Source organism: Chromatiaceae bacterium (genome assembly GCA_016714645.1).
Taxonomy (GTDB): Bacteria; Pseudomonadota; Gammaproteobacteria; order Chromatiales; family Chromatiaceae; genus M0108.
Window position 1 is genome coordinate 687,021 of sequence record JADKCI010000002.1, and the last position, 113,064, is coordinate 800,084.

109 protein-coding genes, 3 tRNA genes and 9 pseudogenes (1 of these 121 cut by a window edge) are annotated in these 113,064 nt (G+C 60.9%); 74 read left to right on the top strand and 47 right to left on the bottom strand.

The genetic code is table 11. The features are described from left to right. From IPN92_10070 to IPN92_10140, 15 genes are all read left to right on the top strand, one after another. On the top strand, positions 1–216 hold the final stretch of the coding sequence (locus tag IPN92_10070; protein MBK8638605.1) for a hypothetical protein. 375 nt of this gene lie to the left of the window's left edge; only the last 216 of its 591 coding nucleotides appear in the window; its start codon lies off the left edge, out of view; its stop codon occupies positions 214–216. After that, the gene (locus IPN92_10075; GenBank protein ID MBK8638606.1) at positions 213–1,283 is read left to right on the top strand and encodes a hypothetical protein; all 1,071 of its coding nucleotides are present in this window, start codon (positions 213–215) and stop codon (positions 1,281–1,283) included. Before IPN92_10070 ends, IPN92_10075 begins: the two co-directional genes overlap by 4 nt. Beyond that, positions 1,283–2,797 carry a DEAD/DEAH box helicase gene (locus IPN92_10080; GenBank protein ID MBK8638607.1) on the top strand — a complete coding sequence of 505 codons (1,515 nt, stop codon included), beginning with the start codon at positions 1,283–1,285 and terminating at the stop codon, positions 2,795–2,797. Before IPN92_10075 ends, IPN92_10080 begins: the two co-directional genes overlap by 1 nt. Then, positions 2,794–3,300 carry a hypothetical protein gene (locus IPN92_10085; GenBank protein MBK8638608.1) on the top strand — a complete coding sequence of 169 codons (507 nt, stop codon included), beginning with the start codon at positions 2,794–2,796 and terminating at the stop codon, positions 3,298–3,300. The genes IPN92_10080 and IPN92_10085 overlap by 4 nt, the downstream gene beginning before the upstream one ends. Further along, the gene (locus tag IPN92_10090; protein ID MBK8638609.1) at positions 3,297–3,491 is read left to right on the top strand and encodes a hypothetical protein; all 195 of its coding nucleotides are present in this window, start codon (positions 3,297–3,299) and stop codon (positions 3,489–3,491) included. The genes IPN92_10085 and IPN92_10090 overlap by 4 nt, the downstream gene beginning before the upstream one ends. A 231-nt stretch (positions 3,492–3,722) precedes the next feature. Then, the gene (locus IPN92_10095; protein ID MBK8638610.1) at positions 3,723–4,718 is read left to right on the top strand and encodes a YqaJ viral recombinase family protein; all 996 of its coding nucleotides are present in this window, start codon (positions 3,723–3,725) and stop codon (positions 4,716–4,718) included. A gap of 5 nt (positions 4,719–4,723) precedes the next feature. After that, complete coding sequence (gene bet, locus IPN92_10100) at positions 4,724–5,647, top strand: phage recombination protein Bet (GenBank protein ID MBK8638611.1); 924 nt, start codon at positions 4,724–4,726, stop codon at positions 5,645–5,647. Continuing rightward, positions 5,644–6,351, top strand: a complete 708-nt coding sequence (locus IPN92_10105) for a Rha family transcriptional regulator (protein ID MBK8638612.1) — start codon at positions 5,644–5,646, stop codon at positions 6,349–6,351. Before bet ends, IPN92_10105 begins: the two co-directional genes overlap by 4 nt. 54 nt (positions 6,352–6,405) lie before the next feature. Next, on the top strand, positions 6,406–6,897 hold the full coding sequence (locus IPN92_10110; GenBank protein ID MBK8638613.1) for a hypothetical protein: 492 nt from the start codon (positions 6,406–6,408) through the stop codon (positions 6,895–6,897). Between the two features lie 36 nt (positions 6,898–6,933). Continuing rightward, the gene (locus IPN92_10115) at positions 6,934–7,347 is read left to right on the top strand and encodes a hypothetical protein (GenBank protein ID MBK8638614.1); all 414 of its coding nucleotides are present in this window, start codon (positions 6,934–6,936) and stop codon (positions 7,345–7,347) included. Beyond that, a complete protein-coding gene (locus tag IPN92_10120; GenBank protein ID MBK8638615.1) occupies positions 7,319–7,516 on the top strand; it encodes a hypothetical protein in 198 nt (65 codons plus the stop codon). Before IPN92_10115 ends, IPN92_10120 begins: the two co-directional genes overlap by 29 nt. Then, positions 7,509–7,871, top strand: a complete 363-nt coding sequence (locus IPN92_10125) for a hypothetical protein (protein MBK8638616.1) — start codon at positions 7,509–7,511, stop codon at positions 7,869–7,871. Before IPN92_10120 ends, IPN92_10125 begins: the two co-directional genes overlap by 8 nt. A 372-nt stretch (positions 7,872–8,243) precedes the next feature. Then, positions 8,244–8,483: a hypothetical protein gene (locus IPN92_10130; protein ID MBK8638617.1), complete on the top strand. Its 240-nt coding sequence runs from the start codon at positions 8,244–8,246 to the stop codon at positions 8,481–8,483. Then, positions 8,476–8,835, top strand: coding sequence for a hypothetical protein (locus IPN92_10135; protein ID MBK8638618.1), 360 nt, complete (start codon positions 8,476–8,478; stop codon positions 8,833–8,835). Before IPN92_10130 ends, IPN92_10135 begins: the two co-directional genes overlap by 8 nt. Positions 8,836–8,910: 75 nt before the next feature. Beyond that, positions 8,911–9,132, top strand: a complete 222-nt coding sequence (locus IPN92_10140) for a hypothetical protein (GenBank protein ID MBK8638619.1) — start codon at positions 8,911–8,913, stop codon at positions 9,130–9,132. Between the two features lie 385 nt (positions 9,133–9,517). Here the strand turns inward: IPN92_10140 and IPN92_10145 are convergent. From IPN92_10145 to rpsU, 5 genes are all read right to left on the bottom strand, one after another. Next, a tRNA-Ile gene (locus IPN92_10145) sits at positions 9,518–9,593 on the bottom strand. 24 nt (positions 9,594–9,617) lie between these two features. After that, a complete protein-coding gene (gene rpoD, locus IPN92_10150) occupies positions 9,618–11,486 on the bottom strand; it encodes an RNA polymerase sigma factor RpoD (GenBank protein ID MBK8638620.1) in 1,869 nt (622 codons plus the stop codon). 305 nt (positions 11,487–11,791) lie between these two features. Further along, a complete protein-coding gene (locus tag IPN92_10155) occupies positions 11,792–13,558 on the bottom strand; it encodes a DNA primase (GenBank protein ID MBK8638621.1) in 1,767 nt (588 codons plus the stop codon). 56 nt (positions 13,559–13,614) lie between these two features. Further along, positions 13,615–14,058, bottom strand: coding sequence for a GatB/YqeY domain-containing protein (locus IPN92_10160; protein ID MBK8638622.1), 444 nt, complete (start codon positions 14,056–14,058; stop codon positions 13,615–13,617). Between the two features lie 62 nt (positions 14,059–14,120). Further along, positions 14,121–14,336, bottom strand: coding sequence for a 30S ribosomal protein S21 (rpsU, locus tag IPN92_10165; protein ID MBK8638623.1), 216 nt, complete (start codon positions 14,334–14,336; stop codon positions 14,121–14,123). A gap of 171 nt (positions 14,337–14,507) precedes the next feature. Here rpsU and tsaD point away from each other — a divergent pair, with 171 nt between their 5' ends. Continuing rightward, the gene (gene tsaD, locus IPN92_10170; GenBank protein MBK8638624.1) at positions 14,508–15,533 is read left to right on the top strand and encodes a tRNA (adenosine(37)-N6)-threonylcarbamoyltransferase complex transferase subunit TsaD; all 1,026 of its coding nucleotides are present in this window, start codon (positions 14,508–14,510) and stop codon (positions 15,531–15,533) included. 65 nt (positions 15,534–15,598) lie between these two features. On the opposite strand, the gene plsY is transcribed toward tsaD, so the two are convergent. Continuing rightward, positions 15,599–16,204 carry a glycerol-3-phosphate 1-O-acyltransferase PlsY gene (gene plsY, locus IPN92_10175; GenBank protein MBK8638625.1) on the bottom strand — a complete coding sequence of 202 codons (606 nt, stop codon included), beginning with the start codon at positions 16,202–16,204 and terminating at the stop codon, positions 15,599–15,601. 169 nt (positions 16,205–16,373) lie between these two features. On the opposite strand from plsY, the gene IPN92_10180 reads away from it, so the two are divergent. The 3 genes from IPN92_10180 to IPN92_10190 all read left to right on the top strand — a co-directional run bounded on the left by IPN92_10180 (position 16,374) and on the right by IPN92_10190 (position 19,772). After that, the gene (locus IPN92_10180) at positions 16,374–17,885 is read left to right on the top strand and encodes an NAD(P)H-hydrate dehydratase (GenBank protein MBK8638626.1); all 1,512 of its coding nucleotides are present in this window, start codon (positions 16,374–16,376) and stop codon (positions 17,883–17,885) included. After that, a complete protein-coding gene (gene tsaE, locus IPN92_10185; GenBank protein MBK8638627.1) occupies positions 17,882–18,373 on the top strand; it encodes a tRNA (adenosine(37)-N6)-threonylcarbamoyltransferase complex ATPase subunit type 1 TsaE in 492 nt (163 codons plus the stop codon). Before IPN92_10180 ends, tsaE begins: the two co-directional genes overlap by 4 nt. Positions 18,374–18,458: 85 nt before the next feature. Continuing rightward, on the top strand, positions 18,459–19,772 hold the full coding sequence (locus tag IPN92_10190; GenBank protein MBK8638628.1) for an N-acetylmuramoyl-L-alanine amidase: 1,314 nt from the start codon (positions 18,459–18,461) through the stop codon (positions 19,770–19,772). A 36-nt stretch (positions 19,773–19,808) separates the two neighbouring features. Here the strand turns inward: IPN92_10190 and IPN92_10195 are convergent, their stop codons facing one another. Beyond that, complete coding sequence (locus IPN92_10195) at positions 19,809–20,606, bottom strand: inositol monophosphatase (GenBank protein ID MBK8638629.1); 798 nt, start codon at positions 20,604–20,606, stop codon at positions 19,809–19,811. A 71-nt stretch (positions 20,607–20,677) separates the two neighbouring features. Here IPN92_10195 and IPN92_10200 point away from each other — a divergent pair, with 71 nt between their 5' ends. From IPN92_10200 to iscX, 10 genes are all read left to right on the top strand, one after another. After that, positions 20,678–21,469: an RNA methyltransferase gene (locus tag IPN92_10200; GenBank protein MBK8638630.1), complete on the top strand. Its 792-nt coding sequence runs from the start codon at positions 20,678–20,680 to the stop codon at positions 21,467–21,469. Positions 21,470–21,521: 52 nt separating this feature from the next. Continuing rightward, entirely contained in the window at positions 21,522–22,328 is an 807-nt protein-coding gene (gene cysE / locus IPN92_10205) for a serine O-acetyltransferase (GenBank protein MBK8638631.1), read from the top strand. Between the two features lie 211 nt (positions 22,329–22,539). Further along, positions 22,540–23,046, top strand: coding sequence for an Rrf2 family transcriptional regulator (locus tag IPN92_10210; GenBank protein MBK8638632.1), 507 nt, complete (start codon positions 22,540–22,542; stop codon positions 23,044–23,046). Positions 23,047–23,072: 26 nt separating this feature from the next. Beyond that, positions 23,073–24,287 (top strand): IscS subfamily cysteine desulfurase, encoded by a 1,215-nt coding sequence (locus IPN92_10215; GenBank protein MBK8638633.1) that lies wholly within the window; start codon positions 23,073–23,075, stop codon positions 24,285–24,287. A 66-nt stretch (positions 24,288–24,353) separates the two neighbouring features. Continuing rightward, complete coding sequence (gene iscU / locus IPN92_10220; protein MBK8638634.1) at positions 24,354–24,734, top strand: Fe-S cluster assembly scaffold IscU; 381 nt, start codon at positions 24,354–24,356, stop codon at positions 24,732–24,734. Positions 24,735–24,840: 106 nt separating this feature from the next. After that, a complete protein-coding gene (iscA, locus tag IPN92_10225; protein ID MBK8638635.1) occupies positions 24,841–25,164 on the top strand; it encodes an iron-sulfur cluster assembly protein IscA in 324 nt (107 codons plus the stop codon). Between the two features lie 14 nt (positions 25,165–25,178). Continuing rightward, positions 25,179–25,724 carry a Fe-S protein assembly co-chaperone HscB gene (gene hscB / locus IPN92_10230; GenBank protein ID MBK8638636.1) on the top strand — a complete coding sequence of 182 codons (546 nt, stop codon included), beginning with the start codon at positions 25,179–25,181 and terminating at the stop codon, positions 25,722–25,724. A 44-nt stretch (positions 25,725–25,768) separates the two neighbouring features. After that, a complete protein-coding gene (hscA, locus tag IPN92_10235; protein MBK8638637.1) occupies positions 25,769–27,643 on the top strand; it encodes a Fe-S protein assembly chaperone HscA in 1,875 nt (624 codons plus the stop codon). After that, complete coding sequence (fdx, locus tag IPN92_10240; protein ID MBK8638638.1) at positions 27,640–27,978, top strand: ISC system 2Fe-2S type ferredoxin; 339 nt, start codon at positions 27,640–27,642, stop codon at positions 27,976–27,978. Before hscA ends, fdx begins: the two co-directional genes overlap by 4 nt. A gap of 124 nt (positions 27,979–28,102) precedes the next feature. Beyond that, positions 28,103–28,306, top strand: coding sequence for a Fe-S cluster assembly protein IscX (gene iscX, locus IPN92_10245; GenBank protein MBK8638639.1), 204 nt, complete (start codon positions 28,103–28,105; stop codon positions 28,304–28,306). Positions 28,307–28,341: 35 nt separating this feature from the next. Here the strand turns inward: iscX and IPN92_10250 are convergent, their stop codons facing one another. After that, a complete protein-coding gene (locus tag IPN92_10250) occupies positions 28,342–28,773 on the bottom strand; it encodes a rhodanese-like domain-containing protein (protein ID MBK8638640.1) in 432 nt (143 codons plus the stop codon). Between the two features lie 254 nt (positions 28,774–29,027). Between IPN92_10250 and IPN92_10255 the strand changes: the two are divergent. Then, positions 29,028–29,872 (top strand): annotated as a pseudogene (locus tag IPN92_10255) (lysophospholipid acyltransferase family protein). Positions 29,873–29,949: 77 nt separating this feature from the next. Here IPN92_10255 and soxZ (IPN92_10260) read toward each other — a convergent pair. The 5 genes and pseudogenes from soxZ (IPN92_10260) to IPN92_10280 form a co-directional block, all read right to left on the bottom strand. Continuing rightward, positions 29,950–30,264 carry a thiosulfate oxidation carrier complex protein SoxZ gene (soxZ, locus tag IPN92_10260; GenBank protein MBK8638641.1) on the bottom strand — a complete coding sequence of 105 codons (315 nt, stop codon included), beginning with the start codon at positions 30,262–30,264 and terminating at the stop codon, positions 29,950–29,952. A gap of 54 nt (positions 30,265–30,318) precedes the next feature. After that, positions 30,319–30,787, bottom strand: a pseudogene (gene soxY, locus IPN92_10265) (thiosulfate oxidation carrier protein SoxY). Between the two features lie 245 nt (positions 30,788–31,032). Further along, positions 31,033–32,529 (bottom strand): M48 family metallopeptidase, encoded by a 1,497-nt coding sequence (locus IPN92_10270; protein ID MBK8638642.1) that lies wholly within the window; start codon positions 32,527–32,529, stop codon positions 31,033–31,035. A 90-nt stretch (positions 32,530–32,619) separates the two neighbouring features. After that, complete coding sequence (locus IPN92_10275; protein MBK8638643.1) at positions 32,620–33,888, bottom strand: hypothetical protein; 1,269 nt, start codon at positions 33,886–33,888, stop codon at positions 32,620–32,622. Between the two features lie 2 nt (positions 33,889–33,890). Continuing rightward, positions 33,891–34,934, bottom strand: coding sequence for an AAA family ATPase (locus tag IPN92_10280; protein ID MBK8638644.1), 1,044 nt, complete (start codon positions 34,932–34,934; stop codon positions 33,891–33,893). A 430-nt stretch (positions 34,935–35,364) separates the two neighbouring features. Here IPN92_10280 and IPN92_10285 point away from each other — a divergent pair, with 430 nt between their 5' ends. From IPN92_10285 to IPN92_10340, 12 genes and pseudogenes are all read left to right on the top strand, one after another. Then, positions 35,365–35,562 carry a hypothetical protein gene (locus tag IPN92_10285; protein MBK8638645.1) on the top strand — a complete coding sequence of 66 codons (198 nt, stop codon included), beginning with the start codon at positions 35,365–35,367 and terminating at the stop codon, positions 35,560–35,562. A gap of 156 nt (positions 35,563–35,718) precedes the next feature. After that, positions 35,719–36,588, top strand: a complete 870-nt coding sequence (locus IPN92_10290) for an isocitrate lyase/PEP mutase family protein (protein MBK8638646.1) — start codon at positions 35,719–35,721, stop codon at positions 36,586–36,588. 116 nt (positions 36,589–36,704) lie between these two features. Continuing rightward, the gene (hemE, locus tag IPN92_10295; protein MBK8638647.1) at positions 36,705–37,781 is read left to right on the top strand and encodes a uroporphyrinogen decarboxylase; all 1,077 of its coding nucleotides are present in this window, start codon (positions 36,705–36,707) and stop codon (positions 37,779–37,781) included. A gap of 64 nt (positions 37,782–37,845) precedes the next feature. After that, on the top strand, positions 37,846–38,199 hold the full coding sequence (locus tag IPN92_10300) for a DUF2750 domain-containing protein (GenBank protein ID MBK8638648.1): 354 nt from the start codon (positions 37,846–37,848) through the stop codon (positions 38,197–38,199). Positions 38,200–38,318: 119 nt separating this feature from the next. After that, positions 38,319–40,474 (top strand): annotated as a pseudogene (locus IPN92_10305) (SAM-dependent DNA methyltransferase). After that, positions 40,471–41,718, top strand: coding sequence for a restriction endonuclease subunit S (locus tag IPN92_10310; GenBank protein MBK8638649.1), 1,248 nt, complete (start codon positions 40,471–40,473; stop codon positions 41,716–41,718). Before IPN92_10305 ends, IPN92_10310 begins: the two are co-directional and overlap by 4 nt. Further along, positions 41,715–42,865: pseudogene (locus IPN92_10315) on the top strand (ImmA/IrrE family metallo-endopeptidase). The gene IPN92_10310 and the pseudogene IPN92_10315 overlap by 4 nt, the downstream one beginning before the upstream one ends. Continuing rightward, entirely contained in the window at positions 42,862–43,356 is a 495-nt protein-coding gene (locus IPN92_10320; protein MBK8638650.1) for a DUF4411 family protein, read from the top strand. Before IPN92_10315 ends, IPN92_10320 begins: the two are co-directional and overlap by 4 nt. Before the next feature lie 398 nt (positions 43,357–43,754). Further along, a complete protein-coding gene (locus IPN92_10325) occupies positions 43,755–43,964 on the top strand; it encodes a hypothetical protein (GenBank protein ID MBK8638651.1) in 210 nt (69 codons plus the stop codon). Then, a pseudogene (locus IPN92_10330) lies at positions 43,961–44,361 on the top strand (hypothetical protein). The gene IPN92_10325 and the pseudogene IPN92_10330 overlap by 4 nt, the downstream one beginning before the upstream one ends. Then, positions 44,358–44,555: a hypothetical protein gene (locus IPN92_10335; protein MBK8638652.1), complete on the top strand. Its 198-nt coding sequence runs from the start codon at positions 44,358–44,360 to the stop codon at positions 44,553–44,555. Before IPN92_10330 ends, IPN92_10335 begins: the two are co-directional and overlap by 4 nt. An 11-nt stretch (positions 44,556–44,566) precedes the next feature. Continuing rightward, positions 44,567–47,623: a type I restriction endonuclease subunit R gene (locus IPN92_10340; protein MBK8638653.1), complete on the top strand. Its 3,057-nt coding sequence runs from the start codon at positions 44,567–44,569 to the stop codon at positions 47,621–47,623. Between the two features lie 96 nt (positions 47,624–47,719). Here IPN92_10340 and IPN92_10345 read toward each other — a convergent pair whose 3' ends face one another. From IPN92_10345 to IPN92_10355, 3 genes are all read right to left on the bottom strand, one after another. Continuing rightward, positions 47,720–49,624: an IS4 family transposase gene (locus IPN92_10345; protein MBK8638654.1), complete on the bottom strand. Its 1,905-nt coding sequence runs from the start codon at positions 49,622–49,624 to the stop codon at positions 47,720–47,722. Beyond that, a complete protein-coding gene (locus IPN92_10350; protein ID MBK8638655.1) occupies positions 49,612–49,896 on the bottom strand; it encodes a hypothetical protein in 285 nt (94 codons plus the stop codon). The genes IPN92_10345 and IPN92_10350 overlap by 13 nt, the downstream gene beginning before the upstream one ends. Positions 49,897–49,988: 92 nt before the next feature. Next, complete coding sequence (locus IPN92_10355; GenBank protein MBK8638656.1) at positions 49,989–50,996, bottom strand: D-cysteine desulfhydrase family protein; 1,008 nt, start codon at positions 50,994–50,996, stop codon at positions 49,989–49,991. Positions 50,997–51,212: 216 nt separating this feature from the next. Between IPN92_10355 and soxY (IPN92_10360) the strand changes: the two genes are divergently transcribed. From soxY (IPN92_10360) to IPN92_10405, 10 genes are all read left to right on the top strand, one after another. After that, entirely contained in the window at positions 51,213–51,719 is a 507-nt protein-coding gene (gene soxY, locus IPN92_10360) for a thiosulfate oxidation carrier protein SoxY (protein ID MBK8638657.1), read from the top strand. A gap of 40 nt (positions 51,720–51,759) precedes the next feature. Further along, entirely contained in the window at positions 51,760–52,068 is a 309-nt protein-coding gene (soxZ, locus tag IPN92_10365; protein MBK8638658.1) for a thiosulfate oxidation carrier complex protein SoxZ, read from the top strand. A gap of 52 nt (positions 52,069–52,120) precedes the next feature. Further along, positions 52,121–52,960 carry a sulfur oxidation c-type cytochrome SoxA gene (soxA, locus tag IPN92_10370; protein ID MBK8638659.1) on the top strand — a complete coding sequence of 280 codons (840 nt, stop codon included), beginning with the start codon at positions 52,121–52,123 and terminating at the stop codon, positions 52,958–52,960. A 23-nt stretch (positions 52,961–52,983) separates the two neighbouring features. Then, positions 52,984–53,970: a sulfur oxidation c-type cytochrome SoxX gene (soxX, locus tag IPN92_10375; protein MBK8638660.1), complete on the top strand. Its 987-nt coding sequence runs from the start codon at positions 52,984–52,986 to the stop codon at positions 53,968–53,970. Between the two features lie 89 nt (positions 53,971–54,059). Continuing rightward, positions 54,060–55,829, top strand: coding sequence for a thiosulfohydrolase SoxB (gene soxB / locus IPN92_10380; GenBank protein ID MBK8638661.1), 1,770 nt, complete (start codon positions 54,060–54,062; stop codon positions 55,827–55,829). 50 nt (positions 55,830–55,879) lie between these two features. Then, positions 55,880–56,881 carry a thioredoxin fold domain-containing protein gene (locus IPN92_10385; protein ID MBK8638662.1) on the top strand — a complete coding sequence of 334 codons (1,002 nt, stop codon included), beginning with the start codon at positions 55,880–55,882 and terminating at the stop codon, positions 56,879–56,881. Between the two features lie 126 nt (positions 56,882–57,007). Further along, on the top strand, positions 57,008–59,074 hold the full coding sequence (locus IPN92_10390; GenBank protein MBK8638663.1) for a PhnD/SsuA/transferrin family substrate-binding protein: 2,067 nt from the start codon (positions 57,008–57,010) through the stop codon (positions 59,072–59,074). A gap of 93 nt (positions 59,075–59,167) precedes the next feature. Then, positions 59,168–59,794, top strand: a complete 627-nt coding sequence (locus IPN92_10395; GenBank protein ID MBK8638664.1) for a response regulator transcription factor — start codon at positions 59,168–59,170, stop codon at positions 59,792–59,794. A gap of 103 nt (positions 59,795–59,897) precedes the next feature. Continuing rightward, positions 59,898–60,119, top strand: coding sequence for an antitoxin MazE family protein (locus IPN92_10400; GenBank protein ID MBK8638665.1), 222 nt, complete (start codon positions 59,898–59,900; stop codon positions 60,117–60,119). Further along, positions 60,116–60,439 carry a type II toxin-antitoxin system PemK/MazF family toxin gene (locus IPN92_10405; protein ID MBK8638666.1) on the top strand — a complete coding sequence of 108 codons (324 nt, stop codon included), beginning with the start codon at positions 60,116–60,118 and terminating at the stop codon, positions 60,437–60,439. Before IPN92_10400 ends, IPN92_10405 begins: the two co-directional genes overlap by 4 nt. Positions 60,440–60,576: 137 nt before the next feature. On the opposite strand, the gene fetB is transcribed toward IPN92_10405, so the two are convergent. From fetB to IPN92_10435, 6 genes are all read right to left on the bottom strand, one after another. Further along, on the bottom strand, positions 60,577–61,380 hold the full coding sequence (gene fetB, locus IPN92_10410) for an iron export ABC transporter permease subunit FetB (GenBank protein MBK8638667.1): 804 nt from the start codon (positions 61,378–61,380) through the stop codon (positions 60,577–60,579). Next, the gene (locus IPN92_10415; GenBank protein ID MBK8638668.1) at positions 61,380–62,084 is read right to left on the bottom strand and encodes an ATP-binding cassette domain-containing protein; all 705 of its coding nucleotides are present in this window, start codon (positions 62,082–62,084) and stop codon (positions 61,380–61,382) included. Before IPN92_10415 ends, fetB begins: the two co-directional genes overlap by 1 nt. A 1-nt stretch (position 62,085) precedes the next feature. Next, positions 62,086–62,856, bottom strand: a complete 771-nt coding sequence (trmB, locus tag IPN92_10420) for a tRNA (guanosine(46)-N7)-methyltransferase TrmB (protein MBK8638669.1) — start codon at positions 62,854–62,856, stop codon at positions 62,086–62,088. A 62-nt stretch (positions 62,857–62,918) separates the two neighbouring features. After that, positions 62,919–64,640 (bottom strand): cation:proton antiporter, encoded by a 1,722-nt coding sequence (locus IPN92_10425; GenBank protein MBK8638670.1) that lies wholly within the window; start codon positions 64,638–64,640, stop codon positions 62,919–62,921. A gap of 103 nt (positions 64,641–64,743) precedes the next feature. Next, positions 64,744–66,471 carry a potassium/proton antiporter gene (locus IPN92_10430; GenBank protein MBK8638671.1) on the bottom strand — a complete coding sequence of 576 codons (1,728 nt, stop codon included), beginning with the start codon at positions 66,469–66,471 and terminating at the stop codon, positions 64,744–64,746. A gap of 49 nt (positions 66,472–66,520) precedes the next feature. Next, positions 66,521–67,489, bottom strand: a complete 969-nt coding sequence (locus tag IPN92_10435) for a universal stress protein (protein MBK8638672.1) — start codon at positions 67,487–67,489, stop codon at positions 66,521–66,523. A gap of 292 nt (positions 67,490–67,781) precedes the next feature. Between IPN92_10435 and IPN92_10440 the strand changes: the two genes are divergently transcribed. Together IPN92_10440 and IPN92_10445 are read left to right on the top strand one after the other, a co-directional pair. Next, positions 67,782–67,855, top strand: a tRNA-Gly gene (locus IPN92_10440). An 80-nt stretch (positions 67,856–67,935) separates the two neighbouring features. Next, positions 67,936–69,555: a hypothetical protein gene (locus IPN92_10445; GenBank protein MBK8638673.1), complete on the top strand. Its 1,620-nt coding sequence runs from the start codon at positions 67,936–67,938 to the stop codon at positions 69,553–69,555. A 57-nt stretch (positions 69,556–69,612) separates the two neighbouring features. Here IPN92_10445 and IPN92_10450 read toward each other — a convergent pair whose 3' ends face one another. Continuing rightward, a complete protein-coding gene (locus tag IPN92_10450; protein MBK8638674.1) occupies positions 69,613–70,176 on the bottom strand; it encodes a recombinase family protein in 564 nt (187 codons plus the stop codon). Positions 70,177–70,914: 738 nt separating this feature from the next. Between IPN92_10450 and IPN92_10455 the strand changes: the two genes are divergently transcribed. Both IPN92_10455 and IPN92_10460 read left to right on the top strand, forming a co-directional pair. After that, entirely contained in the window at positions 70,915–71,079 is a 165-nt protein-coding gene (locus IPN92_10455) for a hypothetical protein (protein MBK8638675.1), read from the top strand. A gap of 351 nt (positions 71,080–71,430) precedes the next feature. Beyond that, a complete protein-coding gene (locus IPN92_10460; GenBank protein MBK8638676.1) occupies positions 71,431–73,947 on the top strand; it encodes a DEAD/DEAH box helicase family protein in 2,517 nt (838 codons plus the stop codon). A 49-nt stretch (positions 73,948–73,996) separates the two neighbouring features. On the opposite strand, the gene IPN92_10465 is transcribed toward IPN92_10460, so the two are convergent. From IPN92_10465 to IPN92_10480, 4 genes are all read right to left on the bottom strand, one after another. Continuing rightward, positions 73,997–74,698, bottom strand: coding sequence for a hypothetical protein (locus IPN92_10465; GenBank protein MBK8638677.1), 702 nt, complete (start codon positions 74,696–74,698; stop codon positions 73,997–73,999). Between the two features lie 37 nt (positions 74,699–74,735). Next, entirely contained in the window at positions 74,736–75,053 is a 318-nt protein-coding gene (locus IPN92_10470) for a hypothetical protein (protein ID MBK8638678.1), read from the bottom strand. A gap of 22 nt (positions 75,054–75,075) precedes the next feature. Next, positions 75,076–75,552 (bottom strand): YbjN domain-containing protein, encoded by a 477-nt coding sequence (locus IPN92_10475; protein ID MBK8638679.1) that lies wholly within the window; start codon positions 75,550–75,552, stop codon positions 75,076–75,078. Between the two features lie 337 nt (positions 75,553–75,889). Then, complete coding sequence (locus tag IPN92_10480; protein MBK8638680.1) at positions 75,890–77,356, bottom strand: hypothetical protein; 1,467 nt, start codon at positions 77,354–77,356, stop codon at positions 75,890–75,892. A gap of 373 nt (positions 77,357–77,729) precedes the next feature. On the opposite strand from IPN92_10480, the gene IPN92_10485 reads away from it, so the two are divergent. Further along, complete coding sequence (locus IPN92_10485; protein MBK8638681.1) at positions 77,730–78,383, top strand: hypothetical protein; 654 nt, start codon at positions 77,730–77,732, stop codon at positions 78,381–78,383. A gap of 144 nt (positions 78,384–78,527) precedes the next feature. On the opposite strand, the gene IPN92_10490 is transcribed toward IPN92_10485, so the two are convergent. The 4 genes from IPN92_10490 to IPN92_10505 form a co-directional block, all read right to left on the bottom strand. Continuing rightward, complete coding sequence (locus IPN92_10490; GenBank protein ID MBK8638682.1) at positions 78,528–79,436, bottom strand: hypothetical protein; 909 nt, start codon at positions 79,434–79,436, stop codon at positions 78,528–78,530. A 59-nt stretch (positions 79,437–79,495) separates the two neighbouring features. Beyond that, entirely contained in the window at positions 79,496–80,314 is an 819-nt protein-coding gene (locus IPN92_10495; GenBank protein MBK8638683.1) for a hypothetical protein, read from the bottom strand. A gap of 464 nt (positions 80,315–80,778) precedes the next feature. After that, on the bottom strand, positions 80,779–81,240 hold the full coding sequence (locus tag IPN92_10500) for a hypothetical protein (GenBank protein ID MBK8638684.1): 462 nt from the start codon (positions 81,238–81,240) through the stop codon (positions 80,779–80,781). Positions 81,241–81,343: 103 nt separating this feature from the next. Further along, positions 81,344–83,008: a caspase family protein gene (locus IPN92_10505; GenBank protein MBK8638685.1), complete on the bottom strand. Its 1,665-nt coding sequence runs from the start codon at positions 83,006–83,008 to the stop codon at positions 81,344–81,346. Positions 83,009–83,809: 801 nt separating this feature from the next. On the opposite strand from IPN92_10505, the gene IPN92_10510 reads away from it, so the two are divergent. The 9 genes and pseudogenes from IPN92_10510 (at position 83,810) to IPN92_10550 (ending at position 91,077) form a co-directional block, all read left to right on the top strand. After that, positions 83,810–86,125: an AsmA family protein gene (locus IPN92_10510; GenBank protein ID MBK8638686.1), complete on the top strand. Its 2,316-nt coding sequence runs from the start codon at positions 83,810–83,812 to the stop codon at positions 86,123–86,125. 84 nt (positions 86,126–86,209) lie between these two features. Further along, positions 86,210–87,322 (top strand): A/G-specific adenine glycosylase, encoded by a 1,113-nt coding sequence (mutY, locus tag IPN92_10515; protein ID MBK8638687.1) that lies wholly within the window; start codon positions 86,210–86,212, stop codon positions 87,320–87,322. Between the two features lie 70 nt (positions 87,323–87,392). Continuing rightward, positions 87,393–87,665 (top strand): oxidative damage protection protein, encoded by a 273-nt coding sequence (locus IPN92_10520; GenBank protein MBK8638688.1) that lies wholly within the window; start codon positions 87,393–87,395, stop codon positions 87,663–87,665. A 41-nt stretch (positions 87,666–87,706) separates the two neighbouring features. Further along, positions 87,707–87,782 (top strand) — tRNA-Phe (locus tag IPN92_10525). Positions 87,783–88,354: 572 nt separating this feature from the next. Next, positions 88,355–89,452, top strand: a complete 1,098-nt coding sequence (locus IPN92_10530) for a hypothetical protein (GenBank protein MBK8638689.1) — start codon at positions 88,355–88,357, stop codon at positions 89,450–89,452. Positions 89,453–89,677: 225 nt separating this feature from the next. After that, on the top strand, positions 89,678–90,124 hold the full coding sequence (locus IPN92_10535) for an NYN domain-containing protein (protein MBK8638690.1): 447 nt from the start codon (positions 89,678–89,680) through the stop codon (positions 90,122–90,124). Between the two features lie 16 nt (positions 90,125–90,140). Continuing rightward, positions 90,141–90,275: pseudogene (locus IPN92_10540) on the top strand (DUF1156 domain-containing protein). A gap of 53 nt (positions 90,276–90,328) precedes the next feature. Further along, on the top strand, positions 90,329–90,568 hold the full coding sequence (locus IPN92_10545; protein MBK8638691.1) for a hypothetical protein: 240 nt from the start codon (positions 90,329–90,331) through the stop codon (positions 90,566–90,568). Further along, positions 90,565–91,077 (top strand): hypothetical protein, encoded by a 513-nt coding sequence (locus IPN92_10550; GenBank protein ID MBK8638692.1) that lies wholly within the window; start codon positions 90,565–90,567, stop codon positions 91,075–91,077. Before IPN92_10545 ends, IPN92_10550 begins: the two co-directional genes overlap by 4 nt. Before the next feature lie 553 nt (positions 91,078–91,630). Here the strand turns inward: IPN92_10550 and IPN92_10555 are convergent. The 4 genes from IPN92_10555 to IPN92_10570 all read right to left on the bottom strand — a co-directional run bounded on the left by IPN92_10555 (position 91,631) and on the right by IPN92_10570 (position 96,760). Continuing rightward, positions 91,631–94,231: a DNA phosphorothioation-associated putative methyltransferase gene (locus tag IPN92_10555; GenBank protein ID MBK8638693.1), complete on the bottom strand. Its 2,601-nt coding sequence runs from the start codon at positions 94,229–94,231 to the stop codon at positions 91,631–91,633. Positions 94,232–94,243: 12 nt separating this feature from the next. Further along, positions 94,244–94,684: a hypothetical protein gene (locus IPN92_10560; GenBank protein MBK8638694.1), complete on the bottom strand. Its 441-nt coding sequence runs from the start codon at positions 94,682–94,684 to the stop codon at positions 94,244–94,246. A 231-nt stretch (positions 94,685–94,915) separates the two neighbouring features. Then, positions 94,916–95,959, bottom strand: a complete 1,044-nt coding sequence (locus tag IPN92_10565; protein MBK8638695.1) for a Fic family protein — start codon at positions 95,957–95,959, stop codon at positions 94,916–94,918. 192 nt (positions 95,960–96,151) lie between these two features. Next, positions 96,152–96,760 carry a class I SAM-dependent methyltransferase gene (locus IPN92_10570; GenBank protein MBK8638696.1) on the bottom strand — a complete coding sequence of 203 codons (609 nt, stop codon included), beginning with the start codon at positions 96,758–96,760 and terminating at the stop codon, positions 96,152–96,154. A gap of 625 nt (positions 96,761–97,385) precedes the next feature. Here IPN92_10570 and IPN92_10575 point away from each other — a divergent pair. The 6 genes and pseudogenes from IPN92_10575 (at position 97,386) to IPN92_10600 (ending at position 100,758) form a co-directional block, all read left to right on the top strand. Continuing rightward, positions 97,386–97,763: pseudogene (locus IPN92_10575) on the top strand (DUF4338 domain-containing protein). Continuing rightward, complete coding sequence (locus IPN92_10580) at positions 97,739–98,275, top strand: hypothetical protein (GenBank protein ID MBK8638697.1); 537 nt, start codon at positions 97,739–97,741, stop codon at positions 98,273–98,275. The pseudogene IPN92_10575 and the gene IPN92_10580 overlap by 25 nt, the downstream one beginning before the upstream one ends. Positions 98,276–98,390: 115 nt before the next feature. Next, positions 98,391–98,768, top strand: a complete 378-nt coding sequence (locus tag IPN92_10585; protein ID MBK8638698.1) for a hypothetical protein — start codon at positions 98,391–98,393, stop codon at positions 98,766–98,768. After that, positions 98,750–99,295 (top strand): IS4 family transposase, encoded by a 546-nt coding sequence (locus IPN92_10590; protein MBK8638699.1) that lies wholly within the window; start codon positions 98,750–98,752, stop codon positions 99,293–99,295. The genes IPN92_10585 and IPN92_10590 overlap by 19 nt, the downstream gene beginning before the upstream one ends. 119 nt (positions 99,296–99,414) lie before the next feature. After that, on the top strand, positions 99,415–99,567 hold the full coding sequence (locus IPN92_10595) for a hypothetical protein (GenBank protein MBK8638700.1): 153 nt from the start codon (positions 99,415–99,417) through the stop codon (positions 99,565–99,567). Positions 99,568–99,606: 39 nt separating this feature from the next. Then, the gene (locus tag IPN92_10600) at positions 99,607–100,758 is read left to right on the top strand and encodes a hypothetical protein (GenBank protein ID MBK8638701.1); all 1,152 of its coding nucleotides are present in this window, start codon (positions 99,607–99,609) and stop codon (positions 100,756–100,758) included. A gap of 235 nt (positions 100,759–100,993) precedes the next feature. Here IPN92_10600 and IPN92_10605 read toward each other — a convergent pair whose 3' ends face one another. The 7 genes from IPN92_10605 to IPN92_10635 all read right to left on the bottom strand — a co-directional run bounded on the left by IPN92_10605 (position 100,994) and on the right by IPN92_10635 (position 106,441). Further along, entirely contained in the window at positions 100,994–101,557 is a 564-nt protein-coding gene (locus IPN92_10605; protein MBK8638702.1) for a hypothetical protein, read from the bottom strand. A 4-nt stretch (positions 101,558–101,561) separates the two neighbouring features. Then, positions 101,562–102,323, bottom strand: coding sequence for a serine/threonine protein phosphatase (locus IPN92_10610; GenBank protein MBK8638703.1), 762 nt, complete (start codon positions 102,321–102,323; stop codon positions 101,562–101,564). 45 nt (positions 102,324–102,368) lie between these two features. Next, positions 102,369–102,902, bottom strand: a complete 534-nt coding sequence (locus IPN92_10615; protein ID MBK8638704.1) for an ADP-ribosylglycohydrolase family protein — start codon at positions 102,900–102,902, stop codon at positions 102,369–102,371. Then, positions 102,902–103,963: an ADP-ribosylglycohydrolase family protein gene (locus tag IPN92_10620; protein MBK8638705.1), complete on the bottom strand. Its 1,062-nt coding sequence runs from the start codon at positions 103,961–103,963 to the stop codon at positions 102,902–102,904. Before IPN92_10620 ends, IPN92_10615 begins: the two co-directional genes overlap by 1 nt. 624 nt (positions 103,964–104,587) lie before the next feature. Further along, entirely contained in the window at positions 104,588–105,004 is a 417-nt protein-coding gene (locus tag IPN92_10625) for a hypothetical protein (protein ID MBK8638706.1), read from the bottom strand. Between the two features lie 65 nt (positions 105,005–105,069). Next, positions 105,070–105,630, bottom strand: a complete 561-nt coding sequence (locus tag IPN92_10630; protein MBK8638707.1) for a hypothetical protein — start codon at positions 105,628–105,630, stop codon at positions 105,070–105,072. A 79-nt stretch (positions 105,631–105,709) separates the two neighbouring features. Further along, positions 105,710–106,441: a response regulator gene (locus IPN92_10635; protein ID MBK8638708.1), complete on the bottom strand. Its 732-nt coding sequence runs from the start codon at positions 106,439–106,441 to the stop codon at positions 105,710–105,712. 310 nt (positions 106,442–106,751) lie between these two features. Here IPN92_10635 and IPN92_10640 point away from each other — a divergent pair. Together IPN92_10640 and IPN92_10645 are read left to right on the top strand one after the other, a co-directional pair. Beyond that, a pseudogene (locus tag IPN92_10640) lies at positions 106,752–108,067 on the top strand (Y-family DNA polymerase). A gap of 28 nt (positions 108,068–108,095) precedes the next feature. Further along, positions 108,096–108,758: pseudogene (locus tag IPN92_10645) on the top strand (SOS response-associated peptidase). A gap of 69 nt (positions 108,759–108,827) precedes the next feature. Here the strand turns inward: IPN92_10645 and IPN92_10650 are convergent. The 5 genes from IPN92_10650 to IPN92_10670 form a co-directional block, all read right to left on the bottom strand. Next, complete coding sequence (locus IPN92_10650) at positions 108,828–109,940, bottom strand: tetratricopeptide repeat protein (GenBank protein MBK8638709.1); 1,113 nt, start codon at positions 109,938–109,940, stop codon at positions 108,828–108,830. Further along, the gene (locus tag IPN92_10655; protein ID MBK8638710.1) at positions 109,937–110,725 is read right to left on the bottom strand and encodes a hypothetical protein; all 789 of its coding nucleotides are present in this window, start codon (positions 110,723–110,725) and stop codon (positions 109,937–109,939) included. The genes IPN92_10650 and IPN92_10655 overlap by 4 nt, the downstream gene beginning before the upstream one ends. A gap of 152 nt (positions 110,726–110,877) precedes the next feature. Beyond that, positions 110,878–111,027, bottom strand: coding sequence for a hypothetical protein (locus tag IPN92_10660; GenBank protein ID MBK8638711.1), 150 nt, complete (start codon positions 111,025–111,027; stop codon positions 110,878–110,880). A gap of 369 nt (positions 111,028–111,396) precedes the next feature. Continuing rightward, complete coding sequence (locus IPN92_10665) at positions 111,397–112,056, bottom strand: amino acid racemase (protein MBK8638712.1); 660 nt, start codon at positions 112,054–112,056, stop codon at positions 111,397–111,399. Positions 112,057–112,428: 372 nt separating this feature from the next. After that, positions 112,429–112,830, bottom strand: a complete 402-nt coding sequence (locus IPN92_10670) for an HIT family protein (protein MBK8638713.1) — start codon at positions 112,828–112,830, stop codon at positions 112,429–112,431. Positions 112,831–113,064 lie beyond the last annotated feature (234 nt).

Below are 113,064 nucleotides of genomic sequence, written 5' to 3' on the forward strand. Positions count from 1 at the left end.
CTGTTTCGCCACCGCTACCGGATGCCAGAAGGGGCATCCGATGGGGCATGGCAAGGGGCATCCGATGGGGCATCCGATGGGGGATGCCATGCCGGCCCTAATCCTCTTCCTGCTCCTACTCCTCCTCCTGTCCCTCCCCACCCCCAGACAGCCCCCCCTGCGGATTTTCCGCCGCAAGACGAAAACGGGCTGGACCTGCCAGGGGGTGTGGCATGAACCAGACCGAGAAGTACCTAGTCCATCTGTTCCACGACGCTGGAATGGTGGAACTGTGCCACATGGAAGATCGGCGCCTGGACATCAGCCACCATCGGGACGTCCGGTCTTTTCTGGCGGCGGCACGAGCACGTCATGCGCCCGGCAACCTTTTTACGACGCTGAACAAGATCGACCCGGGAAAGTGGAAAGCCTACGCGGAGGAGCGCAGGCAGGCAGACCCTACGAAATGTCCCCGGACCCCGGATAGCTGCGTTACTCGTTACGCCCGGCTCTTTTTCGACCTTGACCCTGATCGCCCAACAGGCCAGTCGAGCACGACGGAAGAACTCGTCGCTGCCGAGACTCGCGCCCGGGGCCTGCTGGCGAAGTTGACGGCTCTGGGTTGGCCCGCGCCGCTGCTGGCCATGTCTGGCAACGGCTGGCATTTGCAGTACCGCACCGCCCTTCCGAACAACGCGGAGACGGCGGCGATGTTGAAGACGATCTATGCGGGCCTGGCGTCAGAATTTGATGACGACGAAGTGCTATTCGACCGCAGCGTTCGCAACCCGGCCCGGCTCTGCGCCTTGTACGGGAGCATCAAGCGCAAGGGCATCCATCGCGACGAGCGCCCCCATCGGAAATCCCGCTGCGTCATCCCGGATCCCTGGTTACAGGTGCATCCGCGCCAGGTGGCGGGGCTGGCCAACTTCTACGCCGCGCAATCTCCCGCGCCCATGGCCCCAGGAGCCCCTACGCGGCCCGCTACGGCCTTGGCGCCGGGTGGCAAGGGCGACTATGCCACCCTAGACGTGGTGGCCTGGTTCGCTGCCCACACGGTCTATGTCGGGCGGCTGGGGGATCGCGTCCATGGGGTGAAATGTCCCTGGACTGCGGAACACTCCTCACCCAGCCCTGAAAACGGAGGCGATACCGTCATCTTCGAGAGCGATGGCGGCTGGCCCGGCTTCAGTTGCAAGCATAGCCACTGCACCGACCGCGACATCCGCGAAGTGATGACCCTATGGGGCGACGCCGATGACTTTTGCGGATCGGCCTTCGTCCCCGCACGGAGGGCTGGCTGATGTTCAAGCCGCATCCATTTCAAGAGCAAATCATTACCGACCTGAGACTCGGGTATGGCGCGGGCCATCTGAACCAAGTGCTTGCATTGGGAACAGGCGGGGGCAAGACGATCATCGCCGCCCTCCTGGGCCAACGCGCCGCGACCAAGGGGAAGACGTTACTTTTCATCGTCCATACCATCGAGTTGGCAGGCCAGGCCGTCGACGCGTTCGTGGCGACGGGGTTGCGGGTCGGCATCCTGCGCGGAGACGAGACGAACTACAGCTCGAACGATGACGTGGTGGTGGCGTCCATTCAGACGATCCGCTCCCGGTCGGCGCCGGACTGGGTGGACATCTGCATCATCGACGAGGTGCACATCCTGCACGCGGAGCACATCCGCTTGATTTCCGACTGGGCCGAAAAGGCGTTTATCGGACTCAGCGCCACCCCGATGAGGAAGGGCCTGGGCCAGCACTTCACCAACCTGGTGCGGGGCCCCACCATCGCGGAACTCACTGAGGGCGGATTCCTGGTCCCCGTGCGGGCCTTCGCTCCCCAGGCCGATAGCATCCTCGCCGCCCTGGAGGGGGTCGCCTGCGGCACGACCACGGCGGGTTTTGATTACAAAGAGCAGGCCCTTGGTACGGCGATGAACCGCAAGGAGTTGGTGGGCGACATCGTTAAGACCTGGCAGGAACGGGGCGAGGATCGGCCCACCCTCTGCTTCGCGGTCAACATCGCCCACTCGAAAAGCATCCGGGACGACTTCCTCGCGGCTGGGGTCCAGGCCGCTCACCTGGACGCCTATACCGACGCCAGCGAGCGGCGGGACATCATCGCCGGCTTCAAGGCGGGTGACATCAAGCTGCTTACGTCGGTCAACGTCTTGGGTATTGGCTTCAACGTCCCCGACGCCGCCTGCCTGATCCTGGCCCGGCCTACCCTTAGCTTGGCTCTTCATATTCAACAGTGCGGACGTGGCCTGCGCACTGCCGAGGGCAAAAGCGACTGCATCGTCTTGGATCACAGCGGAAATTGCCTCAAGCACGGCCTCCCTCACCACTTCGAGGTCCCTGACCTGGATATGGGCGACAAGGAAGACCCCGCCAAGCGCAAGAAGAAGGAAAGACCGCCCTTCGTTGCTTGCACCGAGTGCGGCGGCATCATGTCCCGCGAGGAAATTACCTGTCCCCACTGCGGCCTGGATCGACCTGGACGCATGAACCGGGTCAGCTACCTGGACGGGGTACTTGTCGAGTATGGCGAGGACGAGAAGGACCAGGAGGCAGGCAGGCAGGAATCCCCCATTGCCTTCTACCAGGCCGCGCTGGGCTGGCTGCTGGCTCGTGATAAGAACCCGAATGCGGCCTACTACTTGACCCAAGACCGCCACCCGGGTTGTAAGCCGCCCTATTCCTGGCGCGACCTGCCGCCCATCGAGCCTAGCCCCGAGCAACAGCGATGGATCGCCAATCGCCGCCGTTACCAAGGTATTCGCCGCGCCCATAGCCCCGCCTGGAGGTCCGCATGACTGCCGAGGAACTGCACCAGAACCTGATCGCGGCGGGCTTCACCTTGCGGGCCGAGGGCGGGGTGCTGCGGGTTTCGCCGGCTTCCCGAGTCGGTCAGGGGCTCCAACGCCTGATCCGCCAGCACAAGGCCCACCTGCTGCACCTGGTCACCCAGCCCGAGCCCCCAGCCCTCACCGTCGAGGAGATCGCGGACATCGCGGAGGCCATCGAGGAGAGGAGCGCGATCCGGGAATTCGACGCGGGCGAGGATCGCCAGACCGCCGAGGCCAAGGCCACCAGCGCGATGAAGGTTTTTCGTCTGCTGGTTGCGATGGGCGAAGGCGAGGAACCGAAGTGGGTGGTCATGCTCGCCCCCGGCGCTGATCTGATCGAGGCAGAGTGGAGCGCCCGTCTGAAATTCCCCGGGCGCCTGCTGGCCATCCTGCAGCACGACATCTTGCCGGCCTCCGAGGCCGATGCCACCACCCCAATTCTTATCACCAACGACAGGACGCAGAGATGACCGCTGACATCACCACCAGCCGTGCCACCACACTACGGGACCAGTTCGCCATGTCGGCCCTCGCCGGGATGTTGGCGGGCGATCCCAACTATCCGCCGACTTGGGAGGAGGCCGCAGCCGCTGCCTACCTCGCCGCCGACGCCATGCTCGCCGCCCGTACACCCCAGCGGCGGACGACGCAGCGTGACTGATTACCCCGTGAAGGTTCTGGGTGGGCTGCCGTGCCTTGCGCGGGTTACCCACTACGCCCCCTTCCGCCCCGCCACCTGGTCCGCCCCCGCCGAGGGTCACGAGGTCGAGTTCGAGATTCTGGATCGCAGAGGCATGCCGGCGCCGTGGCTTGAGCGGCGACTGACGCCGCAGGACTTGGCAGAGATTGAAGGCGAGTTGTTGACGCGATGTTTTACAGATTGGAGCGAGAGATGAGTACGAGAGCGCAATTCCTGGCCGAGCGCCTGACCTGTTTGGGCGGGTCGGACATCGGTGTCATTGTCGGGGTGAATCGTTGGAAAACCCCCTTCCAGTTGTGGGCGGAAAAGACGGGGCGCCGCGTGGATGACGCCGACAGCTTGCCGATGCGGTTCGGGACCCATAACGAGGTGTTTGTCGCCAGCGAATACACCAAGGCCACCGGGCGCCGGGTCGAGCGGTTTAACGCCATGCTGCGCCACCCGACCGCGCCGATTGGGGGGCACATCGACCGGCTGGTGATCCCCGAGGGTAAATCCCGCGCCGCCGTGCGGGGCCGGATCGTGACCGACCGGGGCTTAGAGTGCAAGACCGCTTCCGCTTATGCCTTGGGTCGGGATTCGGAGTGGGGGCCGGATGGAAGCGATCAGGTTCCAGAATCCTACCTGCTTCAAACCGCCACCTACCAGGCCCTCACCGGCTGCCCCTTTTGGGACCTGGCCGCCCTCATCGGCAATGCCGAGTTGCGCGTCTATGAACTGCGCCGTGACTTGGAACTGGAGGAGGGTGTCATCGAGATCGCATCGAAATGGTGGCGCGACCATGTGGTCGCGGATGTGCCCCCCGACCCGGTAACCGAGGCCGAGGCGCGGCAACGGTGGCAACGGCACGAGGCAGGTAGGCTCCTGGAACTGGACGCCGACGGCGCCGCCTTGGTGAGCGCCTTCGCCGCCGCCAAGGCCAAGGTGACTGCTGCCGAGGCTGAGGTGCAGGGTATCAAGGATCGACTGATCCCCCTGCTGGCGGACGCGGACGGGGTGACCTACCAGGGCGCTCCTCTCGCCACTTACCGGGCGAACAAAGCAAGCGTCCTCGTCGATTGGCGGGGGCTCTCCTCGCGGTTGATCGAGGACCTGGATGAAGAAACCCGCGCCGTTTGGCTACAGGATTTTACCGAAACCCGACCCGGCCCGCGTGTGCTGCGCTTGGCCCGTAACCTGGAGGCTTGAGCATCATGACGACGAACAACGCAACAACCGCGCTGGCGGTCATCACCGACAAGCTCGCCGCCCGGTTCAGCCTGGGTGACGCGGTGGGCGCCGACCTGGTGCAGACTTTGAAGCAGACGGCCTTTAGGGGCCCCGTGTCCGATGCGCAGATGACCGCCCTGCTGGTGGTTGCCAGTCAGCACGGGCTCAACCCCTGGACCCGGGAAATCTACGCCTTCCCGGATCGCCAGAACGGTATCGTCCCCGTGGTCGGGGTGGACGGCTGGGCGCGGATCATTAACGAGCACCCGATGTTCGACGGCATGGACTTTGAACAGGATAGCGAGTCCTGTACCTGCATCATCCACCGTAAGGACCGCGCCCACCCGGCCAAGGTGACGGAGTGGCTGGCGGAGTGTCGCCGCAATACCCAGCCCTGGCAGTCGCACCCGCGCCGGATGTTGAGACATAAGGCCATGATTCAAGCCGCCCGGCTGGCCTTCGGTTACGGCGGCATCTTCGACCCGGACGAAGCGGAGCGGATCGTCGAGCGCGAGATGGGGCCGGCTGAAGTAGTGACGGACCCCGCGCTGTCGCGTACCGAGTCCCTCAAGGCCAAGCTGGCGGGGCGGCTGCGGCCCCGGGAGGCTATCGCGGAGGCCGAGGTATTGCCCCCGGTCGGTAGCGCCCTCACGGCCCGGCTGGCGGCGCTGGGGATCCCGGTCCAGCGGTCCCGGGCTGCGGTCATGCGCCGGTTTCCCGTGCGCTATGAAGCGGTGGCGGCCATCGACCTAGATGCCTTGGACGAGGATGTGGCGGCATGGGTGGAGAGCCAGCTTCCCCGTTGGGCCGAAGCGGTGCAGGCGGAGACGCCACCACCAGCCCCCGGTACGGTGGACGGGAGCGGTGCTGATTGGGGTGACGGCTTCGGCGGCGAGGTGGCGGTATGAGTGCACTACGTCTGGTGGAAACCCGTGGCCAGCAAGCCTGGACGACGAGTGAGATCGTGGCCGCGGGGTGTGAACTGTCCCATCGCGTCGTGATCCGCCTGGTCCGCAAGTATCGAGCGGACTTTGAGGAGCTGGGCCGTCTGAACTTTGAAAGTTCAAAGGGTGAGGCGCTGCCGCAAGGTGGGTACGCCAAACCCACCGAGTACGCCGTCCTCAGCGAAGATCATGCGACCTACCTGATAACGCTCTTCAGGAACTCGCCCATCGTGCGCCGCTTCAAGCTGGCACTGGTCAAGGCATTCCGTCGCGCCCTGAACCAGATCAGCCGGGATTTCGCCAGCCCACCGCGCCGGAACATCCTGACCGCCAAGCGCCAGGCTAACCGGCCCATGCTTGACGCCCTGGTGGAAGCCCGGGAGGAAGCAGGCAAGACGACGGACGAACGGCATTTTATGTGCGAGTCCCGGCTGTGCAACTGGGCCTTGACCGGGCGGTTCGAGAAGCTGGACGAGCGGACCCTGGGCAACGCCGATGCTGTCTTGCTGGAGCAGGTTCGGGATCGGAATCGCTCGCTGCTGGTCGCTGGCCTGGATTACGCCAGCCGCAAGGACCGGCTCCGCGCCTTCGCGCTGCGTCAACGGACGCGGTTGATCGCGGCGGGCGCGGATGCGCAGTCAACGCGGGTAAAACGCCTTGCTGGATAAGGTTTACCGGGTGGGAGGTGATAATATGACCACCGTGGTTAGGGTTGCGGGGCGCTGGACATGATTCTTGGTATTGATCCGGGCCTGGATGGCGCCCTGGTGCTGCTGGATGACGACGGCGAGCAGATTGCCCTGCTGGCGGATATGCCGACGACGGCGAACGGGCAGGGCAAGCGGGCGGTGAATGGTCCTCTGCTGGCGGATGTGGTCCGGGAGGCCCTCGCCGCCAGTGACGTAGCGGGGACGCGGCTGGAAGCGGTAGTCGAGGCGGTCGGAGCCCGTCCGGGGCAGGGGGTGACATCTATGTTCTCCTTCGGCCAGAGCTTCGGGACCCTGCTGGGGGTCCTGGCGGCACTCGGTGTTCGTCATCGACTGGTGACGCCCGCCGCCTGGAAACGTCAGGCCAAGCTGACGGGCCAGGACAAGGACGCGGCCCGGCAACTGGCTCTGCGCTTGTGGCCGGAGCGGTCGGGGGACTTCCAGCGCAAGGGCGATGTGGGTCGGGCGGATGCGAGTCTGATCGCGTTCTTTGGGCGGCTGGCCTGATCCTGACCGGAACAGGAAAGATCAAAGGGGGGGGCGATGGCACGATTCAAGCCTGGCCAGTCCGGGAATCCGGCAGGAAGGCCGAAGGGCGATGTGACCCAGTACAAGCTGCGGGCGGCACTCGGAGCTGACCTGGAGCAAATCATCGCCGTGGTCAGGGATCGGGCGTTGGCGGGGGACATGGGCGCGGTGCGGCTGATCCTGGATCGCACCATCGGCCCCATTCGCGCCACCGATTCGCCCGTGGTCCTGCCCTTGACCGGCACCCCGGGCGAGGACGCCCGGACCATCGCCCAAGCGGCAGGCCGAGGGGAAATATCTCCTGGCACGGCGCAACAACTGATGGGCGCCGTTGCCTCTCAGGCTCGGGTGCTGGAAACGGCGGAACTGCTGGCCCGCATCGAGGCCCTGGAGGCCGGCCTTGCCGTCCCTGCTGCACAGGCGTCTTGACGCCCTGGAGGCGAGCATGGGGGCTGGGGTTAGCCTGGCCATCGGTAAGACTTGCCTCCTCTGCGGCGCCCATGTCGCCCTGGACGATGCTGCACCCTGCCCGGATCATCGACCCTTGCGGGAAGCGACCCAGACGCTCATCGTGACCTTCGTTGCCCCGGATGCCTGACGCCATCACTCGCCGCGCCGTGCTGAACGCCTTCCAGGAGTTGCCTGAGGGGGTTGGCATCACAACGCTGGGCCTGGCCTGGCTGTGCGGCTGTCCGGGCGAGCATCGGGTGCGGGCGGCGGTGTCCTGGCTGTGTCTGGGGGGGCTGGTGGAGCTGGCGGGGGATCATTGGCGCCGGGATTGTCGGGGTCGGGCCTATCGGGCGCGGCTGTATCGCTGGACGGGGCGGGCGGAAATTCGCCGGGTGGCTCAAGACCCGGAGGCCCGTCGGTTCGAGCGGGATCAAGCCAGCGACGACTGCGCCGCCCTGGCTCTGGCCTGGTTGTCTCGACCGCCACCGGGGCAAGTCCGCTGAATCATCGGTCCCGTCAGAGGCCCTAGAAGGCCCGTGGCGCAATCGACCCGGTAAGCCATAGGCAGGCCGGGCTTAGCCCCCGCCCGTGTCGTGGTGACGGGCTGGTAAGGTGGTGACGCTATGACACCGACTGAAAGGCAAACGGAGGAACAACGTTAAACCCCGCCCATCGCGGGAGGTTGACACCCGCCAGACAACGGGGAGAAGATGGAGCCGTCCGCCGGGAGACTGCGAATCCCCCGACGGCAAAGCCCGACCGCTTACACGGCCCGGCACCGGCAGGAATTATCATAGCCCATCCACGGGCACCCTTGCGCATCCTGCCTCTACCGCCCCGAGCGGTCGGTCATCCATCTACCTGGAGACCGATCCATGACTACCGCCACTTCCCCCCTCGACAAGCCCCTCTGCCTGCTGGATGTTGTAAACGAGCTCGACGAACTCCTCCCGCAGCTTGAGTTTTGCGCCCATGGCATCGCCAAGACTGAGATAGGGACGGGCACCGGGGCCTGTTACATCCTGCTGGGTATTTACGACCGCCTGAAAGGCTTGAGAGCGGCGGCTTACCTGTCCGTCCGTAACGGACGAGATGAGGAGCCACGCCATGTCTGAGCCCATAACCCTGGATCGCGTTATCTCCCGTGCGGCCCGGAGTGTCGCCTTTCGTTACACCGAAGCCGCCCGGAAAGCGCCCGATGACCATCCCGCCTTGCTGGCCTACGGGACGCTGGCGCTGGGGGCGGCGATGATGTGCCAGGCTATCGACCGGGAGATGGGGGTATCAACGCCTGGTGGCCGGTTGCTGAGAAGCTGCGCCGAAACACTGCGTGTCCTCTCCCAGCAACCCGGCGACCATAGCCAGGCCATTGATGCCCTCCTCCTGCAGCTGATGGAATCGTTGTACGTCGAACAGGGCTGGCCGCTGACTGACGAAGACGACGCCGAGGAGGTCACCCATGTCTGACACCCTCGCCCCACATGACCGAGCCTTTGCAGCTTGCAACACTTCAACCTACCAACACCACGACGGAGCAGGCGGATGAGTACCCTGGAGTTTCAGAGCGAGATCAAGCGCCATTGGAAGAAGTGGCTGCCGAAGAAGTGGCGGGCGCTGGTCGAGGCGGGGACGGTCGAGGAGGAGACGCTGGCCGTGGCGCAGATGGCGCAACAGGAGAAGCTGTCGCTGATGCAGGCGGGTTACCCGGAGACGGCGGCGGACGAGGTGGTGAGGGCGGAATACATCCTCCTCAAGCCGGAGTAACGGCCCGGAAGCCCCGCGTCAGACGGACGGGGGGTGGCCGCGGGAAGCGGGGTTTTTTTTGCCTCACGCCCTGGCTGGCCTTCCTTCTGGTCCATTCCGCCGCGCGCGCTATACCGGGACGCCCTGGAATTTCTCGCTACCCTCTAGGCGGGTAACGCCAAAGTCGCGTTACCAGAAAGCCCGGTCGCGGAAGCTGGCGGTCGGGGTGCAGGCCCGGGACGGCATCATCGGCGCCGCCTTCGATTGCTGGCGGCACGATCAGAACAAACCATGGTCCTGAAGGTCGGTCAGGGGCGGGTGCAAACTGGTCCGTCCCAATTCCGTCCCAAGAGCCCTATAAACACAAAAGGCCAGAGGTTTAATCTGGCCTAAGTGCTTGTTTTTATGGTGGGCCGTCAGGGATTTGAACCCCGGACCAAGGGATTATGAGTCCCCTGCTCTAACCGCTGAGCTAACGGCCCTGAAAGGGAGATGTCGTAGTTTGCCTAACCCTCGTTGTCGAGGAAGCTCCTGAGTTTGTCGGAGCGGGTGGGGTGGCGGAGTTTCCGCAGGGCCTTGGCCTCAATCTGGCGGATGCGTTCGCGGGTGACGTCAAATTGCTTACCGACCTCTTCCAGGGTGTGGTCGGTGTTCATGTCGATGCCGAAGCGCATGCGCAGAACCTTGGCCTCGCGGGAGGTGAGGCTGGCGAGCATGTTTTGGGTGGCCTCGCGCAGGCCCTCGATGGTGGCGGATTCGACGGGGGATACGACGCCGGAATCCTCAATGAAGTCACCCAGATGCGAATCCTCGTCATCGCCAATGGGGGTCTCCATGGAGATGGGTTCCTTGGCGATCTTGAGGACCTTGCGCACCTTATCCTCGGGCATTTCCATGCGCACGGCCAACTCCTCGGGGGTGGCCTCGCGTCCCATTTCCTGAATCATCTGGCGCGAGACGCGGTTGAGTTTGTTGATGGTCTCGATCATGTGCACCGGGATGCGGATGGTGCGCGCCTGGTCGGCGATGGAACGGGTGATGGCCTGGCGAATCCACCAGGTGGCATAGGTCGAAAATTTGTAGCCGCGCCGGTACTCGAACTTGTCCACCGCCTTCATGAGGCCGATGTTGCCTTCCTGAATGAGATCAAGGAACTGCAGGCCGCGGTTGGTATATTTTTTGGCGATGGAGATGACCAGGCGCAGGTTGGCCTCGACCATTTCCTTTTTGGCGCGGCGGGCCTTGGCCTCGCCAATGGACATTTTGCGATTGACTTCCTTGATCTCGCTGACCGTAAGGAAGTTCTCGCGCTCCACCTCCTGGAGGCGGCGCTGGGCGCGACGAATGTCCTGGGCATGGCCGGCGAGGGCAGCGGCGTAGGGCTGACCGCCGGTGAGTTGCCCTTCGAGCCAATCGGGGTTTGTCTCGTGCTCCGGGAAGGTGTCGATAAAGGCCTTGCGTGGCATGCCGGAGGTCTCAACGGCCAGGCCCATGATGAAACGCTCTTGGGCGCGGATTCGCTCGATAGTGGCGCGCAGGGTCTCGGCGAGTTCCTGGAAAATATTGGCGACCAGTTTGAACTGGAGAAAGACCTCGGAGACCTCTTCCATGGCCTGGCGGGTGCGGTCGTCCATGCGGCCGTATTGTTCCAGGCACGTCTTGAGGTAGAGGTAACGATCGCGCATCAACTGGACGCGGCGGGCGACCTCCTCTGGGTCCGGACCTGTGTCCGTGGCGGCGACCTCTTCTGCTTCCTCTTCGTGATGCTCGTCCACAGCCTCGGGGTGCTCGTCTTCGGCATGGACTTCTTCCACGGGCGGCGGGGCAACGACGACCACGACCGGGACGGGGATGGGTTCCTCGGTGTCCGTGAAGCCGGAGATGGCGTCGGACAACCGCATGTCATCCCGGGCGACGCGGTCGAAAATTTCCAGGAGGCGTTCGATGCTGCGCGGGTACATGGAGAGGGCGGCGAGGACCTGATTGAGGCCTTCCTCGATGCGCTTGGCAATCTTGAGTTCGCCTTCGCGGGTCAGCAACTCGACGGTGCCCATCTCGCGCATGTACATGCGAACGGGATCGGTGGTGCGGCCGAATTCGGAATCGACGCTGGCTAGCGCGGCGGCGGCGGCCTCGGCGGCGTCGTCATCGGAGACGGCCGAGTCGCTAAGGGTCGAGTCGAGCTCCGCGGGCGCGGTCTCATGCACCTCGATCCCCATGTCGTTAATCATGCGGACGATGTCTTCGATCTGCTCGGGCTCGACGATGCCCTCGGGCAGATGGTCATTGACCTCGGAGTAGGTCAGATAGCCCTGCTCCTTGCCTCTCGTTATCAGTTGCTTCAGCTGTGACTGTTGCTGCTGCTGTTGATCCATGCGGGGCACCCTGGTTTTTGGGGGAGGCTAGAGGTTTTGGTCGCTCGGATGGGGCCAAAAAGACAGCCGGAAATCATAACAGAATCCGACTCATCATCACCAACAAATATCATGGGCTAGGGGCCGGACAAGAGGTGGTGAAGGTGGAGGCATGGGTACGGCATCCGATGTACTCAAAATAGACGTTCGGGGCGATTTTCCAAGTCTTCTGGCGAACTTGTTTTGCCGGGAGCATGATATCGGCCCTGCCGGGGGCAAGGGGCAGATCCTGGCGATGACGGATGCCGAGCCCTACCGCTGCCGCGCTAGCCTCGATTCGGCTGAACGGCCTGGCGCAGGGCGGCCTTTTCCTCCTCTGTCCATTCTCCGGGGCTGGCGCGGTTGAAGAGGTTGCCGCTGCGGGTGGTGAGGGCTTCCTGGTTGAGGCGCTGGATGGCGCCGGTGAGTTCGGGCTCCAGGCCTTCGGTGGGGATGTGGGCCAGCAGGCGGGGATCGGACAATTGCATCAGGATCTTGAAGTCGTCCTCATCCCGCCAGCGCTCCAACAGGGCGGCGCTGGTGAGAGCCGGTTGGGAGGCGAGGGTGGCGATGACCCGTTCCAGCAGCCGGATGCCGGGGTTGTCCAGATGGTGCCAATCCTGGCCAAGGCCGTCCAGGGCGCTGGACAATTCCGGGTGTTGGATCAGCAGGGCAATGGCGAGGCGGAGGGGGCTGGTGGCGGGACGGTGCCCGAGGTTGGCGCTCGCATGGCGGCGGCTGGCGGCGCCCGTCCCGGGTGGGCGACGGCGGGTGCCGGTGTCGAGGGGGGGCAGGGCGACGCCGACGAGGCGGGTCAGACGGTCGCGCAGCAGGTCGCGTAGCAGGCCCGGGGGCAGGCTAGCCAGCAGGGGGGTGACGCGGGAGCCGAGGCGGGCGCGGCCATCCAGGCTGGCGAGGTCAATACCCTTCGACAGATGCTCGAAGAGGAAGTCGGAGAGGGGTTTGGCCTGGCGGAGCCGATGTTCTAAGGCCTCGCGACCTTCCTTACGCACCAGGGTATCCGGGTCCTCGCCCTCGGGGAGGAAGAGGAAGCGGATCTCCTGCTGGCCGCTGGCCTGGGGCAGGCAGGTCTCCAGGGCCTTCCAGGCGGCTTCACGGCCGGCGCGGTCGCCATCGAAGCAGAAGACAAGTTCCGGCGCCTGGGGGAGCAGCAGGCGCAGGTGGTCCGGGGTGGTGGCGGTACCCAGGGTCGCCACGGCATAGTCGATGCCAAATTGGGCCAGGGCGATGACGTCCAGGTAGCCCTCCACCACCAGCAGGCGCTCCGGCTGGCGGTGGACCTTGAGGGCCTCGTGCAGACCATAGAGCTCCCGGCCCTTGTGGAAGATGGGTGTCTCTGGGGAATTCAGGTATTTAGGTTTGCCATCGCCCAGGATCCGGCCGCCAAAGCCGATGATCCGCCCCCGGCGGTCGCGGATGGGGAAGATGACGCGGTCGCGGAAGCGGTCATAAACCTTGCCATCCTGATTGATGACCAGACCGGCCTGGAGCAGGTGTTCGCGTTCCGATTCGGCGCGACCCAGGCGGCCGAGGAGGAAATCCCAGTCTGGTGGGGCATAACCCAGTCCGAAGGCCAAGGCGATCTTACCGCTCAGGCCGCGCCTCTTGAGGTAGTCCACCGCCCGTGTCGCCTGGGGGTGTTGGCGCAGTTGCTGTTGGTAAAGCCGGGCGGCCTGCTCCATGACGACATAGAGAGGGCGGGTATCGGGGCCCTTGAGCGGCGCGGCGCCCCCCTCGACGGGAACCACCAGGCCGGCGGCGCGCGCCAATTCCTCAACGGCCTCGCTGAACTCTTGGTGCTCGAATTCCATGAGGAAGCCAATGGCAGTGCCGTGGGCTCCGCAGCCGAAGCAGTGATAGAACTGCTTGTCGGCGCTGACGGTGAAGGAGGGGGTCTTCTCGTCGTGGAAGGGACAACAGGCCTGATAATCCTTGCCGGCCTTGCGTAGCGGCACGCGCCGGTTGATCAGCTCGACGATATCGCTGCGCGCGATGAGTTCATCAATGAATTCGTGAGGAATTCTGCCAGCCATGGGACCTCAGCGAGCAGAAGGGGGAAGGCTGGCCCCCGAATGGGCGGGATTTACCTTCAGGAGCCCAGGCGCTGCTTGACCAGGGCGCTGACGGCGCCGACGTCGGCCCGGCCCTGGACCTGGGGCTTGAGGAGGGCCATGACCTTGCCCATGTCCTTTTGGGAGAGGGCCCCCGCCGCGGCGACGGCCGCCTCGATCAGGGCGGCGATTTCGTCATCGCTCAGGGCGGTTGGCAGGTATTCCTGGCAGACGCCAATCTCGTAGCGCTCTTGTTCCGCCAGATCCTCGCGCTTGGCCGCCTCGTATTGGGTAATGGAGTCGCGGCGCTGCTTGAGCATCTTGTCCAGCACCGCGAGCACCTGGGTGTCGTCCAGTTCGATGCGCTCGTCCACCTCGCGCTGCTTGATAGCGGCGTTGATGAGCCGAATGATGCCCAGCCGACGCTTTTCGCCCGCCTTCATGGCGGTCTTCATGTCCTCGACGAGGCGCTGCTTGAGCATGGCGTTGGGCTTCTGGATCGGAACGGGATCTGGGCTAGGCTGGGGGATCTAAGGGGACTAGCTTAGAAGGTGCGTTCCCAGCGGCGGGTTTCGCGCTGCAGTTTCTTGTGGTGACGTTTGACCGCGGCGGCCTTGCGACGCTTGCGCTCGGAGGTGGGCTTCTCGTAAAACTCGCGACGGCGGACCTCGGCCAGGACGCCGGCCTTCTCGCAGGAGCGCTTGAAGCGGCGCATGGCAACTTCAAAGGGTTCATTTTCCTTAACGCGGACGCTGGGCATAAAACATTTATCCTATCGTTTTCTGGTTAGGGCTCGCTAGAGCTGAAGATTTGGAAAGACGCGAAATTCTAACTGATCGCAACGGGGACATGCAAAGCTCATTCGCGCTCTGGGGCCAATTAGCCGTACCATGAACTCTTTACCTCTCTTGCCAGGGCCAGATAGACAGCCATGCGGGTATTAGGCATCGAAACCTCCTGCGACGAGACCGGGATCGCCGTTTACGAAGGCGGGCGCGGCATGCTGGCCCATGCTGTTTATAGCCAGATCGAGATCCACGCCCGTTATGGCGGGGTGGTGCCGGAATTGGCCTCCCGTGATCATGTGCGCAAGACCCTGCCCATGATCCGGCAGGTGCTGGACGAGGCGGGCCTGGCCAAGCGGGATATCCACGGGGTGGCCTTTACCGCCGGTCCGGGCTTGATCGGGGCCCTGATGGTGGGGGCAGCCCTGGGCCGGAGCCTGGCCTGGGCCTGGGGCGTGCCGGCGATTGGGGTGCATCACATGGAGGGCCATCTGCTCGCCCCCTTGCTGGAGGAACCCGCGCCGGAATTTCCCTTCGTGGCCCTGCTGGTCTCCGGTGGTCACACCCAGTTGGTGGCGGTGGCGGGCATTGGCCGCTACCAACTGCTGGGCGAGTCCCTGGATGATGCCGCCGGCGAGGCCTTCGACAAGACCGCCAAGATCCTCGGTTTGCCTTACCCCGGGGGCCCGGCCCTGGCGGCGCTGGCGGAGCAGGGCGATCCGGGGCGTTACCGCTTTCCCCGGCCCATGACCGACCGGCCCGGCCTGGATTTTAGCTTTAGCGGGCTCAAGACTTTCGCCCTCAATACCTGGCGTGAAGAACAGGCGGCGCGCCCCGACCGGGAGCAGACCCGGGCCGATATCGCCCGCGCCTTTGAGGAGGCGGTCGTGGACACCCTGGCGGTCAAGTGCCGGCGGGCGGTGCGTCAGACCGGCTTCCCGCGCCTGGTCCTGGCCGGTGGCGTCAGTGCCAACCGGCGGCTACGCGCCACCATGGATGGGGCCCTAGTCAAGGAGGGCGCGCGGGCCTTCTATCCCCGCCCCGCCTTTTGTACGGACAATGGGGCCATGATCGCCTTCGCGGGCTGGCATCGGCTCCAGGCGGGGCAAAGCGAGCCCCTATCCTTCGCCCCGCGGGCGCGTTGGGATATGGCGGGACTGGCCCCGCTGTGAGACCGGTGGGGGCCCTGCCGTCGAGCCGGTAGCGCTATCCGGGAGTCGGGTGAAGGGGGAGGGCGTTAGTCCGAGCCATTCTCTTCGGCGCCGATCCGGCCCTCGGCCCCCGAGAGCATATTCTGGATGTTGCTTTTATGACGCCAGAAGAGGATCAGGCTGATCAGGATCTGCATGGCGATGAGCCAGGGGTCGTCCCAGAGCACCCAGAGGATGAAGGGGGCGAGCGCCATGGAGATGAGGGCGGAAAGGGAGGAGATCTTCAACACCTTGGCGACGAACAGCCAGAGGGATGCCACGGCGAGGCCGAGCGGCCAGTAGAGCCCAAACTGGACGCCGAGGGCGGTGGCCACGCCCTTGCCGCCGCGGAAACCGAAAAAGACGGGGAAGAGGTGGCCGAGGAAGGCCGCGAGCCCCACCGCGGCCAGCGCGGCGGTGCCTAGCCCCAGGGCATGGCCCACCAGGAGGGGGATCAGGCCCTTGAGGCTGTCGCCCAGCAGGGTGATGGCGGCCGCCTTCTTGCCACCAATCCGCAGCACATTGGTGGCACCGGGGTTGTTCGAGCCCTGGGTGCGCGGGTCCGGCAAGTCCATCAGATGGCAGACGATGATGGCGCTGGAGATCGAGCCCAGCAGGTAGGCGGCGAGGATCAGGAGGGCGGCGGTGATCATGGGCCACATTGGAAACCCAATCGGCTAGGCGGTCAAGCCAATGCCAAGCCTTGGGTGGCACACCTGGGCGGGGTTTGCTAACCTTCCGGCGCCGGTTTCATGCCTGATACGCTCGTCCTGGCACGCGAATTCGCCAACCCGCGCCCCACAATTATCGGGATAACCCACCATGTCACGCCCCCTGCCGCCCAGCGACTCCCTGCCCTATGCCCTCTACACCGCCGCGCAGGTCCGGGCCCTGGACCAGGCGGCCATTGCCAGCGGTATGCCCGGTGGGGCCTTGATGGCCCGGGCGGGGGAGGCGGCCTATCGACTGCTTCGCGCCAGATGGCCAGAGGCGCGCCGGATCACCCTCCTGTGCGGAGCGGGCAATAATGGCGGCGATGGCTATGTGCTGGCGCGTCTCGCCCGCGCGGATGGCCTGGATGTGACTCTGTTCCAATTAGGCGATGTTAGCCGATTAGGGGCGGATGCCGAGGGGATGCTGGAGACCTGGCTCGGCATGGGTGGCAGGCTGGAGGCCTTTCAGGAGCTGCCCAGGCGCTCGGATGTCATTGTGGACGCCCTCCTCGGCATTGGCCTTGAGCGCCCGGTCGAGGGTGAGTGGGCGCGGGCGGTGCGGGCGGTTAACGCCCAGCGCACCCCGGTCCTAGCCATCGATATCCCCACCGGGTTGCACGCCGATACCGGCCGGGTGCTGGGCACGGCCATCCGGGCCGCGGCCACCCTGTCCTTCATCGGTCTCAAGCAGGGGCTCTTTACGGGGGCCGGTCCCGATTGTTGCGGAGACATCTATTTCGATGGCCTGGGGGTGCCGGCGGCCATCTTCGCGCGCGAGATCCTTGCCGCGCGGCGCCTGGATTGGGCCAAGGTGTCCGACCAGGTTGCACCCCGGCGCCGCGACGCCCACAAAGGCGATTTCGGCCATGTGCTGGTGGTGGGGGGCGCCCCGGGTTTCAGTGGCGCGGCGCGGCTGGCGGGGGAGGGGGCCCTGCGGGCTGGCGCGGGGCTGGTCTCGGTGGCGACCCATCCGGCTCACGCCGCCTATCTCAATGTGGGCCGTCCGGAACTCATGGTCCGGGGTATGGTTGACCCGCGGGAGCTGTCACCCTTGCTGGAGCGGGCCAGCGCGGTGGCCATTGGCCCTGGCCTCGGTCGGGAACCCTGGGGTGTCGGTCTTATCGAGCGGGTGCTGGCGGCGGGCAAGCCCCTGGTGATGGATGCGGATGCCTTGAACTGGCTGGCCGAGGCGCGGCTGCGTCGTGATGATTGGGTGCTGACGCCACACCCCGGCGAGGCGGCATGGCTGCTGGGCTGTAGCGCCGCCGAGGTCCAGGCGGATCGCTTCTCCGCCCTCCGTCACCTGCAAGACCTTTATGGGGGGACCATCGTCCTCAAGGGCGCGGGGACCCTGGTGCTGGGTCCCTCCCCGCGTCCCCCGGGCGTCTGTTCCCAGGGCAATCCCGGCATGGCCTCCGGGGGGAGCGGGGATGTGCTGACGGGCATGATTGCCGCCTTGCTGGGGCGGGGTCTCGATCCCGAGAATGCGGCGGAGGCGGCGGTCTGCCTGCACGCGGCGGCGGGCGACAGGGCGGCGGCCGAGGGCGAGCAAGGGCTGCTGGCGACGGACCTGATCGAGGCTATACGCCCCACCCTTAATGCTGCGGTGACCCGGCCATGAAGCTCGCCATCCAGGGCGAGGCGTCCCAAGAGGCCTTGGGTGGGAAGCTGGCCCCCCTGTTGCGCCCCCCTCTGATTGTCTATCTGGAAGGGGACCTGGGCACGGGCAAGACCACCCTCACCCGCGGCATCCTGCGCGGGCTGGGTCATGGTGGCGCGGTGCGCAGCCCGACCTACACCCTGCTGGAGCCCTACGATCTGGGCCCCCTGCGCCTGTACCACCTGGACCTCTATCGGCTGGGCGACCCGGAAGAACTGGAGTACCTGGGTTTTCGCGATCTCCTGGATCGGGATAGCCTCCTCTTCGTCGAATGGCCGCAAAGGGGTAGCGGCGCCCTGCCACCGCCAGACCTGGAAATCCGGCTGGACTATCAGGGTCCTGGCCGGACCCTGGACCTGATTCCTCGTAGCCCGGCGGGCGAGGAACTGATCAGGGCCTTGGCGGCATCTCCTGGATTAGAGGGTGAGGCCATTACCCTAACAACCTAATAGGGAATTGGTTTGGTTGGAAAGGGCTCTAGTGCTATCTTTAGGAAGGATTCTTCCCTGGGTAATGCTTAATTTTTGGGTTGCGATGTCGAGACTGATTGCCATTTTCCTGCTCCTGTTGCCCTTGTCCGCTCTGACCGCTCCCGTGGAGATTCAGGGGGCGCGGCTCTGGATCGCGCCTGACCAGACTCAGTTAGTCATCGACGCGGACCGCGCCTTTGAGCACAAGATATTCCCGGTCTCGGCTCCGGACCGGCTCATCATCGATATCCCCGAGGGCCGGGTGACCGGCAAGCTCCCCCTGGCGGAGCCCGAGGACCGGCTGGTCAAGGGGGTGCGCAGTGGCGTGCTCGAAAATGGCCAACTGCGGATCGTCATCGATCTCAAGCAGGGGGTGCGTGCCAAGAGCTTTGTCCTGGAACCCAACGAGCGCTATGGGCATCGGCTGGTGGTGGACATGGCGCCCAAGGCCAGTGCGCTTCCGGCGCCGGGGGCCTCGGGGGCAACCGCCGTCAAGCCCGCTGGCCATGGGCGGCGCGATCTCATTATCGCCATTGACCCGGGGCATGGTGGCGAGGACCCCGGGGCCATAGGGGTCAATGGCACCCTTGAAAAGGAGATCACCCTCGCCATTGCCCGTAAGCTGGCGAACCTGATCAATCGGGAGACGGGGATGCGCGCCCAGTTGGTGCGCGACGGGGATTACTACCTGGGCCTTTACAAGCGCATCGAACTGGGGCGCCAATACGGCGCCGATCTCTTCATCTCCATCCATGCCGATGCCAATCAACAGGATCAGGCGGCGGCGGGCTCCTCGGTTTTTGTCCTCTCCAAGGACGGTGCCACCAGTAAGCAGGCCAAGTGGCTCGCTGAAAAGGAGAATGGCGCGGACCGCATCGGTGGCGTCAATGCGATGGACAAGGCCCCGGAATTGTCCAAAATCCTCTGGGAGATGGCCCAGAGCGGGACCATGGAATTTAGTAACCTGGCAGCCCAGGCGGTGCTGTCCAATCTCAGTCAGGTCGGTTTCGTGCATCACGGCAAGGTGCAAAAGGCGGGGTTTGCCGTGCTCAAGGCCCCGGACATCCCGTCGATGCTGGTGGAAACGGCTTTTATCACGAATCCGGAAGAGGAAAAGCGGCTGAACAGCCCAGATTACCAGGCCAAGCTGGCGGGCGCTATAATGGAAGGGGTTAGGGAGTATTTCGCCAATCATCCACCCCCGGGCACCCGCTGGGCCAGCAAGGGTAGCGGTCGCCAGCATGTGATTGGCAAGGGCGACACTCTGGGCCAGATTGCCAAGCAATATGCGGTGAGCGTTTCCTCGCTGCGGAGCCTGAATCGGCTGGAGGATGGCAGTCTGCGTGTCGGCCAGGTGCTGATCATCCCGGAGAGTTGATCCCGCCGGAATGACCGGTCCCCTGGTGTCAGGGGATCAAGCTGAGAGGGCGGGGCTCAGATGCGGTTGCAGGGCCTCCCGCAGGGCCCGGTGCAACTTGAGATTCCCACCGATGATGTTGCCGGTCTGAAAATAGCGGTCACCGCCGGCCAGATCCGTGACGGTGCCACCCGCCTCGTTGATCAGCAGGGCGCCCGCGGCCATGTCCCATTCCGCCAGACCCAGTTCCCAGAAGCCATCGGTGCGCCCACAGGCGACGTAGGCCAGATCCAGGGCCGCCGAGCCGGGGCGTCTCAGGCCGGCGGTGTTCAGGATCATGGTGCGGAACATGGCCAGATAGGTATCCAGTTGGCGCTGATCACGGAAGGGAAAGCCGGTGCCAATCAGGGCGCCTTCCAGGCCCAGGCGGTTGGCGACCCGGATGCGGCGGTCGTTCATCTGGGCGCCACCCCCCCGCTCGGCCGTGAACATCTCCTCGCGCAGGGGGTCGTAAACGATCCCGCATTCCAGGCGTCCCCGATGGCGCAGGGCGATGGAGATGCTAAATTGCGGAAAACCATGCAGATAATTGGTGGTACCGTCGAGGGGATCGATAACCCACTGGAAGTCGCTCTTGCCGTGGGCGCCACTTTCCTCGGCCAGGATGGCGTGGTCCGGGTATTTCGACCGCAATTCGTGGATGATGGCGTCCTCGGCGGCCCGATCAACCTCGGTGACGAAGTCATTCTGGCTCTTGGCCTGGATATGGAGTTGGTCCACGCGGTCGAGGTAGCGCATCAGGATGCGCCCCGCGGCGCGGGCCGCGCGGATGGCAATAGTGAGTGTCGGTTGCATGGCTACGCACGATACCGGAAAGCCCGATTACATTAAAGCTTGACAATGTAGCGATCTTCTTCTGAAGTTTCATGGTTATGAAGATGGACAGCCCACCCCTCCTGGATCGCATTCGTTTCGTGCTGGTCGAGACCACCCACACCGGCAACCTGGGCGCCACCGCCCGGGCCATGAAGACCATGGGCCTGAGTCAGCTCCACCTGGTGCGCCCCAAGACCCCACCCGACGCCGAGGCCCTGGCCCGTGCCGCCGGCGCCGATGACCTCCTGGCGCGGGCCGGTATCCACGCCAGCCTGGCGGATGCTATCGCCGGCTGCCGGCTGGTGATTGGCTCCAGCGCCCGGTTGCGCGCGGTGGAATGGCCCCTGCTCGAACCGCCCGAGTGCGCCCGCCGTTTGCTGGGGGAGGCCCAGGATGGCCCGGTGGCCCTGGTCCTGGGCCGGGAGCGTTCCGGACTCACCAACGAGGAACTGGCCCTCTGCCACTTCCTGGTGCATATTCCGACCAACCCCGATTTCAGCTCCCTCAATCTGGGCGCGGCGGCCCAGGTCTTTGCCTATGAAATCCGCCAGCGGTATCGCGAGGGGCGGGGCGAGACCCTGCCGCGGGAGGATCGTGACCTGGCCACGGCGGAAGCCCTGGAGGGTTTCCACGTTCATCTGTCGCAAACCCTGGTGGAGATCGGCTTCGCTGATCCCGAGCAGTCGGCTAAGCTGAGCCGCCGGCTGCGGCGCCTCTTCCATCGCGCCCGCCCGGACTGGACCGAGATCAACATCCTGCGTGGTATCCTGAGCGCGGCTCAGGGTCGCAAGGATCCCGAGCGCTTCCGCCGCCAGCCCAGGGATGGCGGCACCGCCGGTTGAGGCTGGCCCTGCCCGGCACCTCAACTAGAGATTATGTATTGGGAGCTGACCAGTGTTTGCACGGCTCAGAGAGGACATCGTTTGTATCCTCGACCGCGATCCCGCTGCCCGCAATGCCTTCGAGATCCTGACCACCTATCCCGGCCTCCATGCCGTGATGGCTCATCGCCTCACCCATCGGTTGTGGCGTGCCAACTTCAAGTGGCTGGCGCGCATTATCGCCAATGTGGCGCGGCTCTTTACCGGGGTCGAGATCCATCCGGGCGCCCATATCGGCCGGCGCCTCTTCATCGATCACGGCATGGGGGTGGTGATTGGCGAGACGGCAGTCATTGGCGATGACTGCACCCTCTATCATGGCGTTACCCTGGGTGGCACCAGTTGGGAAAAGGGCAAGCGTCATCCCACCCTGGGCAATGACGTGGTGGTTGGCGCGGGCGCCAAGGTGCTGGGCCCCATCGAGATTGGCGAGGGCGCCCGCATCGGTTCCAACGCCGTGGTGAATAAATCGGTCAAGCCTGGCGGCACGGTGGTGGGAGTTCCTGGCCGCCTCGTTGAACGGCCCACCAGCGCGGAGGCAGAGCGCCGCGCCAACACTGCCAAGCGGATCGGCTTTGATGCCTATGGCGCCACCCGCGACACCCCGGACCCGGTAGCCCATGCCGTGAATTGCATGCTTGATCACATCCACCTTATGGACAAGCGACTAGAGGCCATGGCCGCCGCCCTGGAACGCCAGGGTATTACGGACCACTTTAGCCGCTTACCCGACCTGGATGTCCGCGAGATTGATTCCACCGCCGATGACGGCGAGTCGGACAGGGACTCCCGGCCTCCCGAGTCAACACCGGGTTCCTAGTCGCCTACCCGTTCAGGGTTCTGAGGCCGGGATGATGGCTCCGGCCCAGTCCCTTCGTCATCTTGCTGGCGGCCCCGGATTTTCGGCGCTATTCTGCGTGCCCTTGCCAAAGTAGGAGCCAGTCCCCACCTCCGCATCGAGAATACTTGACCGAATTACTTGGTTATTGTAGGCTGCTAACCAAGATGAACGACTAGGAGTGGCAAAGGCCGTGAGACTGACTACCAAGGGACGATACGCGGTGACCGCCATGATGGATCTGGCGATCCATGCGGGAGAAAAACCGACTATTCTTGCGGACATAGCGCGCCGCCAGGGCATATCCCTGTCCTATCTTGAGCAACTTTTTGCGCCCTTGCGCAAGCAGGCCCTGGTGGTCAGCACGCGAGGGCCGGGCGGGGGCTACAAGCTGGCGCGTAATCCTGCCACCATCTTTGTCGGTGAGGTCATCGCGGCGGTGGACGAGCAGTTGGACGCCACCCGCTGTGGTGGGGAAGGGGACTGCCAGTCCAGGGGTGTTTGTTTGACCCACTCCCTTTGGCAGGATCTGAGCGACCATATTCGGGGTTACCTGCAGGGGGTCAGTCTCCAGGACCTGGTCGATCGCAAACAGGTACAAAAAATGATCGAGCGTCGGCGTGGCACCGCCACGACCTTGGAGCGGCGGGTCCTCCCCCCCGTCCGTGGCGGAGTCTCGCGAATGGCCGCGGGCATTTAAGGGTTCTACTGGTTACGGAGTGAGAGATGAAATTACCCATTTACATGGACTATTCGGCCACCAGCCCAGTGGATCCCCGCGTGGCCGAGAAGATGTGCGCTTGCCTGACCATGGACGGCAACTTTGGCAACGCCGCATCGCGATCCCACGCCTTCGGCTGGGCGGCCGAGGATGCCATCGACCAGGCGCGCCGCGAGGTCGCGGCCCTGGTCAACGCCGATCCCAAGGAGATCGTCTGGACTTCCGGGGCGACCGAGTCGGATAACCTGGCCATCAAGGGCGCGGCCACTTTCTACCAAAAACGTGGCCGGCACATCGTTACCTGTAAGACCGAGCATAAGGCGGTCCTGGATACCTGCCGCCAGTTGGAGCGCGAGGGCTTCGAAGTCACCTATCTGGACCCCGAGCCCAATGGTCTCATCGATCTGGCCAAGCTGGAGGACGCCCTGCGGGGTGACACCATCCTGGTCTCCCTGATGCACGTCAATAACGAGATTGGCGTGATCCAGGACATCCAGGCTATTGGCGAGATGACACGTGACCGCAACATCCTCTTCCATGTGGATGCCGCCCAAAGCACCGGTCGGGTGCCTATCGATCTGGAAACCACCAAGGTCGATCTGATGTCTTTCTCCGCCCACAAGACCTACGGCCCTAAGGGCATTGGCGCCCTCTATGTGCGGCGCAAGCCCCGGGTGCGCCTGGAGGCCCAGATGCACGGCGGTGGTCACGAGCGCGGCATGCGCTCCGGTACCCTGGCTACCCATCAGATCGTGGGTATGGGCGAGGCCTTCCGCCTGGCGCGTCTGGAGATGGCCACCGAGAACGAGCGGGTCCTGGGGCTGCGTCATCGCCTCTGGGATGGCGTTCGCGATCTGGAGCAGGTTTACCTCAATGGTGACGAAGAATGTCGGGTAGCCGGTAATTTGAACGTCAGTTTCGCCTATGTCGAGGGTGAATCCCTCATCATGGCCCTCAAGGACCTGGCGGTCTCCTCCGGTTCCGCCTGCACCTCCGCCAGCCTGGAGCCCAGCTATGTGCTGCGCGCCCTGGGCCGTGAGGATGAACTGGCCCACAGCTCCATTCGCTTTTCCTTGGGGCGGTTTTCCACCCAGGAAGAGGTGGACTACGCCATCACCAAGATCCGTGATCAGGTCACCCGCTTGCGGTCGCTCTCGCCCCTGTGGGACATGTACCGGGATGGCGTTGACCTGAGTTCGGTGCAGTGGGCGGCGCATTGAGGACTACCCCATTTGCGGCGTCCTGGGAGTTCCCCCGGTCGCCGCTCCCTAGAGAGGTGAATTGAAATGGCATACAGCGAGAAGGTTCTGGATCACTACGAAAACCCCCGCAACGTGGGCAATCTGGATACGACCGATCCGAGTGTTGGCACCGGCATGGTGGGCGCCCCGGCCTGCGGCGATGTGATGCGCCTGCAGATTAAGGTCAACGACGCCGGGGTTATCGAGGATGCCCGCTTCAAGACCTACGGTTGCGGTTCCGCCATTGCCTCCAGCAGCCTCTTGACCGAGTGGGTCAAGGGTAAGACCCTGGCCGAGGCCCTGGAGATCAAAAACCAGCAGATCGCCGATGAACTGGCCCTGCCGCCGGTCAAGGTTCACTGTTCGGTGCTGGCGGAGGATGCCATCAAGGCCGCGATCCACGATTTCGAGCGGAAGCGGGTCTGATGGGCTTGGCGGCAAAGCCAGGGGTTGGGTGGCTGATCCCATCTCCACCCCTGGCTGAATTTTGCAGTGTCGCCGTGGCAGCATGGCGGTCGGGAGAGTAACGGACATGGGGATTTCGATGACTTCGGCCGCCGCCAAGCATGTGCGCGGCTACCTGGAAAATCGTGGGAAGGGCCTTGGGGTCCGCCTGGGAGTACGTACCTCGGGTTGCTCGGGCATGGCCTATGTACTCGAATTCGCGGATGAGCTGAAGCCCGAGGACCAGGTCTTCGAGTCCCTGGGCGTCAAGGTGATCGTGGATCCTAAAAGCCTGCTCTATCTGGATGGCACTGAACTCGATTACACCCGGGAAGGGCTCAACGAGGGCTTTAAATTTAACAACCCGAACGTCAAGGACGCCTGTGGTTGCGGCGAAAGCTTCAACATCTGAGCCTGGATGCCCGGATGTTCGACTTACACCAAAACCACTTCAGGCTGTTTGGCTTACCCGAGCGTTTCGCGCTGGACCTGAATGAGTTGTCCGAGCGTTATCTGCGGCTGCGTCAGACCGTCCACCCGGATCTTTATGCCACGGCGGGGGATCGGGAAAAACGCCTCTCCCTGCAGGCCTCCACCCGGGTCAACGAGGCTTATCAAACTCTCAAGGATCCCCTGGCACGGGCCCGCTATCTTCTGACCCTGCTGACGGGCGACCAGGGAAATGACCAGGAAACGACCAAGGACATGGCCTTTCTCCTGGAGCAGATGGAACTGCGCGAGGCCCTGGCCGCCGCTCGCGACGCGTCTGATCCCTTCGCGGGCCTCGCGGCGGTGCGGGATCGGCTCTCCCGCCAGTCCCTCTATCTGATCACCCAACTGGCGGTGTTCCTGGAGCCTGTCTCGGGCCTGGACCCGGAGGCTGCGCGGGAACTGATCCGCAAGCTCCAGTTCGTGCGCAAATGCGAGGCCGAGGCTGAGGCCCTTGAGGCCGAACTCGACGAGGCCCTCTGATCTGCCTTAACCTTTTATCCCTTGCCTCCTGACCGAGAGAATCCATGGCATTGCTTCAGATCGCGGAGCCGGGCCGCTCCGCCGCCCCACACCAGCACCGGCTTGCCGCCGGGATCGACCTGGGGACGACCAACTCCCTGATCGCCACCGTGCGTAGCGGCCGGCCCGAGACCCTGCCGGATCGGGAGGGACGCCATCTGTTGCCCTCGGTGGTGCGTTATGCCGAGGAGGGTCTGGTCGTGGGTCACGCCGCCAAGGCTGCGGCGGCCGAGGACCCCCTTAACACCCTGGCCTCCGCCAAGCGTCTCATCGGTCGTGGCATTGAAGAGGTCCGTGGCCTGGGCACCCGCTTGCCTTATGAATTCGTGCGTACCGATACGGCAGTGCCGCGCATCCGCACCCGCGCCGGGGATATCAGTCCGGTGGAGGCCTCCGCCGAGATCCTCCGGGCCCTGGCCCAGCGCGCCGAGTTCGCCCTCGGCGGTGACCTGGCCGGTGTGGTCATTACGGTCCCCGCTTATTTCGACGAGCCCCAGCGCCAGGCCACCAAGGACGCCGCCCGCCTGGCTGGCCTCAAGGTGTTACGTCTGCTCAACGAGCCGACGGCGGCGGCGGTTGCCTACGGGCTGGACCGGGAGGCGGACGGTATCCACGCCGTCTTCGATCTGGGCGGCGGCACCTTCGATATCTCCATCCTGCGCCTGCACCGGGGTGTTTTCGAGGTCCTGGCTACTGGCGGCGACTCCGCCCTGGGTGGCGATGACATGGACCTGCTCCTGGCGGAGTGGATCATGGCCCAGGCCGGGATTGGCGATGAGGCCGATCACCGGATCCTGCGTGGCCTCATGCGCGACGCCTGCGACGCCAAGGAACGCCTGACGGACCAGGACAAGGCCCCCCTGCGTATCGCCCTGCCTGATGCCCGACACTGGGAAGGCGAGATCGACCGGAATACCTTCGATGACCTCATCGACCCCCTCATCTCCCGCGCCATCGCCGCCTGCCGCCGCGCCCTGCGCGATGCCGGACTCAAGGTCGAGGAGATCAAGGACGTGGTCATGGTAGGGGGTGCTACCCGCGTGCCGCGGGTGCGTACGCGGGTAAGGCTCTTCTTTGGCATGACCCCCTTGGTGGACCTGGACCCCGATCGGGTCGTCGCCCTGGGCGCCGCCCTCCAGGCCGATGTCCTGGCGGGAAACAAGCCCGATAGCGACATGCTGCTGCTGGACGTCATCCCGCTGTCCCTGGGGCTGGAGACCATGGGCGGCCTGGTCGAGCGCATCGTGCCGCGCAATACCCCCATCCCGGTGGCTCGCGCCCAGGAATTCACCACCTTCAAGGATGGTCAGACGGCCATGGCCTTGCATATCCTGCAGGGCGAGCGGGATCTGGTTGCCCATTGCCGCTCCCTGGCCCGTTTCGAGCTACGGGGTTTCCCCCCCATGGTGGCCGGGGCCGCCCGGATCCGGGTGACTTTCGAGGTCGATGCCGATGGCCTCTTGAATGTGTCGGCGGTGGAACAAACCAGCGGCGTGCAAGCCCGGGTGGAAGTCAAACCCTCCCATGGCTTGACCGATGGCGAGATCGAGTCCATGTTGCGCGAATCCCTGACCCATTCCAGCGAGGACATGGAGGCCCGGCGCCTGCGGGAACAGCGCGTGGAGGCCCAGCGCACCGTCGCGGCCCTGCAGGCCGCCTTGACCAGGGATGGCGAGGCCCTCTTGTCGGTGGAGGAGCGGGGACGCATCGACCAGGCCCTGGCGGAACTGGAACTCAGACTGACGGGCGAGGATGAGGAAACCCTCAAGGCGGCCATGGAGAACCTGGATCGCACTTGCGGTTTCTATGTGGAGCGCCGCATGAATCGGAGCATCCAAAGCGCGATGGCCGGACACAAGGTCGAGGAGTTTCAATCATGACCAAGTTGATTTTTCTGCCCCATGAGGAGATTTGTCCCGAGGGGGCCATTATCGAGTCCGAGCCTGGTGTCAGCATTTGCGACGCCGCCTTGGCCGGAGGCATCGATATCGAGCATGCCTGCGAAAAGTCCTGCGCCTGCACCACCTGTCATGTCATCATTCGCGAGGGTTTTGATTCCCTGCCAGAGGCCGACGAGGTCGAGGAGGATTTGCTCGATAAGGCCTGGGGTCTGGAGCCTGAGTCGCGCCTAAGCTGCCAGGCCAAGGTCGGGGATGAAGATCTCGTCATCGAGATACCCAAGTACACCATCAATATGGTGTCGGAGCATCATTAGCCGGATCTGGCGGCCTTGCTCCCCGGCGGTAGCCGGGGCCGGGGCCGGCAATCCTGGGCGGTATTGATCCTCCTCAGCCTCGGTCAAGTTCAATCAGCTTGGTTCCTTGAACCTAGGAGAAGCCATGGCCCTTAAGTGGACGGACACCCTGGACATCGCCATTGCCTTGGACGAAACCTACCCGGACGCCGACCCGCGCCGGGTTAATTTCGTCGATCTGAGCAAATGGGTGCAGGCCCTGCCGGATTTCGAAGACGACCCCGCCCATACCGGCGAGAAGATTCTTGAGGCCATTCAGATGGCCTGGCTGGAAGAGCGGGAAGAATAACCCCGCGCTGGTTGGCGCGGGTCCCATACCCGAGATCAGCATTGCTCCCAGGGCAGACCCCGGTAACGCCAGCCCCCAACGGTGCCCCGGTGATGGTGCTCGTCCAGAACACCCTCGAAACCTTCGTCGATGTGGAAGACATTGCGGACGCCGGCGGCGATCAGGGCCTTGCCGGCCTCGTGTGAGCGCTTGCCGCTGCGGCAGATGAGAATGACCGGGGTGCAGGGATTGTCCTCGGAGCAGACGGCGCCGCCGAGCAGCAGTTTGCGGATTTCCGTATCAAAATGGGGATTGACGGTCCATTCGGGTTCGTCGATCCAGGCCACGTGAACGGCCCCCGAGGGGTGCCCCACGAATAGGTACTCCATGGTGGAGCGGATATCCACCAGCAGGGCGGTCGGATTCTCCTGGAGCATCTGCCAGGCCTGCTGGGGGGTCAATTCCTTGGGATGCTGTGGTTCGGTCATATCGTCGGTTCCTTTGGTGCTGGGTCTTTTTTCGGTTATCTTTCTGGTCCAGGGTGCGTGTTGGGGCGATGGTAGCCCCGGATCGCAGAGTTGCCGTCAGCCTTTTCTGGCCTGCTTAGATGATTGATGCTGAATTCAAGGAATCCAACCCCCGGGACCAGGCCGTGGGGGCTAACTTGATCCCCCCGGCCCGCTCGGGGCGGCGAACCTCCCCCGCCTGGAAGGAATGGCTCCTTGAGGGTGTGGCGCGCGGTATGGCCCTTTTGCCCTTCGGCGCGGCCCAGGCCCTGGGGTGGCTGACCGGCACCCTGCTGGTGCTGATCCCTAATAAGCAGCGCCGCAACGCCCTCGCCAACCTGCGGCTCTGCCGACCGGACTGGAGTGAGGCGGAGACCCGGCGCTTCCGCAACCGTGCCCTTCGCGAGGAGTCGAAGACCTTCATCGAGATCGCCTATCTCCTGCTCCGTCCCGTGCCCCGTGTTCTGGCCCTGATCCGGGAGACGCATGGTCTCGAATGGCTGGAGCGCGGCCAGGGCCGGGCCTGATCGTCCTCTCACCCCACCTGGGGGCCTGGGAGTTGGCGGGGCTTTATCTCTCCACCCGCGGTCCCACCACCACCCTCTACAAGCCCCAGCCGCTGGGAGACGTCCTGGTGCGTCAGGCGCGGGCACGCGGTGGGGCCGATCTCGTGCCCACGGATAATGCGGGGATTCGCCGTCTGCTCCAGGCCCTCCGGCGCGGGGAATATCTGGGGATACTGCCGGATCAGGAGCCGAAGGCAGAAAAAGGCTCCGTTTTCGCGCCCTTTTTCGGCGTGCCGGCCCTGACCATGCTGTTGGTCAATCGGCTAGCACGCAAGACGGGGGCGCCCGTGGTCTTTCTCTTCGCCCGCCGTTTGCCCTGGGGTAGGGGCTTCGCCCTGCATTGCCTGCCGGCGCCGGAGGGGGTGGAGGCGGAGGATGACGAAACGGCGGCCAAGGCCCTCAATCGGGGCGTGGAGGCCTGCGTGGCGATTTGCCCGGAACAGTATGTCTGGTCTTATAAACGCTTTCGGACACGTCCCGATGGTGGCCCACATCCCTATCATGGGCCCCGCTGACCGGCCGCAAGGCGAGAGGCGAGAGGCGAGGGGTACGGCGGGATACGGTCCAATCCCCTCGCCATTCAAGCAGCCAGCTATTCGATCTCGGCGGTCTCGCTCTCGGTCGCGCCCTTGTTGTCGGTCCAGGAGATCTCGACCTTCTCACCCTTGGCCGCGCCGGTGAATTTGAAGGACAGATAGGGATTCTTGGAAACGCCGCCACTCCAGAGGGCGGTGAGGAGGGTACGATCGCCCACCTTGGCGACGACGTTCTGGATGAAATGGGCCGGGATGACTTCCCCCGACTCCTTATCCTTGCTCATGCCGTTTTCCATGGGGTGGGTCATGAGGGCCTTGACCTCGACCACATCGCCCTTGATCTTGGCTTTGATTTTCATCTGGGATGCCATGCTCTGCTACCTCGCAATCATATTCGTTGTGGGTGACCCGACCATGAGCCGGTATCAGCAACCGCCGACGGTGACCTTGACTTCCTTGGAAGCGCTATAGACCTTGTCGCCGGCCTTGACCAGGGCGATCAGGTTGGCGGTCTTACCCATCTTGATGCGGGTGGAGATGAAGGGCAGGGTGCCCTTGCCCAACTCGAAGGAGGCGACCAGGGGCATCATGTTGCCAGAGGCGACCAAGGTGATGGAGGTGGCGCCCTCCAGGGTCGTTTCGACCGTGACCGGGACCACGGCGCCATTTTCCGCGATGTCCGGGGCCTTGAGGTCGATCTTGTCGCTGGGCTCGTGAGCGGCACTGCCGAGCAGGCCCTTGAGGGCGTCGTCCAGGTTTTGGGCGTTGAAGGCCGCCTCGGGCCAGGCGGCCAGCACCAGGCGGGGCGACAAAAGACCGGCCCCGATTGCCGCGCCGACGGCGCTGGCGGCCAGGGGAGCCCTTGAGCAGAATTCTGCGTTTTGCGTCGATCATGAAAGTCTCCTGTCGAGCATTGTCATGAGGTGGAGGTCCCGGATACCGACGAAGGATCCGGCTGACTTAAGTCCGGTGGCGATGGGCCGCCGGGGCGGGGAGCGGGTCGTGGCGGTAGACCGCGTCCGCGGACCCTGTTTGACCTGAATCACGGGCTAGATTACCCCAGCCACTCCCGGCTGCAAAACGATTTTGGTCAAGGCGAGCAGCCATCCGGCGCCCACTGACCGAGCAGCGTCCGGATGCTAGCGCTCCTCCTTCTTGGACTTGAATTTCGACTTATCCTTTTCCGCCTCTTCCTGCTCCTCCTCCAGGATGTCAAGCCGGGCCTGGATCTCGGATGCCTCGTGGAAGCCGATCCCCGGCGTGCGCAGGGCGTATTGCATTTGGTGGATGGCCGGCTCCAGATCACCCTTGAGGTAAAGGGACTCCCCCCGGTAGCGGTGCGTGGCGGCCTTCTTGCCCGATTTGAGGGCGGCATCCGACATCAATTGATACATGGAGGCCGACCCAGGCCTCTGCCTGGCGGCGCCTTCCAGGGTGGCCAGGGCGCGTTCGGCCTTGCCGCCCCCGATGAGGGCCTCGGCATAGGCGACACGCAGGGGCCGGTTATCCGGATTCAGGCCCACGGCGGACTGGAGTTTATGGATGGCTTCGTCATTGGCGCCAAGTTTGGTATCGATACGGGCATCCAGGACAATGAATTCCGCCAGATGCGGCTGTTCCTTGACCAATTCGGTGGCGAGGCGACGGGCCTCCTGGGTCTGGCCGGCGCGTAACTGGGCCAGGGCCAGGCCGTAGGTCTCGGCGGTGCGATTGCGGACCCGCCCCGCGTTCAGGTTGGATTTGAAATGGGCGACGGCCCGTTCCGGGTCCTTGAAACCCAGTTCCCGGAGGCGGGCGCGGGTCAGATGGAAGCGCAGGTCGTCGGCCTTCTGCTTGTAGCCATAGTGCTCGGCGCGGGCCATGGCGTCCGCGATACGGTTAGGGTTGACCGGATGGGTCCGCAGAAATTCCGGGGCGCTGGTGTCGCTGGTATGGCTGGATTTGCTCATCCGCTCGAAGAAGCCCGGCATGGCAAAGGGGTCATAACCCGCGTCCGCCAGGGTGGAGATGCCGATGCGGTCCGCCTCTTCCTCATTGTGGCGGGTGAAGTTGATCTGGCGCTGGAGGGCCAGACCCTGAATGCTGGCGATGGCGGCCATGCCCGCGTTGGCGTCCACCTGGGCCCCCAGGATGGCGGCGGCAATCATGAGCAAGGTGGCGGGGACGGCAATCTTTTGCTGGTCCTCAATGGACCGCATTAAATGGCGCTGGCTGACATGGGCAATTTCATGGGCCATGACCGCCGCCAGTTCCGACTCGGTCTCGGAGGTGGTCACCAGACCGGCGAAGACCCCGATCTGTCCGTCGGGGCCCGCAAAGGCATTGACCATCGGTTGATCGATGAAAAAGAAGGTAAAGCTGCCCCCGCTGGCCTCGGAGGAGGCCACCAGCTGTTCCCCCAGATCCTCGAGATAATCCGTCAAGAGAGGATCGTCCAGCACGGGCAGGGCCTTGCGCACGCTGCGCATGAAGGCCTTGCCCAGTTGCCGCTCCTGGGCACCCGTCATGACGGTGTCCGCGGAACTGCCAAAATCCGGCAGCTTATAAGGGTCATCCGCCCGCGCACTGGCCCAGGCTATCAGCAGACTGGCGAGGAGGGCGGGAGCGAAGCGGCTAAGGCAAGGCAGACTTTTCATGGGTCAGGGGGACCGGCGCCGAGGGACAGGATTTCCCTTCGATTATGCCCCCGGAGCCAGGCCGGGAGAATGGAAAAAGCAGGGAAGCCGTCAATTGAGCTGAATACGTTGTCCCCAGGGCACCTTGGCCTGGCCCTTGACGAGCCAGATCACCGCGAAATTCGGCTCCTGAAGCGGGAACTCACCCTCGGCATCGGTGAAATAGACCAGCAGGTCCGGGTGGATGCCGGTCCGCTCCACCCATTCGAAGACCGGCTGGAAGGAGGTGCCACCCCCTCCTTGCATCTCCTCGGGGCGGCGAAACTCCTCCCAGGGCTCGAAGAACCAGGGCGAACCGGGGCAGAGGCAGGCATCGCAGGCCAGCAGGGTGACGCGGGCGCGGACCTGGCCCTTGAGGGCATCGATCTCGCCGATGAACTCCTGGATCTCCGCATCCTTGATGGAACCCGAGATATCCACCGCCACCACCAGTTCCAATTGTTGGCTACGCAGGGCCGGCCGTATGAAATCGCCCTCGCGCCGGGAGGGACGGCTGTAGCTGAAATCATCGCGGGCCGTGGCGCTCATGAAGCGTGCCAGGAGTTGGCGCCAGGGGACCTGGGGCTGGAGCAACCGCTCGATGAGGCGCGCCATCTCGCCGCCGAGTTTGCCATGATGCAGGGCCTGTTGAGCCGCGCCGGCGGTCCGTTGATGCCATTGCACGGCCAGGTCCGTCTGCTCGTCGGGGCTGAGGGGGTTGGGTTGGGGGGCGCCATCCGCCCGCTCCTGGGCTTGGCCTTCCCCGGGTTGGGGTTGGTTACCGCCCCCCTGTTCGCCGGTTTCTGGATGGGGCTCGTCCCCCTGGTTGGACGGGTCGAGATCCCTCTCGGACAGGCCGGACCGGTGGCCACCCCGCTGGTTGTCCGCGTCATAGACGTGCCGATCCAGGGTCTCGGCGTCGTCCTCTTCCTCCAGCAGCGGGTAGATCTCCTCCGCCGTCAGGCCCTTGAAACGGGGATTGTGCAGGGCCGCGGCGGGTGGCGTCAGACCATCCTCGATCAGGAGGGGATTGATGGCGTGATCGCAGGCCAGGTCCCATTTGCGCCGCAACCGGTGCTGGCGGCGGGCAAAGTGCGACAGGGCGCAGTGCAGGGCATCGTGGGCGAGCACGAACTGGGTCTCGTCCAGGCTCAGGGCGGCGATGTAGTCGGGGTTGTAGTAGAAGGCGCGGGCATCCGTGGCGGTGGTGGGACACCAATCCGGGTCCGCTGCCTTGATGGGTAGCCGCAGGGCCAGGGCACCGAGAAAGGGCTTATCCAGGATCAGCCGGGTGCGGGCCGCGGCCAGCTTGATTTCGATGGCCTGGCGTTGCGCGTCCATCATCAGGCGTAGAGCATGAGGTCGGAGATGGACTGGGCCCAGTTGCCAAAGGCGGGGGCCTCGAACAGCCGGTTACCAATGGCGCGGTGCAGGTCGGAGACCAGCATGACCCCCATTTCCCGTTGGGGGAAGCGCCCGGCATAGGCCAGGATATGGCTGATCTTTTCGGTACCCTCGGGCTCGGCCTGGGCGCGAATGGCCCTGCCCACCAGGGCGGCGGCGACGGCGTACTGGAGGTCGATCTCCCGTGGCACCGGTACCTCCTCGCCGCGCAGGATGGCATCCAGGTCCGGCATCCGGTCCAGACTATTGATAAAGGCGTTCAGCTCGATACCCGCCGCTGGGCCGACGCAGCCCTGGAGGGCGCCCTGCAGGAGATCGGCGTCATCCTCAAATTTGCGCAGCCCGCGGTGAGCGAATTCCCAGGAGCGGGGCGTGGGGAAGGCGATGGGGTTATGGGCGGGGTCGAAGTCAAACAGCAACTCCGGGCGGAAGCGCAGGAAGGCGATGACGCGCTCGTCGATCTCGTGGGCATAGGCCCAGGCGACCCAGTCGTCCAGGTGGGTGTCCACCTCGAAGTGGGAGAAACGGTTGGCCAGGGGCGCCGGCATGGCATAGGTGACCCCCCGGTCGCCCTGGCGGTTGCCAGCGGCGAAGATGGCCCAGTGCTCCGGTACCTCGTATTCACCCAGGCGGCGGTCCAGGATCAGTTGATAGGCGGCGGCGGACACCGCCGGGGGGGCCGAGGTGATCTCGTCCAGGAAGAGGATGCCGCTGGGGCCGTGATACTCCAGGTTGGGCAGGAGGGCCGGAATCGCCCACTCGACCTTGTTGCCAACGCGAAACGGGATGCCGCGCAGGTCGCTGGGCTCCATTTGCGACAGACGGATATCGATCATGGGCGTCCCGTGACGGGCGGCGATCTGGGCCACCATCTGTGACTTGCCGACGCCGGGCGGCCCCCAGAGCATGACGGGGGTGTGATGACCCTGGGGGGTACTCGTGAATTCCCGATCGAGGACGCGAATCAAGTGGGCAGGGCGCATGGCGTTGGTGTCAGGCTAGTGAGAGGTTGGGGGAGGATGCCGGGATTCCTGGCAAAATAAGGCTCTCGTCTGGTCATCGCAAGCCAATTTGTCATGGATTTCCGAGCGGTCTCGTAGGAGTGGCGCCTATTAGAAAAACGAAGTATTCTTATGTCTCTTCCGCCTCGCGCGCACCTGGGACCCTGACTGGATTGGGGAAGAGGCCCCGGTGGCGGTGGCGAGGTTGGGTCCGGGGTGGACCCTCGGTCTGATTTGGCGAGGCGCATTTCTCGGTTAAAAAACCCGGGAAGTTGCCCAGCGACGAGATGCACGCGGAGCGGTGCGGGACAGGTTGGATCCGACGCGAGATCACCGTTACTGTTAAACCGCGAAAAAAACATAAGTTTCGGAGGCTTTGACCTCATCATCGCTATAGCTCGGAGACAGGAAAATGAACCAGTTTTACTACGACGCCGTCACCAAAATGGAGCAGATGGGTGTCGATGACGAGTACATTCAGGGTTGGCAATGTGGGTTTTTGCTGAACCCTAAGCGCGAGGAGCAGCGCCTGACCGAGGCCTACGAGGCCGGCTATGCCGATGGCGAGGAGAAAACCACCGATAACTTTGGTGACTGGGTCAAGGAATGACGCGGGTCTCCGGATAGCTTCTCGTCACGGAGAGGTTAAGCCAAAAGGGCGGGCGAACCCCGCCCTTTTTTGCGCCTGGCGAATTGCCGTGGCATTCCCGTTCGCATCGATCCGGCGCAACCGGTGCGGGCGGGAGACAGCAGGGCCCAGGTCCCCATGAACCCCCAAGCCGATCGTCTCCGCCAGCTTCTCGCCGGTCCTGATTTCCTCTTGATGCCCTGCTGTTTCGATGGCCTCTCCGCCCGTCTCGTCGAACAGGCCGGCTTTGCCCCCACCTTCATGAGCGGCTTCGCCGTGGCCGCCGCCCGGCTCGCGCGGCCGGATACGGGCCTGATCTCCTACGGCGAGATGCTCGACCAGGGCCGCTCGATCCTGGAGGCCGTCACCATCCCCATCATCGCCGATGGCGACACGGGCTACGGCAATGCCGTCAATGTCCGCCGCACCCTGGAGGGCTACGCCCGCGCCGGTTTCGCCGGCATCATGATCGAGGATCAAGTCGCCCCCAAGCGCTGTGGCCACACCCCAGGCAAGGCGGTGGTGACCCGCGCCGAGGCCTGCGCCCGCATCCGCGCCGCCGTGGAGGCCCGGGAGGCGGGCGCCGACATCCTCATCATGGCCCGTACCGACGCCCGCGCCAGCCACGGCCTGGACGAGGCCCTGTGGCGCCTGCAGGCCTTTGCCAATCTCGGCGCCGACATCCTCTTTCTGGAAGCCCCCGAGGATGAGGCCGAGATGCGGACCTTCTGCCAGGCCCTGCCCGGCCCCAAGATGGCCAATATGCTGGAGGAGGGGGTAACCCCCCTGCTACCACCGGCCGTCCTCGCCGCGATGGGCTACAAGATCGCCGCCTATCCCCTGACCCTCCTCAGCAGCGCCGTCTTCGCCATGCGCGAGGCCCTGGCGGACCTCAAGGCGGGCCGTGTCCCCGCGCGCCGGGTCGATTTCGCCACCCTGCGCGAGATTGTTGGCTTCGGGGCTTACCATCGCTTGCTGGAACACTACGAAGGCGAGTCTCCGTCCTAATCCGCCCACGCGGGCCAGCGTCGCGGCTAAGGCTAATTTCGGGCTCGCCTGGGTGTAGAATTCCCACCCGGAACAAAAAAACCTCCCCTTGCCACCACCGCCCGGAATCCAGCCACGTGATCCAACTCAAAAACGATACCTTTTTGCGCGCCCTGCAGCGGCAGCCCGTGGACTACACGCCCGTCTGGATGATGCGCCAGGCCGGCCGCTATCTACCGGAATACCGCGCCAGTCGCGCCCGCGCCGGCAGCTTTATGGACCTCTGCATGAATCCGGAACTGGCCTGCGAGGTCACCCTGCAGCCCCTGGAGCGCTTCCCGCTGGATGCGGCCATCCTTTTTTCCGACATCCTCACGGTGCCCGATGCCATGGGCCTGGGTCTCTATTTCACCGAGGGAGAGGGGCCCCATTTCGAGCGCCCGATACGCACTCGGGAGGATGTGCGGCGGCTGGGGGTGCCGGATATGGCGACCGATCTGGGTTACGTCATGGACGCCGTGTCCCTGATCCGCCGCGAGTTGGACGGGCGCGCGCCCCTCATCGGCTTTGCTGGCAGCCCCTGGACCCTGGCCACCTACATGGTCGAGGGCGGCGGCTCCAAGGCCTTCGCGCGCAGCAAGGCCATGATGTTCGACCAGCCGGAGCTGATGCACGAGCTGCTCGCCGTCGTCGCCGAGGCCGTGACCCACTACCTCAATGCCCAGGTCGCCAGCGGCGCCCAGGCCCTGATGATCTTCGACACCTGGGGCGGCTCCCTGACCCCCCGCGACTACCGTGACTTCTCCCTGGCCTACATGGCCCGCATCGTCGCCGGCCTGACCCGCGAGGCCGAGGGCCGCAAGGTCCCCGTCATCCTCTTTACCAAGGGCGGAGGCCAGTGGCTGGAGGCCATGGCCGGCAGTGGTTGTGACGCCCTGGGCCTTGATTGGACGACCGATCTGGCCGACGCCCGCCAGCAGGTGGGTAGTCGGGTGGCCCTGCAGGGCAATATGGATCCCTGTCTACTCTATGCCAGCCCGGAACGCATCCGCGCCGAAGTCGCCGCCATCCTGGCCAGTTATGGCCCGGGCACGGGACATGTCTTCAATCTCGGCCACGGCATCCATCCCGATGTGGAGCCGGATCACGCCGCCGCCCTGGTGGCGGCCGTCCATGAACTGAGCCGGCCCTATCATGGGGGCGTGGGCGGGTAAGGAGCCCGTGGGGGGCTGAGTGGATCAATCAGAAGGCACTCAAGCCTTGAGCGGGGTAGGGGACATGAACAAGGAAACGATCCAAGAAGTTACCGGCGCCGACGAGGGTTACGCCGGCTTTCTAACCCGGGCCCAGGCGGCTGGGGCCCTGTGGACCCTGAGGGGGGAGGGCGGCTATGTCGCCTTTCATGATGAGGAGGGGCCCTGCTTCCCCTTCTGGTCCAGCCCCGCGGACGCCCAGGTCCTGGCCACTGCCGACTGGGCGGACTGCCAGCCCGAGCGGGTCAAGCTCGCCGAATTGCGCGGGGTCTGGCTCCCGGGCATGGCCAAGGCCGGGCGGCTGCTGATGTTGGAGCCGAGCGCCGACGGGGAGGGCATTGTCTGTGACCCGGAGGAGTTGCTGGCGGATCTGGAGTAGGGGGCTTTGGGGCGTGCGGCCTGGGTGCGTCGATCCTATCCCCCCGCGCCCCGTCGGCGACAACACCCGGGCGGATGGCACGCTCACCTCATACCTCAGCGCCAGTCAGGGACTAACACATGAGCGCCAGCTTTCAGCAACTCGCCAACTTCATCTGGTCCGTCGCCGACCTGCTGCGCGGTCCCTATCGCCCACCCCAATACGAGCGCGTCATGCTGCCGCTGACGGTGCTGCGCCGCTTCGACGCCGTATTGGCGCCCAGCAAGGACGCCGTGCTCAAGCGCCATGCCGAACTGAGCAGCAAGGGCATCGCCAATATTGACGCCATTCTCAACAACCGGGCCCTGGATGAGGACGGTACCCCTTTGGGCTTCCACAACCACAGCCGGCTCGACTTCCACAAGCTCAAGGGCGACCCGGACAATATCGGCCGCCACCTGGCGGACTACATCAACGGCTTCTCCGAAAACATCCGCAGAATCTTCGAGCGCTTCGAGTTCGACAAGGAGATCGAGAAGCTCGAAGAGTCCAACCGCCTCTACCAGGTGGTCGCCCAGTTCGCCGAGATGGACCTGCATCCGCGCAAGGTGGACAACATCACCATGGGGCTGGTGTTCGAGGACCTGATCCGCCGCTTCAACGAAGCCGCCAATGAAACCGCCGGTGATCACTTCACCCCGCGGGAAGTCATCCAGCTCATGGTCAACCTGCTGCTGGAGCCCGATACCCAGGTGCTCACCCAGGCAGGCATCATCGTCACCATCTGTGACCCGGCCTGCGGCACCGGCGGCATGTTGGCCGAGGCGCAAAACTGGATCCGCGCCCACAACGATCAAGCCACCGTCAAGGTCTTCGGCCAGGACTACAACCCGCGCTCTTACGCCGTGGCCGCCTCCGACCTGCTGATCAAGGGCCACAAGGACGGCCAAGTCGTGCTGGGCAACACCCTCACCGACGACCCCTTCCCCGACCAGCGTTTCGACTATCTGCTGGCCAACCCGCCCTTCGGCGTGGATTGGAAGGCCGAAAGGAAGATCATCGACCGCTGGCCCAACTTCCGTGGCTACAACGGCAAGTTGCCGCGCATCAACGACGGCGCCCTGCTGTTCCTGCTCTACATGATGAGCAAGTTCCAGGACTACAAAGCCGGCGACCGCGACAAGCCCGGCTCGCGCACCGCCATCGTCTTCAACGGCTCGCCCCTCTTCACCGGTGGGGCCGGCAGCGGCGAGAGCGAGATCCGCCGCTGGATCATCGAGCGCGACCGGCTCGAGGCCATCGTCGCCCTGCCCGAGCAGATGTTCTACAACACCGGCATCGGCACCTTCATCTGGGTGGTCACCAACCGCAAGGCCGACCACCGTAAGGGCAAGATCCAGCTCATCGATGCCCGCGAGCGCTGGACACCCATGAAGCGCAGCCTCGGCGACAAGCGCCGCTACCTGGATCAGGCCGCCCTCGATGCCGTCACCCGCGAGCATGGCGCGCTGGAGGACAGCAAGACCAGCCGGGTCTTCGACAACGCCGACTTCGGCTACCGCCGCATCGCCGTCCACCGCCCGCTGCGCCTGCGCTTCGAGATCACCATTGATGCCCGGGAGCGCTTCCTTAACACCCTCCCCGAACTGTTCGACGCCCTGCAAGCGGTCGAGGATGCCTTGGGGGCCGAACCCTACCTGGACTGGAACCACGCCTGGGAAGCCGTGCAGCAGGTCTTCAAGACCCTGCCCGCCGACGTGGAAGGCTGGGCCAAGGGCGCCAAAGGCACGGTGCAGAAGAAGATCTTCCGCGACTGCTTCGCCACCGTGGACCTGCAAGCCGCGCCCGTGATCGCCAGGCACCACAAGATGGAGCCCCTGGACCGCGCTGCGTTGTTTCCCGGCCAGGCCCTGCCCCCTGGCCTCACCCCGGACGACCTGCGCGCCCTGCTCGGCCTCTACCGACTCCCCTCGCCCACCGGGAGAGGGCCGGGGGTGAGGGCCGCTACGTCGAGTACGAACCCGACCCCGCCCTGAAGGACGCGGAGTACATTCCCCTCAAGGAGGACCTGGTCAGTTACTTTCTGCGCGAGGTGCGCCCCCATGTGGCAGACGTCTGGATCGACCGCGAGACCCTGGACGAGCAGGACGGCGGCATCGGCAAGGTCGGCTACGAGATCAACTTCAACCGAGTGTTCTTCCAGTACCAGCCCCCGCGTCCACTGAAAGAGATCGATGCGGAGCTGGCCGACGTGGAGCAGCGGATTCTGGAGTTGTTGCGGGAGGTAACGGAGTGACGCCCGCAACTCTATTCCCTTCGCGCCGCTTGAAGTACGCGGCGACGATCAACGACGAGGCGCTCTCAGAATCAACGGATTCTGATTTTGAGTTGGCTTACATCGATATTGGCAATGTTGATTCTCAGGGGCGAGTCCACGACATCGTCAACTATCGCTTCGGGGATGCGCCCAGCCGTGCCCGCCGCATTGTGCGCGATGGTGACGTAATCATCTCGACCGTACGAACCTACCTGCAAGCCATCGCGCCAGTCGAGAATCCGCCAGAGAATCTGATTGTCTCGACGGGATTTGCAGTCGTCAGACCCTTGGGCGTACTCGATCATAGATTTTGCAAATATGCCCTTCGTGCAAGCCCTTTCCTTTGGGAGGTCGAAAGCCGATCAACCGGCGTCAGCTATCCGGCAGTCAATGCTTCGGACTTGGGCGATATCAAGGTTAGCTTGCCCGAACTGAGGGCTCAGCGCCTCATCGCCAACTACCTCGACCGCGAAACCGCCCGCATCGACGGTCTGATTGCCGAGAAGGAACGCATGCTGGCGCTGCTGGAAGAAAAGCGCGCCGCCCTCATCAGCCGCGTCGTCACCCGCGGCCTCGACCCCAACGCCCTGCTCAAACCCTCCGGCCAGGAATGGCTGGGCGAGATCCCGGCGCATTGGGAAATCAGAAGGTGCGCAACGCTGTTTGCAGAGATTGACGAGCGCAACCATCCCGATTTGCCCCTCTTGAATGTGTCTCTCAATACGGGTGTAACGCTGCGGGTATTCTCCGACGAGCGAATTGAATCTGTTGCGGCGGACTTCTCAACATACAAGGTTGCAAGACAAGGAGATCTTGTTTTCAACAAGATGAGGTTTTGGCAGGGCGCGGGAGGCATTGCGCCCGAGGATGGGCTAACCAGCCCAGACTACACGGTAGCCCGCTTCGGCGGTGCCTTGTATCCGGAGTATGTTGAACTTCTGATGAGGCTTCCTCTGTTCAGCAACGAAGTTCGCCGATATTCTTACGGAATGGTAGATGACCGCCTAAGGCTCTATTGGGACGCGTTCAAGAATTTGCGCATTCCTGTCCCGCCGGTTGCCGAGCAAAAACGGATCGCCATCGCCGCGATAAATGAGGCACGAGAGATAGCGGAGTTAGGTTGCGCACTGGCACGCTCTATTGCGCTGGCCAAAGAACGCCGCGCCGCCCTGATCACCGCCGCCGTCACCGGCCAGATCCCGCTGGAGGAGATGCGCGGATGAGTACCACCGTGCCCGCGTCCATTCCGGTGCTGCGCTGGGCTGTCGAACGGGCACGGCTGGGCGACGCGGCCATCGCCAAGCGCTTTCGCAAGTGGCCTCAGTGGCTAAGCGGAGAGGCGCGGCCCACGCTAAAGCAACTGGAGGACCTTGCCAGGGTCACTCATACGCCGTTCGGCTTCTTCTTCCTGCCCGAGCCACCGCGCTTGGATCTGCCGGTGCCGGACTTCCGCACCCTGCGCGATGCCCCCTGCGCGAGCCGAGCAATGACCTGCTCGATACCCTGTATCTATGCCAACGGCGGCAGGACTGGTTCCGCGAGTATGCGCAGATTCATGGGCTTGCGCCCGTGGTCTTCGTCGGCCGGGCTCGCATCGGGGATGCGCCCGAGGCGGTGGCCGCAGACTTGCGCGGCGCTCTCGGCCTGTCGGTCGCCGAGCGCCAGGCCTTGCCGACCTGGACCGAGGCCCTGCGGCAACTGATCGCGCACTCCGAGGATGCGGGCGTCCTGGTGATGGCCAGTTCCATTGTCGGCGCCAACAGCCATCGCAAGCTGGATGTCGGCGAGTTTCGCGGCTTCGCCCTGGCCGATGACCTGGCGCCGGTGCTGTTCCTGAACGCCGCCGACAGCAAGGCGGCGCAGATGTTCAGCCTGGCGCACGAACTGGCGCATTTGGCCTTGGGGCAAAGCGGGGTCTCGGATGCGGAGGCAGGGCGCGTGCCCGAGCACGCCATCGAGCGCTGGTGCAACTCGGTGGCGGCGGAATTGCTGATGCCGCTGGCGGCAATGCGCGAGCTCGTGCAGCCGGATGCACCTGTCGAGCAGGAGATCCAGCGCTTGGCCCGTCTGTTCAAGGTCAGCAGCCTGGTGGCGCTGCGGCGCCTTTTCGACGCGGGAGTCATCAACGAGGCCAGGCTTTGGTATCACTACCGCCAGGAAGTCGAACGGCTGCGGGCGCTTGATCGTTCCAGGGGCGGCGGTGACTTTTACCGCACCCTGGGCGCGCGGACCGGCAAGCGCTTTGCGCGTGCGCTGGTGGGCAGCACGCTGGAGGGCCAGACCCTGTTTCAGGATGCCTTCCGCCTGCTGGGCGTCCGTAAGTCGGCCACCTTCTATCAAGCAGCGCGTGAGCTGGGTGTCATGCCATGAGCTACCTGCTCGATACGAACGTGTTCATTCAGGCCAAGAACCTGCAGTACGGTCTGGATTTCTGCCCCGCCTTCTGGGAGTGGCTGCTCGAAGGCCATGCCGCCGGCAATGTGGCCAGCATCGACAAAGTGGGCGACGAAATCGCCGCGGGCAGCGATGATCTCACCGATTGGGTTCGCGATCACGGTCATGGAATGTTCCTGAAAAACGATGCGCAGGTCGCCGCGCAGTTCGGCGCGGTCAGCGCCTGGATCACCGGGCAGCACTACGACCCCGCTGCCATTAACAGCTTCTTGCAGGTGGCCGACTATTACCTCATCGCCCATGCGTTGGCCCACGGCCAAACCGTGGTTACCCACGAGGTCCCCGCGAGCTCGACCAGACGCATCAAGATCCCCAACGTCTGCATCGGCCTGAATGTGGGTTTCATGACGCCCTATGAGATGTTGCGGAGGGAGCGCGCCAGGTTTGTTCTGGGGCGGGCCGCATGAACGGGACCTCAGAGGGCAGCTTTGGGCCTGGAAGGCGCAGCAGTGCCCTGGGTAGCAGCTCTGAGGGCAACCTCGCCCCTATGTCCGTATTGGAGCGCGCGCTGTGTGCTTAGTCGGCGGATGTAACTCGCCTGCCTCTAGGCCGATGGCCAGGGGAGCGTTGCTGCGCGACGGCCTGGCCGAGCGCGCTTGGCCTACCGGGACCACGGCCTGGTTAAACAAAACGGCGTTTCCTTAACTAAGGGCGCCGACAAGTAAAGGATGCCGCCATGAAGACAACCAGCGAGGCCGCTTTTGAGACCGCCATCGAGACGGTCCTGTAGGGCGCCGGCTGCACCCAGCTCGCAGGCAAGGGCTTCGACCGCGAACGGGCGGTTTTCCCGGACGAGGCCCTGGCCATGATCCAGGCGACCCAGGCCAAGGTCTGGGACAAGCTGGAGGCCCTGTGCAAGTGGCCGGATACCCGCGGCAACCTGGACACCCTGCGCCACGGCTTCAAGGGCTTCGGCAAGACGATGCGGTCTTCGGGTGCTCTCCATAACCGCTCCGCCGCGGTGGTCACCGCTGCCGTCATCGGCCGAATCCCACTGAAGGAAGCGTCCGCATGACCCCCACCTGCTGGATCATCGCCGGGCCCAATGGCGCGGGGAAGACGACCTTCGCACTGGAATACCTGCCCAGGGCGGGCTGCTCCCACTTCATCAACGCCGACCTGATCGCCGCCGGGCTCGCGCCGCTCGCCCCGGAGCGGGAGTTGCTGGCCGCCAGCCGTATTTTCTTGCGGGAACTGGAATTCCGGGTCTCGGCCCGAGAGAACTTCGCGTTCGAAACCACCCTGGCGGGGCGCACCTATCTGCGGCTGGATTTGTTCATCGGGTCGATCGCTGCACCTGTTTTATGAACGATGGGGAAAGCCCGGTGCTGGTCTTCGAGCAATGTGGAGAAGACCGGAGTGTCGTGCATGGGGATTATTATCAGCGGTTGATTGACGAGGCCCAACGATGAACACCACCCGCACAAATACGCCTTCCCAGGAGGGGCGGCAATTGCTTGAGACACTACGTCAATCCGTCGCCAAGGCCCTGGAGAAGAAGCGGCGTCTGGGGCAGTACGCTGTCACCTGGCAGAACGGCAAGCCGGTTGTGACGGGCGAAGACGCACCGCGCACGAACGAGAATGCCCCCCACGCCGACAAGTAAAGGATGCTGCGATGAAGACAACCAGCGAGGCCGCGTTTGAGACCGCCATCGAGGCGGTCCTGCTGGCCGCCGGCTACAACCGGCTCGACGGCAAGGGTTTCGACCGCGAACGGGCGATCTTCCCGGACGAGGCGCTGGCGTTTATCCAGGCGACCCAGGCCAAGGTCTGGGGGAAGCTGGAGGCCCTGCACGGTGGGCAGACCGGGGAGCGGGTGCTGGAGGCCCTATGCAAGTGGCTGGACACCCACGGCACCCTGGACACCCTGCGCCACGGGTTTAAGTGCTTCGGAAGGACGCTGCGCATTGCCTTCTTCCGCCCGGCCCACGGCCTGAACCCGGATCTGGAGGCGCGCTACCAGGCCAATCGCCTGGGGCTTACCCGTCAATTGCATTTCAGCCCGCGCTCGGAACAGTCGCTGGACGTGGCGCTGTCGGTCAACGGCATCCCGGTGTTATCCCTCGAACTCAAGAACCCGCTCAGCGGGCAGACCGTCGCCGATGCCATCCGCCAGTACCGGCACGACCGGGATCCACGCGAGCCGATCTTCGCCTTCACCCAGCGCACCCTGGTGCACTTCGCGGTCGATACCGAAGAGGCGCACATGACCACGCGCCTGGCCGGGTCGGCGACCACCTTCCTCCCCTTCAACCGGGGCCTGGACGGCGCCGCCGGCAATCCGCCGGACCCTGAAGGACGGAACTACAAGACGGCCTACCTGTGGGAAGAGGTGCTGCAACGCGACAGCCTGCTCGACCTGCTTGCCCGGTTTCTCCATGTCTCCGTGGAGGAGAAGGTCACCGACGACGGCAAGAAGGTGCGCAAGGAGGGCCTGATCTTTCCGCGCTATCACCAATTGCAGGCGGTACGCCAAATGGTGTTGGCCGCTGCCACCGAAGGGGTGGGCCACAACTATCTGGTCGAGCACTCGGCCGGCAGCGGCAAGAGCAATACCATCGCCTGGCTGGCGCATCGGCTCTCCAGCCTGCACAACGCGCGGAGTGAGCGCCTGTTTGATAGCGTGGTGGTCATCACTGACCGGGTGGTGCTGGACCGCCAGTTGCAGAACACCATCTACCAGTTTGATCACCGCCAGGGCGTGGTACAGAAGATCGACGAGGATTCGCGCCAACTGGCCGAGGCCCTGGAAGCGGGCGTGCCGATCATTATCACCACGCTGCAGAAGTTTCCATTCGTTTCCAGTCAGTTGGCGAAGCTGAGCGAGGAGCGCGGAGCGGGTGGCAAGAGCCATCTGCCGACGCGCAGGTATGCGGTGATCATCGATGAGGCCCATAGCTCCCAATCGGGCGAGACGGCGACGGAACTCAAGGGCGTCCTGGGCGGCGCCGAGTTGCGCCGTAAGGCCCAGGAGATGGCCGAAGAGGAGGGCGAGCTAGAACTCGAACCTCTGTTCCGCTCCATGGCCAAGCGTGGCCGGCAGCCCAACATCAGCTTCTTCGCCTTCACCGCCACGCCCAAGCACAAGACGCTGGCCATCTTCGGCCGCAATGGCGAACCTTTCCACCGCTACACCATGCGCCAGGCCATCGAGGAAGGCTTCATCGAGGATGTGCTGAAGAACTACATCACTTACAAGACCTACTACAAGCTGCTCAAGAAGGCCGAGGACGACCCCAACGTCGAGCGCAGGAAGGCGGCCAAGGCACTGGCCCGCTTCATGCGCCTGCATCCGCACAACATCGGCCAGAAGACCGAGGTGATGGTCGAGCATTTCCAGCACTTCACCCGCCACAAGATCGGCGGCCATGCCAAGGCGATGGTGGTCACCGGCTCGCGGCTGGAAGCGGTGCCCTACAAGCAAGAGTTTGACCGCGCCATTCAGGAGAAGGGTTACCCGATCAAGGCCCTGGTGGCCTTCTCCGGCACGGTCGAAGACGACAGGGTCCCGGAGAAGACCTATAGGGAAGTGGAGATGAACGGCGGAGTCAAGGAAAAGGAACTGCCCGACACCTTCGCCAAGCCGGAATTCCGCGTTCTGCTGGTGGCCGAGAAGTACCAGACCGGCTTCGACCAACCCCTGCTGCATACCCTGTATCTGGACAAGCGCCTGGCGGGGATTCAGGCGGTGCAGACCCTGTCGCGCCTGAACCGTACCCACCCGCTGAAGGACGACACCTTCGTCCTCGATTTCGTGAATGACCCGGCCGAGATTCAGGAGGCCTTCCGTCAATATTATGAAGGCTCGGTCATGGGGGAGCAGGTCGATCCGGATAGGCTCTATCAGGTCAAGGCTGAGCTGGATGCCTCGGGCATTTATCTCGATGGGGAGGTGACCGATTTTGCGCGGGTGTTCTTCGCCCCGAAGCGGCGACAGAGCCCCGGTGACCACAAGGTGATGAACGCCCTACTCGATCAGGCGGTCGCACGTTTTACTCACCTCCAAGAAGCCCAAGAGGAAGAGGCTGAACTGTGGCGTGGCAAGCTACAGGCCTTCCGCAACCTCTATGGCTTCCTGAGCCAGGTCATCCCCTACCAGGATAGCGATCTGGAAAAGCTCTTCACCTACCTGCGTCATCTGGCACTGAAGCTGCCGAGGCGGAAAAGCGGCCCGGGCTATCAGTTTGATGAGGAGGTCGAGCTCGACTACTACCGGTTGCAGAAGATCAGCGAAGGCTCCATCAGCCTGAACGAAGGTATTGCCAAGCCGTTGGACGGGCCGCGCGAGGTGGGCTCAGGGATGGTGCGCGAGGAGCGGGTATTGCTGTCACGCCTGATCGACATCATTAACGAGCGTTTCGGCGAGGAACTGAACGAGGCGGACCAGCTGTTCTTCGATCAGATTGCGGAGGCGGCCAGCCAGAACGAGTCGCTGCGAAAGGCAGCGGAGGTCAACTCCCTGGACAAGTTCCAACTGGTGTTCCGGCAGGTGCTGGAGTCGCTGTTCATCGAGCGGATGGAGCTGAACGAAGAGTTGTTCACCGATTACATGGGTAAGCCGGAGATGCAGGAACTGGTTTCCAAGTGGCTTGGCAGCCAAGTCTACGGGCGCTTGTCGTCGGGAAGCTCTAAGTTGGGCGAGGGGGGTAGTCTGACCTTTACACATACTTGAGTCCATTCCTTTCTCACGAAGTATCCTCCGGCGGCGGCCGCAAATACCCCGGCGGATACTCATCGCGCCAGCTCGCCCGCTCCTCCGGGCGATAGATCAGATACCTCTCGATCGCCACGTCCAGCTTCTGCAAGCCATGCCACAGCACCTCCGTCCCCGGGTGGCCATCGGCCTTACGGCCCTGGAAGCCGCCCTTGATGGCGATCCAGCGGGTCGCCTCTTGCAGGGTGGGTGGCTGCTCGGGCAGAACGGTGGTTTGATGAAACCAGCTAAACAGCGCCTGCCATTCCGGATCCTGGAAGAACAGGGTGCAGGGGCGTCAGGATCCATGCGCCCCAGCATCGTCAAATAGTAGATGCGCCAGGCCACCACCAGATCGATGGCCAGGCAATTCTCCAGGCGGGCCACGCAGCCCAACTGGCGCTCCTCGATCTGGCAACCGGTCTTGAGGGTGCGATGAAACACCTCGATGCCCCAGCGCGCGCCATACCAGCGCACCCGCTCCTGGGCCTCGGCCAGGGTGGTGGTGGCGACGTTGGTCAGCAACAGCCAGTCCACCCCGTCGACCCCCGGGGGCGGGGCCGCTTCGCGCAGCAACACCGCCCACAGCGCCAGCGGGCTTTCTTTAAGATTCCCGGGCGGTTTGAGCGTCACCGGGGCTTGCGCGCCGCGGCGCGGCAGTACCAGGGCGAGGCGCCCCGCCACCTCCAGACCGCCCAGGTGGTCCCACAACGGGGTCAGCCCCTCAGCGCTCATCACCTGGCGCTGCCGGCCGCGGTTGGCCCGCACCAGCAGGCGCGGGCTGGCGGGATCACGCGCCAGGGCGAAGAGTTCGAACAGGTCGGCCTCGCGGTCACCGATACTCACCAGGGTGGTGTGCGGCACCTGGGGGGCGATCGCCTGCAGGGTGCGGTAGGCTGCCAGCCACTTGCCGCTTTCCCGCACCTCGGGTTCCCGGCGGGTCTGATGTTGGTCGGGGTCACGCGCCCAGCACGCGGCGCTCACCACCCCCAAGGGCACGCCCTCGGGGGTGAAGGCGTGGCTGTTATGCAGCACCAGGCCGACGGGGCCGCCGTCGGTCTTGTTCCCGATCGGCCCCAGCCCCGCCGTATCGGGATGGCCGGTGTAGTTGAGCGAGGTCGTGTCCTGGGGCACCAGCACCAGGGGCTGGGCGCCCATCCGGGCGATCACCGCCTCCCGGTGGGCGCCGAGTATGACGTGCATGTTGATCCGCGGGTTGCCAAAGAAACGATAGGCCGCGACCGTCCGGGCGCGGTCGGCGCAGCGGCGGGTGAGACTCCGGGACTGGACGTCGCCCCAGAAGTCCGCGGCCAGATGATACAGGCGGTGTTTGAGACGGGCATCCCAGACTTTGAGGCCACCAAATTCTTCCTCGGTCCAGTCGGCCGGCGTACTGGGGCGCTCGGCGGGCAGCCGTGCGGGCCCCTGGCGCAGCCGCTGGCGGGCATCATCCGCCAGGGGGCGCACCCACAGGGCCTTCGGTACGCCGTCCCGGCGGCCGGCGCTGTGGCCGATGCATTCCCAGCCGGCGGCGGCGTAGCAGGTGCCGGCATAGTCGGGATGGACGAAGGTCTCCAGCAGCAGGGGCCGCACGCCATAGCGGGCTTCCCAGTCCGCCGGCAAACGGCGGGCCAGCTGGCCCAAGAGATGGGAGGCCAGGTGGGGTACGCGGACCCCAGGCAAGATCAGGAAGCGGGCATTGGCGACGACCCGGGCGAGGTTACCGCGGCGGGTGGCCTCGTTCCAGCCGATCCAGTGGTCGCGATCCTGGAGGGCAAAGCTGGCCGCTTGGCAGGCGGCGGCGCCCAGGTCGCCGTGGGCGGAGCGGAAGAGGTAGCGCAGTTGGGCGCCGCACAGGGGTTTATCGCCCAGGGGGTGCTGGACCATGAGTTGGTGGTAGGTGTCGCGTTCCGCGGCGGTGTCCACCACCACGAGGTCGATGGGACCCAGGGCGGCCAGGTCGCCCGTTACTTCAGCCACCGGCAGCGGCGCTGGCGCCACCGTGGCGGGTGCCGGGCGGGGCCGGCGGGAAAGGGTGTCGCCACGGGCAGCGTCACGGCGCCGCGCCGGTGGAGCTCGGCCAGCGCGCGGCGGGCGCTGCCCAGGCAGCGTTGGCCCTGGGCATTGGTCCAGTTCAGCCAGTCACACACCCGTTCCGCCAGGGCGCGGCGGCTGAGGGCGGGCTCCTGACCGACGGTGGCCATGATGCGCTCGCGTAGGGGGGTGTCAAACCATTGGCCACAGACTCTCATGGCCGGGGAGCGTAGCGGCCGGGCGGCGCGGAGTCAAGTGTGTGTAGGGATCAGGGGGGTAGTGCATCCCCGTCTCACTCAAGGGGAGGGATTCAATGCGACGGAGACGCTGTTTCCCCAAGCGAGGACCCATAGGCGAATAGCGCCGGGGCGCCACCCGTATGCCAGAACAAGAGCTTCTCATCCCGTCCGAAACAGCCCTTGCGAATCATGTCGATCAGTCCGCCCATGGCGCGCCCGGTATAGACCGGGTCCAGCAGGATCCCCTCGTGGCGGGCCAGCAGATGGATCGCTTCCCGATCACCCGCACTGACCTCGCCATAACCGCTGACCGCGTAACTTTCGTCAAGCTGCAATTCAGCGGGGGAGAGACTGATCGATGCCCTCAGGAATTGCGCCGTGGCGTTGGCTAATTCCAGAATCAGCTTACCCAGGGATTGTTGCCCGTCACCGACCTTGTCAATGGCAATCCCGGTAATTTGGTAGTCCTTGTTCAGCAGCCTCTTGCCCACCATCAACCCCGCCTGGGTCCCGCCAGAACTCGACGCAAATAGCAGGTGATCGAAATCCATCCCCAAGGCGGTCGTCTGGCGGTCGAGTTCGTAGATCGCCTCCACAAACCCCGTGGCGCCCAATGCGGTCGAACCTCCGTAGGGAACCTGGTAGGGTCGTCGCCCGGCGCGGCGCAATTGCTCCGCAAGGATCGGTATATCCTCGCCTTTACGATGATCGCCCGCCCAGTGAATTCGGGCCCCCAGGAGTTGATCCAGCAAGAGATTGCCGTTGGCCGCCGCCGGCTCGGCGCCACCCAGGACCAGATGGCATTCCAGCCCGAGGCTGGCCGCGGCGGCGGCGGTCTGCCGGCAATGGTTGGATTGGATGGCGCCGGCGGTAATGAGGGTATCCGCGCCCTCTGCCAACGCCTGGCCGACCAGAAATTCGAGTTTGCGGGTCTTGTTGCCCCCGAAGGCCAGGCCCGTCAGATCGTCACGCTTGATAAAGATCCTGGGCCCCCCCAGCAACCTGCCCAGATGAGTGAGTTCGTGGATGGGCGTCGGGAAAAAACCCAGCGGTTGCCTGGCTAGATCGAGATGGGTCACAAAGCACCTGCGCTGAATGAGAGGGGCTAGCCTAATTATCCTAAAGAAATCCTGAACACCGCGCCAGGGTAACCCAGCGGATGATTCAGTCTTTGCGTATATACTAATACGTTAACTATGCGAATATTCTGGAATACCCCAATAGCGCATTCGGGAAATTCCCAATTCTGGCGGCGCCCGAATTAGTTAATAATAGTCAAACGATCTAACTCAGCCATGACTTTATCAACCGAGGAGGTCAAGACCGTGACACTGCAACAGCAACAACGCCGGATTTTCATTAAGGGCACCCTGGCCGGGGGGGCGGTGCTGGCCGCCGCCGGACTGGGTCTGCCCCGCCTGGCCATGGCCGCCTGGCCCGCCGATGCCTTTCACGCCGCCACCCTGGATGACGCCTTGACCAAGGTGTTTGGCTCCAGTGCACTGGAGGCTAGCGACAAGGTGGTGCTCAAGGCCCCCGGCATCGCCGAGAACGGCGCCGTGGTGCCCATCTCCATCAATGCCGAGCAACTTGAGAATGTGGAGTCGATCAGCATCTTCTCCGAGAAGAATCCCACGCCCTTCGTGGCTCGCTTCAACCTCAAGCCCGGCTGCGTGCCCGATATTTCCACCCGCGTCAAGATGGGTGAAAGCGGCGACGTGATTGCCGTGGTGCAGGCGGGCGGCAAGCTGTATAGCGCCCGTACCAACGTCAAGGTCACCGTCGGCGGCTGTGGCGGTTAAGCCGGTAACCTGAAGATCCCTGTTTTTGGAGAAGAATCCCATGTCAGAAGTCAAACTCCGCGCCGCCCTCAAAGATGGCAAGTGCGAGGTCAAGGCCCTCATGACCCACCCCATGGAAACCGGGCGCCGCAAGGACCCCCAGGGTGCCGTCATTCCGGCCCATTACATCGAGACCGTCGAACTGCTGCACAACGGCAACCTGATGCTCGAAGCCGATTGGGGCGGCGCCATTTCCACCAATCCATTCTTCTCGGTAGCCCTGAAGAATGTGGCCGCGGGCGACAGCATTGAGGTGCGCTGGGTCGATAACAAGGGCGAGAAGGGTTCCGGCACGGTCCAGGTCAAGTAGTCCGGCCGGGTCTCGACCCTCGCTCGCTAACCCGCCCCCAGAGGAGGATGCTATGTATAAAAGCGCCTTATGTGCGTTACCGATAATGTTCGCGGTGGCCGGCCCGGTGGTGGCCGCCTCCGATAAGACCCCGCAGGAAGTGCTCCACGCCCTGATCGATAGTTCCGATTCGGCCTATCTGACCCAGAGCGAGCAGAACCTGATGATGATGCAGGACGATCCCGCCTACTGGATCGCCGAACAGGGGGAGATCCTCTACAAGGAGCCCCGGGGTCCCAACAAGGTCTCCCTGGAAAAGTGTGACTTCGGCAAGGGCCCCGGCGTTCTCGACGGGGCCTATGTTGAGATGCCACGCTACTTTGCCGACACCGGCAAGGTGATGGACCTGGAAAGCCGCCTCATGTACTGCATGAAGAACCTCCAGGGCTTCACCGACGAGGATAAGGAACTCAAGGATAAGCATGGCAACACGGATCTGGTGAAGATTCAGACCTACGTCGCCATGCAGTCCAACGGCATGCCCTGGAATCCGCCCATGGATCATCCCCTGGAGCAGGCGATGCGGGCGGCGGGCGAGGAGTTCTTCTATCGCCGAGCGGGCATCAGCGACTTCAGTTGCGCCACCTGTCACGGCGCCACGGGCAAGCGCATCCGCGCCTCGGTGCTCCCTAATGCGAGCGTCCCCGAGGAGTGGACCAAGGCCATCTCCTGGCCCGCCTTCCGGGTTGGGCATGATGCCGTGCGCGGCAGCCAGCATCGCGTCTCCGAGTGTGTCTGGCAGATGCGCCAGGCGGAAATCGTCTATGGGTCCGATGCCGCCATCGCGATCATTTCCTACTGGACCGATAAGGCACGGGGCCAGCCGGCCATTCTGCCCGACATCAAGCGCTAGCCGTCGCCCAAGGAGATCGAGACATGATAGATAAGACCCTCATCGCGGCCCTGCTGGCCGCGACGACCCTGATGCCCGCTATCGGCTTGAGTGCCGATACCACGCCACAGGCCGCCACGGGAACCGCGGCTACCGGTAACACCGCCGCCGGGAAGAGCGCTTCCGAAACAGTCCCCGCGACTAAGCCCGTCGCGAAAAAGCCCGTCAAAAAGAAAAAGCCGACCCGTAACGCTGCCGCCGATAAGGCTGCCACGGACAAGGCCGCTACCGAGAAAGCCGCCGCCGATAAGCCCGCCGCTGTCGGCGCCAGCCCTGCTAGCCCCGCCAGTACCTCCGGTGCCGGTAAGGCCCTTGCGGCCGGGGCCCTGGGCGCCGCGGCCGTCGGCCTTGCGGCGACCGCTGTCGCCGCGGGAACCCCGGTCGATTACACCAAAATGACCCCGACGGAACTGACCGAGTATCTGATCTTTGACGTCAAGGGCTTTAAACTGGATCAGCCCACCCAGGAAGGCACAACCGGACGGGAACGCATGACCCAGGACGAGCTGCAAAAGACCTGCTCGGCGCTGCGTGACAAGACCATCGATGCCGCAACGGCGAAAAAGGTCCAGGAGTTGGCCGCCGCCTCCCGCGTCTATCCCGAGGGTGGGGTCACGCTGGGGGACTGGAAGCGGGGACAGGCCCTGGCCATGGAAGGGGCTGGCTTTCGCTTGGGGCCAAAGGCTGACGACAACGCCAAGAAGTTAGGCGGTAATTGCTATGCCTGTCATCAGATGGACCTGAAGGTGGCCGCGCACGGCACCATTGGCCCCAGCCTGACCGGCTTTGGCAAGATCCGGGGCAACACACCGGAGACCCAGAAGTATGTTTACGATGTGCTTTATAACGCTCATGCCTACTTCCCCTGCACCAATATGCCCCGTTTTGGCGCCAATCACTTCCTGAATCAGGAACAGATGGCCGACCTCATCGCCTACGTGCTCGACCCGGAATCCCCGGTCAATAAGTAGTACCCCCCGGCCCAGTCCGAGTCCGAAATTGGCTCGGACTGGGCCAACTCACTACCCCCGTCAGTCAACCCAATCAGAGGATCCGGACCATGTCACTATCACGGCGTGAATTCACCCGCCTGCTGGCCTTGGGCGGCATGGCCGGGTTGTTACCGGGCGCGGCCCGGGCCGCGACTCAAGCGGGCGAGGGCGAGGCCCTCTATCAGGGCGGTCGCTTTGGTAATGTGCGCCTGCTGCACATCACCGACACCCACGCCCAGCTCAACCCCATCTATTTTCGCGAGCCGAGCGTCAATCTTGGCGTCGGCGCGGCCTTGGGGCAGCCCCCGCACCTGGTGGGCATCAACTTGCTCAAGCACTTTGGGATTGCCCCCGGTGGCCGGGAGGCCCACGCCTTTACCTTCCTCGATTTTGACGCCGCCGCCCAGCGCTACGGCAAGGTCGGCGGCTTCGCCCACCTGGCCACCCTGGTCAAACAGCTCCGCGCCGAGGCGGGGGAGGGCAACAGCCTGCTGCTGGACGGTGGCGACACCTGGCAGGGGTCGGGCACCGCCCTCTGGACGCGGGGCAAGGACATGGTGGGCGCCTGCAACCTGCTCGGCGTGGACGTCATGACCGGCCATTGGGAGTTCACCTACCAGGACACCGAGGTGATCGAGAACATCAAGGCCTTCAAGGGCGAGTTCGTGGCCCAGAATGTCTCGATCTCGGATACGGCCCTGTTCGACTACAAGTTCGCCGACTTCCCCGGCTTCGACGAGGCCACGGGCCTGGCCTTCAAGCCCTATACCCTGAAGGAGGTCAACGGCACCCGGGTCGCCGTGATCGGCCAGGCCTTCCCCTATACCCCCATCGCCAATCCCCAGCGCTTCATCCCTGACTGGCGCTTCGGCATCCAGGACCAGCACATGCAGGAGATGGTGGACCAGGTGCGGGCCAAGGAGAGGCCCGACGTCGTGGTGGTGCTATCCCATAATGGCATGGACGTTGACCTGAAGATGGCCGCCTCGGTGCGCGGTATCGACGTCATCTTCGGCGGCCATACCCACGACGGCATCCCCGCGCCCAGCCTGGTGGAGAACAGCGGCGGCAAGACCCTGGTCACCAACGCCGGCTCCAACGGCAAGTTCCTCGGGGTGATGGACCTGGACGTGGGCGACGGCAAGGTGCGGGGCTATCGCTACCGGCTGCTGCCGGTCTTCGCCAACCTGCTCCCCGCCGACCCGGCCATGCAGGCCTACATTGATGAAGTGCGGCGGCCCTACCTGGCCCAACTCAACGAACCCCTGGCCGTCACCGAGACGACTCTCTACCGGCGGGGCAATTTCAATGGCACCTTTGACCAGGTGATCTGCAACGCCCTACGCCAGGGCGGGGATGCCGAGATCGCCCTCTCGCCGGGGTTCCGCTGGGGGACCACCGTCACGCCGGGCTCCGCCATCACCCTCGAGAACGTCCTCGACCAGACCGCCATCACCTACCCCGCCACCTATGTGCGGGAGATGAAGGGCAGCGAGCTCAGAACCATCCTGGAGGACGTGGCCGACAACCTCTTCAACCCCGACCCCTATCTCCAGCAGGGGGGGGACATGGTGCGGGTGGGCGGCCTTGATTACGTCTGCACCCCCAACAACGGCCTGGGCCAGCGCATCGGCGAGATGCGCCTGGACGATGGCCGCCTGGTGGAGGCGGACAAGAGCTACAAGGTCGCGGGTTGGGCCACCGTCGGCACCGCGAGCCCCGGCCGGCCGGTTTGGGAGCTGGTCGCCGACTACCTGCGCGACCAGAAGACGATCGCTCTGACCAAGGTCAACGCCACCAAGCTGGTTGGGGTGGAAGGCAACCCAGGGCTGGCCTGAGGCCGGTCACCACCCCTCCTGCCCCCTGAATCTCCGCCGAGGATTAGCCCATGCAGGCCCGCCGCGCCCTTGCCGTCCCCTACTTCCTGCTTCTGTGCCTGGTCAGCGCGCCCCTCATGGCCGCCATGCCCAGTTGGTTCAAGGACTCCTTTCTCTATCTGGGGGAGGAGGTGGCGAACGCCGCCGCGGAGGGCAAGCGGGTGGTGCTTTACTTTCATCAGGAGGAGTGCCCCTACTGCAAGCGGATGCTGGAGGTGAACTTCACCCAGCGCGACATCGAGGAGAAGACAAAGGCCCAGTTCAACGTCATCGCCATCAACATCTGGGGTGACCTGGAGGTGACCGACCTGGCGGGCAAGGTCGGCAGCGAAAAGGACTTTGCCCGTGACCAGAAGGTCCAATTCACGCCCACCATGCTTTTTCTGGACGAACAGGGGGCGGTGACTTTCCGCCTCAACGGCTACTATCCGCCGGAGCGCTTCAACGCCCTGCTCGATTACAACGCCCAACGCCCAACGCCGACCGGTTCCTTCAAGGATTTCCTGGAAGCCCGGACGGTGCCCCCGGTCAGCACCGCTTTGCACCAGGACCCCAGCTATCTGCCCCACCCCCTCAAGCTCAACCAGCGCCCCGGCGCCAAGCCGCTGCTGGTGCTCTTCGAACAGGTCAGTTGCCAGGCCTGCGACGAGTTGCATCGCGAGGGCCTGGCGCGGGACGAGGCCCAGGAATTGCTGAAGGAATTTGACGTTGCCTTGGTCGATATCGGGTCCGCGGAGACCCTCGTCACCCCCGACGGCCGGGAAATGACGGCGCGGGACTGGAGCCGGGAGTTGGGCATCAACTACACCCCAACCCTGCTGTTCCTGGACGCCGGAGGCCAGGAGGTGTTCCGCACCGATGCCTACATTCGCCCCTATCACATCGCCACCAGTCTGGCCTATGTCGGCACCGGGGCCTACCGCCGCCAGCCGGAATTCCAGCGCTTCATCCTGGAACGGATCGAGGCGCGGCGGGAGTCTGGCGAGACTGGTCCGCCCAAGCTTTGGGATTAGGACATCCTGCCGCCACCCGGCCGCTCGCGGGCCATGTTAGCGCTAGCTCGGTGTCGCCACCTCGCCGCCTGGGCCCTCGCCCTGGGCCTCTGGTTTACCGCGGCCCCCGCCGCCGCCATTCAGGAGATCCGCATCGGCGTCCTCAGCCATCGTGGTACCGACCTGACCCTGGCGCACTGGCAACCCACCGCTGACTACCTGACGACTGCCATGGAGGGCTATCGTTTCGAGATCGTCCCGTTGCCCTTCAGCCGCATCACCGAGTTCGTGGAGATGGAGTTCGTGGACTTCATCCTGGTCAATCCCGGCATCTATGTCGGCCTGGAGGTGCGCCACGGTATCTCGCGCCTGGCCACCCTCAACAACCGGGTCGGCGCCCTGAGCCTGAACCAGTTTGGCAGTGTCATCTTCACCCGCCAGGAACGGGGGGACATCAACGACCTGACCGACCTGGCCGGCCAGGCCTTTCTGGCGGTGGACGAGACCTCTCTCGGTGGCTTCGAGATGGCCTGGGACGAGTTGTTGCGCCAAGGGGTCGATCCCTACCACGACTTCGCCAGGCTGGATTTCGCCGGTGACCACGACAGCGTGGTGATGGCGGTGCTGCTGGGCCAGGCGGACGCCGGCACGGTACGCACCAATATCCTGGAACGGATGGCGGCGGAGGGGCTGATCGATCTGGACCAGTTCAAGGTGCTCAATCCCCAGCCCACCAACCGCTTTCCCCTGGTGCACAGTACCGGCCTCTATCCCGAATGGCCCTTCAGCAAGGTCAGCCACACCGCCAACGAGCTGGCCCAGAAGGTGGCGGTAGCCCTGCTCAAGATGCCCCCCGACCACCCCGCGGCCCTGGCGGGAAGCTTTGCCGGCTGGACCGTGCCTCTCGACTACCAGCCGGTCCACGAGCTGTTCCAGCGCCTCAACCTGCCCCCCTATGCCCAGGACTTCACCCTCCGTGACGTGGTCCAACGCTATCTGGTCTGGGTGGTGACGGGGCTGGTCCTGCTTTTGCTGTTCGCCTTCCTGCTCTACCGGATCTGGGGCCTCAATCGCCAACTCCTCAGGGCCAAGATGAGCCTGGAGGCGCAACACCTCCTGATCCTCAACTCCGTCGCCGACGGCATCTACGGGGTTGATCGTGAGGGCAATTCTACCTTCGTCAACCGCGCCATGGCCGAGATGACCGGCTGGCGCGCCGAGGAGGTGGTCGGGCGTAACCAGCACGAATTGCTCCACCATACCCGCATCGATGGCAGCCACTTTCCCGCCCAGGAGTGCCCCGTCTATCGAAGCTGTCAGGACGGCAAGGCCCGTCATATCCCCGAGGACCGCTTCTGGCGCAAGGATGGCAGCCCCTTTCCGGTGGAGTATGCCTGCTCCCCCCTGCGGGATGACAACGGCGGCATTGTCGGCGGCGTGGTGGTGTTTCGGGATATCAGCGAGCGCCAGCACAGCGAGGAGGCCAGCCGCCGGCACCAGCTCGAACTGGCCCACCGGGACCGTCTCAATACCCTGGGCGAGATGGCCGCCGGTATTGCCCACGAAATCAACCAACCCCTCACGGCCATCGCCTCTAATGCCCAGGCCTGCATCCGCCTTCTCGACGCCGGTCTGGACGCCGACCGGGCCGGGCGTCTGAGCGATGCCCTCGCCCACATCGCTCTGCAGGCCCAGCGCGGCGGCGACATCATCCGCCAGGTGCGCCAGTTCGTTAAAAAGGATGCCCCGGTCAAGACCGCGGTGGACATCAACGAACTGGTCCAGAAGGTCGTGGCGCTGATCCGGCCCGAGGCCCAGCGGGTCGGGGTCCAGATCCATACCCAACTCGCCTCCGGCCTGCCCCACGTCTGGGCGCAGGATATCCAGATCCAGCAGGTCATCATCAATCTCGCCACCAACGGCATCGATGCCATGGCCGACCCCGGCCTCCCCGAACGGTGCCTCACCATCGCTACCGCGGCGGGCGCCCCCGGCCAGGTCGATGTTGAGGTGCGCGATACCGGCACGGGGGTGGACGAGGCCATGCGCACGGAAATCTTCAAGCAGTTCGTCACCACCAAAAGCCGGGGCATGGGCCTCGGGCTGTCCATCAGCAAGGGCATCCTCGATGCCCACGAGGGCAGGATCGCCCTGGAAGCGACGGGCCCCACCGGGACCCTGTTTCGCTTTAGCCTTGCCGCGCCAGGCACCTGACCGGCTACAATCCCCTCCCTGGCCATGACCGGGGCGCCGGACCCTGATCCCCCCGGCGCCAACGGCCAGGACCCATAGCACCCCGGGGGACCCATGTCAGCGCGGCAACCAACCATCTATATCGTTGATGACGACGAGCAGGTGCGGGAATCGATCCAACTCCTGATGGAATCGGTGGGCCTGGGGGTGGAAAGCTACGGCTCGGCCCAGGACTATCTCGATCATTTCAGCCCCGACCAGCAGGGCTGCCTGATCCTGGATGTGCGGATGCGGGGGATGAGCGGTCTGGAGTTGCAGACCCGCCTGCAACAGGTCCCCAACCACCCCCCCATCGTCATGATCTCGGCCCATGGCGATGTCCCCATGGCGGTGCGCGCCCTCCAGGCCGGGGCCCTTGATTTCCTGGAGAAACCCTTCAACGCCCAGGCCCTCCTCGACAGCGTTCACCGGGCCATGCAGCAGGACGCCCTGCGTCGCGGCGAGGCCAGCCGTCTCGCCGAAATCAAGGAGCATATTGCCCGCCTGACCCCCCGGGAGGCCGAGGTGATGCGGCGGGTGGTGGATGGTCAGCGCAACAAGGTGATCGCCAGCGAGATGAATATCACCCAATCCACCGTGGAGGTGCATCGGGCCCGGGTGATGGAAAAAATGGCCGCCAAGACCCTCTCGGAACTGATGCGGATGCTGGTCACCCTGGAGATTTGCGAGGGTAAGGGGTAAAGGGGGGATGGCTTCCCGGGGATTGGACCTGCTTCCTCAAGTTGACAGGATGTGCGCTTGCCATAAGATACATGTAACGAACCCTAGGAGAAGCCCCATGTCTATGCCCTTGTCCGTGAAGGAGCGGGTCCAGAAGCGTCGCGAGGTGCTGCGTGCATCTGGCTTGCGACCCGTGCAACTTTGGGTGCCTGATACCCGGCGCCCTGGATTCGACCAGGAGTGTCTGCGGCAGTCGCTCGCCGTCGCGCAGGCGGACCTGGCGGATCAGGATCTGATGGACTTTCTTGACCAGGTCTTGAGTGATGCCGAAGAGGGGATGGCATGAGGCGTGGCGATCTGGTGACGGTGGCCATGCCCGGGGATTACGGCAAGCCGCGGCCAGCCCTGGTTATTCAGGCCGACCAGTTCAGCGCCACCGCCAGCCTGACGGTCGCGCTAATCACGACGTCCTTGGTCGATGCCCCCTTGATTCGCCTGACCCTTGATCCAACCCCCGAGAATGGTCTCCGTAAGATCTCGCAGGTCATGATCGACAAGGTCATGACGGTACGCCGGGAAAAACTGGGCTTGCCTTTTGGTCGACTCGATAACAACACCATGCTCACGATCAACCGGGGGTTGGCTCTCTTTCTCGGATTTGCCTAGTCGGTGAAGAGGCGGGCTGGGCCCAGGCTGCCCACCGTGGTCGGCCAGCAGCGGGAGCGCCTCGCTGGCGAGTGGTTGTTCCTCGACCGCCCGTTGCTCGGTGATATCGATGTCTTTGTGGCTATTTCCAATGGCGCCTATCGTTCCGGCCCGGTCAGCCGGTCGAGCCGTAACCGCTGCCGCTGGTCGAAGAGGCGCCGGGAGCCGACCCAGACGGCGGCGGCACTGCCGAGGCCGGTGCCGGCGGAGATGAGGAAGAGGATCATCATCTGGTACTTGGCGGCCTCCATGGGTGGGCTGCCGGCAAGGATCTGGCCGGTCATCATGCCCGGCAGGCTGACCAGGCCGGCGGCGGCCATGGAGTTGATGATGGGGATGAGGCCGGCGCGGATGGAGTCGCGGCGGATGTCGCGGATGGCGCATTCCCAGCTCTGGCCCAGCAGCAGGCGGGCCTCGATGCCGCCGCGTCCCTCCCAGGCCTGGCGGCTGAGGTTGTCGAGGGTAATGGCAATGCCGCTCATGGTGTTGCCCAGCAACATGCCGAGCAGCGGGATCAGATACTGGGGCTGGTACCAGGGTTCGACCCCAATGATGAGGATCAGGGCCAGGATGATGACGCTGAAGGAGGAGATGAACATGGAGAGGGTGCCGATGCCAAAGCCCCAGGCACCCCGGTAGCGGTGCTTCTGCCGTGCCACGACCTCCCAACCGGCGACGCCGAGCATCACCAGGGTCCAGAGGCCGGTTAGGACGAAGCTGGTCTGGGCGAAGAGGAAATTCAGCACCAGGCCGATGAGGCTAAGCTGGATGGCGCTGCGCAGGGCGGCCACCAGTACCCGCTTTTCCACCCCCAGGTGCAGGCGCCAGGAGAGCAGGGCCAGCAGCAACACCAGGCTGGCGGCCAGTCCGAGGTCGAAGGGGCTGAGGACAATAAGTTCCATCAGGCGTCTGGCTCCTCTTGCTCATCCACCAAACGGTCGCCCTGGATGACCAGGCGGCGGGCGCCGGGCAGGCCTGGGGCTGGCCGGGCCAGGCGGCGGCGCTGGTCCGGGTCATGGCTCACCCAGAGCACGGCGGCGCTCTGTTCGCGGCGATAGTCCTGGATCAGGTCCTCGACCCGGTCGCGATTGGGCGGGTCCAGGTTAGCGGTGGCCTCGTCGAGCAGCAGCACCCGGGGCTGGAGGACCAGCAGGCGCGCCAGTGACAGGCGCTGGCGTTCGCCGGTGGACAGGCGGGAGACGGTCCATTCCAGCACCTCGGGCGCGAAGCCGAGACGGGCTAGGAGGGCGGGGATGGACTGGCCAGCTTCATCGGCCGGGGTTGAGCAGCCAACACCTCTTCGCTTCCCAGGCCCGCTGGCGGGTGCCTGATCGAAGTGATCCCCCACCTGATCAAACCACCAGAAGGACTCCGCCGGCAGCAGGGCCACGCGGCGCCGCCATTCGGGCGCGGGCAGGGAGGAGCAGGCCGTGCCGTCCAGCCAGGCCTCGCCCTCGTGAGGGTCCAGGTCCGCCAGGGCGCGCAGCAGCAGGCTCTTGCCGGAACCGGAGGGGCCAGAGAGCAACACCAGGTCCCCCGCGGCCAGGGTGAGATCCAGCGGTGCCAGGTTGAGGGTCTTGAGCCCCTGGAGTCGTAGAGCGGCCATGTCAGCGGCGCAGGAAAATCAAGTCCCAGACCCCATGCCCCAACCGCTGGCCACGCTGCTCGAACTTGGTCAAGGGGCGATCCTCGGGACGGGGGGCGAAGGCGCCGGGACCGGCGGTGTTCATAAAGATAGCGTCGCTCATCGTCAGCACCTCCATCATCCTCAGGGCATAGGGCTCCCAGTCGGTGGCGGCGTGGAAGAGACCGCCGGGGCGGATGACCCGGGCCAGCCGGGTTACGAATTCCGGATTGAGGATGCGCCGCTTGTGGTGGCGCTTTTTGGGCCAGGGGTCGGGAAAGAGCAGATAGATCCCCGCCAGGCTGGCGGGTGCCAGGCCCCGGTCCAGCAGGTCCACGGCGTCCTGGCGCAGCAGGCGCAGATTGCCCAGGCCGCGCCGTTCGATCTCCAGCAGCAGGTGGCCAACGCCGGGGCCATGGACCTCGATGCCGAGGTAATTGCGCTCGGGGTGGCGCGCGGCGATCTCCGCCAGGGTCTCGCCATTGCCGAAGCCAATCTCCAGATAGACGGCTTGGTCGTTACCGAACAGGGCGGGCAGGTCGAGGGCCTGACCCGGCCCCCACTCGACACCGTAACGCGGCCAGAGCTCGGCAAAGGCGCGCTCCTGGGCCTCGGTCAGCCGGCCCTGGCGCAGCACATAGCTGCGGATGGGGCGCCGCTGGGGTGAATGATCCGGCGGTGACTCGATCAGAAGGGGAACCCTTCCCGGGCGGGCCTGGACATGAGATGGCGACGGTTCCTGGCTAGGGGTCATGGCTTGGCGGTGGAGGCGCAAGGATAAACGATTTCACGAGGTGGCGAGGCGCGTCCGGCCCCCTAGCTCTTGGCGTCGCCCTCCTCGCGTACCAGGGCGTAATCGGTGCGCCGCACGCCGCGTACCAGCATGTCGGTATCCTCGCCGGCGACCCCCAGGCTCTCCAGGGCCTCCGCGGCCAGGCGCAGGCTGGCCTCCAGGGCCTCGGGGAAGGCCTTGTTAGCCCCCGCCCGCAGGAGGGCGTCACTGGTATCGAGGTCCCGGGCCCGCGCCACGATGGTGGTTTTGGGGGCGAGATCTCGGATCAGAGTGGCGGCGCGTAGGGCGGCATTGCGGTCGTCCAGGGTCAGCACCACCAGATCCACCTTCTCGATGTGGACGGCGACCAAGAGGTCCAGGTCGGTGACATCCCCGTAATAAACCGGGTGGCCCTGGCGGCTGAACTCGGCCACTCGCGCCTGTTCCGTGTCGAAGGCGATGTAGGGGATGCCGCTGCTGCCCAGGATGGTGCCGACGGTGTGGCCTACGCGGCCATAGCCGGCCACCAGGGCCCGGAAGTGGTGTTCGTCACCCTGGTGGGAGAAGGGGAAGACTCCATCCCTGGGCGCTACCGGCACGGTCATGCGCGAAGCCAGGGCATCGCCCAGGCGGACCAGTAGGGGCGTGATCAGCATGCTGAAGGAGATGATGCCGACGGCCAGCACAAAGGTGGTGTCGTCGATGATGCCCATGGCCTTGGCGGCGCCAAAGAGCACGAAGCCGAACTCCCCGCCCTGGGACAGGATGAAGGCGACCCGAGTCGCCGTCTGGCGGGTCTCGCCGAAGGCCAGGCAGAGACCGAAGAGGACGGCGATCTTGATGGCGACGATGGCGATGACGAGACTCAGGAAGAGCCAGGGCGTCGCCGCCAGGGCGCCGACATCCACCGACATGCCCACGGCGACAAAGAAGAGGCTCATGAGCAGGCCCTTGTGGGGCTCGATGGCGGCCTGAATCTGCAGGTTGTAGCGTGAGCCGGAGAGGGCGACCCCCATAAGGAAGGCCCCCAGGGCCATGGACATGCCCGCCACTTCCATGGCCCAGGCGGCGCTGAAGACCGCGGCCATGGCGACCAGAAAGAAGGCCTCCCGATTGTTATGGCGCGCCAGGAGATCAAGGATGCGGGGAATCAGGTAATAGCCGGAAGCCACGACCAGGACCACGGCCACCATGACGGTCAACACCTGCTGGATAAGGGGTACATCCCCCGACAGGGTGCCCACGTCCCCCAGGATGGGCACCAGGGCGAGCAGGGGGACGACCGCCAGATCCTGCATCAGGAGGATGGCAAAGGTGGTTTGCCCATGGGGGCTGGCGATCTCGCCCTTTTCCTGCAGGATCTGGATGACGAAGGCGGTGGAGGAGAGGGCCAGGGTCAGGCCGGCGAGAAGGTCGATGCCCCAATCGGGCTGGGAAAAGTGCATGAAGACGGCGATGAAGGCACCGGATACCAGAATCTGCAGGGAGCCCAGCCCGAACATGGAGCGTCGCAGGGACCAGAGGCGGCGGGGATGCATCTCCAGGCCGATGACGAAGAGCAGCAGCACCACCCCCAGTTCGGTGAAATGGCGCAGATCATCCACATGCTGGGTGATGGTGGGTCCCGGGGTATGGGGTCCGATGAGGATACCAGCCACCAGCAGGCCCAGCACCGACCCGAGCCCAAAGCGCCGGAAGATAGCCACGGCGAGGGCGGTGGCGGTGAGCAGGATCACGGCGGAATAGACGAAGGATTTGGGTTCCAAGGAGGCTGCTCCCGAGGCTGGGTTATCGGATTCTACACTAGGGCGCCATCCTGTCACGGCGGGATGGCTGGCGCTTTTCACCAACCATTCCCGCCCACCCGGTTCAACCCTTCGGCGTTTTCAGTTTCAAGCCAACCTTGATGATGCGGTTGTGCTCCATGCGGCGGACCACCAGTTCCACATTCTGGAGATTGAGCCGGTCACCCACCACGACCTGGGTCTCCAGCCGCTGGCGCAGGTAGGCATCCAGGGTCAGATCCCGGTCCCGGTCCACCAGGACGACACCATAGGCAGCGGCGACGTCGCCCAACCTGGCGTCGCCGTTGAGGACGAATTCACCGAAGAAGACCAGATCCGATAGCCGGCTGGGGGTCGTGATGGGGGCCAGGAGGCGATCCAGAGCCTCCAGGTCCACCGGGTCGATGACGAGCAGGAGTTGATCGCCGGCGCGCAGATCCTCCCATACGACCTGGTCGAGCAATTCACCCTGGCGCAGGTGGGCAACCGGGCGGGTGGAGGGGGGCAGGCGGGGGAAGGGGCGCGGTTCGGCCACCAGGGGGGTGTTGGCCGCCAGTTCATACCCCACCAGTTCCAGTTCCCGCTCGCCGGGCAGATCGATCTCCAGTCGTTCCACCACCTGGGCCCGGGGCGGGAGTTCCAGCTTCAGCCAGCGCGCCAGCAGGGGGATGGTCCAACCCTGGGCGAGGAGGGAGACGAGGACGACGAAAAAGACGATGTTGAAATAGACGTGGGCCTGCTCAATGCCGGCGAGCAGGGGAAAGAGGGCCAGGACGATGGGGACGGACCCACGCAGACCCACCCAGCCGATGAAGACCTGTTCCCGCCAGGGAAAGTGGAAGGGCACCAGGCAGAGCCATACCGCTAGAGGCCGGGCCACAAAGCTCAGCAGGGCGGAGAAAAGGAGGGCGTCCAGGGCCACGGGCAGGAGTTCCGAGGGGGTCACCAGGAGCCCGAGGACCAGGAACATGCCGATCTGCGCCAGCCGGGCCATGCCGTCGTGAAAACGACCGATGTAGCGCCGCCCCTTGAGGGGTTGGTTGCCGACCACCAGCCCAGCCAGATAGATGGCGAGGAAGCCGCTGCCCTCGAAGACCGACACCAGACCAAAAAGGGTGAGCCCCATGCTCAGCACGGCGAGGGGATGGAGGCCCGGCGGCAAGTCGAGGTGGTTGACGAGCCAGGCGATGGCGTAGCCGCCAGCCAGGCCCAGGAGGACACCGAGTCCCATCTGCTGGACGAAGGCCATGGCCACCGTCGCGCCCAGATTATCCCGAGGGTCCAGGATCAGCTCGATCAGGATCAGGGTCAGGAAGATCGCCATGGGGTCGTTGCTGCCGGATTCGATTTCCAGCGTGGCCTTGACCCGCTCCTTGAGTTCCAGGCCGCGGGAGCGCAGCAGGGAAAAGACGGCGGCGGCGTCGGTGGAGCCGACGATGGCCGCCAGGAGCAGCGCCTCCAGGGTGCCCAGGCCCAGAAACCAGGCGGCGCCAAGCCCCGTGATGGCGGAGGTCAGGAGGACGCCAATGGTCGCCAGCGCCAAGGCGGGCTGGAGACCGACGCGGAAGCTGCGCACCGAGGTGGCCATGCCGCCGTCGAAGAGGATGACGGCCAGGGCCAGACTGCCGATGAGGTGCGTAACCTGGACGTTGTCGAAGTGGATGTCCCCTGGTCCTTCCTCCCCCAGCAGCATGCCGATAATGAGGAAGACGAGCAGCACCGGCATGCCCAGCCGCTGGCCCACCAGGCTGGCGAGGATGCTGATGAGGAAGGCCAGGGAGGTAATGAGGATGATCTGATTGGTGAGATCCATGGGCTTGTCCGTCAGGGTGGCGATGGGGACTAGTAACTCGGCGGCCTTCCTACTCCGGCAAGGTCACGGAGGTCACGAAGCCATCGGGTTTGACCGCCAGGAGGGCGCAGGTGAGCTGGCCGAGGATGGCCTCGGCGGTGTTGCCAATGATGAAGCCGGGGATGCCCGTGCGGCCCACCGTGCCCATGATCACCAGATCGAACTTGAGCCGCTCCGACAGGGCCGGGATGGCCCCGGCGGCGCTGCCGCGCGGCAGGTGGAGACGGGGCGCCAGGTAGTCGAAGGCCTCGGCGCCGATCCAGCCCTTCAACTGGTGGGTCAGGCGCTCCAAGCCCTCTTGATGGCGGAGTTGCTCGGTGCCGACATAGCTGGCGATCTGGCTGGCATCGCTCTCGTCGCTCCAGAGGCGCATCATGTCCGGCGACAGGGGCTCCCAACTGTGGACCAGGTGCAGGTCGGCGAAGTCGGACAGGGCCAGGGAACTGGCCAGCCCCAGAATTTTCCGGTTGATGGCATCGCTGTCCGGATCGGGACGCCAGGGGTCGAAATCCACCGCCGCCAGGATGCGCCGATAATTGTCCTTGTCACGCGGGGACATGATCCAGACGGGACAGGGAGACTTGCGCAACAGTTGCATGTCGGTGCCGCTCAGGAAGCGGTCCAGGATGCCCGTGTCGGGGCTCGCCAGCTTGATGACCAGGTCCCGCCCCTGGGCCAGCACATCACGAATGATTTCCAGGAAGGGGGTGCCGAGGCGGACCTGGACACTGATGGCGAGGCGCTTCCGGTAGGGGGCGGCCAGGGCCTCCATGTCCTCGGACATGCGCTGGAGGACCTTGGCGTACAGGGCATCCAGGGTGCGGCTCCCCTCCAGGATCCCCGCCCTGGGGGGCTCGATGATGTGCAGCAAGGTCAGCCGGGCCTGGTTGTTTTCCGCCAGGGAGACGGCGCGGGCCATGGAGGCGGCTTCATCCAGCTTGGGCTCGGCGATGTAAAGGATGTTCTTGAAGCGCTTCATTTCATCTCTCCCATGGTGATCGCGGTCAGGTCGGGTTGCCTGCCCAGGAGCCGCTCGGCCGCCTCCCGCGCGGTGTTGGCATAGAATATGAGATTCTGATCGACGCCTTGTTCCCGAAAGAGGTCGGTGTCCTAATGGTTGGCGGTGGCAATGGCTATTCAGCCTTTGTAACCATTTGGCGCGAGGAATGCAAAAGCAGGGGGAACCCTTCTGGCCAGGCCAGGGGGAGAGGTTGCCGGATACGCCGGGCTTGCAATCCAAAGGTGGGGCTTCTTATACTGGCCACTCCGCAGCGGGTGTAGTTCAATGGTAGAACAGAAGCTTCCCAAGCTTCTAGCGTGGGTTCGATTCCCATCACCCGCTCCAAATTTAATGAAATTACACTGATATTTCAATCAGTTAGTTTCAAAGAAATCCCCGAAAACCAGCCAGTGTGATACAACGGTGTGTTACACAAGGCCATGGTTCCTTCATATATTTACCGGAATCGTTGTGGTATTTACTGCTATCAACGCCGGACTCCTGAACTTCTTCTCCAGGCAGATCCATCTTTGCCAGTGCTCATCCGGTGGTCACTTGGCACGCCTGTAAAAAAAGATGCCTTAGGAATTGCGAGGAAATATACGGTAATGTTTGATGCCCTTGCTAAAAGATATTTTGATAATCCTGAAAATTATGCGGAAGCACTTGAATTGTATGAAAGATATTACACTGCTTGTAAAAAATATAAAACATATGAGGAAATGGAGCAACACTTCTTCGAAGCCACGTTGGATAGGACAGGGAATGAGCCGCAACTATTGGAGAAAACCATTAGATATATAACCGCAAGAAAAATAGAGCTATATGGCACGGCTGGTTATAGCAAAAAAAGAGATATCCTGCCTGAGGAGTATTTTGAACTATTAGATCAAATGCGGAGACACTTGCTTGACCACAATAAACCCAAAATTAACTCCATAAAATTAACAACAGCATTTGAAGTATTTGTTAATCATAAACAGGTTAACTGGAAAAATAACAGTGATTCAGAACGGACCTATCGTCAAGATATATTTCCCACCTTTTTAGAGTTACTCGGAGATTTAGAAACATCTGAAATTGATAAAAGCCATATTGTGAAATATAAAAATTTAGTATTAAAATTACCTGTAAATAGACGAAAGATGCCTGAGTATAAAGCATTAAGTGCTTTGGATATATTGGATTTAGGAATACCTGCTGATAAACAGATTTCGAATCGAACAAAAGTCAAGTATCTAAATCTACTGTCGTCCTTTCTAACGTGGATGAGTTTGAATGGATACTCACAAGGAGGGCTTAATGAACCACTAAAAAATGTGATCAAAATTACCCAATTACCAAGCGAGGATAGAGAACCTTATAAAGAAGAAGATCTAAAGAAGTTATTTTGCAGTAAACAATATACTCAAGGAAAACACAAACTAAGGAGTCATTTTTGGGTGCCATTGATTGGTTTGTTTACAGGAGCGAGGCAAAATGAAATATGTCAGCTATATGCTTCTGACGTATACCAAGAAAAAAATTCTGGTATTTGGGTCTTTGATATTAACGAATTAAATTCAAGTGTCACAAGAAAATCGCTAAAAAGACCATATCATGCTCGTCAAGTGCCAATCCATCCTATTTTAATTAAGGAATTAAAATTTCTTGAGTTTGTAGAATCCATGAAGAGTGATCAGTATGACAGGCTGTTTCCGGAATTGCCTTATGATGAAGAAAATAAATATGGGGATCAATTAGGTCGTTGGTTTAATAGAACATATATCAATACTCGAAATTGCAACATTACAACCGCCAAAACTTCTTTCCATTCACTAAGGCATACTGTAATAAATTATCTTGTTCGAATAGTTGGATGCAACGAAAATGAAATTTCTCATATGATGGGGCAAACTCCAACCGGTAATGAAGGGGCTACAAGATATGTAAAGTCAGCATCATTAACCGAGAAAAAGAAGTGGATTGATGGCTTGAAATTTGAAAATATAATAGATTTCTCGGATATTAGACCATGGAAATATCATTTATTTGCGAAGAAATAGCAGAAATTGCTAAATTTGTCTCGCAAATTAAATGCTATCCTTGAACTTAAATGGTTTCTACGCTACCGCCTGACAGGCACGACTAACGCTGGCAGTCGATATACCAAAGTGATTAGCCGTTACTCGAATGCTGGCTTTATGTTCCTTTCTCCAGGTTAAGACTTCCTGTCCATTGATAGTTTTCGTGCGCCCCAAGTGTTTTCCCTCTGCTCGTGCTCTGAGGATACCGGCAAGTTGACGTTCTTTAATTACGCTCCTTTCAAGTTCCGCTACCGCCGCTAACATCGTGAGCATCAACTTACCAGCAGGATTTGATAAATCGAAACCTTCTCTGATAGATATTACCGAGACCCCCTTATCCTGTAGTTTCTGAACAGTATGCAAAACGTCGATGGTAGAACGTCCCAGCCGATCTATTGCCGAGACAACAACCACATCATTTTCTCTGGCATAGGATAGAAGCGCACTCATAGCCGGTCTGGATGCTGCTGGTATAGACCCAGAAACTCCTTCCTCTACGAACCACTTTACAACTTGAAAACGATTTTGAATTTGTAGACGTTGATTTTCTGTAGTTTGATCATCTGTAGAAACCCGAATATAGGCCAGCACGGTATTCAAAATAAGTGGTCCTCCCTCAAAATGTCCACTTACAATTTTATATATCTATCAGAATAATTTCAACAAATATGATGCATTTTGTAACTATTTTGAGATAGGCAATTTGCTACAGGTTTTCTCTATCAGAAGGAGAACCTTTTGTAACAGGCCAGGGGATGATAAGGGGCTCTATAGGGGGACTCTCCTGGTCGTGTGGTAAGCCTGTATGGGACCTGGGGAGGAACCTGGGAGGAACCTGGAAGGAGAGAACCTGCTATCCCCTTACTGGTTAACCGGAAGCCTCAGAGACGGTCCTATAGCCTGCTGGAACGGTGCAAGACTCCTCGATAAATTCTTGACCCTCTTGAAAATATTATTTGATATTGTTTTGGCCTATAAATAGTCTTGGTTAGGCGCATCTTTTGAAAATTTATTTGACAATAATTGAGATGATGTATATAATATTAATAGTTAGAAAGAGAGGAGGGACAACAGCAAGAAACTAAAAAAACCCAGATATTCACATCCTAAATTATTCCGGTGAATATCTCATTATTATTATCAGTGGCAAAACAATAAAATATTCCGCATTATACTCTAATTTCTATACTCTATATTATTACTTTGATTTTGATGCGGTTCGAGATTTAATTTAAGTTTATCTAATCTTACTATTAATCCCTTTTATTAATACCACTGATCTTACGATTGGTGGTATTTTTTTGCCTAAATTTTATTCAACCTAAAGAGGATATTAAAATGAACGAAGACGAATTAGATGACAGTTATAGTTTTGGTGATGATATAGACCCTGATGAAGTAAGCCCTGATGAGATTGAAAAAATGTATCAGGAATATTGGTATCAAGAAATGTGGAGAGATTACGAAAATCAATTACATGCTGATTATCCAGATTGGGTATAAGTGACAATACAGAAATGATAAATAGATATAAGTATTCAATTAACAGGAGAAGCTGATGAAAGACGTAAAAAAGAAAATGACCTTTAGAATGAAACCTCAACACATTCAATGGATAAGGGTTTGTGCTGAGATTGAGAAACGGACCCTAATATCAGTTCTCGAAGAAGCACTGGAAGATTATTTTTGTTGGCCCGGTAGTATCAAAAACGAAATACCTAATACCTAATAATTAATTTCATAACTCATTTACCTTAAAACAAAAAAGCACCTGGTAGTAGAGGTGCTTCTTAAAAAAAATATTCAGATGGAACAAAAAATTACAAATTACTGTTTATGTAGGAGAAACACTTCATGCCTAATACTATTTATACAAGCAAAAAAATTAGTTCGATAAAATTAGTGTCAGCACCTTGCGGAGCTAATAAAACCACTTCCGCTTGTGATTATATATACGCGCATCATTGTTATTCAAATCACTTATATGTAGCGCCCACTATCAAACTTCTTGAACAAACCGAACAAATGCTTAGGGATCGCAATATATATAATATTACTAAAATAACTACCGACACTCACCCTGGGAATGTCGTAAAAGAAGTAATGGAATATTTGAATAGTGCCGTAGGTGATGGACAGGTATTATTAATAACACTTAAATCATACATGGATCTCCCTTATTTTCATAATAAAAATTACTGGAGAGTAATTATCGATGAAGCTCCAGCGGCTGACTACTTCTATACTTTTGACTTAACGTATAATAATAATTACTTGGAAAATTTATTAGAAATAAGAGAGACTGTAAAATCTGGTATTGGTATATTAACAGCCAAAAACAAATCTCAAATTAAGAAACGCGTTGATTCAAAGGATGATATTGATGGTCATTTTAAGGATTTGTTTCGAAAAATTATATCCGATGATTATGATGTTTATGTTGATACGAATTCATGGAGTAAAACAATAGATGGAGTTAAGGGGCCTGGTCAAACTGAAGATCAAATTGCCAGAGTATATATCTTAGCGATGTTAAAGCCTACTAAGTTTGAAAATGCAATTATTCTGGGGGCTAATTTTGAACACTCTATTATGTTTGAGTATTTTAGAAGATTTTATAATGTGAATTATGTTGAACATGAAGGGATTAAAAGTGGTTTGAAGTTTTCGTCGCATTACTGCTCCGAAAACACTCGCTTCGCTCGTAACATTCATTATTACTATTATTTTGACAGTGGAAAATTCTCAAAAAACCTTAGAGATAAAGTAGTGTCAGATATATTACCAGAAGCAAATTATAAAGTTATAGAGTCAATTGAACAGGCGATACTAAAAGAAAAAGCATTTTCTGAAAACAAATCATTACTTTTTGAAAATAATGATTATTCCGGACTATTAGATAAACAAGGTAATTTTATTCGTGGTCAAGTAATATGTCATGGAATCAATGAATATCGTCATTTGAATCATGTAGTATTCCTTGCTGCATTAAATAGAACACCTAAGCATAGTCAAATGTTAGATACTTTAGGGTTTGATCGTCAGTTTGTTACCAGAGCCACGCAATATGAAACGATATATCAGGATATAATGAGAACTTCCTTAAGAAACTATGAAGCTACTGATGATGTTCATGTGTTTGTTCCTACCAGACAAGAAGTAGATTATCTAATTAGTATTTTTGGGCCAGCCAATACTATTAAGAAATTAGGGAGTGATGATAACAACATAAAACTTATTCCATTAACAGCCAGAGAAAAAAATTTGAGAAGTCAACATAATTCCAGAAAAAATCACTTATTTACCAAAACAAAAAATGCATCCAAAACGTTACCATCTTTCTTAACACTTAAGAACAAAAGTCATATTTTCAGTGCAGGTGTCCACCCAATTTCTTCCCAAGCGTTGATTGGCCCCGGAAGTAATCAAGTATCTCCAGAGCTAAAATACACCCTAACCTTCAATGAAAAACCTGAGGATTATGAAGCTAATATATTTGCTACACAGAATATGACACCAGTAGAGACTAATGAACTACTAAAAATCGAATCAAAAGTGCCTGCATTCAATAAAAAGGATGGGTATTTAATCACTCCTTCTGCATTTGATTTTGAAAAAAGCAACGGGTTTAGAAACTATAAAAATTTTATTCAGGCATCAATGTTGATTTTGGATTTTGATGGTGGTGACTATAGTATTACGGATTTCGAAAATCAATTTTGGAAAAACGCTAATAGGTATGATAAGTTATCGTTTACTATATGTAATTCATTTTCCAGATGCACGGCTAATCCGAACAAATTCAGAGTATTTTTGTTTTTCAAAGAACCAGCATTGACAGTAGATGAATTTAAGGCTGTTTATAGAGAAATAAAGAAAAGAATAGAGACCGTAACTAAGGATCATAAGTTAGATGAGCAAAGTGGTATTCCTACCCAACCTTTTTGGATGCCCTGTATAAATCGCGCTCATCCAGGTTACGCGTATTTTGAGAGTTATGGTGTTAATGCCAGAGAATTAGCGAGATATGGTATTCGTCCATCTGTTTACCTAATGACAAGTCAGTCAGCAGATGTTAGTTACGGGGATGGAATTGCTAATATAATTACTAATCAACATAGTGGTTATACTCAGGATGAGATTGATAGTAAACTAATACAAATCAAAGCAAGTGTTACTAATTTATCGGAAAATCGTCATAAACCATTTTTCAGAGCGGCATTGGCTATACGCGCATTGCGATTACCATTTTATCAGATTGAAATGCATTTGAAAGAAATAGAAAATACGATTGGTAAATCCCATGAAAATTGGACCAAAGGAGCACTAACTTCTATGAAAAAATATGCTTTCCGTGATTATCGTCAGTAAGTATTGAGTAAAGGCGCATATGGATTTTGCGCCTACTCTTTTTTGCTATTTATCGTTCTACCGGTAAATTCTCAAAATCCACTAACAGCAGCTTGCCCAAAAGTTGATCAAGATGTTTTAGATTCTGATATTCTCTATTGGTATGCTCATTAAAATAGCCTACCGATACATTGGTGCATTCTGGAATGATACCGATGAAATTATAGGAATCAGTAAAAATGCCAGAATTACAGGGTTGATAATTCATGTGTAGTTCTTTACTTAATGCTCTGGCAAATATATCCGAGCAACATCTTTCAGAGGATTGATGAGTAATAACATCCCTTGTCCCATGCCTATCAAAAGATATAACCTTGGTAATATTTTTCAGAAGACTCTGATTATTTCTGGCAAACTCATAGGAAGGATAACCCCCAATTTCCTCTGCTCTGGGAAATAGGTAAAGTCCAGGAATAGCCTCTTTCATCAGATGTAGGAGGATGTAGATACCCACACCGTCATCAGCTCCCAGAACCCCCTTTCCAGAAGCCACGGAAAGCGATTGCTGGCGTTTACAGAACTTGACCTGCTGCTTAGCACTACTGCTATGCACAGTATCAGTATGGGCTGTGTAGAGCGTGGTAGGACTATCCCCCAGCATCAGCCATCGATTACCAAAACGATCTTCCTGAATACCCGGAACCGAATCAATGAATCTTGAAATAAACTCCTTTTCACTTTTCGAGAATGCTGGTCTTTTGTATTCCAACATAGCAATTAACTGATCAACATCAAGATATGAAAAGGTTTTAGTAATCTCCGGATATTTGATAGTCCAACATTCTGGCATATATATCAAAGTAAGCCAATTGACGATTATAAGGATTCACTGATTTCTTGAAGTTAGTATAATCGATATTATTGACTTCAATCGCTATGGCTTCGGCTACTAATTTTCGTGGTAAGTAGGCGCTATATTTATAATCAGATCCCAAATTCGTTATAATATCTGCTTCTGGAAATACGTATTCAATATCCGCAGCAATACGCCCACGAACTAATAATAAATCTGGTTGATCCGGTGCTGATACGATTGAGAGAAATGAATGAGTTAAAAAAATCCACATAATTATTACCCGAGTAATTTGATTAGTTAAGTCTATGAGAATATTCCCCGCTTATCATGGCAATTTGATCAGAGGCAGTAGTATCCCCAACAATAATATTTAGAATGTAGGGATAGAATACTTCCAGTAGATCAAAGGATGAATAGAACAAGTAGTCCAGAGCTTTGTCATTAACTCCTTTCGAAGTAAATTTGACAAAGTCCTGAAGACGAATCTGATTATCATTCAAGATTACAAAAATACAATTGACTCTACTACTATTGATGTAATTCAGTAGATAAAGAACTTCATAAATTTTTTCCTTGGGTGGTGAGATGGGCGAATACAGAAACAGTTTGATACAGTGACTATCAGGATATATTTCACAAAAAATATTAAAAACGGTATTACCAATCTTGAAATCCATGGCCGCCAAGTAACTATTATCCATCTCATCCTTATTTAACGAGTAGCTCCAGTTTTTCTTCTCAAAATATTCTTGAATTTGTTGCAGAATCATGATTTTCTCCGGTTTATTTTTGATAATTCTGATGCAAAAGCTGACGCATAGCTGACGCAAAAATATCCACACCATGCAAATATGTTCTTTGAATGGAGTTAAAAGTTGTTTTTGAATCAGGGTTGGTATGTTATCAGATTGGATTTGATAACATCAAGAAGAAATACTGATTATTTTTCGAAATACTGAAAACTGGGGTGAGGTTGGGAAGATAGCGGTTGTGTAGCGGATTTAGGAAAGTTGGGGAGGGGTAAAATTGGCGTCTCAAAGAAAAGCCAGCACTCACAATGCTGGCTCTTTTGTCAATATGCCTCAAGTTATAGCATACAGTAGCTGATTACTCTTCTCGTAGATTACCAGCCGCCCAACCACCATCCGTAGACATATTAATACCCTCTCCACCGCTAACACTACTTGCATACCCGGACGCATTATTATATCTGCCACCACTTATGGACGAAAATCTTCCGCTTGCGATGTTCACTTCTCCACCACTGATACTGCTATGCTCGCCAGTAGCATTATTCTCTACGCCACCACACACACTACCTACACCACCGCTTGCAATATTTCCCCCTCCTCCACTTACAATGCTTGCTCCACCACTTGCGATATTCCATTGCCCCCCACTCACAGTGCTTGCATGGCCGCTTGCGGTGTTAATTGTTCCACCACTTATGGACGAAAATATTCCGCTAGCATTATTATCTGATCCCCCCAGAACTGAAGACTCATTTCCAATGGCCTTATTACCACTTCCACCGACAATGATCGCAGAATCTCCAAAGGTTTCATTACCAACCCCACCCAGAACACCAGCATTTTCACCACTGGCTATGTTGCCAACGCCACCCAGAATATTGAACCCCCCATTGCTAACATTCCTGCTTCCACCGAGTATAGAACCATACTGAGTGTATTCATTTCCTACTCCTGTAACGATATTATGGGAACCTGATCTTTGATTTTTTCCCCAAACATTTGGGTATACGCAATCGTTTTCATTTATGTATTGCCCGTCAGAGCAATAAGTTCTGGTGTCATGTGGTTCATTGTAACCAACTATCAAGTTTCCAGTTCCATTACGAAGGAAGGTATCTCCCATTCCATTTACTATTTGCACATTAACACCAGTAAATAATACGGTATTATTGTCCGCATCATAATCAAGAACCTCGCCAAGACCAGCAATAATGTCTAAATCATGCTCCTGAACTTGAGTTCTCAATTCATCTAATTGATTAGTAAGTGAAGAATTAGAATTTTCCAAGGAAGCTATTCTTGAATTCAAGGTGTCAATAGTGGACTCTAAGGAAGATAATCTATTTTCCCAAGTGGGATCAGGAAGCCCTTGAGGACCCATTGGACCCTGTTCACCCGTTGCCCCGATAGGACCTGTTTCACCCTGAATGCCTTGCGGACCTACCAATGATATATTTGCGCCAGGCCAACCAGTAGAATTTTTTGGGCCATACATTTTGTTCTGCGCAGTATCAATATAAAAATCCCCAATACTACCGATTGATGATATTGGGGGAGTAGTTCCATTATGAATCGTATTGCCAAGGGTCCCTAATTGCTTCCACCATAAGGGTTGTTGATCAGGTTTTTTACTTTTATTGGGAGCTGTAAGGCTGTTTTTTTGAGAATAGTATATTGCTTTTTTATAAATAACAACATTACCTACAGGATAGGTAGTAGTCGCAATCCAGTCACCAACATAGTTCATATTTGCGGCATTTGCTAAAGATGCAACAAATAGCAGAAACGAAGCCATCAGTGTGCATGTAATTTTTTTGTGCATCTTATTCTCCCCTTGGATATTGAAGTTCGGTAGTTACGTATGCTTTATTAGCACATTTCCCGTAAAAACAAAACCTCAAAAATAATACATATATAAATACGACATTTCTCTTATTTTTAATAATTATTATTGGAATTTATTATGATTGTTTCATGACCTCGGATACTTGTTTGGGCATCAGTTGGTCCTTGAGGGATTGTTACTGCTGATCCCATAACACACTTAAAAGCACCCCCACCCACCAAAATTATTCCCAATTCCTCTTTCATTTTTCCCTGATTCCCCCTAAAATTCATCGCCCCAGAAGTCAACCAAGACTTTCCCAGGAACACTAACTGACAAGGACATAAGTCACTAATACCTCGAAATCATTATGTCCATTCCATTTTATGAAGATTTATTCCTTCCAGTTCTACAAATAATTTATGCCACAGATAAGCAAATAGTTACAATCACTAAATTAGTTGACAAGATAGCGTCTCATTCTCATTTATTTGTAAAAGATAATACGGAGTTGAGTCTTTATCAACAAAAATGCAAACTGAAAGAGACCCTGGGTATAGCAGAATATTACTTGTTTAAGGCTGGCCTGCTTTATTACTCTGAAGACTGGAAAATGGGATTGACCGAAACAGCTTTGCAAATTCTCAAAAACCCACCCCTCAAAATAGATCATGAGTTTCTGTTTCAATTTCAGGAAAATAAAGTTTGGGGGTTGGCATTTCTAAAATTTAAGAATTTCGTTGATTCATTACCAGAAACGATAACAAGTAAAGTATTTGAAGAAATTCACGAAAGTCATTTTAGGGAAATTTCGGTGTTAAAGTTAGGAGAACCGAAAGATAAGAAACAAATTAGAGGTTTTGATGTGGATTCGCGCTATCTTTTAGGTTTTATTCTAACTTCGAGAAACAAAAGAATTTATGATGAACCGTTTATTCAAAGTTTTTACCCTTATGGTATGAAGCGACTGACTGCTATCGAACATGAAATAGCCGAGAAGCAAAAATTGGAAAATGAAACATAAAGTGATTGTTTTATTAGTGCATCTTACGCCAATCCCAAGGAGGAATTGGGTTTTTATCCACCCACAAGCCGATTTCGCTATTCTTTGCCTTTACTTCCGCATCTTCATAAAGTTTTTTGAGAAAGTTAAAACATAATGTTAGTTTTAGGGTTTAGAGCACTTGTAATAAGTTTTATCAACCGGAACAAATTTATTATCCCGGAATAGAAAACTCCGTTCACGACAATCACTTATATTTTTAGGGGCATTTAATAATTTATATTGAACAATAAGTAAGTTGCTCGATGGTTTATGTTCCATATCTATTACATACTGATATCCGTCTTTTGTATTAGAGTCTTCACCGGCGTTAAACATATCAAGGGCAGAAATAGGTTTTCCATTAGTTATATCATCCATTTTAAAAAACCTGCATCCAGTGCCACATCCTTCACTGGTGATAAGATATTTTCCACCAAAATTTGGTCCGATCTCCCAATACAATTTTGTTCCAAAGCCGTTAATTCTGAAAGTGCCCTTAGAGTCACTTTTCATATTTTCTGGTGCGACATATTTCCCTTTGTAAATCTCTGCGGGATAATTATCAAATTTGTGTCCACCTAACGCCTCGGTTAAAGCTGATATTGTATCGGTGAGTTTGCTGTATCTGATTTGTTCGTTATAAGAATCATTTCTATTTTCAGAATTTGTAAGAGTGGCTTTTGAAAAAACACAGTTATTTATTGTTGGAATACCAAAAGCGACATCGTAAATCTCGCCCTTAAATTTAACATTTTCCTCTTTATTCAAACTGGCGGCAGCATTTTTGTCTTCTGTTGTGCATTGTATTATTGACCCATTAACATTGAGGCGGACTATAAAGATAGATCCAGTTCCCAAAAAATCCGCTTTAATATTTTCTACCCGCCCCGTGCCTTGGATTCCTTGTCCCCTATACTGCTGGTGAAATCTTGCTTCATTAGCATTGTAGACTGATATCATGTCTACAATATACTGATCCGCTGCCAATAAATCAGTTGCAATAAAACAAAGAATAATTAGAAAATATTTCATGGTTTTTCTCTTGAAAGGGTTGTGTTTTATAAAATCAATTGCGAGGTAATGTGATTTTGTTATTTTTTACTCATATCCATCATCTCTGCGATATCAATGACCATTGACATTGCGGCAATTTCCCTACAATATGCATCATGTTTTTTAAGTTCCAGCCCCCTATTGTTATTTGAATATCTACATGCCCAACTACCGGTAGGGTCGTTTGGTGTTAAAACGGCAATATTAGGAGAATCTGAACGAATCGCATGGCGTATATATTTTGTTTCGATAGCATTTGGGCAGGGCGCTGTAACCGTTGCTGAGCATTTACCATTTTCATACATTCGATCCGTTGTCGGTCTTTGTGATTTTAGATTTTTAATCGCATCTTCTCTGCAAATAGATTCACCAGTTGACATTGTTGAAACATAACTGCATCTCCTTTGTTTTTCTCTGTAACTTTCTTGGGTAACAGTGGTGTTTTTCGAAGAACCGCCTGAATTTAGTATATTGCTAATATTGTTATCTGACAATTTGATTTCATTTAGTTCGCCGGTCCAAGGTTGAATTTTTACTAATCTTTTGGCATCGGAATATATGAAGTTTGTGCGAGCAGAGTGTTTATCGATTGGCTTGATATTATTGTCATCTACAGGTCCACTATCTGCCATTATGTAATCTGGCCTTCCATGCTCCTCAACAAATTTTTTAATATGTCTGGATGCATTCACTTCAAGTTGCAATAAGTGATTACCAGAAGGAGGGGTGTTGTGTGTTTCGTCAACTACAAACCATTTGCCCTCATACTTATTTAGATTCCAACCCAGTTCACCTGCCGCACATCCTGTAAGTGTGAATATAACAATAATAGCAATTACAATGGATTTGTTAATCATAAAAGGATCATGCACTCGGTAAATACAGGCTGCTTGGCATTGGTTCCGGTTCCGGTTCCGGTTCCGGTTCCGGTTCTGATGTCTAATTCTCAGTTTTTATCATTTAATGCTTTCCTCCGATGTTAAGTCCTCAAAATATTTCGACAAGGATGCATGAATAATTGACAACTCATTTCGTGATAATTCTAATTCTCTTTTTATGGCTTCGTGATTGGAATTCACTCCTGTATTTGTTTTTACAATATGTTGACAAATATTATCCATTCTCTTATTGGCCAGTTCCATGTTTTCATTGATTGCTACAAATGTAGAAATTAAACCAACGATGATGACGTATATTAAAGACATCAACAAAACTAAAAATATGGCCTTCTCATTTGTTGCATAAGTCATAATGTTAGCAAGTTGTTCATTCCCAGTAATTGAGATTACAAATCCGCCTACGCTATCGTGATCTTTTAAGATTATCTAACCTCCGCCCATCCATTTGCAGTCTTACAAGCGGTAGTTCTGCCCTGTATGGTTTTGCCGTCTTTCTCTGCTATTTGTTCTATATTTCTGCATTGCTGTCCTTTATCATTTATATATATGTCACCGGGTATTACGTATCCCGTAGTTTTTTTTGCTTGCCAAGGAATTTTCTGTCCTGGGGGTGCGGGTGATGGTGATGGTTGAGGTGCGGATTTATTTTGTTTATTAGACGAATTCTTTTCAGGCTCATCCATCTTATCTTTAATTAGTTTAGCCATCTCCTGAGCAGAGTTATTACTGGGGTCTATGTATCGAGCTGATTTCAAGTATTCCTGAGCTGAATTATATTTTTTTTGTTTTATTTCGGCGTCTACAAGTGATAAATATTTATTTGATATTTGTCGTCTTGCCTTTTTTTCGATCTCCTGCTTGCTTAATATCTCATCAAACCACATGCACTTTTCTTCGTTTCCCATTTTAGAAATTATAATATTCATTGTGTCAAGTGCATGAACATTATTGTCCCCAGTAGTAAGGGCATTGCGCTTTATACAGTCCTCAAACTTTCTCGTATTCCTTAATGCCTATATTGCAGTTTAATGCTTCTTTCGGATTTTCTTCTTTTTCGATTTCCTGAAGCGGTAAATTTGTGTTACCAATATTGGATGAATTTGGTTCTGAAGATATTCCACCGGCAAAGCCATTCACTATATATCTTCGAATAGCAGATTCGGTGCCATCCATATACGTTAACTTAACAGCAATTGAGGTTGTAGTATCAGGAACATCCATGCTTATCCTGTCATTAAGTTCTCGGGGAATGCTGAATATATCATCTTTATTGCAAGGACCAAGATCATAAGTTGAACCTAAAGGCCCATCATTCAATCCATAATGAACGCTTTTAATGGCGCACCTATTTGTAATTAAATGGCCAATAAACATTTTTTTTCCTCCCCCCATGGTTTCCTTCAAACCAACCCAACTGGAGTCAGTTATTTCAAGAATGTTTTTTTGCATATTAACAAGTTCTTTATCGGGATCAAAAGGTATTTGGTAAACTTCAGATTGCTCACCTCTTTTATCCTTCCATGTTACATAAATAATGGTTTCCTCTTGACTTGCTGGCAATGAAAATTCCGTTTTAGGTTTGCGCTTTCTGGTTTCCTGATCATATTCTTTGGTTAGGCCAGCATCAATAAAATTTCCATTTTCTCCTATTCGATAGCCAAATTGAGTGGCTGGCTCTGGTAACGATACCATCACATCAAATCCATCACCATTCCTACCACTAAAATTTGAAAATGACGCTATAGGATTTGAGTCATTGTCATTCGATTGCCCATTATCTAATTCCGGCAAATGGTTTTTATCTATCCCTTTTTCCAGAACTTCGATTTTTCCTAATGATGAGATGTTATTATTTGGTGATGCCAAATACAAATCGCCAATTACCTGATCATAATACGCGGGAATTTGAACATGATCTGCTTTTGCAGCCAGATTTTTAACCTTAACTTGAGTATTTTTGGCAATCTGAATCATTGATAAACTGGTGTTATTAAGTTCATTCAACAGTGTCCTTGTAAATATAGAATTTGGGTCTTTATCATAGTCGCTTAATCTGTCTAAGGCAGCTTGGCCTTGACCAGCAGAAAACAAAACAAACATTCCTTCTGCTGGATCGATTCGAGTCAGACCCCTGCTTTGTCCAATTGACCGCTTTCCATCTAAAGCAAAGGGATTGTCTCGGCAAGCATCTAATATCATGATTACTGTTTTTGCACCTTTTTGGCGTAGTCGATCAGAAATGCTGCTAACCGCAAATGAAGAATCCTTTACAATACTTTCTTCTGAAGGCCCCACTTTTGGAACGTCAACTGGAAGTAAATAATTTGTTCCATCTACGGCAAAGCCATGGCCAGCAAAATAAAAAATTATTTTATCCCCGACGCTGATTTTTCTTTCCAATTCTGTTAATGATCGGCTCATGCCCTTGTAACTAACATTCTGCGTGGTAACAACTTCAAAACCTAATTCTGCCAACTTGTTTGAAATTGAATTAGCGTCATTAACGGCTTTTTGTAACTTTGGGACTTCTTCGTAATTATTGTTTCCAATTACAAGCGCCAAACTACTTGAGCCATTTGCATTTAACATAAAGCAAGATAGATATATGCTTGCCACGATGGTTTTGTGAAATACTGTCATTTTTATTTTCATGGGTTGCTCTCTAATAATTGCTGTAAATATATTGTATTTGCAACCGAGCATTCCAGAAACACAATATAAAAACCCGCACTTGCACCCTTACTAAACCACATTTCCCGTAAAAACAAAACCTCAAAAATAATACATATATAAATACGACATTTCTCTTATTTTTAATAATTATTATTGGAATTTATTATGATTGTTTCATGACCTCGGATACTTGTTTGGGCATCAGTTGGTCCTTGAGGGATTGTTACTGCTGTGCGGTTACTGAGGACCCACTATCACAAGCCTTACAAAGCCCATAGTGACCTTGCATGGTTGGCTGAAGGGCGTCACGCGTTGAAAGAATGCTGGGTTCAGGAGGATGTTCTGCCGGTTCACTATTAAAGGGTAGCGCGAGGACAAGCATTACTGCCTTTATACTATGGTAATTATATTCATTACCAATATAAAGGGTTATTGATGATAGGGAAATGGCTTGCGGGTAGTCGGGGGGATGTTGGCAGGGTAGGTCGGCAAGGGTAGGTTGGGGGGGTGGCTAACCATACACGAGAATTGCCATAGGTGTGATACATTAGTATGATACAAACCCAATTTCATCAACTCTAACTGGCTGATTTTATGGGGGCAATAATTTTGGAGGGGTTTCCCATCACCCGCTCCAATTCCCTTCGCCCTCCTGCTCTCTACCAGCCTGCTTTCACTCGCATCGGCGCCTTGCCGGTCAGACCCTCGGGTCACATTCCCGTAGGGTTGTGAAACCCAAAAACTCCCTAACAGGCGCCAGCCACCTACTCGGCCCTTGCCATGAAACGACTCCTGAAAATCCTGCTGACCTTGCTGCTGATCCCGGTGGCCCTGATTGCGGGGGTTCACTTTTTCGTCGATCCCAATGATTACAAGGGCGAAATCAGTGCCTGGGTCGGGAAGGCCACCGGCCGGCAACTGACCTTGAGGGGTGATCTGGGGCTGTCCCTGTTCCCCTGGATCGGGGTGGAGGTACGGGAGGCGAGCCTGTCCCAGCCCGCGGGTTTTGGGGACGAGCCCTTCGCGCGCATCCAGGAGGTGCAGGCCCGGCTGAAATTCTTGCCCCTGCTGCGGGGACGCGTCGAACTGGGCGAGGTGCTGGGTACCGGGGTGACCCTTAACTTGATCCGCGCCCCGGATGGCCGCGCCAACTGGGGGGATCTGGCCAGCGGCAAGCCTGCCGCTCAACCCCCCCTGGCCGTGACGCCCCGCGGCCCGAGCCTGGCGGCCGCGCCGGCCGCGCCGCCGCTCCCGGACGGCACCGGTGAAGGCATCGCCCTCGCCGGCGTGCAACTGAACTGGGACGATCAGGAAAGTGGGTCCCTGCTTATCTTGAAGGATCTCAGTCTGGCGATTCCCCAACTCGATCTGGCGGCGCCGCTGGCGCTGACCCTTGCGGGCAACCTGGCGGGGCAGGGGATGGATAGCGATGCCCATCTGATCCTGGAGGCCAGCCTCAAACTGCCCACGGATGGCCGTACCCTGGCGGCGACCCCCTTCACCCTGCGGCTGGAGGGCTTGGCCCTGGCGGATGGCGCCAGGCTGAACGGCAACCTGGCGGGGACGATAGGAGGCGATCTGCATGCTCGGACCTATGCTTTCCCTGGGCTCAAGTTGCGGCTGGACCTGAGCGGCGGGGTCTTCCAGGCCAAGCCACTGCAAATCAATGGCCAGGCGGATCTGGATCTCGATAACGAAGCCCAGACCCTGGCCCTGCGCGGCGTGGTCCTGGAGAGCGGCAAGCTCAGGCTGACCGGTGATGCCGCCGCTACCCAGCTCCATGTGGGTCCCCGGTACCAGGGTCGCCTGGTTCTGGACGCCTTCGATCCCCGCGCCTGGCTGGCGGATCAGGGCCTGAAGCCGCCGGTTATGACCGACCCCACCGCCCTGACCCTGCTCGCCCTGCGCTCCGACTGGCAATGGGCGGCGGACCGGTTCGACCTGAAAGGCCTGGATATGACCCTGGATAAGAGCCGGGTCAGCGGGACCTGGTCCTGGCTGCCGGGACTGGCCGCGGGTCAGGAGTTCGACTTGCGGATGGATCAGCTCGATCTCGATGCCTATCTGCCGCCGGCGCCAGCCGCGACCGCCCTGGTCGCCAGCTCGGGCGCCCCGGCGGCCCCCGGTCCCGCCCGCGCGCCCTGGTTGCTGAGGCTGCTGGTCGCCGAGGCCCTCGCCGCCCCCGCTCCCGTGCCGGGGCTGGCTCTAAAGCTGGACCCGGTCGCCGTGCTGCGGGTCCTGAATGCCCACGGCCGACTCCGCATCAACCAGTTGCGCTTCCGGGGTCTGACTTTTGGCGACTTCAATGGCCGTTTCATCAGCCAAGACGGCCAGTTCCGCCTGGAGGAGCAGGTCGGGCGTTTCTATGCCGGCAAGCTGCAAGGCCAGGTGAACATTGACGTCACCCAGGCCCCGCCCCTGTTGACCCTGAACCAGCAGGCGGAGGCGGTCAGTATCGGTGACCTGCTGCGCGACCTGAAGGGCGCGGGACGCCTGACCGGCACCGGCAACCTGGTGGTCGATCTGAGCACCCGGGGCGGGTCCCAGGAAGCAATGGTCCAGGCTCTGTCCGGCCAGGCCAGCCTGAAGGTCGCCAAGGGCTACCTGCAGGGCTTCGATCTGGAGCGGGCTGTCCAGCGCGCCGAGGCGGGGATTCGGGGCCAGGCCGGCCCGCCCAAGGCGGACGGGCCGGAACAAACCGAGTTCAGCGACTTACAGGCTACGGCCCGGATCGAGCGGGGGATCATCGCCACCCAGGATCTCCAGGCCAACTCCGGCTACTTCCAGGCCAAGGGCAAGGGTCGTATTGACCTGCCCCAGGACGAAGTGGATTTTGACATCGAGGCCCGGGTGGTCAGTGCGCCCGCGGATCGTCCCATCAAGGAGCTCGAAGGCATCCCCATCCCCATTCACGTCAGTGGCAGTCTCCAGTTTCCCGAGTGGCGTCTCGACCCCGCTCCCGTGGTCAAGGAAATGGCGAGGAGGCGCCTGGAACAGGAACTGGATCGCGGCGAGGGTAACCGCCTCCAGCAACTGGAGGAACGCACCGGTATCCGGGGCCTGGAAAAGGGCTTGAAGTCCTTGCTGGGACGCTGAGAAGCGGCCCGTGCCTAGGGGCTGTCCCCTGCGTGAGGGTCGGAGATGGCCTCACCATCCCCGGGGCCGGTTGTGGCGACCGGGATGGGTGAGGGCCCCGGCGCACCAGGCGATGCCCTGAGCGCTCCCCGCGACTTCGCCCAGCGCGTCCTCGCCTGGTTCGACCGCCATGGCCGCAAGAATCTGCCCTGGCAGCGCGACCCCAGCCCCTACCGGGTCTGGGTCTCCGAGATTATGCTCCAGCAGACCCAGGTCGCGACGGTCACCCCCTATTTCGAGCGCTTCATGACCCGCTTCCCCCGGCTGGCGGATCTGGCGACGGCCGAGGTGGACGAGGTGCTCGGCTATTGGTCCGGCCTTGGCTACTATGCCCGGGCCCGCAACCTCCATGGCGCCGCGCGCCTGCTCCAGGATCGCCATGGTGGCGACTTCCCCCCGGCCCTGGACGCGGTCCAGGCCCTCCCCGGGATTGGCCGCTCCACCGCCGGCGCCATCCTGTCCCTGGCCCGTGGCCAGCGTCATGCCATCCTGGATGGCAACGTCAAACGGGTCCTGGCCCGGTACCAGGCCATTCCTGGCTGGCCGGGGCAGGGCCCCGTGCTCGCCCAGCTCTGGGGCCTGGCGGAGGCACTCACCCCCGTCGAGCGCCCCGGCGATTACAACCAGGCCATGATGGATTTGGGGGCCACGGTCTGTACCCGCGCCAACCCCGCCTGCGTGCGCTGCCCGCTGGTGGCGGATTGCCGGGCCCATGCCGCGGGTCAGGCCACGGCCTATCCCCATCCCAAGCCCCGCCAGGTCCTGCCCAGCCGCGCGGCCTGGTTCCTGATCCTGCACAACCCCCAGGGCGAGGTGCTGCTGGAACGGCGCCCCCCGACCGGTATCTGGGGCGGGCTCTGGAGCCTGCCCGAGTGCCAGATCACCGAGAACCCCCTGGATTGGTGCCGTGCCCATCTGGGCGTCGAGGCGGAACTGGTTGAAAAACTCCCGGCCCGCCGTCATACCTTCTCGCACTTCAAACTCGAGATACAGCCGCTGCGGCTGCAATTGGCAACCTGGCCCGCTCGGGTGGCAGAGACGGATGGCCTGATCTGGCATACCCCGGGTGTTGCCCTTGCCATCGGCCTGCCCTCCCCAGTGGACCGCCTGCTGCGGGAAATCAGCGGCGAGGGGCTGGCATTGGCCGGGACCCCGTAGGAGCAGCTACCCGCGAGTCGGCTAAGAACATTCAATCATTCAACCTGTTAATCACCGAGGCTCCTTCTTCATGACTCGAATGGTAAATTGCGTCAAGCTCGGCCGCGAGGCCGAAGGTCTGGACCGTCCCCCCTATCCCGGCGAACTTGGCAAGCGGGTCTTCGAGCAGGTCTCCCGGCAAGCCTGGCAAGACTGGCTCCGCCACCAGACCATGCTCATCAACGAAAACCGCCTGAGCCCCATGGACCCCAAGTCCCGAAAATTCCTTGAAGAACAGATGGACAGCTTCTTCTTTGGCGCCGGCGTCGCCCCGCCCCCGGATTACCGACCACCCCAGGCTTGACGAAATCCCGGGGGTCCGGTCTAATATGCCCGTTCGCGCAAGCCCAGGTAGCTCAGTTGGTAGAGCAGAGGACTGAAAATCCTCGTGTCGGCGGTTCAATTCCGTCCCTGGGCACCAAAATCAAGCAGTTAGGAGCGTCTGAGGCGTGTAGCCTCGCTGGAAAGGCCTCGTTTTTGTCCTTCAGTGTGCTGAAATTGTGCTGAGGGATGGACGGCGAAGGCAACCAGGTCGAAGCCTGGCCAAAAAGAAACCCGCCTTGGCGGGTTTCTTTTTGCGCGGGTGGTGGCGAGGCGAGGCTTTTTGTGGGTTATCGATTCGATAACCCACTTTGTTTTCCGCGCGCGAGGATTTGGCGTGGATGGCCAAAATGGCCATCAACAAAACAACTCCAGGGTTAGGAGATGCGTCCGCCCAGCAGGGGCTCATAGACCGGAGACTGCTTGCGGGTAAGTGCATCCAGGCCGGCATCCATTGACGGGTCCAGTTGCGTGAGTCCGATGTGCATCATGCCGACGATCTGCAGCTCACTGCAGTCGCCCAGGGGTCAGCCGCAGTCGCTACTGAGGTTCGGGTCGTTCACGTTCAGGCCGCTTTGGCCCGGGGGGGTCGCCATCTACAGGATGAAGGGGGATAGGGCCCCCTGCTGCTCCCTGCGAAACGATCCATGGCGCTCAGGCAGTCGAAGAGGGGTGCCCCTGATACTGCTCGGCGATATGAATGCCGATAGCGGCGATCTCCCCCTGTACCCGGACCGCTTTACCAGCGTCCCCAGCGGTCTCCCCTCCGGCCTGGTGGTGGGGGCGGATATCCGGGCGCTGCTGGCCGGGGCCGGGCTCGCCAATAACCCCTTCGCCTACCTGGCCGGTGGCGGCAGCGTCCTCCCGGCGCTGCAACTGGATGGCAACGACGCCACCCGCCCGGTGTCGGGGCGGCGCATCGACTACCTGGTGACCAGCCCCACCCTGACCCGGCGCGGCCCGGATACCCAGGTCTATGACTGCGCCGACGAGGGACTTCCGGGCTGCTTGCCCCTGGTCGGGGTGCCGCTCGCCGCGACCCTGTGCGCGCTGGCCTCGGATCACCTGCCGGTGTTCGCCGATCTCATCGTGCCCACCGCCGCCGTGGCCCAGAATCTGCGCATCAACGACGTGGCCCGCGCCGAGGGCCAGAGCGGCACCACGCCCTACACCCTGACCCTCAGCCCGGCGAGCGCGCAACCGGTGACGGTGAAATACGCCACCGCCCCGGGGACGGCCCAGGCCGAGACGGATTTCACCACCGCCCGCGCCTGGGTGACCTTCGCGCCGGGCCAGACCAGCAAGACGCTGGCGATCGGCGTCACGGGCGACCCGGTGCGGGAGGGCAACGAGGTCTTTTTCGTCAACCTCAAGCAGGCCTCGGGTGCCAACCTGGCCGATGCCCAGGGCCAAGGGACGATTCTCAATGACGATGGCCCGGTCCTGACCATTGCGGATGTCACCCTCACCGAGGGCCATAGCGGCACCCAGAATGCCCTGTTTAAGGTCAGCCTAGCGCGCGCCAGTAGCGCCGCCGTGACGGTTAAGTACGCCACTGCCAATGGCACCGCCCAGGCCGGCAGTGATTACGTCGCCACCAGCGGCGTGCTGACCTTCCCGGCGGGCCAGTTGGCGCGGACGGTGAGCGTCGCGGTGCGGGGGGACCGGGTTAAGGAGGGGAATGAGACCTTTTACGCCAATCTGAGCGGCCCGAGCGGGGCGACGCTGTTGGATGGGTCGGGGCTGGGGACGATTGGGGATGATGATTAGGGGGAAGGGTGGCGGGTAGGCAGCTAACCCCCCTTAAGTAACCAGGTTTTCCATGGATGTTGCTTATGGCGCTGCACGCCAGCTTTGTGTACCCGCACGCGGCGCCCGTGACCAGCCGGGCGGGGGGGGGGTGCCTCCCCACCGGCAACGGCGATACCTGCGGCCGTGTATCAATCTGGATTTGGGCCAACTACTGGCAAGGGCCGTATCGGCAGAGGGGACGCCATGAGCGATTGGGCGAGGTACCAAAAGAAACGCCTCCACGGGGGAGGCGTTGGGCCGGAGATACGATCTCCAGCGGGGTTAGCGAAAATTAATTTATCCGGGGTGCCTACCTCTGTCAAGGCGGCTTTGGCCCCTTTTTCAGCGGGGCGTAACGACGTGAATATCGCCGTGCAACTGCTGGCTGATGCTTTCGAAGATCGCTTCGACACCGCACCGCTGGTCTCGGGCGATAGCGATCTCACCACGCCTGTAAGCCAGGTATGTGCCCGCTTTCCGCGCAAGAGGATCGTCATCGCCTTGCCCCCGAAGCGGCGCTCCCACCAGTTGATCCAGGCCGCCTCGGGCCACTTCATCATCAACGAAACCGCCTTTCGTCACAGCCAACTCCCGGTCCAGGTGCAGCGAGCCGACGGTTTTATCCTCCACCGCCCGGCCACCTGGCGATAGGAATTAGGAATAACCCATGACCCCCGTCAAGACCCCCAAGAAACTCATCGAAGTCGCGCTCCCGCTGGACGCCATCAATGTCGCCGCCGCGCGGGAGAAGTCCCTCCGCCATGGCCACCCCTCCACCCTGCATCCGTGGTGGGCGGCGCGGGCCGCAGGGACGCCGTCTATTACCTGCGGGACGCCTTGGACCGGTTGGCCAGGATGAGCGCCACCGAGGCCGGCCAGGTCACGCTGGAGGATGCGCTGCTCGGTCGCCAGGGCCTGGAAATCAACGACCCGGACCCGCGCGATCGGCTCAACAGCCTGGAGGGCGACTTCTTCGGGCGGCACCTGCTCTGCCTGATGCCCGCCGGCATCCGGCGGCTGGACCCCCAGGCCGACACCGGGACGGGCCAGGACCAGGAGTACGCCCTGGCCGTCGGCAGGCGGGGCGGCGCATGACCGCCATGCCCCCCAAGTACCTGGAGGTCGTGACACCCCTGGTGGACAAGGCGCGCGCGATCCTGGAGTCCGGGGAGTCGCTGCAGGCCTTCGCGTTCGTCGGCAATTTCGAGACCGGGCGGATCCTGCCGGTCCTGATCGACACGCGGGACGACCGCGCCAAGGACAGCTCGGCCGCGGCGATCCGGCTGGCCGCCGAGCAGACGCAGGCGCACTTCGTCTTCACCATCATGGAGGCGTGGGCACTGCCGAAGGACAAGCTACACCGCCACGGGGAAATCATCCAGAAATACGGCTCGATCGGGGCCAGCCCTTACCGCATCGACGCCGCGGCCTTCGTCCTGGAGACCGCCTACGGCATCTGGCTCGCCCAGGCCAACCTCAAGCCGAAGGGCATCTCCAAGAAGAAACGGACCTTTGGGCAGGTCGAGTTTATGTTCGGGGACCAACTGGAAGGGCGGTTCGGGGGGCTGTTGGGGGCGGTAGCCGACGGGGGTACGCTGCACTGACCGGGCAGGAGGGCACCGACAGGGTTGGTGGGTACGAGGGGATGGGTCCCGGGGCAATAGCAACAAGAGCCGCCCGAAACTGATGGTGATCCCGGCGGCATGATGCCAAAGGGTCAGGGCGCCTGAAAATCGGCGCGGGCTCAGAAACGGGGGGGTATCTGATCCCGACAGCAGTGGTGGCGGATACAGAGTGGAGCCGGACAATGAAAGCATTATGGGTGTTAGGTGCGGCGGGCTTCATCACCATGGCGAATGGTTACGCCAGTGACCCCCCGCCCATTCCGCGCATGTCCAGCGTTTGCCCACCGGGGTATGCCAGGAACGGCGCTTATTGCGTGCCGGTGGCTGACAATCCGAAACCGGCCATCCCGCGGGAGTCCAGCGTCTGTCCGCCCGGTTACTATCGGAACGGGGCCTACTGTGTGCAGAATAGGGGTAAATGACTCGGCCGCTAGGATGAAGTGACCGCTACTCCCAGCCTGGCCATATCTAATGCCCTGGTTTTCATAATAACTGGCGCGCACCTGGTATTTGTTTGTTCCGTAGAGCAGCGCTAGCCGAGATTGGCTACTACCCGCGGCACCAGCCGCCCGGCAGCGGTCGGGCGCATCTCTACGATCTGACGGCTGTGGTCGGGCCCGTAGCTGACATGGATGGGCAGGTCGGTACCGTAGAAATAGAGCCGGTCGAAGGCGGTATTGGCCGCCACCCAGCGGGCCACCTCGCGCATGTCCTCATCGTCCACGATGAAGTCCACCGCCGCACCCAGGCGCGGGCAGATGGGCCTGCCCAGGCGATTGACCTCATGGGCGGCATGCTGGTCCAGGCGGGGATCAATGCGCCCAGGGATGGCCTTTGCCAGTTCAGCGGAGCAGAACCCATAGGTCAACCGCACCATGCCAAACCAATCGATCACCGGGTCGAGGATCTCGGTCGCCAGGTCCAGTAAGGCGGAGTAACTATCCGGGTTGCGGGGCAGGTTGGGCAGACCAGCCCTGTCTTGAGTCTCGCCGCACTCGATGAGCCGACGATAAGTGAGGAAGCGACCGCAGGGGGCGTCCAGGTCTGGCTGAATCCGGGAGCGGATCAGCTCGTACCCCTGGACATCCCAGCGTCGCCCGGTCATGACCGCATCAAAGGCACGGGGGTCCGGCCCGTAGCCAGAAAGGTTGCACAGGTTCAAGGCGTCCAGGGCTTCATCGAAGGCGACTTGCTCCGGGTAGCTCGGGAACTCCTCGTTGAGATAGCGGGATTTGTGGAACAGGTACGGCGGCGCATAGCCTGAGTCCTCCCCGTAGGAAAACCAGTCGATGTCCTGCTCCCGGAGCTTGACCTTGACCCGCTCGATCATCCGCGGCAGGGCCAAGGGGTCGAACCCCTCATACCGCATCAGGCTGACCTTGCCGGAGCCGATATGGATCTTGACCAGATCGGCGTTGCGATAATCGCCATAAAGCACTGCCGCGCAGCCGACATAGACCCGCAGCAGGGGCGGAAGCTGTTCGACCAGGCAGGCGTGGAGTTGCAGGGACTCACCCGGGATCAGCCAGCCCAGCCCGTGCTCCGCCGCGGCCTGGCAGGCGTCGGCGATGGCCTGGGTATCCACCACCTGGAATAGCAGGGCCAGACCCGCCCCCTGGGCCGCGCCATAGCCTCCGAACAGGGCCGTGATGTCGCGCTGGAGCCCGGGCTCCAGGTGCCGGTGTGGCTTGCGGCGCTCGAACTGCATCAGGGCGAGATAGACCGACAGGTCCGCGATCCGCGCGGCCCGGGCCTGCTCCAGGTCCTGGGGCTCGCCGCGCTCCGCCATTAGGCGCAAGGCCCGGGTCAGGGTACCGCAGGCCTCGGTCATGGCGGCCAGATCCTCGGGCGGGATCTCGACCGGCTCCGGCGGGCGGCCCAGGTCCAGCCACCGGGACCAGAGCCGGTCCAGCGGTTCGCGGCAGGAATCGTAGCGCGCCTGGCCCTTCTTGGCAGCGTTGGCCCCGCGGGCCCGCGCCTCCCGTGGCGAACGGGAAGGACGCTCGCGCCGCAGTCGGTCGGCAAAGCGCAAGGGGGTGCGCCGGGAACGGTAACGGTCCAACAGGAATCGCTGCTCCACGTCCTTGTCGCGGAAGACATAGAGCACCCCCGGTGCCACCGGGATCGGCTCCTCGTCCAAGGCGGCGACCAGATAGGCGTGGATCTCCGCCTGGGTGAAGTATTTCTGAAAGGTGCCCCGTCGGGTCAGAACCCCGTCCCGGAAGCGCTCCCCGCGCGGGTCGTTCTGGTTGGCCAACATCACCGAGACCACCAACAGACGTCCCGCTAGGGACCAGGCCCGGGTCAGGGCGGTGAGGCGCTCCTCCGGGTCCTCAATGACGTTGATGACGAAGCCCAGGTTAACGATATCCGCTGGTGCTAGGGGCCGATCCGGGGCATAGAAGGGGTCCCAACCCGCGGCTTCTAGCCCGTTCTCCACCAAGCCGCGCAGGTCATCGCCGCGCCCACAGCCGTAGTCGAAGATACGGTGGCGTCCGTCCAGAAAACCATAGCGGGCCAGGGATTGGACCGGGGCCGAAAAGCCATAGCGCACCAGGGCGGTGAGCTGACGGGCCGCCTGCCAGTGGCCGAATAGGACCGCATCCTGGGGTTCGTCGCCTGCATCCCCATCGCCCTCCGTGTTGCCCAGGGGTACTAGGGCGTGACCGGCGATGCGGTAGCCCCTCTCCCGCACCAGATCCAGCCATTGGCGGCGGTAGCCGATCCGGGTGGGTTCGTCAAACAGACCGATGGCCTCACAAGCCTCGGTCAGGGCCGCGAACTCCGCCCGGCGCGGGTGGTCGGCCGGGAGCAAGAGCTCCTTGCGGTGCAGGATCGGGGGGTTAAGGGAATCCGCATAGGTCCGCAGGGCCACGGTCCCGGCCTCCGGGTCCACCAACCAGCTCGCCGCCAGGGAGGGGAAGGGGTCGTCGAAAAAATGGGGATAGCTCAGGAGGGCGATCATGACGCCATCCCCAGGCATACGGACCAAGTTGTAGTGAGTCCCGGGCTCAATGCCAGCTAGCGTCTCCGCCAAGCGGATGCGCTCCAAGATCGCTGCATCAAGCCACCGCAGGGCCTCGATATGGACATAGGTATTCTCGCCAACGCGTTTTGCGGGTGCGTGGGTCAAGGTTGATCCGTGTTAGCCAGCTATGAGCCGCGACAGTCGCTCGAACAGGGTCCGACGCATGGATTGCGACAGGCTCTCGATTCTAGCTACAAGATCATCGATGCCGAGCTGGTCAAGATGCGTGGTCAGCCGGCTCGAAGTGTTCTGCTGCCAGGCCCGCTCCACAGGTTGCAAGGGACAGGGCGGCTGATCCAGGGTGCGTAACAATGCCTCGCAGGTCCGGCGGTCAAGCCCCGAAATTTCGCCCATTTCCAGATAGGGCCGTTGCCAACTCGCAATTCGAGCCGCACGCTCTACCTCCTCAAGCTTAGCCAGCCTCCGCCGCACGGCATCGAGAAGCTGACTGGCCGCTACACGATCTGATTCACCCAAATAAGCGGGCGCGTGGGCCAGTTCACCCTCCATGGCTGCACAGGCAGCCCTGTCGAGCCCGGCGATGCGGTCACGAAACACCAGTCGCGGGCCCAGCCAGTCCGCCGAGCGGCGACGAGCGGTCTCGACGTGCGCGGCGACACCGTTAGGGCCAGTCGATTCTGTAGACTTGCGGTGCTGCGAACAGCTCGGGCGTGCCCTCAAGGCCCAGGCTCCGGACAATGCCCTGACCTCTTGTGCATCATCCGAGGCGCCCAACGCGCTGTCCCCTTCCCCCTTCAGAACGTTGGCCCTGCTGCCCATTGAATAGCTTCATGGGGCGCCTTGAGCCTCTGGTGATGAGGTCAAGACTCGCTGTCCGGCCGCCGTCAAGCGATAGCGTTGGCGGGGACTGCGCGGGTGATCGGGATCTGTCATCTCGACCCATCGGTTATCGAGGGCCGGGCGTAGATAGTCGTAGAGAAAGGTCGGGCGATGGGCCAGGCCGAGGCGGTTCATCAGATTCTTCGTCGGGCAGATGTCTGGGCCGAGTGCCCCCAGCAGCCGGCGAACTTGTTCGGTAACTTGTTCGGTAACTTGTTCGGTCAGGGCAGCGGATTCCAGTTCTTCGAGGGCCGCTCGCATCATATACAGCATGAACGTGATGAAGGGCGTGGCCGATGCTTGATTGGTGCTGTCCTGGATTGCCTGGTAGTACGCACCCTGGTTGGCGTAGACGAGATACGCGATGGGAAAATCCGCAAACAGCGGTCGCCAGCGGCTGAGGAGCAGTGTTTGCCACAGGCGCCCCATGCGTCCGTTGCCATCCGCGAAGGGGTGGATGAACTCCAACTCATAGTGGAAGACGCTGCTGGCGATCAGCGGATGGTCGGTGCTGCGCCCAAGCCAGCCGAGCAGATCGTCCATGAGCAGGGACACCCGGTTGGCGGGCGGTGCCATGTGTACCACTGCCTCCCCAGCCATCACCCCGACACCCACGCTGCGGTAGGCGCCTGGGTGGTCCACCAATCCGGTCATTAAGACGCGGTGGGCATCCAGTAAATGAAGGCCCATGCTCGGCGTCCACTGGGGCAGGCCGTCATAGGCCAGCAGGGTATTGCGTACCTCCTGAATCTCCCGGGGAGGTGCCAACACGCGCTTACCATCCAAGATGGCCGTGGTCTGTTCCTCAGTGAGCCGGTTGCCCTCGATGGCGAGAGTCCCGTAGATGGTCCGGATGCGGTTGATCCGACGTAGCCGCCGGCTCCCAGCACCCTCAGCAGTGGCCGTCACCTTGCCAACGCGCTCGGAGATCTCCGCCACCAAGGTCAGGATCGACGCCGAGATGGAGAAGGGAGGCGTGTCATTGGAGGCCATTCATTGCAGCCCATTGGTGTCGAGTGCCGACGTCGCTTGATCTGTGCGACAAGGGGTCGTGATAGTCCCTCGATCGACCCATATCGTTCCGTACTGAGCAGGGAGATTTCCCAAAATGGTCAAGGGTCAAAGCTTTCTACGATTGAGGCGTCAGGCCCGACGACCACCAAGATCTGAATCCGCTTGACGCATCTAGATTTCTGCCACAAGGATCGTATTCAGCCATAGCTCATTCTCCCGCCCCGGCCGTCGGTCCGCCGTGGTCCAGGTCTCCAGTTCTCTGAAACAGGGTACCGCCCGCAAAAGCGCGGCGAGGCCCCCTTCGTCCAAGTCGGTGAAGTTCCGGCCGCCGTGCTTGCGCTCGCCCTGGCCGTACTTAAAGGAGGCGTAGAGCACGCCGCCGGGCTTAAGGGCAGCGGCCAGGCGGCGCAGTACCTCGGGCAATGCGGTTGCTGGCACATGCAGCAGACTCGCGCATGCCCAAATCCCATCGAAATGCCGGTGCCAATCTATGTCCTGAACGCGCAGGACCTGAACCGGGAGTCCGCAATGGGCGGTTGCGATTCGGGCCAAGGTTGGTGAAGGATCGCAGCCAGTGACCCTGTAGCCGTACGTACGGAAGGCGCGGACGTCACGGCCTGACCCACAGCCAACGTCGAGAATGTGGCCGCCGGCCGGCACAAAGGGGAGGAATCTGGCGTACAGGGGTGACAGATCGATGCTGGCGGTCTCGCCGAAGAAATCTTGAGCGTGGTCTTCGTAATAGGCGATAGACGCACTATCATAGGGTCGAAGATGCATTTAAGTCCTTGCTGCTTGCAGATTATGACCTGGCGGACCCCGCGCGGGACCCGAAGCCACTAGAATACCTGGCCCCGGCCACTCTTGGCCCGAGCGGCCAAAAACGGGGGCGCTAGAGACCGTCTGTCTTAGAGTGGGGCGCCCACAAATAGGAACCAAGTGACAAGGCTATGTGCGACAGATACCTGGGCAGGCTGATCCCTACACACACTTGACTCCGCGCCGCCCGGCCGCTACGCTCCCCGGCCATGAGAGTCTGTGGCCAATGGTTTGACACCCCCCTACGCGAGCGCATCATGGCCACCGTCGGTCAGGAGCCCGCCCTCAGCCGCCGCGCCCTGGCGGAACGGGTGTGACTGGCTGAGCTGGACCAATGCCCAGGGCCAACGCTGCCTGGGCAGCGCCCGCCGCGCGCTGGCCGAGCTCCACCGGCGCGGCGCCGTGACGCTGCCCGTGGCGACACCCTTTCCCGCCGGCCCCGCCCGGCACCCGCCACGGTGGCGCCAGCGCCGCTGCCGGTGGCTGAAGTAACGGGCGACCTGGCCGCCCTGGGTCCCATCGACCTCGTGGTGGTGGACACCGCCGCGGAACGCGACACCTACCACCAACTCATGGTCCAGCACCCCTGGGCGATAAACCCCTGTGCGGCGCCCAACTGCGCTACCTCTTCCGCTCCGCCCACGGCGACCTGGGCGCCGCCGCCTGCCAAGCGGCCAGCTTTGCCCTCCAGGATCGCGACCACTGGATCGGCTGGAACGAGGCCACCCGCCGCGGTAACCTCGCCCGGGTCGTCGCCAATGCCCGCTTCCTGATCCTGCCTGGGGTCCGCGTACCCCACCTGGCCTCCCATCTCTTGGGCCAGCTGGCCCGCCGTTTGCCGGCGGACTGGGAAGCCCGCTATGGCGTGCGGCCCCTGCTGCTGGAGACCTTCGTCCATCCCGACTATGCCGGCACCTGCTACGCCGCCGCCGGCTGGGAATGCATCGGCCACAGCGCCGGCCGCCGGGACGGCGTACCGAAGGCCCCTGTGGGTGCGCCCCGGCGGATGATGCCCGCCAGCGGCTGCGCCAGGGGCCCGCACGGCTGCCCGCCGAGCGCCCCAGTACGCCGGCCGACTGGACCGAGGAAGAATTTGGTGGCCTCAAAGTCTGGGATGCCCGTCTCAAACACCGCCTGTATCATCTGGCCGCGGACTTCTGGGGCGACGTCCAGTCCCGGAGTCTCACCCGCCGCTGCGCCGACCGCGCCCGGACGGTCGCGGCCTATCGTTTCTTTGGCAACCCGCGGATCAACATGCACGTCATACTCGGCGCCCACCGGGAGGCGGGGATCGCCCGGATGGGCGCCCAGCCCCCGGTGCTGGTGCCCCAAGACACGACCTCGCTCAACTACACCGGCCATCCCGATACGGCGGGGCTGGGGCCGATCGGGAACAAGACCGACGGCGGCCCCGTCGGCCTGGTGCTGCATAACAGCCACGCCTTCACCCCCGAGGGCGTGCCCTTGGGGTGGTGAGCGCCGCGTGCTGGGCGCGTGACCCCGACCAACATCAGACCCGCCGGGAACCCGAGGTGCGGGAAAGCGGCAAGTGGCTGGCAGCCTACCGCACCCTGCAGGCGATCGCCCCCAGGTGCCGCACACCACCCTGGTGAGTATCGGTGACCGCGAGGCCGACCTGTTCGAACTCTTCGCCCTGGCGCGTGATCCCGCCAGCCCGCGCCTGCTGGTGCGGGCCAACCGCGGCCGGCAGCGCCAGGTGATGAGCGCTGAGGGGCTGACCCCGTTGTGGGACCACCTGGGCGGTCTGGAGGTGGCGGGGCGCCTCGCCCTGGTACTGCCGCGCCGCGGCGCGCAAGCGGCGCGCACCGCGGAGCTGGCGCTGCGCTGTGGGCCGGTGACGCTCAAACCGCCCGGGAATCTTAAAGAAAGCCCGCTGGCGCTGTGGGCGGTGTTGCTGCGCGAAGCGGCCCGCCCCCGGGGGTCGACGGGGTGGACTGGCTGTTGCTGACCAACGTCGCCACCACCACCCTGGCCGAGGCCCAGGAGCGGGTGCGCTGGTATGGCGCGCGCTGGGGCATCGAGGTGTTTCATCGCACCCTCAAGACCGGTTGCCAGATCGAGGAGCGCCAGTTGGGCTGCGTGGCCCGCCTGGAGAATTGCCTGGCCATCGATCTGGTGGTGGCCTGGCGCATTTACTATCTGACGATGCTGGGCCGCATGGATCCTGACGCCCCCTGCACCCTGTTCTTCCAGGATCCGGAATGGCAGGCGCTGTTTAGCTGGTTTCATCAAACCACCGTTCTGCCCGAGCAGCCACCCACCCTGCAAGAGGCGACCCGCTGGATCGCCATCAAGGGCGGCTTCCAGGGCCGTAAGGCCGATGGCCACCCGGGGACGGAGGTGCTGTGGCATGGCTTGCAGAAGCTGGACGTGGCGATCGAGAGGTATCTGATCTATCGCCCGGAGGAGCGGGCGAGCTGGCGCGATGAGTATCCGCCGGGGTATTTGCGGCCGCCGCCGGAGGATACTTCGTGAGAAAGGAATGGACTCAAGTATGTGTAAAGGTCAGCTGGGCAGGACAGTTTATACTTCCGAACCCGTTGGCTAGCGACCACAAAGGCGAGGCATGGCGGCGCACCGAAATCCCGAGTCCTATGACCTACGACGAAGCAACTGCCAGTATTGAATTTCACCGTCTGATCTTTTTGGCCAACATCAAGCCTGGGCAGAACCGATTGCCACAGAACAGTTGGGGACGCATCGCTTCCAGAATCGGGGCTTACGTCACCGACGCTGGTGTCGGCTGATCCAACTTCTGGCAGTTCCGCGTGTCAACCACCGAGCCTATCATCCCAACACTAGGCCTCCCAGGCGGCGAGGGCCTGAACATCGCCGCCCTGGCCGGGCTATTCCGGCACACCACGAACTCCTACAAGTTCGTCTTTTTCCTAGCCCTGCTCGATCTATTGCAGCGACACCGCTTTGACCCCGCCCGGCTTTACAGCTACGCCGAGATCACCGTCGAGATGCTGACGCTCGCTTGGTTCGCACACACCTACTTTAAGCTCTCGTTCGGTGCCCAGGATACCATTGCGAAAAAGCTCGACGCCCTGGACCTCACCCCCCCGGACAGTCATAACCTGGCGGCGCACGACCTCCAGACCCTGCGGGCGGCATTGGCGGCCAGCGACCTGAAGGATGCGGCGCGGCTGATGGACTTCGTGCCGTACCGGCTGTTGATCCCCTTCCTGGAACCGCAACTGCGCGGGGTCGACAAGGGCGCATGGATGGTGTTCGAGAATGCTATGCCGGCGATCACCAACGCCCACTTTCTCACCGCCCGCCCAATCTATCGGTTTGACAGCGACGACTACCGCCGCTGCGCGGGCATCGTCCTGCATCCCGACTGGGCAACCTACCTGGAGACCCACTACCCCATCATCCGGAGCTGGGCCGCTTGGCACTGGCTCCAGTACATGCAGCGACGCAACCCAGCCACCCCTGCCATTGCCAGCAAGCTGTTCCCGCCCGCGAAGCGCGATACCCTGGCCCGCCAGACCAAGTATTGGCGCGCCATCCTTGCCCATCCCGAGCGCCCGGAACTGCGCTGCATTTACTGCGGGGAGGTTCTGATGGCGGAGAAATTCGCGCTCGACCACTACCTGCCCTGGTCATTCGTCGCCCATGATCAGCTATGGAATCTGATCCCGGCACCGGCCGTGGTCAACTCGGCGAAGTCCAACCGGCTACCCAGCGCGGACTATTTCAGTGCGTTTGTGGACCTCCAGCACCAGGGTCTGCTGATCGCACGTCGGTCCCTGTCCGAGGGCCAGTTCAGAAAGCTCACGGAGGACTACCTGGCTGATCTGCATCTCGCGTCGCCGGAGGCACTGCTGGACCCCGAGCAGCTGACCCGCGCCTATCAGCAAACGATCGGACCGTTGATCACGCTGGCAACCAACCAGGGGTTCTCGCCTGATTGGCAGTATGCACGCTGAGACCCTCGCCCATGGAACGATAAGGCGACCACAGTCTGGCGCTGGTGCACCACCCGGTTTGGGTAGAGGCGGTCCGCCTTGATCTCCCAGGGCCCGACATAACCCCGCCACAGCGCGCTACAACCCACGTCAAAGCCGGGATTGTTGCCACCCATCGCGAAATAGTCGCTCAGGGGCTGGGTGCATAAGGCCTGCTCCTCGCCCTGATAGCGCAGCCGCTCGGCAATTTGCGCCGTCATGGTGCTAGCCCCCTGGCGGGTGACCCGGGCAAGGGCCAGGCCTGATGGCAGTGCCAGCCACCCTCCGGATCGCGCTGGTAATAACGCAGTTCCCAACTGACCGGCGCCCCGGGGTTAACCAATCCGCGGGCCAGTGCCGTTAGCGGGGCCTGGTGTGCCCACGGGAAACCATTGGCCAGGGTCAGGTGGAGCCAGGACTTGGGTTTGATGGGGGTTTGCCGCCGGCCACCCTTAGCCGTGGTCGCAAATGCCACGACCAACTGTTTAAGCCAGGGTGAATCCAGGTTGAGCCCCAGCCAACCCGGCTGCAAGCTCAGCCCCCGCACCTGGAGGGGTGGGTGCGGACAGGCGGGCAAGGATTCCCGCAAGATTTGCTCCAGCCGCTGGAGGTCCCCGGGGACGACGCGGGGGTCGTCCTCGAAAAAACACGTCAGGGTGCAATGGGGTGGGTAGGCATGGGCGGCATTGCGCCCGATTTGGCGGCGGCTCTGGTCCAGATAGTCCTGGACTTGCTCCGCCAGAGGCCCCTGCGGGCAGGCGTAGAGGATAAACCGTGGCATGATCTTAGCTGGCCCCCTTGACCTCGCACGTCGTCCAGCCGTCGGTCTTCCAGCACCGGCGCTCGGGCAGGACGACCGCCAGCAGGCCCTCGCCATAATCGGCGGTGGCCGAGAGACATACCCGGCGCGGGGCGGCATACAGGTTGACCCCGGGCAGATGGGTGTGGGCGCTGACCACCACCCGCTCCCAAGTGGGGTCATGCTGCATGGCCAGGTGCTTGTTACGGATGGCATCGGGCAGTTGCAGCCGGTCTGGCGGCAAGGCCTTTGCCGCCAGAAGCGTCCGCTGTGGGGCAAGGGGGCCGGGGTGCAACCCGGCGTGGACGCAGAAATAGGCGCCGTCGTCATAGTACCAGGGCAAACCGGCCAGGAAACGGAAATGGGCCAGCGGAAAGGACCGCTCGAACCGGCGCAGGTCCCGGGCGCCATAGGCGGCGGGCGTCTCCCCGCCGGGATTCCAGTAACGGCGGCTCCAGTGCTCATACCAGGCCGGATCCGGGGTGTCGCCCGGCCAGCCCAAGGACCGTAACAAGGCGAGGTCGTGGTTGCCGAGGATAGGAAAGAAGGTCTGCGGGCGTGCGGTCTGGAGGGCGATCAGCCGGTCCAGCAGCGCCGGGATTTGGGGGCCGTTGTCCACGTAATCCCCCAGCGTCACCAGGCGGGCCTGGGGATAGAGCGCATCGACGTGGGCGAGCAGGCGCTCAAACAGGTCCAGGTGACCATGCAGGTCACCGAACACGACCAAAGGGGTGGCGTGGTTAGTCATGATTGAGCCTCGCTCCGTCAGTATTGCCCAGTGCGATCAAACGATCTACCAGATCCTCGATCTTTGCCCGCCGCGGCAAGGTCTCGCGCCACGCCGACGGGATCGCCGCGGGACCCCAGGCGGCGCCGAGGAGCGCCCCTGCCAGGCCAGGGCCAGGGGCACGATGCGCATCACCGCCCCGCAGCCGTCCGAGGCGACGATACCGCTGGTGTGCCAGTCCCGGTGGGACGCGAAGTGGCGCACCCCAGCCAAACAGGTCAGTCCTGGCGCGGTGGTGGGGGTCAGCGGGTCATGCAGCCAGCGCACAAAGGCCTCGCCGACGCAGGTCCCGAAACGCTCCGGGTCGAAAGGCCAGAAGCGCGTGGCCGGTCCATAAGCCAGGACCGCCTCGCCCAGATAAAGCGACATGTGGGTATCATCCGTCCAGTGGCCTAAAGGGACCTCCCGGTAGCGGACGCTTGCGTCGGCCACGAACTCCAGGGGGGCCCCGAAGCGGTCACCGCAGGCCAGCCCGAGGAGGGCCCCCCGGGCGCGGTCATCAAAGGTCAGGGGGTTCGGCGTGGGCGCGCTCCGCTGCATCAATGCCAGAACACCGACCGGGCGGCCGCGAGCAACTCGCCCACCCGCCCCTCATCCCGTTCCGCGATGCGGCCCGAGAGACGCGTGATCCAGCGTGCCGGCAGCCCCCGCCGCCCGTGGAGGGCGCCGACCGCGGCGCCCACGATGGCGGCGATGGTGTCGTTATCCTGGGTATCGTTGACGGCCCGCACCAGGGCCTCCTCGGGGTCATGACCATGGCGCATCAGGATGTAGAGCACGCTGGGCAGGGTCTCCAGCAGGTAGGCCCCGGATTGCCATTCCTGGCAGGCCTCCCGGACGGGCAGGTTCCGGCCGGCGGCGGCGAGCAGCCGTTCCTGGGTGTAACGCCACAGGGGCCCGCGATAGTGGGTGTAGGCCCCGCCGCGCGGCACATACTGGGTATCCCCTTCCAGACCGCGCGCCAGGGAGACATAGCGGGCGAGCCACCAGGCGGGGTCCGGTGGGCCGTCCCGGTCGAGCAGTTCCCACAAGATGCCGATAAAGGCGACGCAGGCCGCGGTGGAGGCGCGATCCTGATGCGTCAGCCACCCCCCCAGGGCGGCATCGACCCACAGGCCGGTACCGCCGTCGCGCAGGTGGGGGATCAGGAGCGGCGCGATACGCATTAGGGCGCCATTGCTGGCCGAGGCCTTACCACAGTTCCACCAGGGCTGGCCGGCCTGGCACTGCTGGATGAAGTGCCGCAGGGTCCGGCCCGCGTCGAAGAGATGGCCGCTGCTCAGGCGCCGGGCCACCGTCGCCGGGTTGAATCCCTGGTCGGCCAGCAACTGCTCCAGGGTCCAGAAGCTGAGTTGGGTGTCACTGGACGGGAAGCCGCGCGGTTCCCGCCACCGCGGATGCGGGAGGTAGTCCCGGATCTCCCCATGGCGGGCGCGGCGTTGCTCGGGCCTGAGCCCTTCCGTGGTGTTGCCGAGGGCATTGCCGATGGCGAGGCCCAGTAGCATGCCCTCCACTCGCGCGAAGTCGAAGGTGGGGGCCTTGGGCGCCACCGGTTGATTGAACAGGGGGGTGCGGTCGAGGGCGATGGCCTCGCGGGCCATCACCGCCGCCAGCGTGTCACGGTTACGACGGGGATCAGGATGTTCGGTGAGGCCGCGCCCGGTGCCACCTGCGCCGCGCGCCATCCCCGGCCTCTCCTCCCCGGCGCCCGGCACGGGCGAGGTATCCGGGATGCGGAAGGCGCACAAATGCACCAGGCGGCCCCGGGCCACCAGGGCCCCGCCGGTCACCTCGGCGCCACTGAGGCGCAAGTCCTGTCCTTCACCCACGGCCGGGTGCGCGGTGGCCGCGGCCGCCGTCAGGTTGGCCAGGAAGGGCCACGGATCCGGGGCAGCGACGCCGGTGGCCGGCGCCGCCACTTCCAGGGCATCCAGGGCATAACTGCGCACCAGCTTGGGATAGAGCCGGTGCAGGGTGGCGGGGTAATCGAACAGTTCCACCCCGCGGACCTCGCCCGCGATGGCAAAGACGGTGCCGACCTGTCGCGGCAGGGGTGGCAGGGCCTGGACGTAGTCCTCCAGCGCCGCCGCGTGCGTTTCATAGATGTCCGCCATGGCCTCGGTCGTCGACTGGCTGCCCATCCGGGTCCCTTTGGCGCGGATGTCCTCCCAGACCTCAGTCTGGCACGCCCGCCGGCTCCCCGTGGTCCGCAGGGCGGCCGTGACCTAGTGCGCCTTGCGCGCCCGGCCCGCGGCATAGACGGTGCGTCCGCGGGTGCCGAACCGGTCACTGGTCGCCGACCAGCGCCCGGCCTCGACGCAGGACACGGGCAGGCGGAGCGACGTTTTGGCCGGCGCCAGGATGGTCAGGTTGACCATCCGGTTTTGTCTGGCACCTACCAACTCCTCCCCGTCGATGAGCAGGACGGCCCAGTCGCCCGGGTTGTCCAGGAGCAGTGTCGGGACCTCACCCGCCGGGGAAGTCTCCGTCACCCGGACGGTGCCGCGGCTGAGGGCCTCGTCCAGGCTCAGGTAGTCGGGCCGGCCCGCCTGGTCGGCGACCAGCGGCATGACCGTGAGATTCTGGAAGGACTGGGTTTCGGCAAAGCATACCCTGCCTAGCGCGTCTTGGAGCGCTTGCATCGTTGTTCTCCGGTTGAAGATGGGGGGGACCGGCTCGCCAACCCCCCGGGATGGGGCTGCGGGGCCTAAATCACTTCGACCTTAAGCTTTTTATGCAGGGCAGAACCCATTTTTTCCAGCAGTTCCTTTTTCGCCAAGGTGTTGCTATGGGTGCAGATCCACCAGTTGCCGAGCGGACTCTGGCTGTATTTGGGATGCTTGTTGGCACCGACCAGCGGGACACCCGAGATGTTCATCTGCAAGGCCCGCACCTGGTCGAGCCCCAGGCGGTTGATGACGTCGACGAAGGCGGCCGCCGCGGTCGGGCGTTGCACGACACGGCCATCGGGGAGGGTGATGCGGAGATTTTTTTTCGGACCTTTAGTGTGCGCAGGAAGTTGAAACTCAGGATTCACTATGACCCGCTCCCGCGTTTTCATCTCCACGGTCGAGACCCACTCTTCTTGCAGGGCTAGCAATTTTTGGGTGAATTGGTGCAACTGCTGGCCCTGGGCGCCGAGGCGCTTGGCCTCCTCGTAGCGGCTGCGCTGGAAGGCCTCCATGCCCTCGTGGTTGAGCTGCGCCACCACGGCGGCGATTTCCTCCCGTACCAGATACAGAGCCGCCGAAACGCTATCGCCTTTCATCTGCTGTCTCCGTTGTCGTTGTTGAGGTGTTCGGTGGTCGCCCGGGCCGGCCCGGTTGCCGCCAGCCCGCCGACTAAAATCAGATCCCCATCCGGGTCAGCCAGTCCCGCAGGTCGTCTTCACTCTCGGTGACGTAGTTAGCGCCCGCCTCCACGGCCAATTCCCGGACCTGGGGCGATTTGTCGAGGGTGTAGACCACCAGGGGTACGTCGGAACCGCGCTGACGAACCTGGCGGGCGAGATCCAGGCCCGCCCGCTTGTTCACCACTTCGCCTTCCAGGCGAGCCAGATCGGAAATCACCACATGGACGCGCGCCCGATCCAGCAGGGTCAGGGCCTGGGTGGTCGAGTAGGCCCGCAAGACCGCGACACCCCGGGCCGCCAGCCATTCGTACAACTGCACATCAGCCTGGGGATCGTCGTTAACCGCCAGGACCAGACGCCTGGTTTCGGGATAGGCCTGACTTAGGACGGTGCGAATCAGCCGGGAGGCGCTGCGTTGCTGGTCATCGACCAGATCAAGCAGGGCCTTCTCATCCGCGCCGCGGATCAGGGTGGCGATTTTCTCCAACGGCCAGCGATCACGGACCAGTTCTCGCGCCACCACCAGTTCCAGCAAATGGCGGTAGCTGAAGCCACCCGCCTCGCCACTCTCCCGCTCCGGAGGGCTGATGACGCGTTTCTGCACGTAGAACCGCACCAGGCGCTCGTTGAGCTTCGGATCGGCCCAGCCCAGTTCATGGAAATACCCGGCCGTGGTCAGAGCCAGTTCCGCGGCCGTACCGCGCCAGGATTTGTCGAGTGTTGACATCTTTTCTTACAGTAATCGCTGTCTGTGTATGCCCTAAATGTTAGACACTGATCGATGATAATGCAAGCCAGGGATGTAAATTAGTTCTGGGGCACTAATCCCAGTACATACAAGCTGATATCTATATCCTGTCCGCCGGGAACGATGGCGCGGAGAGCCTGGAGACCCGGGTTAGGGCTTCTGCTGGCAGCGCATGATCGCTAAGCGCATGGGGGGGCCATGGCGACGGCGTCGCGGTTGACTGGTCGCTGCCCCGCCCCCGCCATCCCCTATACTATGATTTCCGTAACATCTATTGCAGAGCCCCCCTATGCCCTCTGGCGGCACGCGATCAGCGGTCATCAGCCCCTACGCCCTCATCGACGCCAACAACTTTTACGTCAGTTGCGAGCGGGTCTTTGACAACCACCTGCGCGACCGCCCCGTCGTGGTCCTCTCCAACAACGATGGCTGTTGCGTGGCGCGCAGCGAGGAGGCCAAAGCCCTGGGTATCAGGATGGGTCAGCCGTTGTTCGAGGTGCGCGAGCTGTTGGAGCAAAACGGCGGCATCGCCCTCTCGTCCAACTACACCCTTTATGCCGACGTGAGCCGGCGGCTGATGGCGGTCACCGGCCAGTTCAGCCCGGAGCAGGAGATTTACTCCATCGACGAGAGCTTTCTGCGCTTCACGCCGGGCGAGGCCGGGGGCCTGACCGCCCGGGGGCGGGCGCTGCGGGCGCGGGTACTGCGATGGACCGGCCTACCGGTGGGGGTGGGCTTGGGGTCCACCAAGACCCTGGCCAAGCTCGCCAACCGGCTAGCCAAGAAGCATCCGGACTTTCAGGCGGTGGGGGTCTGTAACTTGCTGGACCTGTCCCCTGAGCAACAGGCCGGGTACTTCAGCGAGTTGGCGGTGGACGACGTCTGGGGTGTTGGTAGTCGCTGGGGCGCCCAGCTCAAGCAGCAGCACATCAGGACGGTGGCCGACCTCCAGCGGGCGGATGTCGCCCAGCTCCAGCGCCAGTTCAACGTCGTCCTGGCCAAGACGGTGATGGAGATGAACGGGATATCGTGCTTACCGCTGGAGGAGGTACCGCCACCCCGGCAGCAGATCATCGCCTCGCGCAGCTTTGGGCGACCCGTGACGACCTTCCCGATGCTCAGCGAGGCGGTAGCCAGTCATACCGCCCGGGCGGCGGTTAAGCTCCGGCAGGAGGGTTTAACCGCAGGGATGATCCAAGTCTTCGCGGGGACCAACCCCTTCAAGCCCGGGGCGCCGCAGTATCACCCCGGGGCGACGGTACCTCTGTCCTGGCCGACCGCTGATACCAGCCGGCTGCTCAAGGCCGCGCGGGTCGCCCTGGGACAGATTTTTCGTGAGGGCTACGCATATAAGCGCGCCGGGGTGGTCCTGCTGGATCTGGCACCGGTGGGCGCCGTCACGGGGATCTCTTCGCCGCCGCCAGCGCGGTCCCCCCGGAACGCCGGGAGCGGCTCATGACGACCCTGGATGGGATCAACACCCGTTGGGGGCGAGGCACGGTGCGTTACCTGGCCGAGGGGCTGGTCCAGCCGTGGCAGATGAAACGGCAGCGGATGACGCCGCGTTATACGACTTGTTGGGCAGAGTTGCCGGGGGTGGGGTGAGGCCGTCACTGGGGCTAAACTAGGCGCTATGTGTGGCCGCTTCGCCCTTGCCCGTAGCCCCGAGGAACTGACCCGGGTTTTGACCTGGCCGAGTCTGCTGACTTTGCCCCGCGCTTCAATATCGCCCCGACCACCGATATCGCCGTGGTGCGGCGGTCGCCCATGGGGGCCCGGGTGCTCCACCGGCTGCGCTGGGGGCTGATCCCCCCCTGGAGCCCGGACCCGCACCGCGGTGCACCGCTCATCAACGCCCGGGCGGAGACGGTGACGGCCAAGCCCGCCTATCGCGCCGCCTTCCAGCAGCGCCGCTGCCTGATCCCCGCCGATGGCTTTTACGAGTGGCAAGCCCAGGGGCGGACCAAGCAGCCCTTTTACTTCAGCGACCCGCAGGGCCAGGTGCTGGCGTTGGCGGGTCTCTGGGCGGCCTGGCCGATCCCGGCGGGCGGCTGGTTACGGACGACCTGTATCCTGACCACCGCCGCCCAGGGCCAGGTGGCGCCGGTGCATGACCGGATGCCGCTGATCCTGCCCCCGTGGTCTTGGGGACCTGGCTGGGGGCACGGCGGCGGCGGCCCAGGCCCTGCTGGCGCCGGCATCGGAGGCGGCGCTCCAGTCCTGGCCGGTGAGTCAGCGGGTCAATGCCGTGCGGGAGGACGGGGCGGCTTTAATAGAGCCGGTGGCTGCTGACTGAAGGTAGCGCAGCAACCGCCCCTCAGGCGTTCTCCCGCTCAGATGGTTATCCACCGCCGTTGGCCACAATTTATGGGGTTGGGGATGCGCCTCCGTCCCCATACACCGCCAAAGCCGCCTCATACTCCTGGTTAATATCGAAGCTTGAACCCTGACTGGGATCAAACTTCTTGATCCCGACATGCAACAGACACACGAGTTGCAGGGCGGTGAACTCCCCTGCCAGGGAACGAAGTTGGTACTTTTGTGCCGGGTCATTGACCGGCAGGCCTTTTTGGCCGAGGGTTGCGATCTCCAACAGGATGGGCGCCAGTTTAGCCTGGCTCAGGCCCTGGAACTTCTTCAGCCCTTCCAGACAATACATGACCGCATCCATGCGCAGCGCGCTACGCCCACCTTCCCGGAAGGTTTGCTGGGCGATATGGCGGCGGGCGTTCTGGGCCTTCTCGGCGATCTCACCATAGGGGGAAAGGGCCAAGACTTGCTGAAGCAGGTCATCAGCCTCTAGGCTATGGGTAGCAGGATTGGCTTCGATCAGGGCTTGGGCGAGGGAGAGCAGGGCCAGGGGGTCTTGGGATGTCTGGTGGACCGCTTGTCGTAGGGCGTCAACCGCGGCCGCGGCATCCCCCTTCATCAGCAGCAGGGTGCCTAGGGACCGCAAGGCGAAGCGGTTATTGGGTTCGAGTTGAACGGCCTGGCGAAGGGCCCTTTCTGCCTCATCCAGGGCCTTGGCCCGCAGGGCCGCGACCCCTAGGGCCACAAAGGCGTTGGCGTGCTGGGGTGCGACCTGGGTAGCGCGCTGGAGTAGTTGCCGGGCTTCGTCCAGGCGCCCTTCGTCGCTGTAAACCATGCCGAGGTTGTAGAGGATATGGGGATCATCCGGCTGGAAGGTCAGCAGAGACTCCAGCATCGGTCGGGCATCAGCATAGCGGCCCGCCTGGAGCAATCCCAGGATGCCCTCCATGGGGTTTTGCTCCGCTTCGGCAGCCCGCCAGGTGACGCTGATGGTGTCATCAAGGAAGTCCACCTCCACCGCACCACCCAGGGGAGCATAAGCCTGGCGGTAATAGCTGATCACCGCCTGACGAAAAGTGGGGGTCCGCGGCTTACGGGCCTTGGCGGGAAGCAGTGATGGATCGAAGCGTTTTTCCTCGATCTGGAAATGGATCGCTTGGGGGGTCATAAGACCGGCTCCGGTGATGAACGCTCCACGGGGTCCCACTGGTACCAGTCACACAGGCCCAGGGTCTTGGCCCAGGCATCAACAATCTGACGATCCGGGGTCCCCTCATCCGGTCCTTGGAAGAGGACGGACAACAGCTCCCGACCCACGGCCTCAAAACCCACCGACTGGTAGGGTACCGCCAAATGAGGCAGCCTGAGCAACTCGGCGGCGAACAAGGCATAGGCGCTGTTCATCGCCCGGCTGGCCTGGACCAGGGAGTGGGGAAACTGACGATCCAGATCCGGGTCGAGGGTACTGACGTTGGTGAGGACCTGCTGTTCCATGGTGACGGCTTGCAGTGGCCGCAGCGCGGGATATTGGGCGAACAACAGGCTGTCGACCTCAAGGCCGGAGCCGCAGGAGCGTAACTGCAACATCAGCCCATCGTAGAGCATGTCCGTGACAGTCTGGATACTGGCGGGTGGGAGATCGGTGCGCAGCCGCCGCAGTTCCTTGGCCACCCTCTCCCGCGCATTCGCCGTGCCGATCAACTGCACCCGATCCTGGGGTGGCAGGGTGTACATCCGCAACAGGAAGCCACACTCGAAGGCGATCTGGTAGGCCGCCGTGACGGGGTCGTCCCGGTAGCGGATGATGTGGCTGGGCTGGTACCGGTTAGCGGCCTTGACTGTGGCCAGGGTCTGGAGGGTCGGGTCACGCAGCAGCGTCACGGGACAGCCGCTCAGGTGCTCAACGCGGGCGATGATCGCAGCCGTGGTGGTATTGGCAATGGGGGTCAGCATGCGATTTCCGGGTTAGCGAAGTCTATCCTCACGAAGTACACGAAACAGGGTGCGCAATCTGCATCCTGTTGTCGCCCATACAAATGACGGGAGAGGGTTTAGAGTTCATATTGCCACAGTCCCAACTTGCAGGTCCAAGATAACAAGGTCCGTTAGATCTCAGCGGTGAGTGGTTGCGTTTGCTGGTCGGCAAGGGTTGCCAGGAAGTCCGGGCGTTCCCGGCTGAGCTGGTAGAGTTCGTATCCGCCGCTGACACGCAGGTTTGCCAACTCTGCCAGGGTGGCGAGGATGCGTGCCTGCAAGGAGGCTGGGAGTTGCCGTAGCTTAACAGTTCCGCGTCGTCAGCGAGGTCCAGGCTGCCAAAACCCTGCCGCACCAGGAGGCTGTTGGGGTCGTTGGCGATTTCCCGCAACCGTGCGATGGCACCCGGTCCCGGGCCTGATTAATGGTCTAAGCACGCAAAACAGCAGTTCGGCCCGGATCGCAGCCACTTTCTCCGCCCCTTAGTCCCGGCCCTCAGCCAAGTTCCCCCATATCGGCTTCGGCCAGCACCTCGCATTCAAACTAGCTCTTGGGCGGGTGTCAGGGTCTTATCGGCGATGGGCGCAAGGACCGGTTTCTGGCGATAAGGCACTGTATCTCGCGACGGTGTTGTCGAGGAGGCGGATTCATCAGGGTTCGCCAGTGGCGGGCGTCAGGGCATCCCCCACGGCGGCATGGGCATGGATGGTCATGGAATCGAAGGTCGGCAGCGCGACATCCGTCGACTTGATGAGCAGTGGGATCTCGGTGCAACCGAGGATGACGCCCTGGACGCCGTCCTCGTGGATCATGCGGTCGATGATGGCGAGGAAGCGGGCCTTGGATTCGGGGCGGAGCCGGTTGTTGACCAGCTCATCGAAGATGATGGTATTGATGTCGTTGCGTTCGGCTTCCTGCGGGACAGCTACCTCGATGCCATGGTTCTTGGCCAGGCGGTCGCGGTAAAAAGGCATCTCCATGGTGAACTTGGTGCCGAGCAAGGCGACCTTGGTGAGCCCCGTGGCCTGGATGGCTTGACCTACGGCATCGGCGATGTGCAGGACCGGGATGCCGGCCTCACGCGCCACGGTCTCGGCGGTAGAGTTCATGGTGTTGGAGGCGATGACGATGAAATCGGCACCGCCCTGCTTCAGGCGTTTCCCGGCCTGCACCATGGTCCGGGTGAGGGCTGCCCAGTCGCCCTGTTCGGCCAGGCGCTCCTCTTTAGCGAAGTCGCCGAAGGAGATGGAGTACAAGAGGACCTCTGCCGAGTTGGGCGAGCCCAATTCGTCGCGGACCCGTTCGTTCATGATGCGGTTATACTCCAGCGAGGAGGGCTAGGCGATGCCGCCGATGATTCCGATCACCTGCCCCTGGTGCCGTCTCGGGCTGACGGGAACGGTGGGGGCCGGATGAGGGGTGGCGGTGGCTGACGTGACCGGAGGGGCCGCAGTGTCGGCCGCGCTCGCGGGGCCACAGGCGAGCAGGGGGATCAGGAGGCAAAGGCGAAGGCGTCGGCAAAGTGGCTGGCAGTCAATCAGGGGTAGGGTCCTCGGTTGTAAGTCGCGGCGTGCGGCGCCGTCGCGGAAATCAGCCCCTAAATTCTCTACCAGCTCTTCGGGGGTCGGCGAACCGGCGGGTCTCAGCGAGTGCCTACTCGCCCTGAGCCGGCGGTGCTGATTTCAGAATCCCAGCAGCGCGGCCTGAATGGTATCAACTTCCTCCGCCCCATACTCCCGGCTTTCAGCCAAGTTCCCCCATACCGGTTTGGGCCAGCAGGGGTCGTCGGGACGCCGGCCGATGAGATGGATGTGCAACTGGGCCACCAGATTGCCGATCCAGGCGACGTTGATCTTGGGACAGGCCAGCTCCGCCGTCAGGTAATCCGAGACCCGCTTGCAATCGGCCAGCACCCCATCGCGCTGGGGGATGGGGAGATCCAGCAGATTGCCCAGATCGGTCTCGGGGACCAGGATGAACCAGGGCACCTGGGCGTTGCGGTGGAGCAGCAGGTGGCTATGGGCCAGTTTGCCGAGCGGGTGACAATCGGCCAGGAGTTGCGGGTGGAGGGCGAAGGGGTGCATGAGGCGTTATGAGGGGCTGAAGTGAATCCGCCGGACCCGCCGGCCGCGGTAACCAGGGGGTTGTGTGACTTTTCCCCAGCATCTGTGGATAACTTTGTCGATAAGGCTGGGTGAATCTCCGGGAGGGCAGGTCCTGACAGGGCCGGGGCGGTAGTGGCTACTTTCTGGCCAAGAATAATATCACCCTTTTTATCAGTTGGTTAGCGATCGCTAATATTTTCTGAACTGAATGCT

What these genes read in the sequence shown, in the direction of transcription:
- IPN92_10085 (MBK8638608.1), top strand. Translation starts at nt 2,794, where the DNA reads ATGACTGCCGAGGAACTGCACCAGAACCTGATCGCGGCGGGCTTCACC.
- IPN92_10495 (MBK8638683.1), bottom strand. Translation starts at nt 80,314, where the DNA reads ATGATTAACAAATCCATTGTAATTGCTATTATTGTTATATTCACACTT.
- IPN92_10485 (MBK8638681.1), top strand. Translation starts at nt 77,730, where the DNA reads ATGTCCATTCCATTTTATGAAGATTTATTCCTTCCAGTTCTACAAATA.
- bet (MBK8638611.1), top strand. Translation starts at nt 4,724, where the DNA reads ATGACGACGAACAACGCAACAACCGCGCTGGCGGTCATCACCGACAAG.
- IPN92_10405 (MBK8638666.1), top strand. Translation starts at nt 60,116, where the DNA reads ATGAGGCGTGGCGATCTGGTGACGGTGGCCATGCCCGGGGATTACGGC.
- mutY (MBK8638687.1), top strand. Translation starts at nt 86,210, where the DNA reads ATGGGTGAGGGCCCCGGCGCACCAGGCGATGCCCTGAGCGCTCCCCGC.
- IPN92_10470 (MBK8638678.1), bottom strand. Translation starts at nt 75,053, where the DNA reads ATGTGGATTTTTTTAACTCATTCATTTCTCTCAATCGTATCAGCACCG.
- IPN92_10610 (MBK8638703.1), bottom strand. Translation starts at nt 102,323, where the DNA reads ATGACTAACCACGCCACCCCTTTGGTCGTGTTCGGTGACCTGCATGGT.
- IPN92_10130 (MBK8638617.1), top strand. Translation starts at nt 8,244, where the DNA reads ATGACTACCGCCACTTCCCCCCTCGACAAGCCCCTCTGCCTGCTGGAT.
- iscX (MBK8638639.1), top strand. Translation starts at nt 28,103, where the DNA reads ATGGCCCTTAAGTGGACGGACACCCTGGACATCGCCATTGCCTTGGAC.
- IPN92_10195 (MBK8638629.1), bottom strand. Translation starts at nt 20,606, where the DNA reads ATGCAACCGACACTCACTATTGCCATCCGCGCGGCCCGCGCCGCGGGG.
- IPN92_10340 (MBK8638653.1), top strand. Translation starts at nt 44,567, where the DNA reads ATGAAGACAACCAGCGAGGCCGCGTTTGAGACCGCCATCGAGGCGGTC.
- IPN92_10480 (MBK8638680.1), bottom strand. Translation starts at nt 77,356, where the DNA reads ATGCACAAAAAAATTACATGCACACTGATGGCTTCGTTTCTGCTATTT.
- IPN92_10595 (MBK8638700.1), top strand. Translation starts at nt 99,415, where the DNA reads ATGACCTACGACGAAGCAACTGCCAGTATTGAATTTCACCGTCTGATC.
- IPN92_10160 (MBK8638622.1), bottom strand. Translation starts at nt 14,058, where the DNA reads ATGCTCAAGCAGCGCCTCGTCGAGGACATGAAGACCGCCATGAAGGCG.
- IPN92_10415 (MBK8638668.1), bottom strand. Translation starts at nt 62,084, where the DNA reads ATGGCCGCTCTACGACTCCAGGGGCTCAAGACCCTCAACCTGGCACCG.
- IPN92_10155 (MBK8638621.1), bottom strand. Translation starts at nt 13,558, where the DNA reads ATGGCTGGCAGAATTCCTCACGAATTCATTGATGAACTCATCGCGCGC.
- IPN92_10670 (MBK8638713.1), bottom strand. Translation starts at nt 112,830, where the DNA reads ATGCACCCCTTCGCCCTCCACCCGCAACTCCTGGCCGATTGTCACCCG.
- IPN92_10520 (MBK8638688.1), top strand. Translation starts at nt 87,393, where the DNA reads ATGACTCGAATGGTAAATTGCGTCAAGCTCGGCCGCGAGGCCGAAGGT.
- IPN92_10140 (MBK8638619.1), top strand. Translation starts at nt 8,911, where the DNA reads ATGAGTACCCTGGAGTTTCAGAGCGAGATCAAGCGCCATTGGAAGAAG.
- tsaD (MBK8638624.1), top strand. Translation starts at nt 14,508, where the DNA reads ATGCGGGTATTAGGCATCGAAACCTCCTGCGACGAGACCGGGATCGCC.
- IPN92_10620 (MBK8638705.1), bottom strand. Translation starts at nt 103,963, where the DNA reads ATGGCCCGCGAGGCCATCGCCCTCGACCGCACCCCCCTGTTCAATCAA.
- IPN92_10655 (MBK8638710.1), bottom strand. Translation starts at nt 110,725, where the DNA reads ATGCTGACCCCCATTGCCAATACCACCACGGCTGCGATCATCGCCCGC.
- IPN92_10395 (MBK8638664.1), top strand. Translation starts at nt 59,168, where the DNA reads ATGTCAGCGCGGCAACCAACCATCTATATCGTTGATGACGACGAGCAG.
- iscA (MBK8638635.1), top strand. Translation starts at nt 24,841, where the DNA reads ATGGGGATTTCGATGACTTCGGCCGCCGCCAAGCATGTGCGCGGCTAC.
- IPN92_10385 (MBK8638662.1), top strand. Translation starts at nt 55,880, where the DNA reads ATGCAGGCCCGCCGCGCCCTTGCCGTCCCCTACTTCCTGCTTCTGTGC.
- IPN92_10135 (MBK8638618.1), top strand. Translation starts at nt 8,476, where the DNA reads ATGTCTGAGCCCATAACCCTGGATCGCGTTATCTCCCGTGCGGCCCGG.
- IPN92_10465 (MBK8638677.1), bottom strand. Translation starts at nt 74,698, where the DNA reads ATGTTGGAATACAAAAGACCAGCATTCTCGAAAAGTGAAAAGGAGTTT.
- IPN92_10080 (MBK8638607.1), top strand. Translation starts at nt 1,283, where the DNA reads ATGTTCAAGCCGCATCCATTTCAAGAGCAAATCATTACCGACCTGAGA.
- soxB (MBK8638661.1), top strand. Translation starts at nt 54,060, where the DNA reads ATGTCACTATCACGGCGTGAATTCACCCGCCTGCTGGCCTTGGGCGGC.
- IPN92_10090 (MBK8638609.1), top strand. Translation starts at nt 3,297, where the DNA reads ATGACCGCTGACATCACCACCAGCCGTGCCACCACACTACGGGACCAG.
- IPN92_10500 (MBK8638684.1), bottom strand. Translation starts at nt 81,240, where the DNA reads ATGTGGTTTGATGAGATATTAAGCAAGCAGGAGATCGAAAAAAAGGCA.
- IPN92_10455 (MBK8638675.1), top strand. Translation starts at nt 70,915, where the DNA reads ATGAACGAAGACGAATTAGATGACAGTTATAGTTTTGGTGATGATATA.
- IPN92_10580 (MBK8638697.1), top strand. Translation starts at nt 97,739, where the DNA reads ATGCATCGGCCACAGCGCCGGCCGCCGGGACGGCGTACCGAAGGCCCC.
- IPN92_10125 (MBK8638616.1), top strand. Translation starts at nt 7,509, where the DNA reads ATGCCTGACGCCATCACTCGCCGCGCCGTGCTGAACGCCTTCCAGGAG.
- IPN92_10490 (MBK8638682.1), bottom strand. Translation starts at nt 79,436, where the DNA reads ATGAAATATTTTCTAATTATTCTTTGTTTTATTGCAACTGATTTATTG.
- IPN92_10115 (MBK8638614.1), top strand. Translation starts at nt 6,934, where the DNA reads ATGGCACGATTCAAGCCTGGCCAGTCCGGGAATCCGGCAGGAAGGCCG.
- IPN92_10190 (MBK8638628.1), top strand. Translation starts at nt 18,459, where the DNA reads ATGTCGAGACTGATTGCCATTTTCCTGCTCCTGTTGCCCTTGTCCGCT.
- tsaE (MBK8638627.1), top strand. Translation starts at nt 17,882, where the DNA reads ATGAAGCTCGCCATCCAGGGCGAGGCGTCCCAAGAGGCCTTGGGTGGG.
- IPN92_10475 (MBK8638679.1), bottom strand. Translation starts at nt 75,552, where the DNA reads ATGATTCTGCAACAAATTCAAGAATATTTTGAGAAGAAAAACTGGAGC.
- IPN92_10650 (MBK8638709.1), bottom strand. Translation starts at nt 109,940, where the DNA reads ATGACCCCCCAAGCGATCCATTTCCAGATCGAGGAAAAACGCTTCGAT.
- IPN92_10285 (MBK8638645.1), top strand. Translation starts at nt 35,365, where the DNA reads ATGAACCAGTTTTACTACGACGCCGTCACCAAAATGGAGCAGATGGGT.
- rpoD (MBK8638620.1), bottom strand. Translation starts at nt 11,486, where the DNA reads ATGGATCAACAGCAGCAGCAACAGTCACAGCTGAAGCAACTGATAACG.
- IPN92_10435 (MBK8638672.1), bottom strand. Translation starts at nt 67,489, where the DNA reads ATGAAGCGCTTCAAGAACATCCTTTACATCGCCGAGCCCAAGCTGGAT.
- IPN92_10250 (MBK8638640.1), bottom strand. Translation starts at nt 28,773, where the DNA reads ATGACCGAACCACAGCATCCCAAGGAATTGACCCCCCAGCAGGCCTGG.
- IPN92_10625 (MBK8638706.1), bottom strand. Translation starts at nt 105,004, where the DNA reads ATGCAAGCGCTCCAAGACGCGCTAGGCAGGGTATGCTTTGCCGAAACC.
- IPN92_10275 (MBK8638643.1), bottom strand. Translation starts at nt 33,888, where the DNA reads ATGGACGCGCAACGCCAGGCCATCGAAATCAAGCTGGCCGCGGCCCGC.
- IPN92_10615 (MBK8638704.1), bottom strand. Translation starts at nt 102,902, where the DNA reads ATGCAGCGGAGCGCGCCCACGCCGAACCCCCTGACCTTTGATGACCGC.
- IPN92_10565 (MBK8638695.1), bottom strand. Translation starts at nt 95,959, where the DNA reads ATGGCCTCCAATGACACGCCTCCCTTCTCCATCTCGGCGTCGATCCTG.
- rpsU (MBK8638623.1), bottom strand. Translation starts at nt 14,336, where the DNA reads ATGCCCAGCGTCCGCGTTAAGGAAAATGAACCCTTTGAAGTTGCCATG.
- IPN92_10290 (MBK8638646.1), top strand. Translation starts at nt 35,719, where the DNA reads ATGAACCCCCAAGCCGATCGTCTCCGCCAGCTTCTCGCCGGTCCTGAT.
- IPN92_10535 (MBK8638690.1), top strand. Translation starts at nt 89,678, where the DNA reads ATGAGCGATTGGGCGAGGTACCAAAAGAAACGCCTCCACGGGGGAGGC.
- plsY (MBK8638625.1), bottom strand. Translation starts at nt 16,204, where the DNA reads ATGATCACCGCCGCCCTCCTGATCCTCGCCGCCTACCTGCTGGGCTCG.
- IPN92_10270 (MBK8638642.1), bottom strand. Translation starts at nt 32,529, where the DNA reads ATGAAAAGTCTGCCTTGCCTTAGCCGCTTCGCTCCCGCCCTCCTCGCC.
- IPN92_10200 (MBK8638630.1), top strand. Translation starts at nt 20,678, where the DNA reads ATGGTTATGAAGATGGACAGCCCACCCCTCCTGGATCGCATTCGTTTC.
- IPN92_10325 (MBK8638651.1), top strand. Translation starts at nt 43,755, where the DNA reads ATGATCCAGGCGACCCAGGCCAAGGTCTGGGACAAGCTGGAGGCCCTG.
- IPN92_10350 (MBK8638655.1), bottom strand. Translation starts at nt 49,896, where the DNA reads ATGAGAGTCTGTGGCCAATGGTTTGACACCCCCCTACGCGAGCGCATC.
- IPN92_10180 (MBK8638626.1), top strand. Translation starts at nt 16,374, where the DNA reads ATGTCACGCCCCCTGCCGCCCAGCGACTCCCTGCCCTATGCCCTCTAC.
- soxZ (MBK8638641.1), bottom strand. Translation starts at nt 30,264, where the DNA reads ATGGCATCCCAGATGAAAATCAAAGCCAAGATCAAGGGCGATGTGGTC.
- IPN92_10105 (MBK8638612.1), top strand. Translation starts at nt 5,644, where the DNA reads ATGAGTGCACTACGTCTGGTGGAAACCCGTGGCCAGCAAGCCTGGACG.
- IPN92_10605 (MBK8638702.1), bottom strand. Translation starts at nt 101,557, where the DNA reads ATGCCACGGTTTATCCTCTACGCCTGCCCGCAGGGGCCTCTGGCGGAG.
- IPN92_10280 (MBK8638644.1), bottom strand. Translation starts at nt 34,934, where the DNA reads ATGCGCCCTGCCCACTTGATTCGCGTCCTCGATCGGGAATTCACGAGT.
- IPN92_10460 (MBK8638676.1), top strand. Translation starts at nt 71,431, where the DNA reads ATGCCTAATACTATTTATACAAGCAAAAAAATTAGTTCGATAAAATTA.
- trmB (MBK8638669.1), bottom strand. Translation starts at nt 62,856, where the DNA reads ATGACCCCTAGCCAGGAACCGTCGCCATCTCATGTCCAGGCCCGCCCG.
- soxX (MBK8638660.1), top strand. Translation starts at nt 52,984, where the DNA reads ATGATAGATAAGACCCTCATCGCGGCCCTGCTGGCCGCGACGACCCTG.
- IPN92_10510 (MBK8638686.1), top strand. Translation starts at nt 83,810, where the DNA reads ATGAAACGACTCCTGAAAATCCTGCTGACCTTGCTGCTGATCCCGGTG.
- IPN92_10300 (MBK8638648.1), top strand. Translation starts at nt 37,846, where the DNA reads ATGAACAAGGAAACGATCCAAGAAGTTACCGGCGCCGACGAGGGTTAC.
- IPN92_10665 (MBK8638712.1), bottom strand. Translation starts at nt 112,056, where the DNA reads ATGAACGAACGGGTCCGCGACGAATTGGGCTCGCCCAACTCGGCAGAG.
- IPN92_10545 (MBK8638691.1), top strand. Translation starts at nt 90,329, where the DNA reads ATGAGCGCCACCGAGGCCGGCCAGGTCACGCTGGAGGATGCGCTGCTC.
- IPN92_10505 (MBK8638685.1), bottom strand. Translation starts at nt 83,008, where the DNA reads ATGAAAATAAAAATGACAGTATTTCACAAAACCATCGTGGCAAGCATA.
- IPN92_10570 (MBK8638696.1), bottom strand. Translation starts at nt 96,760, where the DNA reads ATGCATCTTCGACCCTATGATAGTGCGTCTATCGCCTATTACGAAGAC.
- iscU (MBK8638634.1), top strand. Translation starts at nt 24,354, where the DNA reads ATGGCATACAGCGAGAAGGTTCTGGATCACTACGAAAACCCCCGCAAC.
- IPN92_10075 (MBK8638606.1), top strand. Translation starts at nt 213, where the DNA reads ATGAACCAGACCGAGAAGTACCTAGTCCATCTGTTCCACGACGCTGGA.
- soxA (MBK8638659.1), top strand. Translation starts at nt 52,121, where the DNA reads ATGTATAAAAGCGCCTTATGTGCGTTACCGATAATGTTCGCGGTGGCC.
- soxZ (MBK8638658.1), top strand. Translation starts at nt 51,760, where the DNA reads ATGTCAGAAGTCAAACTCCGCGCCGCCCTCAAAGATGGCAAGTGCGAG.
- IPN92_10635 (MBK8638708.1), bottom strand. Translation starts at nt 106,441, where the DNA reads ATGTCAACACTCGACAAATCCTGGCGCGGTACGGCCGCGGAACTGGCT.
- IPN92_10335 (MBK8638652.1), top strand. Translation starts at nt 44,358, where the DNA reads ATGAACACCACCCGCACAAATACGCCTTCCCAGGAGGGGCGGCAATTG.
- fetB (MBK8638667.1), bottom strand. Translation starts at nt 61,380, where the DNA reads ATGGAACTTATTGTCCTCAGCCCCTTCGACCTCGGACTGGCCGCCAGC.
- IPN92_10095 (MBK8638610.1), top strand. Translation starts at nt 3,723, where the DNA reads ATGAGTACGAGAGCGCAATTCCTGGCCGAGCGCCTGACCTGTTTGGGC.
- IPN92_10215 (MBK8638633.1), top strand. Translation starts at nt 23,073, where the DNA reads ATGAAATTACCCATTTACATGGACTATTCGGCCACCAGCCCAGTGGAT.
- hscB (MBK8638636.1), top strand. Translation starts at nt 25,179, where the DNA reads ATGTTCGACTTACACCAAAACCACTTCAGGCTGTTTGGCTTACCCGAG.
- soxY (MBK8638657.1), top strand. Translation starts at nt 51,213, where the DNA reads ATGACTTTATCAACCGAGGAGGTCAAGACCGTGACACTGCAACAGCAA.
- IPN92_10400 (MBK8638665.1), top strand. Translation starts at nt 59,898, where the DNA reads ATGCCCTTGTCCGTGAAGGAGCGGGTCCAGAAGCGTCGCGAGGTGCTG.
- hscA (MBK8638637.1), top strand. Translation starts at nt 25,769, where the DNA reads ATGGCATTGCTTCAGATCGCGGAGCCGGGCCGCTCCGCCGCCCCACAC.
- fdx (MBK8638638.1), top strand. Translation starts at nt 27,640, where the DNA reads ATGACCAAGTTGATTTTTCTGCCCCATGAGGAGATTTGTCCCGAGGGG.
- IPN92_10630 (MBK8638707.1), bottom strand. Translation starts at nt 105,630, where the DNA reads ATGAAAGGCGATAGCGTTTCGGCGGCTCTGTATCTGGTACGGGAGGAA.
- IPN92_10320 (MBK8638650.1), top strand. Translation starts at nt 42,862, where the DNA reads ATGAGCTACCTGCTCGATACGAACGTGTTCATTCAGGCCAAGAACCTG.
- IPN92_10550 (MBK8638692.1), top strand. Translation starts at nt 90,565, where the DNA reads ATGACCGCCATGCCCCCCAAGTACCTGGAGGTCGTGACACCCCTGGTG.
- IPN92_10430 (MBK8638671.1), bottom strand. Translation starts at nt 66,471, where the DNA reads ATGGATCTCACCAATCAGATCATCCTCATTACCTCCCTGGCCTTCCTC.